Genomic DNA, 95957 nt, shown 5'->3' with positions numbered 1-95957 from the left:
TTGACGCCGACATTGGACGTTTCTGATGCCAGTGGTTCGGAAGATTCTGCGATTGCACTCGATATTGACGCAGGCCTGACGGACAGCTCCGAAGTTCTAACCGTTACGATCAGTGGTGTGCCAGAAGGTGCGGCCTTATCTGCCGGTACCGATAACGGTGATGGCAGTTGGACTCTAAGTCCCGATCAGCTTGCAGGCCTGACGATTAACCCGTCGGATGATTTCTCCGGCAGCTTCGAGCTTGGTGTGACGGCAACGTCTGCCGATGGCGAAGATATCGCGACCACAACGGGCAGTATCACGGTTGACGTCACAGGTGTTGCCGATAAACCGACGCTTGATGCCGCAGATGCCTCTGGCTCGGAAGACAGCGCGATTGCACTGGATATCGATGCCGGTCTGACGGACAGCTCCGAAGTTCTGACCGTTACGATCAGCAGCGTGCCAGAGGGCGCGACCCTGTCAGCCGGTACCGATAACGGTGATGGCAGCTGGACTCTAAGTCCCGATCAGCTCGCAGGTCTGACGATCACACCAGCGGATGACTTCAGCGGATCGTTTGACCTGATGGTCACCGCGCAATCTGCGGATGGTGAAGATGTTGCGACGAGCAACGGCACGATCACTGTTGATGTTACGGGTGTGGCGGATACGCCGACATTGGACGTTTCTGATGCCAGTGGTTCGGAAGATTCGGCCATTACGCTCGATATTGACGCAGGCCTGACGGATAGCTCCGAAGTTCTGAGTGTTACGATCAGCGGCGTGCCAGAAGGTGCGACCTTGTCTGCCGGTACCGATAACGGTGACGGCAGTTGGACACTGTCGGCGGCTGACCTGAACGGTCTGACGATCACACCAGCGGATGACTTCAGCGGATCGTTTGACCTGACGGTCACGGCGCAGTCGGCTGATGGTGACGATGTTGCGACGAGCAGCGGCACGATCACTGTTGATGTCACGGGTGTCGCCGATGCGCCGACTTTGGGAGTCTCTGACGCCAGTGGTTCGGAAGATTCGGCGATTGCACTCGACATTGATGCAGGCCTGACTGACAGCTCCGAAGTTCTAACCGTTACGATCAACGGCGTGCCAGAAGGTGCGACCTTGTCTGCGGGTACCGATAACGGTGATGGCAGTTGGACTCTAAGTCCCGATCAGCTCGCAGGCCTGACGATCAAGCCAGCGGATGATTTCTCCGGCAGCTTCGAGCTTGGTGTGACCGCAACGTCGGCAGATGGTTCTGATGTAGCAACCACGACCGGCTCAATCACGGTTGATGTCGCAGGTGTCGCCGATGCGCCGACGTTGGATGTCTCTGACACCAGTGGTTCAGAAGATTCGGCCATTACGCTCGACATTGACGCAGGCCTGACGGACAGCAGCGAAGTTCTAACCGTTACGATCAGTGGCGTGCCAGAAGGTGCCGCCTTGTCGGCTGGCACGGACAACGGTGACGGGACCTGGACCTTGTCGACGGCTGACCTGAACGGTCTGACGATCACACCAGCGGTTGATTTCAGCGGATCGTTTGATCTGGCGGTCACCGCGCAGTCTGCGGATGGCAGCGACATTGCGACCACAACAGGCAGCATTACGGTTGATGTTGCCGGTGTCGCCGATGCGCCGACACTTGATCTGTCTGATGCCAGTGGGGACGAGGGCAATGCTGTCGCGCTTGATATCGACGCAGGCCTGACGGACAGCAGTGAGACCCTGACGATTATCATCAGTGGTGTACCGGGCGGTGCGACCCTGTCTGCCGGGACCGATAACGGGAACGGTACCTGGACGCTGAGTGCAGCCCAGTTGAGTGGCCTGAGCCTGACCCCGGCAAGTGATTATTTCGGAACGTTCGAGCTGACGGTCTCGGCTCAGTCACGGGATGGCAGCGATACCGCCACGACGACCGCGATCCTTCTGGTCACGATTGAGGAAGAGGCCGCCGATCCGAATGAAACCCGTTGGGGGTCGGAATCAGACGAGATATTCCAGACCGGTTCCGGCAACGATACCATCGGCGCGGGTGGCGGTCATGACACCATCTGGACCAATGCGGGCAACGATACGATCTGGGCCGGGAACGGCAATGACGTGATTTATGCCGGTGACGGTGATGACAGCATCACCGGCGATGGCGGGAATGACTATATCAATGCCGGTGCGGGCAATGACATCGTCCATGGTGGCGAGGGCACGAATACGATCTATGCCGGAGAAGGTAATGACTATGTCACCGGCGGCAGCGGCGATGACAAAATCCACGCCAGCGGTGGTGACAATATTGTCTATGCCGGAGAAGGTACGAACACCGTTCAGACCGGTGAGGGCAACGACACCATTTATACCGGCAGCGGTCGGGACACCATTGTTGGGGGTGATGGCAACAACATCGTCAATGCAGGTGAAGGCGATAACCGCATCTGGACCGGGACCGGCAATGACACGATCAGTGTCGGAAGCGATGACGATTATATCGATGCCGGGGATGGCGACAACACGATCACGGGCGGCGAAGGCCGCAATACCATCCTTGGCGGCAGTGGCGATGACAGCATCACGACCGGCAGCGGTAAGGATACGGTCGCGTCTGGTGACGGCAATGATCGCATTGATGTTGGCGGCGGGGATAATACCGTATGGGGCGAGGGCGGCAACGACTCGATCCATGGCGGATACGGTGATGACACCTTCCTTGGCGGTGACGGTAACGACATCCTGAACGCGGACGGCGGATCGAACTATTTTGACGGCGGATCGGGCAACGATACGCTAACCACCGGCTGGGGGCGCGATACGCTGTATGGCGGATCGGGTGACGACACGATTGATGGCGGTGGCGACAAAGACCGTCTTTATGGTGACGATGGCAATGACACCCTGATTGGCGGTGCGGGGAAAGATACCCTGTCTGGTGGTACCGGGAATGACATGCTGCTGGGCGGGGATGATGACGACACGCTGATTGGCGGCACCGGCGATGACCAGCTTTACGGTGGTGGCGGGTCGGATCTGTTTATTTTCAACATGGGTGACGGGGCGGACCATGTGGACGGTGGGGCCAATGGATGGACCACCGATACCATCGAATTGCATAGTGCCAATGGTGGCAATATCGATTCGAGTGACTGGACCCTGGTTCTGGATGAAGGCAGCATTACGAAATCGAAGCACAACTATATGGAACTCTCCACCGATTCGTCGGGAACCATTGTGTTTTCTGATGGAACCGAGTTGACATTTTCCAATGTCGAACGTATCGAGTGGTGACGAAAAGACGATTTGGATGCCGTCGGGACGCAATCTCGGCGGCATTGTCGGTTTTCTGGGGGAACTCACCCTGTCGCGATTGACAGCCATGGTGTGAAGTCCTATACAGCGGACCTCGAATTTTATCGGATTACCTTTATTAGAACGGAGTAAGTGCAGTGAAGCGCACCTACCAGCCAAGCAAACTCGTACGGAAACGCCGCCACGGCTTCCGTTCCCGCAGCGCGACCGTCGGTGGCCGCCGTGTGCTTACCGCACGCCGCGCCAAGGGCCGCAAGCGTCTGTCGGCCTAATGTTGTGACCGTTTCGGTGGAACGCTTGAAAAAGCGCGCAGAGTTTCTTCGCGTCGCAGGCACCCGCCGGAAATGGGTTACACAAGGATTGATCCTTCAGGGCGCTCCGCGTCCCGGGATCAAACCGGACACAGAATACGCCGGTGAAGATCGACTTGCACGAGTCGGGTTTACCGTCACCAAAAAGGTGGGCAAGGCCGTCGTTCGCAATCGCGTTCGGCGGCGTTTGCGTGCCGTGGCGGACCAATTGATGACGGATATGGCATTGCCCGGTTGGGATTATGTCGTGATCGGTCGTCAGCAGACCATTGACCGGGATTTTGAAAAACTGGTTGATGATATGCGGTTTGCCCTGCGGCGTATTCCGGATGCCAAACCTTCCGCCCCCGATAGCCAGCGCCCCCGCAAGGGACGTGGATCAAGGCCCGGTGGTGCGACGAAGGCAGGAGACTCTGCTAAATGAGTAACCTTCCCGGATCGAATGTGGGCCCCTTGGCGCGTCTTCTTCAAATCGCGGTTCGCGGCTACCAGCTCTTTTTATCGCCCTATATCGGGTGGTCCTGCAGATATCAGCCGACCTGTTCGGCTTATATGATGGAGGCACTTGCCCGCCATGGGGCAATAAAAGGCGGCTGGATGGGTTTTAAACGGATAATGCGTTGCCATCCATGGGGTGGTCATGGTTATGATCCCGTGCCCGGATGTGGCTGTGAACAAAACAAAGCGCCGTCGGAGGATGAGCTCCGGTTAACGGCGCTTTAGTCATGTAAATAGAATACCGGTCAGGCGTCTTGCGCCGCCGGACGAAAGCGGAAAGAGGCGATGAACGAACAACGTAACCTGTGGATTGCGATTGCAGCTTCGGTCGCAATCCTTGTCGGGTTCCAATTCTTTTTCGCTCCCGAACCTGCGCCGCAGGATCGAGAAGCGCAAGTTCGCGAACAACTTGACGTCAATGGCAATACTGCACCGCAGTCTGCCTCGAACGTGCCCAGCGTACCAGGTGGTGCAGCACCGGCGGCTCCGGTCGTCAACCGCGACGCAGCACTTGCAAAAGCTCCGCGTATCAAGATTGAAACCCCGCGCGTCGAGGGTTCGATCCGTCTGGTTGGTGGCGTGATTGACGACATCCAGTTGCAGGATTACCGCGAGACCGAAGAACCGGACAGCCCGCTGATCCACGTTCTGAACCCGACCGGTAGCGACAATGCGTACTTTGCCGAATTCGGCTGGGTTGCCGCAGACAGGTCGGTCAGTGTTCCCAATAGCGACACCCAGTGGACGGCAAGCTCCAACGAGCTTACCCCGTCAAAACCGGTAACGCTGAGCTGGAACAACGGCAGCGGCCTGACCTTCAACCGCGAGATTTCGATCGACGAGAATTATATGTTCTCGATCAAGCAGTCGGTGAAAAACGACAGCGGTTCGGATGTTACGCTGTATCCGTATGGCCTGATTTCGCGCAAGGGCAAGCCGACCACGGCAGGGTTCTATATCCTGCATGAAGGTCCGCTTGGCGTTATTGACGGCACCCTGACGGAAATCGATTATGACGATCTTGCCGAAGACGGTGCCGTGGAAAAGAAAACCACTGGCGGCTGGCTTGGCATTACCGACAAATACTGGCTGGTTGCGCTGGCACCGTCCTCGGACGAGGCCCTGACCACGCGTTTCAGCCACCATGTTGCCGAGAATTCCGACAAGTACCAGACTGATTATCTTGGTGCGGCCCGCACGGTTGCGACCGGTGCCGAAGCTGCTTCGGAAACCCGTCTGTTTGCCGGTGCCAAGGAAGTGTCGCTTCTTGATCAGTATGCCAATGACTATGGTATCAAGAATTTCGACCTCGCGATTGATTTCGGCTGGTTCTACTTCCTGACCAAACCGTTCTTCCTGTTCCTGCAGTGGCTGAACCATCTGGTGGGCAACTTCGGCGTTTCCATCCTGATCTTCACGGTTCTGGTGAAGGCGGTGATGTTCCCGCTGGCCAACAAGTCTTACAAATCCATGAGTGCGATGAAGAAACTGCAGCCGCAAATCACCAAGATGCGCGAGCAGTTCAAGGATGACCGTCAGCGTCAGCAGCAGGAAATGATGGCGCTTTACAAGCGCGAGAAGATCAACCCGGCATCGGGTTGCCTGCCGATCGTGGTCCAGATTCCGGTGTTCTTCGCACTTTACAAGGTGCTGTTCGTGAACATCGAGATGCGCCACGCACCGTTCTTTGGCTGGATTCAGGACCTTTCGGCACCGGATCCAACCTCGCTGTTCAACCTGTTTGGTCTGATCCCGTGGGATCCGCCGCAGATGCTGATGATCGGTGTCTGGCCGCTGATCATGGGGATCACCATGTTCCTGCAACAGAAACTGAACCCGGCACCGGCTGATCCGACGCAGGCCAAGATCATGATGTTCCTGCCGCTGATCTTTACCTTCATGCTGGCAAGCTTCCCGGCGGGTCTTGTGATCTACTGGGCATGGAACAACACGCTGTCGATCGCACAGCAGCGCTACATCATGTACAAGATGGGGGTTTGATCCCCCCATCCTTCCCGCAGGGGCGTGTTACGCCCCGCGGGGCTCAAGGAACGACAATGACCGAAGAAAAATTGCCATCGGCAACTGCAATCCCGACATTTGAATCGGCTCAGATCGAAGCCGGGCGGAAACTGTTTTCCCGCCCGGTTACTTTCATGTTGGGGGTGGCGCAACTTGAACAGTTGCCGCCCGAAGACAAGATCGAAATCTGCCTTGCCGGGCGGTCCAATGTGGGAAAATCCAGCCTGTTTAATGCCATAACCGGTCGCAAGGATATGGCCCGGACGTCGAACACGCCCGGCCGTACCCAGCAGCTGAACTATTTCGATCTGGATGGGGCGCTTAATATCGTCGATCTGCCGGGCTATGGATTTGCCAAGGCCCCCAAGGATATCGTCGATACATGGCAGAATGTGATCAAGCAATATCTGCGCGGACGGGTCACGTTGCGGCGCGTGTTTGTTTTGATCGATTCCCGGCACGGCTTCATGAAAGCCGATCTTGAAATGATGAAGATGCTGGATGAAGCCGCCGTGTCTTATCAGATCGTTCTGACCAAGGCCGACAAGCTTAAAAAAGGCCAGATGGAAAAACGCATTCGCGAAGTGGTCGAAGCGGTGAAAAAACACCCCGCCGCCCTGTCGCAGCTTTTTGCGACATCAAGCGAAAAAGGCACCGGCCTTGAAGCGCTTCGCGCAGAAATCGCAACGCTGCTATAATCACCCGATAGCGCTCGTATAACATTGGGGAGAAGACATGAACGAAGAAGTCCGTTCTGAAGAAGAAAGCTCGGAATCCAACGCTTACCGGACATTGGCACGCGCCAAGGTCCTGTCCGAGGCTCTTCCCTATATGCGACGCTATAACGGTCAGACGATCGTGGTTAAATATGGCGGGCATGCCATGGGGGACCCGGAACTGGCGCGACTGTTTGCCCAGGATATGGTGTTGTTAAAGCAGGTCGGCATGAACCCGATTGTGGTTCATGGCGGCGGTCCGCAGATCGGCCAGATGCTCAAGGAACTTAACATTCAGTCCGAATTCGTTGATGGCCTTCGCGTCACCGATCAGCAGACCATTGACGTTGTCGAAATGGTTCTGGCCGGCAAGATCAACAAGGAAATCGTTTCGAACATCAACCGTGCCGGGGGTGTCAGCGTTGGTCTGTGTGGCAAGGATGCCCATCTGATCAAGGCGCGCAAACTTCAACGCACCAAGCGCGATCCCGAAAGCAATATCGAGAAGGTCCTTGATCTGGGCTTTGTCGGCGAACCGGTCGAGGTCAATCCGCATGTGCTTGATTGCTTCATCAATACCGACATTATTCCGGTAATTGCACCGATAGGGGTTGGTGAAGACGGTCAGACATACAATATCAATGCTGATACGGCTGCCGGTGCCATTGCACAGGCTGTCGGTGCCCGTCGCCTTTATATGCTGACTGATGTCAAAGGTATCCTTGATGCCGACAAGCAACTGGTGCGTGACGCGGATATCGACAGTATCAATGCAATGATTGCTGATGGCACGATCCAGGGCGGTATGATCCCGAAAACGGAAACCTGCATGGATGCAGTCCGCAATGGGGTCGAGGCCGCGGTAATCGTCGATGGTCGTGCACCGCATGCGGTCCTGCTTGAACTCTTCACCGAACGCGGGGCCGGTACAATGATCCGGAGCAGCTGATTTAAGTCCTTTCGGCTGTAGATCACCGAGTGATTACCATTATGGATGCGTGGCTGAGGCCCGCGGATTAGGCTAAGTTCCTTGCGAACAGGATGCCTCCGCGGGCTCAGGCTCTCTGAAATATGATGGGCAATCAACAGGTGGAGTACCGTTGTGACAGCGACGGATCATTATGTCTCAAAACACTGGGATTATGCCAAGGCAACGCTGGATGCTTTGCGCGATCACGGGCTGCGTCCGACACCCGAACTTTACCATGTCTGGTTCGTTTATTACGCCGAAGAAAACCCCGAAATCCTCCGCGTGATTGATGCTGTCAAAGCAACCGGCGAGACGATTGGCGAAGAAACGCTGCTGCAACTTTACTACCGCTATATCTTTGACCGGCAGGCGGCTGATTTTCTTCAGCGCGGCATGGAAGATTTTTCCGATGTTGTCGAAAATAGCGATGCCAGCCTTTCCAGCACCCGCGACGAGCTGCGTGTTTACAGCGACGTGCTGGGGAGGGCGGAAACATCCCTTAAAACCGGCAAAAAGATCGACGAAGTCATTCACAATGTGGTTCTGCATACCGGACGGATGCAAACGACTGTCGAAAGCCTGCATGAGCAGCTTGGCGACTATCTGAAGACAATCGCCCATCTGCAACGTGAACTGCATGAAACCCGGGAACGATCCTACACCGATGGTCTGACCCGTGTTTCCAATCGCATGCATTTCGAGGAAGTCCTGGCCAGTTGCTGCGTCGAGTTTGATAGCGGGAACATTGACGAACCATTTTGCGTGATGATGGTCGATCTTGATCAGTTCAAGGCGGTGAACGACAAATACGGCCATCGGATCGGCGATGAAATCCTTGTTCTGATCGCCTCCATGATCAAAGCCAATACCAAGGGTCGGGATCTGGTGGCACGTTATGGCGGGGACGAGTTTGCAATCCTGCTGCCACAAACACCGCTCAAGGACGCGATGATGCTGGCCGATGATATGAGCAAGCGGATTGCCGCCCGCGAGGTGCGCGCCAAATCAAGCGGAACGTCATTCGGTCACATGACCGTTTCGGTCGGTGTGGCCGAATATGTTAAGGGCGAAGGGGCCGCCAAGGTCGTTGATCGCGCGGATAGTGCGCTCTATCGGGCCAAGAGGGATGGCCGCAATCGCAATTTTGCCGCCGAATAGAATTCCGTCCGTGCTTGATGCATGTGTGCCATGAACCGGCCAGACTTGCATTAAAACTGCTAAAAGCGTATGTAACCAGCGCCCGGCAAGGCGATTGAGCTTGCCGGACTTTCCGTTCTGGCAGCAGGCAAATCATTGGCTGGCGCCGACGGAAGTGTTTTCCAAACCGGAATGGATCATTAAAAGGGCGAGCATGACAGAGCCGCGCGTCGTTACATTTGGTTGTCGCCTGAACACCTATGAATCCGAGGTGATGCGCGATCATGCCAAAAATGCCGGTCTTGATGATGCGATCATCATCAATACATGCGCGGTTACGACCGAGGCAGAACGCCAGGCCCGCCAAAGCATCCGTCGCCTGCGTCGTGAAAACCCCAATGCCAAGATTTTCGTGACCGGCTGCGCTGTTCAGGTCAATCCCGACAAATTCGCCAAAATGACCGAGATCGACCGTATCTTTGGCAACGATGCCAAGATGAAGGCCGAAACCTTCCTGATGCCCGAACATGAACGTGTTGTCGTCAATGACATCATGTCGGTCGAGGAAACCGCAAGCCATCTGGTTTCAGGGTTCGAAGGCCGCGCACGCGCCTTTGTGCAGGTCCAGAACGGCTGTGATCATCGCTGCACATTCTGCATCATCCCGTTTGGTCGCGGCAATTCGCGCAGCGTCCCCATGGGCGAGATTGTAACTCAGGTCCGTGAACTGGTCGCCAACGGTTACGGCGAAGTGGTTCTGACCGGGGTGGATATCACCTCCTATGGTCATGATCTGCCGGGCAAGCCGACATTGGGGCAGATGGCGCGCCGTCTTCTGGCCCAGGTGCCCGAACTGCCGCGCCTGCGGATTTCATCGATTGACCCGGTCGAGGTCGACGAGGATATCTTCCGCCTGATCGAAACCGAACCACGCCTGATGCCCCATATGCATATCAGCCTTCAGGCAGGTGACGACATGGTGCTCAAACGCATGAAACGTCGCCATCTGCGTCAGGATGTCATCGATTTCTGTGACAAGGTCCGCGCACTTCGCGCCGATGTGACTTTCGGGGCCGATATCATTGCCGGTTTCCCGACCGAAACCGACGAAATGGCGGAAAATACCCTGCGTCTTGTCGATGAATGCGGGTTGATTTACCTGCATGTGTTCCCCTATTCCGCCCGTCCGGGAACACCGGCGGCCCGTATGCCCCAGGTGCCCAAGGATATCCGCAAGGAACGCGCCGGCGCGCTTCGTGATGCCGGTGAAATTCAGTTGAACAATTTCCTGAAATCACGCATCGGCCTGACCGAAAATGTGTTGGTGGAAAAGGAAAATACCGGACATACGGAGCATTTTGCTCCCGTTACGCTCGATCGCGTGATAGAACCGGGCACAATTGCAAAGGCCAAAGTCATTGGCGTTGAAGACGGAAAATTGAAAGCGGAGCTTGCGGGATGAGTGAAGAGGGGAAAAAAAGCTGGTTTGCCCGACTGAAAGACGGGTTGAAACGCTCCTCCTCGAAACTGACCACCGGGATTGCAGATATCTTCACCAAGCGCCGTCTGGATGACGATGCGCTTGAAGAATTCGAAGATCTGCTGATCACATCCGATCTGGGTGTCACTACGGCGGCAAAACTGGGCGCAGAATTGTCGCGTACCCGTTTCGACAAGGAAGTCGATCCCGCCGAGATTCAGGAATTCATCGCCACCGAAGTCGCCAAAATTCTCGAACCCGTGGCAAAGCCGCTGGTGATTGATGCGACCAAAAAGCCCCATGTGATCCTTGTGGTTGGCGTTAATGGATCGGGCAAAACCACCACAATCGGAAAACTTGCCAAAACCTATCGCGATCAGGGGCTCAAGGTCATGATGGCGGCGGGCGATACATTCCGTGCCGCTGCCGTTGAACAGCTCAAAGTCTGGGGCGAACGGACCGGTTGCCCGGTGATTGCGCGTGATACAGGTGCCGATGCCGCCGGGCTTGCCTTTGATGCGATTGATCAGGCCAAGCGCGAAGGTTATGACCTTTTGCTGATCGATACGGCCGGGCGTTTACAGAACAAGGCGCATCTGATGGACGAACTTAAAAAGATCGTCCGTGTCATTCACAAACGCGATGAAACCGCCCCGCATGATACGTTGCTGGTGCTTGATGCCACCACCGGACAGAATGCCCATTCCCAGGTCGAAGTCTTTTCCGAGGCAACCAATGTCACCGGCCTGATCGTGACCAAGCTGGATGGCACGGCAAAGGGCGGCGTTGTTGTCGCACTGGCCGAAAAATTTGCCAAACCGGTTCACGCGATCGGTGTTGGCGAAAGTGCCGAGGATCTTCGCCCGTTCGAGGCCAAATCATTTGCCCGCAGTCTGGCCGGGCTCGAAGACTGAGCCGCCAGACATCAAATCAGAAAAAGGCGGGGAAAATCCCGCCTTTTCTATGCCTGGAATTCATCCAGACTTTGCTGCAAATCACCGATAAGCTCCTTCATATCCTTAAGGGGCGCGGATATGTCGCCCGGAATATCGTCAAGAGCACATAGATCAAGTGTCTTTCCGAGTTCTACGGACTGGTTTTTCAGACCGCGTGCAAGACGCATATCGGCATCGGGCAGCATCCATGACATCGCCCGGTCACGTAACTGTTCCAGACTGTGCAAATCCGGATCGGGGGACGATGTCGGCAGGCCATAGGGCCGAAGGGCCAGTTCAAGACGGCGATTGATGTCACGCAGGCGATTGGCGGTATCGTGGCAGATCGCCTTCATCTGGTTGTCTGTGGCCATGGGGTAGATGGCCGATAGCCGCAGCGAAAGGTCAAGCGCGTCAAGCGCAACGTCATTGACGATTTCCTGATCCTGAAACGATGCCGTGCGGTCCGTCTCGCCGTGAAAGGCGTTGGGGGCGAAAACCGGCAGAACCTTGGCCTCCAGGGTGAAGTGCGCAGGCAACTGGCTTATGATTTCACCGTCGGCCAGAATAGGCTCACCTTCGCCACCTTCAAGGCGGATGTCGTCGCATTCCTGACTGATCGCATATGAGCTGTCATCAACCGAGCCAAACAGCAATTCAGCCGCAATATCCATGCCCGACAATGTGTCGACATTGGCCTGAATGGCAAACATGTGAAGTTTGCCGTCATCAAGGCGTTTGTTTTCGCGCGGACGCAAACCGCCGCCAAAATACTGGCCATTGGTAACCGTCAACTGGCGCAGTTTCAGATTTCTTGCCGGATTGTCGCCACAGGTCACACTCAGTTCCAGTGGCTTCATGTCGTTCCAGCTTTGCCAGTTGGCCACCGCATAGCTGATGGCCCCGGTCCAGCGTTTCAGATCCGGGTCAATGCGTTTTCTGGCATCGGCAGGGACGCCGATACTGGCCGCATTGACAAAACTTTTGCCATTGACCCGCCCGATATCAAGCATGGCAATCTGGCCATTGATTGCCGCGCGCGCGGCCTGAAGGATGTCATCGGGGATATACAGGCTGCGGGCAAAATCGTTTGCCGTGCCAAGCGGCAGGGGAACCATCACCACGCCCGCCTTGATCACGGTATCGATAACCGCATTGATCGTTCCATCACCGCCGCCGATCACGACAATATCGCCCCGTTCGCAGGACGCGCTGATGAAGTCATTCATGGCGACGGGATCGTCACACAGTTCCAGTTCGGCCCGATAACCGGCATCCTCGAAAATGGCCCGCAATGGTTCTGCACCATTGTCCCGCCATGCGTCGGGCACCTTGTGGCGTGTCAGAAGGATGCAAACCTTGCCTGTCAACTCGGTCGATTTCACCTTGATGCCTCCAAAACGGGTGCGGGACTTGCTGCCTGTTTACCATGCTCAGACAGAACGGCAAGATTGAGACACAAAACCGGCGCCAATCTGGCGCCGGTTTTGCAACATGTGATTTAGGAAATGGTTGCGCGAAGCATCCATGCCGCTTCTTCATGAACGCCAATGCGTTCCGTCAGAAGGTCGGCCGTCTTGACGTCGTCGGCCGCTTCGGCCTCTGCAACACCTTCGCGCAACAGGCGCGATACGCTATCGTGGTCTTCGACCAGTTCCTTGACCATGTCATTGGCCGGAAGAAGTTTGGTCTGATCCTTGACCACGGAATGTTCCATCATTTCCGCAAGGCCTGTGGGGGCCTGGAAGCCGATTGCACGAATGCGTTCTGCCATATCGTCAATCGCTTCGTTCAGGTCCTCATATTGCTCTTCGGTCATTTTATGCAGCGAATAGAAAGCCGGACCAACCACGTTCCAGTGAACCCCGCGAATTTTGGCATACAGTACGTGCGACGAGCCAATGATCTTGGTCAGCATCTTGGCCAGTTCGCGACGGTCTTTGCGGTCGACGCCGGTTTTGACCGGAAATTCTTTCGCAACGCTCTGCATACTGCTGTGTGCCATTTTTAACTCCTGTATTTCTTTATAACGTTCTGTCGCTCTGACCCCGACCCCGTTATTGGCGGCCGGGCATATCCCGAACGCATGCCCCAAAAACGTCACCCGGAAGCAAAGGTTCCAGAAAATAAAATCGGAATAATTGGAACATTCTTTTGGATCACCCGTTTGAATGGGCAAGCAGTGCGAAAGAAAAAGCGCTGTTGTTTAATAACCAGGAGGTTGTGATGCTTAATAAAACTGTTCTTATGGCTGGTACTATTATGATGTCTGTTGCCGTGACTGCACCGGCTTATGCAGATGCATCGAAAAGCTCGGATCAGACAGGCACGATGGCAACCGATGACGCGATGAAATTGGACGCCAACAAAATGGCTGATAAGGCCGAGGCCGGCTATGAAGATGCCAAAGATTTCACCTATGAAGAAAAGAACGAATTTCTTGCCTGGGTTGAAGAAAAATCCAATCAGCTTGGCGAGAAATACGATGAAGTATCCGCAAATGTCAGCGAGGAAAGCGAAGACGCTGTGGATGAACTTGCAGAAGCTTGGGACGGCGCCAGTGAAAATCTGAACGAGGCGTATGAAGAAACCAAGGATGCATCGGCTGATACCTGGGAAACCATGAAGGCCAAAACCCTTGAGGCTCTCAACAATGCTGAGCAGGCGCTCTCGGATGATCATGCCACCGAATAAGACATCACAACCTTGACTCGGTGATGTGGTGTTCCGGGTGTCCGCGGCCCGCCCTTTAACGTGAAGGGCGGGCCGCTTTACGTTTGACGATGTTCAGTCAGAGGCATCTATGGAAAAAGAAGACAAAAGCCAAAACCAAAACCAAAACAATAAAGGTCTTGTCGGATGGTGGCGTGTCTGGCAGCAGCGTCTGGAAAAACTGGCAGCCGGTCGTAAAGGACTTGGCGGCATTGCGGTGGCTTCATTTCTTGAAACCACGATTATTCCCATTCCGATTGAAATCCTGATTGCGCCAATCATGGCAGCATCGCGCAGGCGCGGTGTGATTGTTGCGACCGTTACATTGCTTGGCAGCGTTGCCGGTGCGGTTTTCCTGTATTTGATTGCCTACGGCCTGTCGGGCGAGCTTATCCAGCCGATCATTGAAACAGCCGGGGGGCAGCAGGAATTCCAGAAGGTCGAACAGCAATTCGAAGAAGGCGGATTCTGGGTTGTCTTTGCAATCAGTATCGCGCCGATACCCATGCAGCTTGCCGCTCTGGCGGCCGGGGCGACGACATATCCTTTCTGGCTGTTTCTTGTCGCCATCGGGATATCGCGTGCCTTGCGCTACTATGGTTTGTGGTTGCTGGTTCTTGGTTTCGGTGTCGGGATCGCCCGTCTTTTCGAGGGCAAGAAACCTGACAGGCTTGAAAAGCCCGAGAAAGGTGATTCGGTTTAATCCGAAAACACGCAAAATCGAGATAGAAATAACAAAGCCCGGCTATTTGCCGGGCTTTTTTCAGAGATATTGAAAAAAAATCTCTTCGGACTATTCCGCTTCAATCCGGAAATCGGTGGTGGTTTTCCCTTCGGTTTCCGGATCTTCGACATCCTCGGAGACCAAGCCGCGGCGAATCAGTTCACGAATGGCTGCTGCCCGGGTTGGCATACGATGCTCAAATCGCCAATCGTCGATGAACTTCAGCTCATCGTCGTCGAGCATAATCTGAAGCTTTTCAGTTCGTTTCGAGGTTGACACTCGTGGGCCCTCATTAAGTTCAGACGTTCTAGGGTGCGTCTGAAACCATTGATACGCAACGTGTTCAGAAATTTTGGAGTAACTTACGTTACCTCCGTTTTCTACATATTACAACCAGGTTCCTGAACTGAACCAGTCAACGCAACCTGATCAAGTAATGTAAAGTAATGATTAAATGTTATCTGCGTATAATGATCATGTTGATGTGGTTATGTTTGTTGAGCTTGTTGTTGTTGTTAATGATTTGAAGCAGGTTCATTGTATTGCCTAAGTGAACCATACGATTTTACTTTAAATAATATTTTCTTTTGTTACGGTGGGGACATCCAAAAACGGAGGTTGTGATGTCTGATCAAGTTATGAACGAAATTGAAGATCACGTTCCCGCTCTGCGTCGCCATGCTTATCGGCTGACCAGCAGCATGGACCGTGCACAGGATCTCGTGCAGGACACCTTGCTGAAAGCCATCAGCAAAAAAGATCAGTTTGAAGAAGGCACCAGCCTTAAAGCCTGGTTGCACCGGATCCTTTTCAACACATTCATTTCTGGCAAGCGTCGAGAGAAAACCCGTGGACATCATGTCGACTGGGATGACCTTGGCGATGTGTATGGACATGGCAGCAACCAGATGGCCCGTTTGCAGCTGCGTGATGCCGATCGTATCCTTGGTGAACTTCCTGAACAGGAACGTCAGGCGATCCTTTTGACGGCTGTTGATGAAGTTTCCTATCAGGACGCCGCCGACCAGATGAATGTCGAGATTGGCACGGTCAAATCCCGTGTAGGTCGCGCACGCCGGAAGCTGCGGTCTTCCGTCGGCCGTATCGAAGCCCGGGAACACGCATCGCGGTTCGTGGGGGAGGCAGCCTGATGACCCATGTGCTTGCTGTTTACGGCAAGGACGACATCGTAAGTTACGTGCACGGATCCATTGACGATGAAGACAAGGGCGATATCGAAGATCTTGTCCAATCGGATCCGCGCGCCGCAGGAATTGTCCGTGATTTCGAAAAAGATCATTTAAGTGACGGAAAGACAGTTGATCTCCTGCGTTACCGTCGTCTTAGAAAATTGAAGTCTCTGGCTTCAGGTGCCGGTCTCCTGCATGAGTGATGCGTTAAATGCAATAGCGCATTGAAGCGAAAATTTATTGACTTTGTTGACCAACGGTCAGATAAAGCATGTATCGGAGTTGATCGTCTTTTCCCTCAACGTCTAAGGCCCTTCTCCGAAATCGGCCGGAACCTCTTGGTTTCGGCCCTTTTTTTTGTTTTGATGCTGCCTTGCCTGCGATGAGGCCGCGAATCGATGATTTCCATCCCCGTGCGGGGATGAATTTCGCGTCATGGTTATGAGCCATGCATCAAAACTGTCATTTGGATTTTTTGAAAATAATCCCGACATATATGTCTGGCATGTTTCCGTGTGGCCCGGCTTTATGCGCCTCCGACACAATCGGTATCCCAACTTTGCGTAACGGATCCGCCGTTTTGATGTTCGGCCATGCATGAATTGGGGGTTGCCAGAGGCAAGGCTAGCGGTGATAAATCTCTCGCTCAATACAACAATAAGAAAAAGGAGCAACTTATTATGGTATCCGACGTCCACGGATCGGTCCGCGATCTGTTTGAATTTACTGACGCCGAAAAGGCAATTGCCCGTATCAAGGAAATTTATACGACGGGTGCAGAGTCCGTTCGCGACGCATTTATCCGGTTTGGAAACGGCGAGCAATCCACGCCTGTGCGCGCCTATTACCCGTATCTCGGGATCGAGGTGCCGCCCGAGAAATTGCATGTCGAAAGCACGCTGTCCTATGGTGCGCCGCGTGACCCCGGCATTTATGGCACGACGCTGACGCGCCCGGACCTGTTTGAACAATATTACCGTGAACAGATCGAACTTCTGCTGAAAAACCACGACGTGCCGGTCGTCGTTGGTGTGTCGGATCGCCCGATTCCATTGCCGTTTCTTGTTGAAACCGCAACCGACAATATCGGCCCGACCGACATCCGACAGCTTCAGATGATCTTCGATATGCCCGATCTGGCGCGCACCGATGACGATATCGCCAATGGTGTGCATTACGGCATTACCGAGGGACCAAAGCCGCTTTCGCTGTTTTCCGGCGAACGTGTTGACTACTCGCTGGCGCGTTTGCGGCATTACACCGCGACACTGCCGGAACATTTCCAGAAATTCGTGCTGTTCACCAACTATCAGCGCTATGTCGACGAATTCATCGAATTCGCCAAGCTCCAGCTTGAAGACTCCCAAAGCCCCTATGTCGCCTTTGTCGAACCGGGACCGAAAGTCCATGTTCGCAAAAACGCGCCAAAGGGCTGGGTCGAAAGCGGCGAACCGGTCGCACAACTGCCGCAGATGCCGTCCTATCACCTGATCCGTGAAGACGGGCTTGGGGTGACGTTGGTCAATATCGGCGTTGGTCCGTCAAATGCGAAAACCGCAACTGACCATATTGCCGTTCTGCGCCCGCATTGCTGGTTGATGCTGGGCCACTGTGCCGGTCTTCGGCGCAGCCAGCTTCTTGGCGATTATGTTCTGGCGCATGGTTATGTGCGCGACGATCATGTGCTCGACTCCGATTTGCCGCTCTGGATTCCGGTGCCCCCGATTGCAGAGGTGCAGGTCGCCCTTGCCAATTCGGTGGCCAAGATCACCGGTCTTAAAGGGCGCGAAATGAAGGCCCGCATGCGGACCGGGACCGTGGCGACCACGGATAACCGGAACTGGGAACTGCGTTACAGCGAATTGTTTGTCCGCCTGAACCAGTCGCGGGCGATTGCGGTGGATATGGAAAGCGCCACGATTGCCGCCAACGGTTTCCGTTTCCGTGTGCCTTACGGCACGTTGCTGTGTGTTTCCGATAAACCGGTACACGGCGAACTGAAACTGCCGGGCATGGCCAACAACTTCTATCGCCAGCGTATCGGGCAACACCTCCAGGTCGGTCTTGATACCATCGATACCCTGCGAAACGAGGTCAACCAGCTGCATTCGCGCAAACTGCGTTCCCTTGACGAGCCGGCCTTCCGCTAGGTCCTCCTGACATTCACGAGAACGCCCGTTGCCTCACGGCGGCGGGCGTTTCAGACCGCTGACACCACACTCCCAACCAGATCGTCATTCCGTTTCGATGGGATATGGATTCCGGCTCTGCGCCCCGAATGACGATTTGACCAACCGCCCGGCTAATCCAGCCAGCCAACCAACCCCGGACCGCTGACAAAGCATTATCAACCTGATCGTTATTCCCGCGACGGCGGGAATCCAGTCTCTTTCAACGGGGCATGGATTCCGGGTCTGCGCTTCGCTGCGCCCGGAATGACAGTTTTGATCAATCGCCAAACGCCACCAACCAGAGGGGCCGCGACCCGAACCCTGCTGCCTCGAACAAACGCTGCTCGCTCCCGGTTGCCCCAAAACACACCTCACCCCAAAGGGCGACGGCGTTGCCGCATGGCAGGCACGCAAATCCCGCCATCGATCACCGGCCTTTCGGCATCCCCAAACGCACCATCGGCCCGCTGGTAACCACTCCCGCCCGCCGCTCCGGGCAAACCGATCCAATCCCGCCAAGCCAAGCCCGTTGCCCCCGGCATTGCCAAACGCCACCAACCGCACCCCGGACGGACCCCGCTGCCCTGAGCAAGCACCCGCCGCCCTCGGTTGACGCCGCAAACGCACCTCACCCCAAGGGCCACACGTTGCCGCATGGCAGGCACACAACTCCCGCCATCGATGACCGCCCTTTCGGTACCTCCGAACGCACCACCAGCCCGCTGACAACCGATCCTGCCTGCCGATCCCGTGCCGATCCAATCCGGGCGCAATTCGGGCCCGCTGATTCTCGGCATTGTCACGCTTCACCGACCGGACTGAACCAACTTGGCCCCGGCTCTTGCTGCCCCGAACAAATGCCCTTGCCCCAAGGACACATTTCTCCCGTCATGATAAACACCCGTTTTTCGCAAATGTCCAAGGGCCTTACGGCCCGGACGCACCACCGCCGTAATGACTTTTCCATGCGCCATTCACGGCCCGTTGGCGATACCGCCAGCGTCCTTTCAGACAATCAGATCGCTGCCCCATCATCATCCCATTCCTGTTTTTGCCGCCCGAAACGCAAAAACCCGCAAAAGCGAATCACGCTTTGCGGGTTTTGTCTCCGGACCCATTTGTCCTGTTGACTTTATCTTTATGCCACAACGAAAAGAACAAATCAAGAACTTTCTTCCGAAAAACCGGAAAAAGTTCCCAGTCAAAGATCTGCGCGGAAAGAATGGTATGTTTTTCAATGTCTTGGTCGGGCGTTTTGTGATGGTTTGATGACGTCGGCAAAATCGGCTGCTTTGGGCTTTGGCCCTGCGGTTGCGTCCATTATCCTTCGCGCTTGGTTCCATCGGGACCGCATTGATCTGAGCACGGGGAAAGCATGACCGACCAAAACCTGGCCAAGCCCGATTTACGCCTTTGGCAGATTTTCCTGATTTTTCTGCGTCTGGGGTTAACCAGCTTTGGCGGGCCGGTCGCCCATATCGGCTATTTCCGCGAAGAATTCGTTCTGCGCCGCAGGTGGCTTTCAGATGCAACCTACGGCGATCTGGTGGCGCTTTGCCAATTCGCGCCCGGTCCGGCCAGTTCGCAGGTCGGCATGGGGATCGGCATGTCGCTGGGGGGGCTTGCCGGTGCCTTTGCCGCATGGCTCGGTTTTACCATGCCATCGGCAATCGTTCTGGCCGCACTCGGGCTTGGCCTTTCGGCGGCTGATCTGGCGGCGACCGGGCCGGTGATCTGGGGGCTTAAGCTGGTTGCGGTTGGTGTGGTGGCGCATGCGCTTGTCGGGATGGCACGCAGCTTATGCCCCGATGTCCCGCGCGCCATACTGGCGCTGATTGCGGCGGCATTAATGATTGCGATCAACAGTGTTGGCATGCAGGCAATCGTGATCATTGGCGGCGCAATCGCTGGTTTTTTGCTTTTGCGCGGTGATCATGGAAAGGTTGAGGGAAGCCTTGGTGCAGGCCTATCGCCGAAGGGGGCCATATGTGCCTTGGGCCTGTTTGGTCTGTTGCTGATCGGGTTGCCTTTATTGGCCAATATTGTCCCATCGCCCTGGCTTGCGGTGTTTGACGGGTTTTATCGCAGCGGCGCATTGGTTTTCGGCGGCGGGCATGTGGTGCTGCCGCTGTTGCAGGAAGCCGTGGTTGCCCCCGGATGGGTCGATCTGGATGTGTTTCTTGCCGGTTACGGCGCAACCCAAGCCGTGCCGGGGCCGATCTTTACGTTTGCGGCCTATCTGGGGGCTGTGTTGCAAAATGGTGCCGGGGGAATTTGGGGCGCTTCTGTGGCCCTGATCGCGATTTTTCTGCCGGCGTTTCTTCTGGTGATCGGATTGTTGCCGTTCTGGGATCGCGTGCGGCATATGCCCAAAATGCGCGCCGGACTGGCCGGGATCAATGCAGCGGTTGTCGGTTTGCTGGCATCGGTTTTATATGACCCGATCTGGACCGGAACCATCGATGACGTAAAGGACGTGGTTATTGTGGCCCTTGCGTTCGTCGTTTTGCAATGGCGCGTAATACCGGTCTGGGCGCTTGTTCTGGCCGGGGGTGCCGGCGGGGCAGTGATGGGTGTTTTGGGTTTGGCGGAGGCAATCGCCTGATCCGAAACTTGGATGCATTATTCCGCGACCTGACGGGCACTTTCGACTTCTACGGTCGTATCCCCGTTGCGGGCGACAATATCGGGAAACAGGGCCGCAATCGATCCGACAAAGCGACGCAGATCAAAGGCATTTCTGTCGCGCGTCAGTCCCAAACGCACGATCACCAGTTCCTTTGATGGAATGATGCTGATCGATTGTCCGTCATGACCAAGGGCAAAGAACGCGTCATCCGGAACAGGCGGCCCATCGTCAAGCAGATTTCCATCGCTGTCGCGTGCCCCCGGAAGTTCAAGCCACCAATGTGCGCCATAGATGCCGTTTGGTGCGGCGGGGGCCGGGGTGATGGAATAATCGACCCAACCCGCGGGCAGCAGGCGTTCATCGTTCCAGATGCCATCCTGCAGGAACAATTGGCCAATCTTGGCCCAATCCCGCGCGGTGGCATGCATGAAGCTCGATCCGATGAAATAACCGTCCTGATCTGTTTCAATGACGGCATTGCCAATGCCAAGCGGCCGGAACAGCAAATCAAACGGAATACGCTGATAGCTTTGGGACGAGCCACTGATATTGCGCATTGCAGCCGACAGAATGTTTGTCGCCCCGGAATTATAGGCAAAGACGGTGCCCGGACGATGTTCAAGCGGGCGAGCAACAGCAAATCCGGCGGCCGCCGGTTCGACAAACAGCATCTGAACCACGTCCGATAACGGGTTCCAATAGCTTTCATCAAATGCCAGTCCGCTGCTCATATGCAGCAATTGGTCATAGGTGATAACCGAACGCGGATCGTTAAGCTGTGATTGCCATTCATTGATCAGGACCGGGCCGTCAACGCCGGAGATCATATGTTCCTGCTGCATGCGGCCAAGCAGGGCATTGAAGACGCTTTTGGTCATTGACCAGCCGGGCAGGGGGGTGCTGGCGGTGATGCCAGGTGCATAACGTTCGGCAATGACCTTGCCCCGGTGCAAAACAACAATAGCCCGGCTGCGCCGCGAGGCGTTGGTGCCCGGTTCGTCCATGGCGTCTGCAAGAATGGTGCTAAAGGCGCGCCGGTCGATATTGCTAGGCACGGATGCCGTTCGAAGCGGTTGGGCCGGGATAGGGCGAATTAACGGGCTTGTCGTACGAAGCTGTTCTATGCGTGCCGGATCATCGGAAAGTGTGCAGCCCAGATTGGGCCGATAAACAGCAATCCGTTTGCGAAAACCGAATGCATGCGCGCTGACCGTCTGATGACGCAAATCGACATTGGCGGTAATCAGCGACAAAGCAGGATTGTTATCGGCCAGAACATCTTCTTCATGTGCCCGGTTCGACGGCAGGCCATTCACAAAAATGGCCGAACACATGATTTTGGCCGTATAGCCCGCGCCGACCGGTGCCAGCCAGATGAAGAACGCGGAAATCACCAGAATGCCAAGCAATATCATGCCGATAAAGGTGGCTTTAATCCAGGTCATTCCGTTTCCCTTGTGCCGGGCGTTATTTGCCCTCTGCTTTTGTCTGGCAAAGAGGGTCGCCTGCTTTGCGGGATAGGTCAAGACAGCGCATTGTATAGTCGGACTAATCCGCGGTTACGATGCGGACCGGGCGGTATCGAAGCGAAATGACAAATCCCGCAAGGTAAAATCCGGCCAGCAGAAATGCCGCCCCCTTCCAGCTTGCCCAGTCGATCATCGCACCGGCGACCGGTGGAACAATCACAACGAAAATCTCGGCAAACTGGGCCAGCATCCCCTGAAGGGCGGGCATCGAAAGATCGCGACCGGCAATACGCGGCAAAAGGGCAAAACATGTCCCGGCGACCGATCCCTGCCCGATATTGAACAGGATTAATGCCAAGACGCTGATCACGATGTTCTGACTGACAAACAGGGCGAAGATGGCGGCTGCCATCACCGGAAGGCCGATGGCAAGGATCCGGCGGCCCGGGACATCGCGGCCCAGAATCATCCCGGCACCGACGCTTCCGATAATGTTTCCGGCAATCGCGGTGGTGCCGATGATGGCGGCAGCCACAGGAATGCTGATTGAAAGATTATCGGCCATCATGGCGGGCATGAACGCAAGGGCGGCGGACGTTGCCCCGGCAAAGGCCGCGAATGTCAGCGCAACCTGCATCGCCGGACGGGATTTCAGGACGCCGGAAATACCCGATGTCAGGGACCGGTTGAAATGCTGGTCACGCGGTTTGGTCAGCAACATCAGGGCAGGCAGAAGAACGGCAACCGGGATGGTGCAGGCAACAACCGCCATGCGCCAGTCAAGCCATGCGACAATCGCGGCACTGGTCCAGTTCCCCATGGCAATGCCGACCGGGATAAAGGTGCCCCAGATGCTCATGGCCATGGCGACGGTTTTCGGATTGCCCAGATTGGCCATCCAGCTTGGCGCGCCCACCACAATCAGAAGATATCCGATACTGGTGACAAGGCGCCCGACATAAAGCATTCCGGTGTTTGATGCTGTTGCAAAGATTGCGGCCCCGATGATCATCATGATGCCGCCCAGAAACAGCGAACGGCGTAACCCGGCCTGCGCGGCCCAGACGCCTGCGGGAATCGCAAACAGGGCCCCTGCCGCCGTGATCAGCGATGCGACAAGACCGAACTGCGCCTGGCTAAGATCAAAACCGGCACGAAGATCGGGGGCAATCGGCCCCACCAGACCAACCTGCATCGAGGCAGTCAATCCAAGGCCATACAGAACAAAAATTGCAAAAATCGGTGGCATGAGGGGCAATCCGTTACGTCAGCAAACTGTCTGATCGGGGCAAACCAGAAGAACGGATTTCTTTTAGCTGAAACCCGTTGCAACGATCCACGTATGAAATATGCGCGAAACGGTTATGCAGGTGGGTGATCAAAGCCGGTCGTCAGACGAACGGCGGTACCATCGGACAGGAAAAAACGTTCCCACAGGATGAATTTATCGACAATCGGCATCGGCGGGCCGTTGCGCCCGGATGTTGCGAAACTCAGGTGATCGGCCTGATCTTCGTGCCAGCCCATATGATGCAGGCGTTTTTCCGCCTGTGCGATTTCCGGCGTGGCAAAGCGCCACAGGGACGTGCCGACAAGATCGCCTGAACTGCGTTGCCATTCCTGTTCGCGCGGGGCGGAGGCACACAATAGGCGGTGGCTGCGATCCTCGATCAGATGAACACGTTGTCGCGAATGGATGACCAGCCGCTTGATCGCGTGATCGAGGCGGAAATTGCGGTTGCGCGTCATCATCTGATGCAAAAGGTCGATCTGAAGCGGGGCCGGGTTTTGCAAACCCTTTTCCCATCGCGATACGGTTGCCTGTGTCACGCCGACAATATCGGCAAGGCGTGCCTGTTTGATCTCGCTTTCGCGGCGCCATTGGCGCAGTCGGCGACCAAATTCAGGATCGGGTGCTGTCGGGGGCAGTAACTTCATTGCTTAACATCGCCTGACATTTCGAAAGGCAGCCCACCATAACACAGCCGGGAAATCAATAAAGGTTCAGGACGCAGCGCCAAGGCGATAGATATCGATCTGGCAGCGGCCATATTTGCGGCTATCAAGGGTTTCAAGGCCGTCGACTTCCGGTGCCGGTTCGCGCGGATCGCGTTCGGCAATGATCAGCGTTTCATCATTGATCCAACCGGCACTTGCCAGTCCCGTAATACTGGGGCCAAGCAAATCCTTCTGATAGGGCGGATCAAGAAACACCATGCTGGCCGGTTCGCGGGCACGTGGCGGTTTGGTCGCATCGGCACGTTGAACGCGGGTTTTATCACCCAGTTTCAGATCGGCGATATTTTGTTCGATGGCGGCCAGTGCACCGTGATCAAGGTCAAAGAAAACCGCCTTTTGCGCACCGCGTGAAATGGCTTCAAGGCCGAGCGCCCCGGAACCGGCATAGGCATCCAGAATAAGCCCGTCATAAAGCGGGTTCTGGTTGTCCTCGTACCAGCGCGATGCATGTGTCAGGATGTTAAACAGGGCTTCGCGAACGCGATCCAGTGTCGGGCGTGTATCGCGCCCGGTGGGCGCGGTCAAAAGCCGCCCGCGAAGACTTCCGCCAACAATCCGCATTCTGCCTTAACCCTTTTTGCCGCGCGGACGATTGCCCGCCGGTTTCGATCCGCTGCGTCCCGCCGGGCGGTTGCCGGGTTTGCCATCGGCAATGCTGCCGCGGTTGTTGCCACCGGTATTGCCAGACGGCTTGCCGCGACCCCCACCAAACGATTTGCCGCCATCGTTGTTACGTTCACCACCGGCTTTGCCACCGGGCGCATAACGCCCGCGGCCTTTGTTGGCCGGGCGGTTTGTATTGTCGCGATCATCAAAACGATTATCCCGGTCGTTTCGAGCGCCGCGATCATTACGATCATTGCGGTCATTGCGATCTTCGCGGTTTTCCCGCGCCGGGCCGCTACGCGATACCTCTCCGCGTGCGACGGCCGGTTTGGCGCGATTACCCGGACGTGTCCGGTTTTCAAAGCTGTTCTCGGTCCGGGTGTCATCGGTGACGGTGTTCGGGTTATTGCCCTGCTGGCGGCGGCGGGGGGCGGCGGGTTTGCCAAATACGGTACGCGGTGCCTTGGGGCGGCCGGTGCCGCCCCGCGCGACCGATTTCTTTTCGGAAACCTTGCTGTAATCACCCTTGAAGAACGCGGCCAGCTGTTCTTTCATCACCTTGCCGGTGATTTCCTCGCAATCGCCAGGTGCAAGATTGCCCAACTGGAACGGCCCATAGGATACACGCATCAGGCGCGTCACCGGCCAGCCAAGATGTTCCATCACACGGCGGATTTCACGGTTTTTACCTTCGCGAAGGGTGACGGTCATCCATGCATTGCTGTCTTTCTGAACGTCAACCTCGGCCTGGATCGACCCGTAATTGATACCGTCAACCGTAACACCGTCTTCAAGCTGTTTAAGCTTTGCCTCGTCAATCCGGCCATGGACGCGCACACGATACCGGCGTGCCCAGCCGGTGGCAGGCAGTTCAAGATAACGGGCAAGCTCGCCATCATTGGTCAGCAGCAAAAGACCTTCGGAATTCAGATCAAGCCGCCCGACGGAAATCACGCGCGGCATATAGCTTGGCAGATGTTCGAAAACCGTATCGCGGCCCTGCTCGTCACGGTGGCTGGTGACCAGCCCGCGTTTTTTAAACAGACGCCACAGGCGCGGCTTTTCCTTTTGCGGCAACGGTTTGCCATTGACGTAAATTTCGTCTTCGTCGGTGACGGTCACGGCCGGGCTGTCAAGCACCTTGCCGTTCAGCTTCACCAAACCTTCCTCGATCATGCGTTCGGCGTCGCGCCGCGAACAAACGCCGGAACGCGCAATGCGCTTGGCAATGCGTTCGGGTTTGCTTTCTTCGGTATCTTCTGTCGGGTTCGGGGTCTGGTCGCTCATTTGCGGGCCTCGGAAATCAGGGCGTCGAAGATTTTCGCATCGCCCGAACTGATATGAAATTCAGGATGCCATTGCACCCCAAGACAATAACGATATCCCGGATGCTCAATCCCTTCGATCACGCCATCCGGGGCGACGGAATTGATGATCACATCCGGGCCGACCTTATCAACGGCCTGATGATGGGCGGAATTGACCGACAGGCTTTTGACATCGCCGACAATGCACGAAAGCAGGGTATCGGCTTCGACGGTCACATCATGCCCCGGCTCGTTGCGCGGATTGGGTTGTTCATGCGCCAGACAGTTTTCAACACTGTCTGGGATATGCTGGATCAATGACCCGCCAAGGATCACGTTCAACAATTGCTGCCCCCCGCAAATGCCCAGAACCGGCATATTGCGTTTCAGCGCACCTTCGGCCATCGCCCATTCAAACTTGGTGCGGCGGTCTTTGGTGATCACCGTGTCATGGCGTTCTTCGGCACCAAACAGACTGGGATCGACATCAAACGCACCGCCGGTGACCACAAGCCCGTCAATCAGATCGAGCAGATCGGGAACCAGTTCCACCTCGTGGGGCAGGGGCATGGGAATGCCTCCCGCCGCCGTGACCGCACCGGCATAGTTTTCACGCAGCGCATACCAAGGAAATTTGGAATAGCCACCGGGTTCCTCGGAATCAAGGGTAATGCCGATGATCGGTTTTCTGGCACTCATGTTCTGTCAAATCCCGTTGGTGGTGGCAGTTGGTCGCTATGTTTGCTGGCGATGCCATGAATTTGGCCGGAAACTAACCCCGGTGCGTTAGAAGGGCAACGGCAATTCACGCATATGTGCAATCGGTCGCGATCTTATCACCGCTTGACCGATCCTTGCACAGATTGCAATCTCATATGCTTAACGCCCGATAAAAAACAAAACAAATCAAACCCGCAATGTGCCTGTTGGGGGCAATTGCTTTTCCGGGATGGAAAACAGATCATGAGCGCAGACAGCTTTATGGATATGGCGCTAGATGAGGCGCGCGCCGCCGCACGGCGCGGCGAGGTGCCGGTTGGCGCTGTTCTGGTCGATGCCGACAGTGGCGAGGTGCTGGCACGTGCCGGCAACCTGACCGAGGAACTCAATGATCCGACAGCCCATGCCGAAATCCTTGTGATCCGTGCCGCTGCCGGGGCCAAGGGCGAACCGCGCCTGCCCAATTGTGATCTGTATGTCACGCTGGAACCCTGCCCGATGTGTGCCGCCGCCATTTCATTTGCCCGCCTGCGGCGGGTTTATTTCGGGGCCTATGATCCCAAAAGCGGCGGCATCGATCACGGTCCGCGCGTGTTCGAAAGCACAAGCTGCCATCACCGCCCGGAAGTTTACGGCGGGATTGGCGAGGTCGAGGCGGGCAAGCTTTTGAAGGATTTCTTTGGGTCGCTACGCTAAGCCCCAAGACCAAAAGCAAAGGTCCGCCAATTTGGCGGGCCTTTGATCTATTCTCTGGTCTGCCCCCGAAGTCCTGGCAAATGCTGGAACATCCAGGTTTCGCTAAGCGGCGCATCACCACGTTTCAGATACATCCGCAAATCAACCGGCTCATTGCCCTCGACTTTAAGGTCAAACGCCGCACGCCAGATGCGGGTATCCATGATCGGTTCGATCTTGGTGCGGACAATTTCCCCGCGCGAGGTTGAAACAATGACTTCCGGGAACTCGCCATAGGCCAGGGTTCCAAGGATTTCCCCCTCGAACTCGACCGAGAATTTCAATTCGTCCTTCGGGCGGGCCGTGCCGGGATTGCCACCGCGGCCCATACGGGTGGCGGTCGCATGGGCAAGCTTGTCCATCGGGAACGGATTCTGTGCCTGCCAATACAGGCGATAACGGAACTGATAGCTGTTGCCTGCCTTGGCCGGGGCATTTGGCACCCAGAAGGCTCCGATATTGTCATGAATTTCATCGTCGGTCGGGATTTCGACAAGCTGCACGGCCCCGTCTTCCCATGCGCCAAGCGGTTCGACCCACAGGCTGGGGCGGCGGTGATAACGCACACCGTCAAGATAATGGCTGACTTCGCGGTCACGCTGCATCAGGCCAAAACCACGCGGGTTTTTATCGCCGAATGCCGACGTGCGGATGATTTCCGGATTGTTCAACTGACGCCAGATGCGTTCGCCATTTCCGGTCCATAGCTCCAGCCCGTCGCTGTCATGGACTTCGGGACGCCAGTCAAAGCGGAACGATTTGTTCTGTTCGGAATACCAGAACATGCTGGTCAGCGGTGCGATGCCAAGGCGTTCGATATCCTTGCGCAGGAACAGGTGTTTTTCGACATCCATGGTCACACCTTCGCCGCGCGTCAGATAGAACCGGTAGGCACCCGTGATGCTGGGGCCATCCAGCAGGGCATAGACCGTGACCGGGGCATTGGCCGATTTCGCCGGTTCGATATAAAATTCGCGGAAATCGGGGAATTCTTCGGGCTGGGACGTTGCCGTGTTGACCACAATACCGCGCGCAGACAGACCATATTGGCCTTCATCGCCAATCGCACGGAAATAGGACGCGCCAAGAAACGCTGCCCAGTCCTGTGTTTTCCAGTCATCACGTTCGACATTTTCATGCAGACGGAACCCGGCAAAGCCGCTGTTTTCCGAAAGCTTGCGCGCGATGCTGTCTTCGGGCATGTCGAAATAGTCCGGCGTATAAACCACTTCGCGCGATTTGCCACCGTCAACCAGATGCATGTGAACCGGCTTGGCGAAATACATGCCGAGATGAAAGAAGGTCAGCGGGTAGGTGCCCGAACCATCGGCGTATGGTGAAAATTCGCGCTTGTAATGCAGCTTGCCATGAATGTCGTAATCGATCTTGCCGACAATTTCGGGATCGGGGGCGACAGGCGGCTCGTAAGGCGATTTTGCCATGGCTTCGGCGCGTTTGATCAGGGCGTCAAAGCTGAAGCTTTGCGGTTCGCCAAGATCAAGTTTTTCGTTCGCGGCCGAGGCACCATTGACCATCGACATGCCCGGCAGGATCAGCCCGGCAGCGGCCATGGATTTCAGAAATCGTCTGCGTTCCACAGAAGTCGTCATCAATCAGGTCCCGTTAATTTAAGATGTCCGGAACTATACCGGACAGTGTGGACGTAATCGGGATAAAACATGGCGAATTCAAGATCGTAATATCTGCGTTTTTCGCATGGCGGTATGCCAGATGTCTGCCTAAATAAACTTGCAATCATTGAAATGGCGAGGTCGCCATCGCAGAAAGGCATGTTCATGCAGCAAACCGTTATGGGAAAGCCCGGGCAGAAAGCCATTTTCCACGAGGCGGAACAGAACGGTCTGCGGCTGGCGATCAAGGGGCGTCTGGTCGCGCTGATCCTGATGGGGGTCTGGCTTGTGGCGTCGCGGTCGGGTGACCCGTTACGTGCCATTGAATATCTGATTGCGCTTGGTGTCTTTGCCGGGTTTGGCATCATCCATTACCGGATTATCGGATCATCCTATGACCGGAACTGGATCAAGTATCTGTTCATCGCGCTTGATATCGGGTTCCTGTCGCTTCTGATTGCGACGCAGCCGGTTTTTGACAATGTCGATCTGCCCCAGGCGGTCATTTTCCGCACGCCGATCTTCCCATTCTATTTTATCGTTGTTGGTGTTGCGGCGTTCAGTTTTTCGCCCGGCCTTGTTTTATGGGCCGGTATGTGTGGGGCGGCCGGGTGGCTTGGTGCGTTTCTTTATGCCATCCGCGATATGGATCAGACCTATGACTGGCAGGATATCGGCACATCTCCCGATACCCAGACTTTTGTGACCTATTTCTTCAGCCCCGATTTTATCGGTGCCTGGAGCCGCGCACAGGAAGCCCTCTCGCTGGTTGTTGTTGCCATTCTGATTGGTCTGGTCATGTGGCGTGCGCGCCATACGGTGCGCCGCCAGATCGAGGCGGAACAGGAACGTAGCGCCATTTCCGACATTTTCGGACAATATGTGCCGCCCGCCGTGGCCGAGGCGCTGATATCTAAGCGCGGGTCACTGGCCCCGGTCGAGCGTGAGGCAACCATCCTGTTTGCCGATCTGGCCGATTTCACCAAGCTGACCGAAACCATCGGCCCGAAAGGAATTGTCGAGGTTCTCAACACATATTTCGATGCAGTGTCACAGATCATTAACCGTCATCATGGTGTGATTACCCAGTTTCAGGGCGATGCGGTACTGGCGACCTTCAATGTCCCGGCCGAGGACCCCGATCATGCCAGATGTGCGGTGCGCGCCGCACGCGAGATTTCCGATCTTGTGCAAAGTCGGGATTTCGCTGGGATCCATGTTCGTACGCGTATCGGGATATGCACCGGGACGGTGATTGCCGGCAGTGTCGGCGGGGGTGGGCGTCAGAACTATACCGTGCATGGCGATACGGTAAATATGGCGGCCCGATTGGAAGTGATGAACAAGGAACTGGGAACCGACGTTCTGATTTCTGCAACGACGGCACAGTATCTGACCGCAGAAGATTTTCGCAAGATCGGGCAGATGGATGTTCGCGGACTTTCCGAACCGATTGATCTGTTTACCTTTGCCACGGCTGATGAACGGAATGTCGTGACTGGCAATGTGCCCGTTACAGCGACCTGATTATTGGCAAAGTTTTCGCGCATGAAAATGAAAAAAGGAACGGCATCCATTCGATACCGTTCCTTGCGGGTTCTGCGCCGGGTTAGCCGGTGCAGCGGGGCTTTTAAAGCCTGAATGCTATTGTATGGGCTGGCGATACATCACCATTCCGGCGTGATACAGAACACCGTCTTCGAAATATCCGTCGGCGGTAAAGCCGGTATCATCCCAGTAATCGATATGATTACCGGAAATTTCATAACGTCCCTGATAGGCAGACGGGCGATTGCCGCGCGCCTCGTCATAACGTCCGTTGGCCAGCAATTCCTGACGGATATTGCCATCAGCCGTGACCCACATGCCAACATAGGGATGCGGGTCGTTCGATGTGGTTGTGGACATGACGGTATCCTCCTGTGCGGTGGCGGTGCTGGAAAACAGCATCAGAAGACTGGTGATAGAAGACGCAAACATATGACGTGCCATGCGGGCCTCCTTGGGCGGTACGGATCAATATGCCGATGCGGTCGGGCGCACGATGATCTCGTTGACATCGACGCTTTCGGGCTGGGCGATTGCGTAAAGCACCGACCATGCAATGGAAATCGGGCTGAGTGCGGTTTTGCGCAGTTCACCGAGAAACCCTTTGGCATTGTCATCGGTAATGTCGTTGCCAAGTTCTGTTTCGGTAACGCCCGGCGAAATGGTGGTGACGCGGATATCTCGGCTTTCCTGACGCAGGCCATCGGAAATCGCCCAGACGGCATATTTCGTGGCGCAGTAAACGGCGGCAGTCGGGGATACCAGATGTGCGCCAATGGACGCGGTATTGATGATGTGGCCGCTACCCTGTTCCTTGAACAATGGCAGACCAGCAGCAATGCCATTCAGGACGCCGCGAATATTGACGTCGATCATCTTGTTCCACTCGTCAATTTTCAGTTCGGCAAGCGGCGACAGGGGCATGACACCGGCATTGTTGAAGATCACATCAACGCGGCCATAGGTGTTTTTGGCGAAATAGATCAGTGCTTCGACGTCGTCGGCATCGGTGACATCAACCGCGCGACATGTGGCGGTGCCGCCTTCGGCCTCGATTTCGGCGACGATGGAATGAAGCTTTGCCGTGCGTCGGGCCGCAAGAACGACCTTTGCACCGTTTTCGGCCAGAAGTTTTGCCGTGGCCTCGCCAATCCCGCTGCTGGCACCGGTGATAACGACGACCTTGTTTTCAACATTGTTGGACATAAGCGACATGACATCCTCCTTGTCTGGATCATGGCGCTTACTGTGATTGCAAAGGGCGGCCTGATGAATACACAGAACTCTTGATCAATTGCCTGATTCTCCAGGCAGGGTGAAAACCGCTTTTCAGGATGGTTCTGGTTGCTATAGTTCATATTAGAGAAATAAAGGAGTTTGGTGATGCCTGTGTTTGAAGAGATGTCTGAACTGATTGACAGATACTGCGAAGGCGAAGGTGTTGCCGAGACGCCGGTAAAGGCGGTGCATCTGTATCGTGCGACCGGGCCGTCGATGAAAGTTCCGACAATCTACAAGCCATGCCTTTGCATTATCGCGTCAGGTGCCAAAGAGGTCACTCTGGGCGAGGCGGTTTTCAGTTACGTGCCCGGAAAGTATCTGGTGGCGTCGGTCGACCTGCCGATTGTCGGCTGTGTGACAAATGCCAGTGCAGCACTTCCGTATCGCAGCTTGTCGATTGAACTGGATGGTCAGATGTTGGGTGATCTTGTCACCCAGATTGATCTTCAGGTCGGCTCGGCATCCGAAAGCGATTGCGGGCTTCATGTCGATAACGCCAGCGATACCTTACTGGGTGCCGTGATGCGCCTGTTGCGCCTGTGTGATGAGAAAGACGATATTTCCGTGATGGCGCCGATGCTTCTGCGCGAAGTGCATTATCGCCTGTTGCGCGGCCTTCAGGGGGCCAGGATTGCACAAATCGGAATGGGCGGCAGCAACATGCAGCGCATTTCCAAGATCATCCGTCTGATGAAGGACGATTTTGCAGCACCACTGCGGGTCGATGATCTTGCGGCACAGGCAAATATGAGCCCGTCCTCCTTCCATCATCATTTCAAGCAGGTAACCTCCATGAGCCCGCTTCAGTATCAGAAACGCCTTCGCCTGACGATGGCGCGCCAGATGATGCTGACGGAAATGAAGGATGCGGCGACCGCGGCCTATGAAGTCGGATATGAAAGCGCCTCACAGTTCAGCCGTGAATATGCCCGCATGTTTGGCGCGCCACCGATGCGCGATGTCTCGGCGATCCTTGGGCGACTGGGCGGCGATGGCACGGCGGCTGCGAACGCCTATTGAAAATTGCAATCATTGCGATTTATTCGCAATTGGCTTGACCGGCCTTTGTGACTATGTGACACCGATAGATGTCAGTATCCGATAAGGATAAAGGGAATTCGAAGCCGTCCGTGAAGACGGTTAACCGAAGCTGCCCCCGCAACTGTAGGCGGTGAGTGTTTCCTTCTGAAAGCCACTGGGATATTTCCCGGGAAGGCAGGAAAACACAACGACCCGCGAGCCAGGAGACCTGCTGACATGAATACGACGGACCGGGCGGGGTGCCCCGGAGGATGTCGGTATATGTCACCGTTCCGGGCGGGCTGAAAGCCATTGGACCGCCCTTGGATCCCGGCATTTCCCGCCATTTTTCAGCACTTCAGCCAGTCCCTTGACCATAGTAACTTTGATGTTATGTTATAACATAACATTTATTGGTTTGGTATGTCCGGTCAGGAAATGAAATTCCGGATCGACATATCCATGAAAGGACGCAAAGTGATTGAATTGAACAAAAAGGTTTTTGCAGTCGGGGTGTTTGCTGCAGGACTGGCTTCTTTCGCACAATACGCATCTGCCACGGAATATCCGCTTACACTGGAAAATTGTGGTCGAACCCTGACCTTTGATCAGGCTCCGAACCGTGTCGTATCGCTTGGCCAAAGCAGCACTGAACTGCTTTATCTTCTGGGACTGGCGGACAGGGTGGTCGGAACGGCCGTATGGCTTGGTCCGGTGCAGGAACAGTTTCTCGACGTCAACGCCACCATTCCGCGTCTGGCAGACAACGATCCCAGCTTTGAAAGTGTGGTCGGCCAGAAACCCGATATGGTCGCAACCCAGTTCCAATGGCATATCGGCCCGAATGGCAAGGTCGGAACGATTGACCAGTTTGCTGAACTTTCAATCCCGGTCTATACCGCACCAGCCGATTGCGTCGGTAAGGACAACACCACGGGCGGTGACGGAACGCGGATTGATGCCTTTTCGATGGATCAGATCTATCAGGGGATAGCCGACCTTTCGAAAATCTTCGACGTCGAGGAACGTGGCGCAGATCTGATTGCCGATTTCAAAGCCCGCGAAAAAGCCGCACGTGAAAAAGTCGCCGCCGTCAACGGCAAGGGCATTTCGGCCCTGTTCTGGTTCTCCAGCGCTGAAATCGATGTTGATCCGTTTGTTGCCGGGCAGAAAGGCGCACCGGCCTATGTCATGTCGATCCTTGGTGTGGAAAATGTCATCGACAGTGACGATGAATGGCCCACAGTTGGCTGGGAAACCATCGCACGAACCAATCCCGATATCATTGTGATTGGCAAAATGGATCGTCGTCGTTTTCCGGCCGATGACTGGGAACTTAAAATGCAGTTCCTGAAATCCGATCCGGTAACCCGTCAGATGAATGCGGTCAAAAGCGGAAATATCGTCGTCATGGATGCCCAGTCGATGAACCCGACCATGCGGACAATCGAGGGCATTGAAACGCTGGCCAAGGCAATCGAGGCGTTCGAGGCAACCCAGTGATCGGGCCAGTGATCAAACCAGTGATCGGTAACGTCATTTCCAGCCCCGTTTTCATGAAACGCATCAGCGTGGCATTTGCCGCGCTGATGTTGCTGGCTGCGGTCCTGGCGGTTGCCGCATCGGTGGGTGAAACAGCAATCCCGGTGGGTACGGTGATCGATACGATTGCCAATCATTTATGGGATGCCGGTCATCCGGTGGATGCGATTGATGCCGGTATTGTCTGGAACTATCGGCTGAGCCGCGCGATTGTTGCTGCAAGTTGCGGGGCGGCTTTGGCCGTTTCCGGCGCGGTCCTGCAGGCGCTTTTGCGCAACAGTCTTGCCGATCCCTATCTGCTGGGCATTTCAGCCGGGGCATCGACCGGTGCGGTCAGTGTCGTGATCCTTGGTCTTGGGGCCGGGATGCTTTCCCTGTCACTTGGCGCATTTATCGGCGCGGTGGCGGCATTCGCCTTTGTGACCCTTCTGGCATTACAGGCCGGGCGCGGCACGGGGGCGATCATTCTGGCAGGGATTGCCGGATCGCAGATGTTTAACGCACTTACATCCTTCATTGTCACCAAATCGGCCAGTGCCGAGCAGGCGCGCGGCATCATGTTCTGGCTTCTGGGCAATCTTAGCGGCGTGCGCTGGCCCGATGTGTGGCTGGCTTTACCCGTGGCTCTTGTCGGGCTTGTCGTGTGTCTTTGGCATGCACGCGCACTTGATGCCTTTACGTTTGGTCGTGAATCCGCCGCATCGCTTGGTGTGCCGGTCAGGCGGGTTTATGCGATCCTGATTGTCGCAGCCGCGATGATGACCGCGGTAATGGTCAGTATTGTTGGTTCCATCGGTTTTGTCGGGCTCGTGATCCCGCATGCCGCGCGCTTTTTTGTCGGAACGCGTCATGGGCTGCTATTACCGCTATCGGCATTGATTGGCGCACTGTTTCTGGTCTGTGCCGATGTCATCTCACGCGTGATCGTTCCGGGGCAGGTTTTGCCAATCGGGGTGATTACCGCCCTTGTCGGGGCCCCGGTCTTTGCCCTGATCCTGTGTCACGGAAGGATTTTGCGATGAGTTTGGAACTGCGCGATATCGTCTGGTCTGCCGGTTTTCGCAAGATCATCAAAAATGTCTCCCTCCGGGTGGAACCGGGCGAGTTTCTGGGCCTGATCGGGCCGAATGGATCGGGCAAAACCAGTTTGATGTCGGTTTTGGCCGGTATTCGTCCACCTGATCAGGGGCGTGCGATGCTGGCAGGGCAGGACATGAAAAAGCATGGTCGTCGCAAACTGGCCCGACAGATCGGTTTTGTCGAACAGCAGGCCGATACCACCGACCGCCTGACCGCGCGCGAGGCGGTGGCACTGGGACGCACACCTTATCTCAGCATGCTGTCGCCTTGGTCGGAACGCGATGATGCGATTGTGGAACGTGCGCTCGGCGATGTTGACATGACCCATCTGGCCGACCGGTTCTGGCATACGCTTTCGGGCGGTGAAAAGCAGCGGGTTCATATCGCGCGCGCACTGGCGCAGGAACCAAAATTCCTTCTGCTGGATGAACCGACAAACCATCTGGATATCCGTCATCAGCTTGGATTGCTGGAACTGGTGCATGAATTACCGGTGACCGTGGTGGCGGCCTTGCACGATCTGAACCATGCCGCGATGTATTGCGACCGGATTGCCATGATGCGTGACGGGGAACTGGTGGGGATCGGCAGTCCTGCCGATATTCTGACGACCCAAAATCTGCGTGATGTGTTCGGTGTGGATGCCACCATCGAACATGGCCCGAACGGGCAATGTGCAGTGCGCTATCACGCAGGCATGAAAAAAGACCGGGCTGCATGACCCGGTCTTTTTCAAGTTGAATGTTTATTTCTGTTCGCGGGCAATCGCGCGCCAGCCGATATCACGACGGCAAAAACCACCCGGCCAGTTAATGGCGTCAACCGCTTCATAGGCGCGTTTCTGTGCCTCGGTCACCGACGTGCCGCGTGCGGTAACGCCAAGAACACGCCCCCCCGTCGCGGTCAGTTTGTCACCATCCATTTTCGTGCCCGCATGCAGGACCTTGACCTTGTCCATCGCATCCGCATCGGCAACATTTCTGATCTCGGTGCCTTTGTCGTAGCTGCCCGGATACCCCTTGGCGGCCATGACAACGACCATGGCGGTTTCGTCATGCCATTCGGGTTTGACCTTATCGAGTTCGCCGCTTGCCGCCCCATCAAGAATATCAATCACATCCGATTTCAGGCGCGTCATCAGAACCTGGCATTCCGGATCGCCAAAACGGATGTTGTATTCGATCAGTTTCGGGTTGCCCGCATCATCGATCATCAGACCGGCAAACAGGACCCCTTTGAAAGGATGGCCTTCGGCGGCCATGCCCTTGACGGTCGGAACAATGATCTGTTCCATGACCTTGTCTTCAACCGATTTGGTGAAAACCGGGGCGGGGGAATAGGCCCCCATACCGCCAGTATTCGGGCCGGTATCGCCTTCGCCCACAGCCTTGTGATCTTGCGCGGCAATTAGCGGAATGACGTTTTCACCATCGCAGACGGCAAAGAAGGATGCTTCTTCGCCGGTCATGAATTCCTCGATCACCAGTTCCGCACCGGCATCGCCGAATTTGCCACCGACCATGCATTCGTCAATTGCGGCAAGGGCTTCGTCAACTGTCTGGCAAATCGTCACACCCTTGCCCGCGGCAAGGCCGTCGGTCTTAACGACAATCGGCGCACCGTGCTTTTCAACAAAGGCCCGCGCATCGTCGGGCGTGGTGAAACGGCCATAGGCCGCAGACGGGACGCCAAACTTTGCCACCATGTCCTTCATGAAACCCTTGGAGCCTTCAAGCTGTGCCGCCGCTTTTGAACAGCCAAACGATTTGATGCCAACCGCATCCAGCGCGTCTACAAGGCCCGCGACCAGCGGGGCCTCGGGGCCGACAACAACCAGATCGACCGCATTGTCGTTGGCAAATTTCACAAGGCCGTCAATGTCGCTATCTGAAATGGCGACACATTCTGCTGAATCGGCAATCCCGGCATTGCCCGGCGCACACCAAAGTTTGGTCAGCCGCGGGCTTTTGGCAATTGCCCAGCACAATGCATGTTCACGTCCGCCACCGCCAACGACCAGAACCTTCATGATTTTAACCTCGATTACGTGTCCGACTGCTTGATGGTCCAGACGGGATGAACTAGGCTTGCACCCCATCCCGCTTGAAAATTTATGCGGGCTTTTAGCATAAAGTGCCCTTGATGACGCAAGATTTGTTCGACCCGTTCGCCCCCATGCCCGAAGAACCCGCGAAACCGGGAAATCTACCGGAATTTTCGGTCTCTGATCTTTCCAGCGCGCTTAAACGCACGGTCGAGGATGCGTTTTCGTTTGTGCGTGTGCGCGGCGAGATTTCCGGCTTCAAGCGCGCAAGCAGCGGTCACATGTATCTGGCACTCAAAGACGATCAGGCGGTGCTGGACGGTGTTTGCTGGCGCGGGCAGGCATCCAAACTTGGCATCGCACCCGAAGACGGCATGGAAGTCATTGTAACCGGCCGATTGACGACATTTCCCGGCCGGTCGAAATACCAGATTGTCATCGAAACGATGGAGGTTGCCGGCGAAGGCGCACTCCTGAAACTTCTGGAAGAACGCAAAAAGAAACTTGCTGCCGAAGGACTGTTTGATGCGGATCGCAAAAAGCCGATCCCGTTCCTGCCCGATGTCATCGGGATTGTAACATCCCCGACCGGGGCGGTGATCCGCGATATCATGCATCGGCTGCGCGAACGTTTCCCGCGCCGGGTTCTGTTATGGCCCGTATTGGTACAGGGAACCGGTGCCGCCGAACAGGTCGCGCAGGCCGTGCGCGGTTTCAATGATCTTTTGCCCTATGGCAATATTCCGCGTCCCGACGTCCTGATTGTTGCGCGCGGTGGCGGGTCGTTGGAAGACCTTTGGGCATTTAACGAGGAAATCATTGCCCGCGCGGTGGCGGAATCCGACATTCCGGTGATTTCCGCAGTCGGTCATGAAACCGATACCACCCTGATTGATTTTGTGTCTGACCTGCGTGCGCCTACTCCGACGGGGGCCGCGGAAAAGGCCGTTCCGGTGCGGCTTGATCTGATCGGTCAGGTCGAGGAAGACGGCCTTCGTCTGACGCAGGCGGTCCGTCGGCTTGGTGTGGAAAAACGCACAGCCCTTGAAAGCCTTGCGCGTGGTCTTGGCGATCCGCGCCGGATGCTTGAAGAACGCAGCCAGACCCTTGATAACTGGGCCGATCGGCTACCACGTGCCGCAGGCAGTGTCTTGCAGCAGGCGCGTGCGCGTCTGAACGAAGCCGGGGCACGGCTGGTCAGTCCGCGCGAACAGCTTTCGGAAAAACGCGGACGGTTGGAAAATGCTGGTCTGCGGCTGGATGGTGCGATCAAATCCGCCATCCAGATGCAAAAGGCACGTCTTGATCAGGCTGCCGCCGGACTTCGCCCGGCAAATGCCAGACGCGATATCGCACGCGACCGCAAACAGATCGGCGATCTGGCTGGTCGGATGCAGGCGGCGGTTAAAAATATCCTGAACCGCGAAACCGAAGGACTGGCGCGCTATGACCGTCTTCTGGAAAGCTATTCCTATCGCAATGTTCTGAAACGCGGCTTTGCCGTTGTGCGCGGTGTCGATGAAGGATTGATCGGCAGGGCGTCGGACCTGATTGCCGGGCAAGGTTACATTCTGGAAATGCAGGATGGACGTGCGGATGTGACAGCGGGGGCGTCTTCGTCTTCGTCTGGCACACCGGGCCCAGTATCGGCACAATCAGTATCGGCACAATCGGGATCGGATGATCCTGCGTCGGCACCGGCTGCCACGGTTGCGCCGAAATCGGCTGCCAAACCGAAACCTGCCCGGAAAAAAGATCCGGTCCCAAAGGATGACGACAGGCAAGGGAGCCTTCTGTAATGCGTTTCGCAATGAAGATGTTTTTGGCGGCAACCGGTTTGATGGCGTCATGCGTTGGTGCAATCGCGGCCGAGCCAACCTATGAGGGCCAGTTTGTTCAGGGCGGCATCGTGTTCGGTCAGACCGAACCCGGAAGCAGCATCCTTCTGGATGGCAAGGCGATTGATACGATTGGCCCGGACGGGGCGTTTATCCTTGGCTTCCCCCGCGATTACGAGGGCCCGGCCAAGCTGACTTTGCGCAAGGCAGACGGGGCTGTCGAAGAATATGCCTATGACATCGGGGATCGCGAATTTGATATCCAGCGCATTGATGGCCTGCCGCCCAAGATGGTGACGCCGGACCCGGAGGTCATGGAACGGATCAGGGATGATTCGCGTCAGGCCCGCGAAGCACGTGTCGAACGATTTACCCAGGAATTTTACAAGAACGGCTTTATCTGGCCGGTTCTCGGCCCGATCAGCGGTATATACGGATCGCAACGCATCTTGAATGGTGAACCGCGTGCCCCGCATTGGGGGATAGACATTGCCGTTCCCACCGGCACACAGGTCGTGGCCCCGGCCGACGGGATTGTGACGCTGGCGCATCCCGATATGTATTTTTCCGGGGCGACCCTGTTTATTGATCACGGGCTTGGCATGGTTTCGGCGTTTTTGCATCTGTCGGAAATCGATGTGAAAGTCGGCGATGTCGTTCGGCAGGGTGATCCGATTGCCAAGGTCGGGGCAAGTGGCCGGGCAACCGGGCCGCATCTGGATTGGCGGATCAATGTCGGGGATGCCCGTGTTGACGCCGCCCTTCTTGTGCCGCCGATGGAAGACGCACAAAAGGCCGCGAAGGTGAAGGCCAGCAATTGATGACGGATAAACAATAAGGAATATCTGCCATGAAAAAGCACGGAGCCGTCGCCGCAGGACATGATGTCACCGCACGCGCGGCTGCCGATGTGCTTGAGGCGGGCGGCAATGCCTTTGATGCGGTAACTGCGGCCATGTGGGCGGCCTGTGTGGCCGAACCGGTTCTGGCGTCATTGGGCGGTGGTGGTTTTGTCATGGCCCGTCCGGCGGGAAAACCACCCCGGCTTTATGATTTCTTTGTCGAAACCCCGCTTGCCAAACGCCCGCGCGAAGAACTTGAGTTTGAAAGCCGGTTTGCGACATTTGCCGGGGGTGTCACTCAGGAATTTCACGGCGGATATGGTTCGGTTGCAACACCGGGCGTGGTTGCCGGTATTTTCAAGCTGCATGACGATATTGGATCCCTGCCGATGGCGATGCTGGCCGAACCGGCAATTACGGCTGCGCGCGACGGGATCAAGCTGGATGCGTTTCAACGGTATGTCATGGGGATCGTAACCCCGCTTATGGCATTTTCCAAAGATAGCCGGGCCGTTTTCGGTGCGCCGGGGCATCAGGCCGAAGACGGATTTGAATTGCCAGACGAGGGTTCCATTCTTCGTCAGGCTGATATGGCCGATAGCATCGAATATCTGCTGCGGACCGGGGCCGATGGCTTTTATCACGGCGATCTTGGTCATGCGCTGGTGACCGAATGCCGGGAATATGGCGGCTATCTGACAGGGGCGGATTTGGCGGCATGCCGCGTTCTGGTCCGTGATCCGCTATTGATTGCCGGGCGCAACGGGCGGTTTGTTTTAAACCCGCCACCGGCGTCGGGCGGGGTTCTGGTTGGTTTCGGCCTTAAGCTTGCGCGCGAAATAGAACTCGGGGCATTTGGATCGGCCCGTCATCTTGAAGCCATTTCGCGCATTCTTCATGCCACCGGGCTGGCACGTAGCGAACATGGCGCAAGCCCGACAATCCTTGCCGACGAATTTTGCGAATCCTACCGGTCTATGATTGGCGACCGCCCGCTTAGCCAGAATGGCACGACCCATATTTCCGTGGTTGATGGCGATGGCAATCTTGCCGCGGCGACGATTTCAAACGGGTCCTGTTCCGGGCGCATGGTGCCGGGGACTGGTATCATGCTCAATAACATGCTGGGCGAAGCCGATCTGTCACCCGACGGGTTCCATCACTGGCCGTGCGGTGTGCGGATGACGTCGATGATGACCCCGGCCCTGTATCTGGCGGGCAATGGTGATGCGATTGCACTGGGCTCTGGCGGGTCAAACCGCATTCGTTCGACCATGTTGCAGGTAATGCTGAATATCGATGCCTATGACATGACCCTGCATGGGGCGGTGGCGGCACCGCGGCTTCATGTCGAAGACAGTCTTCTGTCTGTCGAGCCAGGGTTTGACGGTGCGCTTCTGGACGGTCTTAGCCTTGAAGACCAGCAACGCTGGGATACCGAGGATATGTTCTTTGGCGGTGTTCACGCCGCCAAGGTCAGTCGCGATGGGAAGAAATTCAATGCGGTGGGTGATGCCCGACGCAATGGCCATCAAGTGGTGATTGCCGATCTGTAATCGGGTTTGAACCGGCCCTAACGCGGAATTTCGTCGGCAGGGCGGACGTCTAGCAACGGGGCCGCATCAATCTTTTCCGCATTCATCATTGTCGCGACCCGCTGCATGGATGACAGAAGCTGCGTTTTTTCCCAATCGGGCAGGGCTTCGAATTGGGATATGAATTCTTCGTGAAGCATTGTGGGGGCTGCTTTCAGAACATTCTGACCTGCCTCTGTCAGAACCGTATTGACCACGCGCTTGTCCGTGGTGCTGCGACGACGTTCTGCCAGCCCGCGCTGTTCAAGGCGGTTCAGGATTGTTGTGACCGTTGCCTGGCTAAGGGACACATGATTGGAAATGCGGCGCACCGTAACGTTCTGCAATTCGTCAATCGCGCGCAGGACCATCACCTGCGGGATGGTCAGGCCACAGGCTTTCATCATGCGTTTGGAATGCAGATCGGTTGCGCGAATGATCTGGCGCAATGCAACCAGAATGTCCTGCCAATAGGCCTGTGTCATTGTTTCTTAGTTTCCTCGGACGATCGCTCTTGAGCCAGTCGGTAACGGGGTTTGATCACATTATCAACGCAATTTGTCCTGCAACAGAGGATGCTGATCCTAATTTCCCCGAATGCGGCGTGTGGCAAAAAAGATCATCGCGAAAATAGCGATCAGGACAAGCGTTACACCCGCGATCAACATCGCCTGATTCAGGCGCAGATCATATTCCTGTTTGCGTTCGACATAGACAATAACCTGTCGGCGCAACTGATCCATTTCCGGCGTGATGTCGAAGCTGGTCCGATACATTGTTGCCCCGGCACGGGACAGAAGGTCGTTGGTTTTGTTAAGACGTTCGATGAACATGGCAAAACGTTCTTCGGTTGCCGCCAGTTCATCAAGCGGGCTTTCTTCCGCGTCACGATCTTTGGCACGTGCAATCGATAGTTTGGCTTGCGTCAGGTTATCGTCGTCTTCGGCAATGCAATCTGACAGTGATTTCTTCTCGCCGCTGGCACCGCATTCGATCTGGCGATCGCCGAATTTTTCGACCGCTTCTTGCAGATGTGTGCGCAACTGCTGATCAAGCTCGGCAATCCGTATGCGCACATTTTTTGAACTGCTTTCGATCTTGCCGATGTCGCCCTCAAGCGCAAAGGACGGCCAGACCGCAAACATCGATGCAATAAGGATCAGGAAAAGCGGGACGACGAAACGCAGCAAAAAGAAACTTCCCCGGAGATGGTGGTGAGGTGCCCACCAGTCTGGTGCAAGGTCGTTCCAATTAGGTTAATGCCAGCGTGATAATTGCCGCTTAGTTCGGCCAGCGTTTGTGAAGCCAAAGCCATTGTGCCGGTCGTTCACGGATCCAGCCTTCCATGATGGCGTTCACTTCGGTCATGATGCGAAGGACATCTGCCTCGCGGTCTTCGGTGGGGATAATTGTCAGCGCCGGATAAAACGTCATCCGGAAATTGGCACCGCTCAACCTTTCGACCCTCACCGGAATGACCGGACAATCGTATTTCAGGGCAAATTGTGCCAGTGCCGGGGCCGTCATCGCATCGCGGCCAAAGAAAGGTACGGCGATCCCGTTATTGAGCTTCTGATCGACCAATAGGGCTGCGTGGCCACCTTTTTTCAGGAAGGCGGCAAATTTCCGTGCACCTTTGGCGCCCTTTGGCACCAGTTCGCCGCGAAATCCCTTGCGAACGCTTTTGAAAAGTTTATCGACCCAGGGGTTATCCGGTGCGCGATAAATGGTCATCATTTCCATATCAAGCGCATCGCCAATCTTGGTCGAAACTTCCCAGTTCCCCATATGGCCGGTAAAGAACAGGCCGGGTTTGTTATCTTCCCTTGTCGCCATACCGTTTTCCAGACCGACGATTTCAAGGCGGGGGCTTCCGCAATCTAGCGTTGGAAGATGGGGAATTTCTGCCGCACTACGACCGAGATTCTCCCACATATCTGTAATGATGGCTTCGATTTCTTCGGCTGACTTTTCTGGAAAAGCCTTGACGAGATTATTTCGGGCTTTCTTGCTTTGCCCAAGTTTCGGGCCAATCGCGCGCAGAAGCCGACCGCCGATGGCAGACGCAAGATCAATCGGCATGACCTTGAAAAAGCCAAACAGCAAATAGGCGCCAAGCCCCTGTAAAGGGTGGGAAACATATTTCTGGCGTGCTTTGTAAAAGGCGCTGCGTTCAGCCATCAGACAATACCGCTTTAATGATTTTCTCAAGCTGGTCCGGGGCTTCGAATTCCAGTTTGATGCCAAGTGTGCTTATGCCGTTGCGCGCCGCGACAGGCAAGCGCATCAGATCTTTTTCCGTTGTTACCAGATCCGCGTTCAGGGCTGCGGCCCTTTGGCGCAGGTCAGCCAGTTCATTCGGGCGAAACGGATGATGGTCCGCGAAATCGACGCTGGCAACAATATTGGCACCAACGGTACGCAGGCTGTCATGGAATTTCGCCGGGCGGGCAATGCCCGCAAATGCAAGGACCCTGCGACCGTCAAACTCGACACCGTTGCAAGGCACAACTCGGGCTCTCAGAACCGGGACAGAGGCAGGAAGATTTGCCAGAAATGGCGGATTACCATCGCCAATCAGGATAATGGCGTGGACTTTTGCCAAGCCCTGTTCAAGTGTTTCGCGCATCGGCCCAGCCGGAATCACGCGACCATTCCCAATGCCGAAACCACTATCGACAACGGCAAAGCTGCAATCCTTGATCACGGACGGGTTTTGCAGTCCGTCATCCATGATAATCGCATCGGCCCCGGCATTACGGGCGGTTTCGGCCCCCATGCCCCGGTCACGCGAAACCCACGTTGTGGCGGTATGTGCCAAAAGCAGCGGCTCATCACCGACATCGGAGGCCGTATCGGTCGCCGGATCAACGCGATGCGGGCCGATTTCACGCCCGCCATAGCCACGGCTCAGAAAATTGGCGTTGATGCCCATATGGTGCAACGTGTGATAAAGCGCGATTGCCGTCGGGGTTTTTCCAGCACCGCCGATGGTAAAATTGCCAACGCAGAAAACCTTGCATCCGGGATGACGCATGGTTGTTTTCATGGCGCGAATGCCCGCACCCGCCCGCCACAGCAGTGACAGGGGCGATAATGCCTTGGCCCAGAAACCATCCGCTTGCCAGAAATCAGGGGCGCGCATTGGCGGCCTCGCTGATTAAAAGCGGCGCGATTGCATCCATCGTCCGATCAAGCACCTCGGCCTTGGAATTGGCATATTCCAGCGCAGCATTTGCCAGTTCCCGGGCCTTTTCCGGATATGTCAGAAGGGTATCAACCTGCCGGGCCAGATCATCGATATCGGCAACCGGACGGCATGCTCTGGCGGCAAGAAGTTCGCGGCTGATTTCGTTAAAGTTGCTCATATCCGGGCCATGCAGGATCGCACAGCCAAGCCTTGCTGGTTCCAGCGGGTTTTGCCCACCCGATGCGCAAAGGGTCTTGCCGATCAGGCATACCGGTGCAAGCCGGTAATAAAGCCCCATCTCGCCCATGGTGTCGCCAAGATAAACATCAACCTGATCGGTAATCACATGGCCAAGGCTTCGGCGCGCCACGCGCAGGCCCTTTGCGATCAGGTCGGTTTCGATATCGTTGGCCCGATCAGAATGGCGGGGAACGATCACCGTCAGAAGGTTTTCATGTTTGCTGGCAAGGCTTTTATGAACCTGCGCGCATGCGGCTTCTTCGCCGTCAAACGTACTTGCGGCAAGCCATACGGCACGATTGCCAATCTGTGTCTTGAGTTCGGACAACGTGTCGCTATCAACCGGCAGGGCGGGGGCTGCGAATTTCAGGTTCCCGACCGCACGAACATCGGTTCCCCCCAATGCGATGAAACGCCCGGTTTCCTCTGCCCCCTGACTGAGGATCAGGTCAAAGGCCGAGATCACCGGGGTAATGAAGGAAGGGAACCGGGAATAGCTTTTAAAACTTCGGGCCGAGATACGACCGTTCAGAAGTGCCAGTCTGGTCCCCGCCTTTTTGGCCTTTGTCAGAATGTTGGGCCAGAAATCGCTTTCAAGCCAAAGTGCAACATCAGGTTTCCAGTGATGCAGGAAACGCGCAACGCAGACCTGTCGGTCAATCGGAATAAACTGATGGATCACACCTTCCGGAAGGCGTTGATACATCATTGCCGCGGATGTGACGGTGCCGGTGGTGACAAGTATCGACACATCGGGAAAACGCGCGCGAAGGGCATCAATCACCGGCAGGGCGGAAAGGGATTCGCCAACGCTGGCCCCGTGTATCCAGACCAGCTTTCCCTTCGGGCGCAATGCGCTGGCATGACCGAACCGTTCGCCGATCCTTCCTGCATCTTCCTTGCCGCGTTTTTTGCGCCGTTGCAGATAAAGACCAAGTACCGGACCCAAAAGCCGTGTCGCAACGCGATAGGCGTAAAACAGGCTCATTTGGCCGTTTCCTGTTCTGCCGCCGCCACCACGGCCGACCGCTTCTGTTTGGGAAGTTCATCCGGTCCGGCAGGTTCAATCACGTCAAGGCCAAGCTTGGCATCGCTTTCCTGTGTCAGCTTGGTCAAAGCTGCTTCAAGTTCCAGCCGCTTTTCTTCCAATCCGTCGTCATCCAGATCGCGCGGGATATGGATGGGATCGCCCCAGCTAAAGACACCTTTTGAAAATGGAAGCGGCAAAACAAACCGGTCCCAACTGCCAAAAACGCGGCGTCTTGAGGCAGAATAGGTCAGTGGGAAAATCGGGACTTCGGCCAGTCGTGCGGCCTGAACGATGCCATCGGAAATCCGCATGCGTGGTCCGCGCGGTCCATCCGGGGTCATGCCGACGACTTCGCCTGCCTTGAGGGCCTTGAGAATACGCCGCAACGCTGCCGCGCCGCCCTTGCCTTGTCCGGTTGACCCGGCAATTGTCGCAATTCCGAAATGACCGATGGTGCGGGAAATGATTTCACCGTCGCGATGCGATGAAATCAGCATGTTAAACGGTCGGTTCCCCGCAACCGAACGCCATGTATAGGGCATCATCAGCAACCGCTGATGCCAGAAAGCCACGATAAAGGGTTTTCCTTCGGTCAGGAAATGCGCAGGATGATCGCCACCTTCCGTGTGCCAGCGACCGGTAAGACGAATGAACCGGATATAGGTTGCCGCAAGCCAGCACAAAGTGCTGCGCGCCTGATCGCTTTTTATGATCCGCTTATGAAACTGCACGCCAGTTTATCCCGATTTCTGTCGGCCTAGTTATCGCTCTCTTCCGAGAATTGCAGATTATAGAGATTGGCGTAAGCCCCTCCAAGCGCAAGCAATTCTTCATGGCGTCCCTGTTCGGTAACATGCCCGTTCTGAATGACGCAAATTTTGTCGGCATCGACAATCGTCGAAAGGCGGTGCGCGATGACAAGCGTCGTCCGTCCTTTCATCAATTCGGTCAGGGCCCCCTGAATGTGGCGTTCGGATTCCGTATCAAGGGCCGATGTTGCCTCGTCCAGAAGCAGGATCGGGGCATTTTTCAACATCGCACGTGCAATCGCGATCCGCTGGCGCTGGCCGCCTGAAAGCTTCACACCATGTTCGCCGACAATGGTGTCATAACCGTTTTCAAGTTGCAGGATGAAATCATGGGCTGCTGCATGACGTGCGGCTTCTTCGATTTCGGCATCGCTTGCGCCAAATCGGCCATAGGCGATGTTGGATCGAACCGTATCGTCAAACAGCGTGATTTCCTGACTGACCAGTGCGGTCGCTGATCGCAGGCTTTCCAGCGTTACATCGCGGATATCCTGACCATCAATCGTGATCGCACCGGCATTGATATCATAGAACCGCGGGATCAGGTTCAGGATGGTCGATTTACCGGCACCCGACGGCCCGACAAGGGCAATCGTCTGACCGGCCTCTATATCAAGGCTGATGTTACGCAGTGCCGTCGTTTCATTGTTATAGGAAAAGGAAACATCCTTGAACTGGATGGCGCCACCCTTGACCTGAAGCGTTTTGGCATCGTCGGCATCGCGAATTTCCGGTTCGATATCAAGGACGGTAAACACGCGCTGCGATGCTGCAAGACCGGCCTGCAAATTGATATTGATATTGGCAAGGCGCTTGACCGGCTCATATGCCAGCAACAGGGCCGTGATGAACGAAAAGAAACTGCCCGGATCGCTTGCCCCGTCAATGACGCGGCTACCGCCGTAAATAATAATGGTCGTGATCGCAGCGCCGCCGAGTGTTTCCATGATAGGGGAAGAACGTGCGCTGACTTTCTGCGCCTTGAAGCTCAGATCAAAGACGGTTTCAACAAGCTTTTCCATCCGCGAACATTCATAGGGTTCCATGCCATAAGCTTTGACATGGCGGACACCTTGGAAGGTTTGTTCAAGGAGGGTTGCAAATTCACCAATCTGTTGCTGGGTGTTGGCAGAAACCTTGCGCATGCGCTTGCCCAGGCGGGCAATCGGCAGGATGGCGGCGGGAAATACCGTGAACGCAATGATGGCAAGCTGCCAATCCTGATAGAACATGACGCCAATCAGCACGATGGCGGTCAAAAAGTCCTTGCCAAAACCGGTCAGTGATACGGAAACGGCGGCCCGCATCGCGGTGATATCGCTGGTGAAACGCGTGATCAGTTTGCCGGTATTGGTATTGTGGAAGAACCCGATATCAAGCCGGATGACATGTTCGTAAAGCTTGTTCTGAATATCGGCAAGGATGCGACCACCGACATAGCTCATCAAAACCGACTGCCCATAGTTGGCAAAGCCTTTCAGCGCAAAAGCCGCAAGGACGGCAACCCCGACAGGGACCAGCATCGCCGGGTTCTTTTTGACAAAGACCTCGTTAATCACCGGATCCATCAGATAGGCATAACCGCCAGTCGCGGCAGCCATAAGCGCCATGCAAATCAGAGCCAGGACAATCTTGCCGAAATAAGGGGCAACCGCATCCTGAACGATGCGTCTGATCATTGGCCACGTATTCCAATGTTCCGTCGTGTGATCTAGCGAATGCTTTGGCAATGAATTCTTCCCGGTCGTGCGACGCCATTTCCGATTGTGTCAGTCCGACACTATCTATATGGATGAGGCATCATGGATATCTTGATCTTTCCGGGCTGTTGCTAGCATGCCCGGGCAGGTGCGGCAAGCCGCAGCAACGTAACTTAACTGATACTGACAGGGCCTGCAGGAATGCAGGCCACGAAAAACGACATATAAGATAAAAAAATGACAGAGCAACTCCACGATATCGTGGAACAGACGATTGCCCAAGGTGTTGGCGCACGGGTTTTTCCATTGCGGTGGAAAGGACGGCGTATCTGGATCAAACAGGCTGTCCGGCCAAAGCAAAAGGGCTGGCACCGCCTGCAGCGTTTTGTCGCAACCCTGACGCGGATACCGATGTTGCGCCCGACAGTGTCGCCAGGCGGCAAGGCCGGTCTGGCAAGCGAGGCTGAAATCCTTCATGCCCTGAACCGTGCAGGCGTTCTGGTGCCTGATCTTCTCGAAGTCGCCGATAACTGGATCGCTATTGGCGATAACGGGGCGATCTTGCAAACCGTAATCAGCGATGCGGTCAAGGGTGGGGATGAAGCACGTGTTGCTGAACTGATTGCCATGGCCGGAACTGCATTGGCGGATTTGCATGCCAATGGTTTTGCGCATGGCGCCCCTCTTTTGCGCAACATGACCATTCGGGATGATGGCAGGATCGGTTTTATTGATTTCGAAGAAGACCCCAATAAACGTATGCCATTGCCCGACGCACAGGCGCGCGACATTCTGCTGTTTGTGTTTTCCATACAGCGCGGTTTTAAACGTCGTCCCGATCTTTTGCGTTCCGGATGGCAGGCTTATCTGAGCCGCAGCGGCATGACCGCACCACAGATGAAACCACTGTCCCGTATCGTGGCGGTTATCCGGCCGGTTTATATCGCGCTTAAACCGTTCCGTCGGTGGCTTGGGACGGATGCGATCAATGCGATGCGGGCATATGGCACTCTGCGCCGAAGCCTGCGAGGGAAAGAAACCCCGCAGGACGGCTCCCAGCTTGCCAGATAGTAAACGGCTGCCAGTTATTGCGCCGGCATGACAATCGCCGGTTCTTTTGCTTCGGTTATGTCTTCAACGGCAAGACGTTTGGCTGCCGCCCCGTCAAACCCGCCCGAAAACGGTGCCAGATTGTGCAGGAACTGACTGGCGGAATTGCGCCAGCTATATTGTTCTGCGAGTGCGCGCGCATCCTTGCCGTCAAGTTCAAGGGCCGCCATCGCCGCCTTGCGAAGGTCGGCATCAATGGCACCCGCCTTGGTCCCGCGCACGATGTCGGCGGGCCCCTGAACCGGGAATACCGCAACCGGGGTTCCCGATGCCAGGGCCTCAAGAATAACAAGGCCGAAAGTGTCGGTTTTGCTTGGGAAGACAAAAACGTCTGCCGATGCGAAACAGACAGCCAGTTCTTCGCCAACCTTTTTCCCAAGAAACTGTGCATTCGGGTATTTTGATTTGAGTTCCGCCAGTTGCGGCCCGTCGCCGACAACAAATTTTGTCCCCGGCAGGTCAAGGTCAAGGAAATGGCCGATATTCTTTTCAACCGCCACCCGACCGACAAACAGCCAGTGCGGTTTTGGGAAATCCCCGAAACTTGCATCGGGTCGTGGTTTGAACAGGTTAAGGTCAACACCCCGCGACCAGATATTCAGCCTGTTAAAGCCGCGATCAGCCAGCTCTTCGCGAAGCGATTCCGTGGCCACCATGACCGATTGTGATTTGTTATGGAACCGCCGCATCCCGCGATAGGAAATCGAAAGCGGCAGACGTGTCCGCGCATGCAGATATTCCGGGAACCGGGTGTGATAAGCTGACGAAAACGGCAGTTCGCGTTTCAGGCAATAAGCACGTGCCGCCTGACCCAATGGGCCCTCGGTCGCGATATGGATCGCAACCGGTTGCAGGGCATCAATCATCCGGGCCAGTTTGCGTTTGGCAAACAGGGCCAACCGGATTTCAGGATAGGTCGGGCAGGGGATCGTCCGGAATTGATCAGGCGAGATGATATGCACATCATGTCCCATCTCGCCCAGTTCGCTGCGCACGGTTTCAAGGGTGCGCACCACACCATTTACCTGAGGATACCAGGCATCGGATACGATCAAAATTCTCATGCGGTCTTTCCAATTGGCGTGCCGCTGTTCTTTTTGGAACTGGCATTGGCAGCACGGTTATTGTCCCCGACAACCCGAAACAGCGACATCAGTTTGCCCAATCCAAGGGATGGGGCACTGGCAGCATCGCGGCCGGGTTGGGAATGTGTCATCGCCATCTGGCGCATTTCAGCCCAGTACAGCAGTTCAAGCTTGCCGTTCTGGTCTTCGGTAAGGGCCGTGCAGCTTTCAACCCAGTCGCCGTCATTGCAGTAAAGGACATCGCCAATCATGCGTTTTTCGGCATGATGGATATGGCCGCATACAACACCGTCCACCTTGCGCTTGGCGGCTTCGTGGGCGACGGCATTTTCAAAATTGCAGACGAACTGAACGGCGTTCTTGACCCGGTTCTTAAGATAGGCCGACAGTGACCAGTATCCGTAACCCAGTTTGCGACGGATGCCGTTATAATAACGGTTCAGGACAATCGCGAGGTTGTAGGCCGTATCACCCAGATAGGCGAGCCACTTGGCATATTTGACCACACCGTCAAACTCGTCGCCGTGAATGATCAGAAGCTTTCTGCCATCCGCCGTCTCGTGAATGTCATTCATCTTGACTTCGACATGTCCAAAGGTCATATCGACAAACTCGCGGGCGAATTCATCATGGTTGCCGGGGACAAAAATGACCTTTGCCCCGTTCTTGGCCTTTTCCATGATTGTCGTGATAACGGCGTGGTGGCTTTCGGGCCAGTACCAGCTTTTCTTGAGCCGCCAGCCGTCAATGATATCGCCGACCAGATAATAGGTATCTGCCGTCACTTCATTGAGGAAATCCAAAAGAAGATCTGCCTGACATCCACGCGTTCCGAGATGGACGTCCGAAATCCAGACCGTGCGGTAATGCGGTTGCAGCGTCATCGCTGTCATTGCCGCTCCTCCGTATCCTGCCAAAAGGATGGCTGGAATTCGACGGTTTTACATGCCGAATAGTGTCCCCAACCAGTAATGGTTTAAAACAAATCGCGCGAATATATAACCCGTTCATATAAATTTATCGGTTCTGTCAATATACTGTTACATGTTTCATTTTCTATAAAGAGAACGCGAAAGTAATGTTTCATTTTTATTACGGAAGTTTTTCGCAATGACCCATTCCGGGGTGACTGTTATCTTCAATCCGCGCGCTGGCGGGAATAAACAACGTTTCCTTTCAAGCATTTTGCAAAAAGCCGGTGTAAAGGTTGAATTGTTACAGACAACCCATCCCGGTCATGCCCGCGAACTGGCGCGCAAGGTTCGTGCCCATCAACGGCTGTTTGTTGCCGGTGGCGATGGATCGCTGAACGAGGCCCTCAACGGCCTGCTTGATGCCCAGATCGAAGGTCACGAAGTCCCGCCGCTTGGCATCATTCCGCTGGGAACGGCCAATGTTCTGGCGGTCGAGGTCGGGCTTGAAATCCGCGCACAGGCGATTGCCGATTATATAAACAATCCGGCCCAGGTTTGGGTGCGGCCCGGTCTGGTCAACGGCCGGGCATTCTTTTTGATGGTCGGCATGGGGGCGGATGCCGATACGGTCGCAAATGTGTCGCTAAAACTTAAAAGACTGATCGGCAAGGGTGCCTATGTGATCGAAGGTTTGCGCAATATTATCTTTCCGCATCACCGCGATTTCGAAGTTAATATCGGGCGCGAACAATATCGCGTTGCCGGTGTGGTTGCGACCCATGCCAAGCATTATGGCGGGGCGTTTGTGATTTCCCCCGATGCCAAACTGACCGATAACAGCCTTGATGTCGTGCTGATGCCCGGCAGCGGCTTTATGGCGCTGGCACGCTACGGGATTGCTTTGACCCTGAACCGGTTGCATGCGCAAACCGACGTGTCGGTCGTGCAGACCGAACGTCTGACCATCACCAGCCATTGCGGCCCGGCACCCTTGCAGATTGACGGCGAAAGTGCCGGTAAACTGCCGTGTGAAATCAGCCTGTCGCCTTATCCGGTGCGGGTTATGGTGCCTCAGGCCTATGCCGACCAATGCAATGGCAGCCAAAATGAAAACAGGGATGCGCAAAACGCACCCCTGTTACAAATCACATCCAGATAAAATGTCGGCTTATTGCCCGGCCAGCGTCATGCCATCAATCCGGATTGTCGGGGCATTCGTGCCGTATTTGAAGGTCAGGTCATTGGCCGGAACGGCCGTTTTGAACATGTCCTTCAGGTTTCCGGCAACCGTGATTTCGGAAACTGGATAGGCCAGTTCGCCATTTTCGATCCAGAAGCCCGATGCCCCGCGCGAATAATCACCTGTCACGCCGTTGACACTGCTGCCGATCATTTCGGTGATGTAAAGGCCCTGCTTGATATCCTTGATCATGTCGGCGGGCGAAATGGTGCCCGGTTCCATGTAAAGGTTGGTGGTGGATGGTCCCGGCAGGCTTCCTGCCCCGCGCGATGCGTTGCCGGTCGATTTCAGGCCAAGCTGGCGGGCGGACCGCAAATCCATGATCCAGGTCTTCAGAACACCATTTTCAATCAGATGGCGTTTCTCGTTGGCGACGCCTTCGGCGTCAAACGGTTTGGACCGCAGGCCACGTTTGCGGTGCGGGTTATCAATGATGTTGATCCCCGGCGCAAAGATTTCCTTGCCCATGGCATCCAGAAGGAAGCTGGTGCCGCGTGCAATGCCCGATCCGTTGATCGCACCGGCCAGATGGCCGACGAGGGATGCCGAAACACGCGGGTCATAAATCACCGGCACCTGCGTGCTTTTGACCTTGCGCGGGTTCAACCGTTTCAGGGTCTTTTCCGCCGCCTTCAGGCCGATATCGACCGGATCGCGCAGATCGGTCGAAAACACCGCACTGTCATAATCATAATCGCGTTCCATCCCGGTGCCGGTTCCTGCAAGGACCGATACGGAAATGTGGCTGCCGCTGCCAGCATAGGAATTGGCAAAGCCGTTGGTCGCGGCAAGCGTGATCTGGTGGGTGCCCCAACCGGCATCCGCGCCCTCGGAATTGGTGATACCTTCAACCGACCGTGCAGCCTCTTCACAGGCGGTCGCCCACGCCATCAGTTTTTCTTGGCTGACTTCGCCCGACTCGCAAAGCTCAAGCGCCTCGACATCAAATGTTTCGGCCAGTTCGGATGGATCGGCAATGCCGCAGAACGGGTCTTCGGGGGCGTTTTTCGCCATCGCAACGGCGCGCTCGACCAGTTCGTTCAACGCGCTTTCGCTGGTATCCGATGACGACACAACCGCCTGCTGCTTGCCGATCAGAACACGCAGGCCAAGATCGGCCCCCTCGGATCGTTCAAGCTTTTCCATCTTGCCCAGTCGCTGCGATACCGAAAGTGACGTGCCTTCGACATAAACGGCATCCGCATCGTCAGCACCCGCCTTTTTTGCGCGCGCCAGCAGGTCGGTGATGCGATCGAGTGTCATATCGGTTTTGGGCATGGAAGCTCCCTTTGGTCGGAATGTGGTTTCCTATGGTTATAGGCAGGCTGATCGCTTTTCGCAAAGGGCAAGAAAAGGCAGTCGCCTGAAAGACCCAACCAGATACCGTCTGACGCACATTTGAATGAACCATTTAGCGAAAACCGATCTTTGGTCATTTTTTCTTCGCAAGTTGCTATTATGACCTGAAATCCGAACCGGGACGAACCGGAAACCTGCAAGAGAATGACGGGAAACACACGTGCGAAACCTGTTTGTGGCAACACTGCTTCTGGGCACTTCCCTGACGATGTTGCAAGCTGATGCGCAAGAAGCCAAAACTGCGTCACCAAACGATACGGTGGCAGCACCAGTCACCGCCAATGATCTTTACCGCGAAATGCGCATTCAGGCCGGACAATATGCCGCGCAAAACCGTCATCAGGTTCTGGTCGGGGATTTTACCTGTGACGATATCAATGACCAGATCGTCGGCTGGGTGGATCGTGACAATCCCGAGGGACCGTTTTTCGATGTCCTGATGGTCACCAGGCTCAATGGTCAATTACATTCCGAATTCAAACAGATCCCGTTTGCGCAATCGGAACAATACGCCCTTTGCATCGACGATAAAACCGCCCCGCCGGTCATGAGCTGGCAGGTCAACGACCCTGAATATATGCGCGATGTCATTGGCAATGGCGACCTTTGCAATATCGCCGTGCGGGTCGATGATTTCATGTGCGACGCGCCGCAATTCTTCTGGTCGGAAAAGCCGGGCGAAAGCGGCGAACACTGGATGTTCTTCCGGAATTGACTTTGTCCTTAGTACGTATTACATACAATTATGATCAGGAGCTTTCGCAGTAAAGACACTGCCAACCTGTTTAATGGTGTGCGTGTTGCCAAATGGTTGCGTCCAATAGAAAAAGCGGCGCTTAGAAAGCTTGATATGATTGATTACGCCGATGCGGTAGAGGATTTGCGTTCTCCACCGGGAAACCGGTTGGAAGCATTACGTGGCCAAAGGCAAGGCCAGCACAGCATCCGGATTAATGATCAATGGCGTATCTGTTTTGTCTGGCGTGATGGCAGTGCAGAAGATGTTGAAATTGTTGATTATCATTGAAGGAGGCAGTCATGCGGATAAAAACCGCGCCCGGTGAAATCCTGCGAGAGGAGTTCATGGTTCCTTTGGGATTAAGCGGGAACGAGTTGGCACGCCATATCAAGGTCCCTGCCAACCGAATCAACGATATCTTACGTGGACGACGCAACATTACCGCTGACACTGCATTGCGGTTGTCGCGTTATTTTGGCACGACGGCACAATTCTGGCTGAATGCGCAAATAGCCTACGATTTGTCTGTTGCTTCCGTGATGACGGGGGAAAAGATCGCGGCCGAAGTCGAACCGCACGCCGCATAGAGCACAGAGAAGAGCTATATGGACGATAAGTCTAAACATATGTCGGAAGAAGAGACGCGATGGCGATCAGCCAATGCGGATGCCATCGCTTGCAATAATGCCTATGTCGAGCAGAATGGTGTCCCACTCTTCAATTGTTGCACGTTCATTTCCAGATTTTCTTGCCCGATCCCGGCAATCCGTATCGATCCCATTTGGCATCAACCCGGTCGATAATCTCGTCTTCCATGAAAATCTTTTCGCCCCATTCCCGATGGGTTTCGGGGGGCAGCTTGTTGGTGGCGTCAAGGCCAAGCTTGCCGCCAAGGCCGCTTTCGGGCGATGCGAAATCAAGATAGTCGATCGGTGTTTCGGTCACGGTGGTGATGTCGCGCACCGGGTCCATGCGGGTCGAAATCGCCCACATCACGTCTTTCCAGTCGCGCACATCAATATCGTCATCCACCACAATGACGAATTTCGTATACATGAATTGCCGCAGGAACGACCACACCCCCATCATCACGCGCTTGGCATGCCCCGGATAGGCTTTTTTCATCGACACGACCGCGATGCGATACGAACAGCCTTCGGGCGGTAGCCAGAAATCAACGATTTCCGGGAATTGCTGCTGCAATAGCGGCACGAAAACATCGTTCAATGCTTCGCCAAGCACCGACGGCTCATCTGGCGGGCGACCGGTAAAGGTCGACAGATAGATCGGCTTTTTGCGCATGGTGATGGCGGTGATGTTAAAGACCGGGAATTCCTCGACCGAATTATAATAACCGGTATGGTCGCCATACGGCCCTTCGGGCGCGTATTCATCCAGCGACACATAACCTTCCAGAATGATCTCGGCGGTCGCCGGGACTTTCAGCGGAACGGTTTTGCACTCCACCAGCTCGACCTTCTCCCCGCGCAGCAATCCGGCAAACTGATATTCCGAAAGCGTATCGGGAACCGGGGTAACGGCGGCAAGGATCGTACCCGGATCGGCACCAAGGACGATTGCGGCGGGCAACGGATCGCGCTTTTCCTTTTTCCAGCGCGCATGATGCTGTGCCCCGCCACGATGTTTCAGCCAGCGCATGATCGCCTTGTTCTTGCCCAGAACCTGCATGCGATAGATGCCAAGATTGAACACATCGCGCTTGTCGCCGCCTTTTTCATTGGCGGTGGGGCCCTGCGTCACCACCAGCGGCCACGTGATCAGCGGGGCCGGCTCCCCCGGCCAGCAGGACTGGATCGGCAATTTTGAAAGGTCAATGTCATCGCCTTCCAGGACGATTTCCTGACAGGGGGCCTTGGAAACCGTTTTGGGCTTCATCGCCATCACGGTTCTGGCCAAGGGCAGCATTGAAAATGCTTCCTTAAGGCTTCCGGGCGGTTCGGGCTGTTTGAGAAACGCCAGCGTTTCGCCGACTTCGCGCAATTCTTCGGGCTTGCGGCTCATGCCGGCCGCCACGCGGTCCACGGTGCCAAAAAGGTTCACAAGAACCGGGATGTCATATTTCTGGCCATCTTCACCAATGACATTTTCAAACAGAACCGCCGGGCCACCTTCGGCCAGAAGGCGCGTCTGGATTTCCGTCATCTCAAGATAGGGAGAAACCGGTTCGCTCACCCGGACCAGACGGTCTGTCTTTTCAAGCGCGTCGATGAAATCGCGAAGGGATTGATAGGGCATGGGCACCGCAATCTGTGAAGTCGGTCGGTCTGAGCTGGCAATAGCGGGGCCAGCGGCAAACCGGGCCAACAATAAATCTGTTGTTTCACGAATTAATACGGTGCAGGCGCGATGTCCAGCATCCACTCCCTTATCGGTGGGGAAGGGAGCAGATGCCAGACAGGAAAATTACGACGAGCGATTGGTGTAATAGGCGACGTTTCCATCATTATCGACGGTCGCCAACTGGCCCGCCTTGGTCAGGACCGACATGCAATCGTCTTCTTCATCCCGTCCCCAAAGACACAGATATTGCCCCTGTTCAATGGTCCAGAGTTTTTCGCGCATGCCGCTATCACCATCCTCGTCAATCCAGGTAATCGATGCCTTGCCATTCTGGAAATAGGTGACATTCACATTGGTTTCCTTGCCCTCGTCACGATAGGAAAAGGTCTGATCATTGATCGTATTGACCAATGCGGTACCGGTTAACGGGCTGTATCCCGACGCAACAACCGTTGCACTGGCTTCTTCCATGTTGTCACTTTGAACATCAATATCCGGGGGCGCCGATGGTGTGCCGCAGGCAGACAGGGCCGCGGTGATCGAAATAACGCCAGCAAGACCGGCACGCTTGATATGTGTTATGTTCATTTTGTTTTCCTTTTGCTCTTTGTGCCCACCAAATCATTTGGGATATCTGCCGCCCATGGCGGCGATCCGGCAGAGCGAACCGTCAGAATAAAAAGGAAAATTGTCGCCTTCTGGTCGTCCATGCGTCGACTGAATGGCAATATTGACCAAATTGGTGGTGTCGGTCGCAGACGGATTTGGTTATACAAGGGCAGGAAACCGGGTTGCGCAGCACCACCCTGCACGGCCTGTCGACATTCACCAAAGCATGAAGGACGCACAGATGGCCAAGTACTGGGTTATCGGGGGCACCTATCAGGATACCGGTTTTGACAAGCCGATCGGCGAAGAAACCAAAGTCGGTCCGTTTGGCAGCTTCGAAGACGCGGAAAAAGAATGGTCCAAAATGGCCTGGCAGTCGGTTGACGACGCCAATTCGCGTTACCGCATCGAACGCCTTGAAGAATACTGGGTTGTCGGTGGCGAATACGAAACCACCGATTTCGAAAAGCCGGTCGGCGGCGAAGAAGAACGCCACGGCCCGTTTGCGACCTTCAAGGATGCCGAAAAGGCATGGTCGAAACTGGCATGGCAGCACGTTGATAACTGCAACTGCCGTTATCGCGTCGTTGAAGGCTGAACCGGGCTTCGAACCGGAGCCGATCGAGAAATAGAAAACGCGCGCAAGACATCCTTGCGCGCGTTTTCATATTGGCACTCCGTGCCTTACGAGGACGGGCTATTTATCGCGATCTGGCAAAAGCTGCCAGATACGGGTGAATTTGGTGTCGACATCCTCGACCGCGACATCAACCGGCACGTCATAGGTTTCAAGTTCGTCGATATTATGCGTCGGGGCATATGTCCGGCCCGGATCGGCAAGAATGACCCGGGTGCCAAGCCGTGCCTCGCCCATCAGCCATTGCAATACCGCATTGGCCATATCCTGCTGATAGCAGACATCACCGGCAAAAATCACATCCCAGCGACGGGTTGCCGATTGCGTGCCGACAAAGTTTTCGGTGGTTGTTTCAAACCTAACACCATTGCGTTCGGCGTTCAGGCGGGTTGCCGTAATCGCCACCGGATCAATGTCGTTTGCCAGAATGCTGTCCGCACCGGCCATGACACACGCAATCGCCTGCATGCCGCCGCCGCACGCAAAATCCAGAACCTTTTTGCCGCGCACCAATTCCGGATGATCAAGGATATATCGCGTAATCGCCTGTCCGCCCGGCCACGCAAACGCCCAATAGGGTGGCGGGATATCCAGCACGCCAAGGATATCCTCGGTCGCCTGCCAAAGTGGCGTGATATGGGTGGCCAGATACATTTCGATTTCGGGCGCTAATGGCACCCGTGCCGGTACGGTAAAGGTGTCGATCAGATCGGCAAACTGCGGATCGTCGACTTCGGGGACCAAGGCATCGGCGAAAACATTATCGGTCATGATCGGCCCATATCGGGGTGAAACGGATTGCCGGGGCTTACTTGCTTTGTGCCTCGGGCGCAAGCGAAGTCGCCTTCGGGTTTTCGTCAGGCTTCTGGCTGTTCTGGGCATTGCGGCCAAGATACAGCAAAATATCACGCGGCTTTGCCTTTGGCATATCGGGCCCCATATGAAGCTGCGCCCCGCGGACAAGGGCGATGACCGGTGGTTCGCATCCCTGAACATCAATGAAATCGTCCCAGCCGAATTCGTCGGTCAGACGGGTTTGCCGGATTTCGGCACCATGCCGGAAATCCTCCCGAATGTCGTCGGTTGTCATCGGTTCGGAAAACAGTGGCAACCCGCCCAATGTCTGGCTATGGCGTTTCGGGTCTTCGGGCGATCCGTGCATGCCGGTCTGAAAAACGGCGCGACGGCCAAATTCCGGCGCGAAATCAGTACAAACCAACGTGTTATAGGCATCGTTATCCGTGGTCGCGATCAGCGTGCCAAGCGATGAAGTATCAAGGTGATGTTCGAAAACTTCCGAAAGCACTTCCCCGTAATAGGTTGGCAATCCGGCCTCGCGCGCCAGACGCATGCTGTGCCAGCGGCTGTCGGCAAGAACAACCGGAATGTCGAGCTCGACCAGACGCTTGGCGAAATCAATCGTCCATCGATGCGCGCCAACAATCAGAACACCCGGCGGTCCTTTGACCGCCAGATCAAGCTGGCGCGCCATGGGGCGGATGGAAAAGCCATGCAACACAACGGTCGAAAATACCATGGCAAAGGCCAGCGGAATCAAAAGCGCCCCATCGGCATAACCAAGTTCGACAAGTTCGGTCCCGAACAGGCCGGAAACCGCGACCGCCACAATCCCGCGCGGCGCGATCCAGCCAACCAGAATCCGTTCTTTCCAGCTTACCCTTGAAAAGGCCAGCGACCCGATCACCGAAACCGGCCGCACGACAAACAGCATGGCCAGAACAAAAAGCCCATGCCCCCATGTCAGTTCGGCAATCATCGACCATTCAAGCGTCGCGGTCAGGATGATGAACACGCTGGAAACCAGAATAACCGTGAGGGTTTCCTTGAACCGGCGGATTTCATCAATCGCCAGCAAATGGGCATTGCCAATCGTCAGGCCCAGCACGGTTACGGCCAGCAACCCGCTTTCTTCCTGAATTTCATTGGCCCCGGCAAAGCAGGTCAGAAGCACGCCAAGAACAAGCGGGGCTTTCAGGAATTCGGGAATCCAGCCGCGTTTGAAAATCTGAACCGTCCCCAGACCAAACGCCAGCCCGATCAGAACCGCCAGCAGAATGTTGATCGCCAGATGACCAACGGCTGCGCCAAACCCGTTGCCATGCTGGCTGGCGACAATGACTTCGTAGGCCAGCACCGCAAACAGCGCCCCGATAGGGTCATTCACGATGCCTTCCCATTTCAGAAGCGTCGCCGGGCGCTTGGACAATCGGGCATGACGCAACAGCGGTGCGATCACTGTCGGGCCGGTCACGATCATGATCCCGCCAAACAGGGCTGCCACCGGCCATGAAAGATCAGCCAGATAATGCGCCGCCCCCGCACCCAGAAGCCACGCCACAAGCGGGGCAATGGTGGTCAGGCGGATCACACCGCTGACACTGTGCGTCAGTTCCCGGAAATCAAGCGCAAGCCCGCCTTCAAACAGGATCACCGCGACCGCCACCGCAACAAGCGGCTGCAACAATGTACCGAAATCATTGACCGGATCAATCAGATCGGTTCCCGGCCCCAGCAGCAGCCCGACAATGGACAGCAACACGATTGCCGGAATACCGGCCCGCCATGCAAACCATTGCGCCCCGACACCCGCAAGGATCAGTCCGGCAATCATCAGGGCAAGCGGTGCGATCATGGGCGGTCTTTCGATAATGGTGCAGATGAAGGATGGATCAGCCCGTATGCGGGCCTAAACTAAAGCCCGGTTCCCACCAGATTGGCAATGATGATGGCAGCCAGCACCATCAAACCGAAATCACGGTTTGATTTAAACCGTTTCAGGCAGTTCGCGGAATCATCAAGTTTGACCGTGGCAACCTGCCACGCCAGATGCAAACACGCCAGCGCCAGAAGTGGGAAGTAAATCCAGTGCAACCCGGCCAGCACACCCGAAACACCCAGCAAAAGGGTGGTTACGGTATAAAACCCCATCGCCCATCGCGGTGTTGCATCGCCAAGCCGAAGCGCCAGTGACTTTACCCCGATCTTGATATCGTCATCCTTGTCCTGATGGGCATAAATGGTGTCGTAACCAAGCGTCCAGAAGAAGCCCGCAACATACATCGCAACCGCCGCCGGTGCGACAGTTCCGGTGACCGCGGCCCAGCCGACAAGCGCCCCCCAGTTGAATGTCAGCCCCAAAACCGCCTGCGGCCAATAGGTAATGCGCTTCATGAACGGATAGGTAATGACAAGCGGCAGGGAACAGATACCGACAATGATCGCCTCGATCCGGAATTGCACCAGCACAGCAAGCCCGATCAGAAGCAAAAGACCCAGAAACGCGATTGCCTGCCATACCTTGACCTGACCGCTGGGGATCGGCCGGGTTGCCGTGCGTTCGACCTTGCCGTCAAAATTCCGATCCGCCAGATCGTTGACCACGCAACCGGCCCCGCGCATGATCAATGCACCAATGGCAAAATAAACCATCATCAACAGGCTGGGCGCGCCGTCACTTGCCATGGCGGTTGACCACCAGCAAGGCAGAAGCAGAAGCCATGTGCCAATCGGACGGTCAAGTCGTGCCAGCTTAAGATACGGGCGGCTGGCCAACGGCGCGAACCGGTCGATCCAGCCATCAGACGGCATATCGTTCTTCGTGTTCTGTATCGGTTGGTTGACCTGTGACATAATTGGCCTATGTAACTCTTTAACAAACTGAACTTCGCCGCATAACCGGCTTGGGGACATATATGACAGATGACGCCACCCGCGCCCGGCAACGCCTTTTCGTTTCCGATCCTATCACGCCGGGATGCGAGATCGAACTCGCACCTGAACAGTCTCATTACCTTGAACATGTGATGCGCCTCAAGCCCGGAACGCCAATCAAGATATTTAATGGTCTTGATGGCGAATGGCTGGCGACCATCGACCACCTTCGCAAAAAGAAGGGCACCTTGACTGCCGAACGGCAATTACGTGACCAGATTGTCGAACGCGGCCCGATCCTGGCTTTTGCCCCGATCAAAAAGCAGCGCCTTGATTTTCTGATCGAAAAGTCGGTCGAAATGGGTGTTGGCACCCTGCAACCGATTGTCACCGCACATGGCATTACCGACAAGGTCCGCCTTGATCGTTTGCAGGCCCAGATGATCGAGGCCGCCGAGCAATGCGAACGCCTCAGCGTGCCGGAAATTGCCCCACCGGTAAAATTGCTTGATTGGCTCGCGGACTGGCCGGAAAACCGGCATTTGCTGTTCTGTGACGAGACGGGATCGGGCTCACCAATTGGTGAAGTGTTAAGTCAGCTATTGGCAAAGGGCGCTGGCTCGGCTATCGACAACGACAATGTTGTTAACCATGCAATCGTGATTGGACCCGAAGGCGGCTTTAGCGCCGACGAAATTGAACGCATCCGCAAACAGCCTTTTGCAACGCCTGTAAGCCTTGGTCCGCGTATCTTGCGGGCCGAAACTGCGGCAATTGCTGCTTTGTCCGTGTTTCAGGATCGCATCGGCGACTGGTCGATACCTCCGGTCACGAGAGATTAGGGGAAGCCCTTATGACTGTCAGCGCCTCCACCGGCGACAGCCCGGTCATCGAAAGCCGTCGTCAGCTTGTCGAATGGTTCGAGTCCGGATGTACACCGAAAAAAGACTGGGCCATCGGCACAGAACACGAAAAATTCGCCTTTACCCGTAACGATCTTCGCCCGATCCCTTACGAAGGGGAACGGGGGGTAAAGACCCTTCTGACACAGCTTGCCGAACGCTTTGATTGGGAGCCGATCATTGAAAACGGCAATGTGATTGCGCTAACCAAGGATAATTGTTCCGTCTCCCTTGAACCGGGCGGGCAGATCGAATTGTCCGGTGCGCCGCTTAAAAATATTCACCAGACCTGTGGCGAAGTGCATCAGCATCTTCATGAAATCCGCGAAATCTGCGGTGATCTTGATATCGAAATGCTCGGTGTTGGCCATCAGCCGAAATGGGAACGCAAGGATATCCCGTGGATGCCCAAGGGCCGCTACGCGATCATGCGCGACTATATGCCCAAGGTCGGCAATCTTGGTCTGGACATGATGCTTCGGACCTCGACCATTCAGGTCAATCTGGATTTCGCCTCCGAAGCCGACATGATCAAGAAATTCAGAACGTCGCTGGCGCTTCAGCCGGTTGCGACCGCGCTGTTTGCCGCATCCCCGTTCGTGGATGGCAAACCAAGCGGCTATCTGTCTTCGCGATCCCACGTCTGGACCGATACCGACCCGGACCGTTGCGGCATGCTGCCCTTCGTGTTCGAAGACGGTTTCGGGTTCGAGCGCTATGTCGATTACATGCTCGATGTGCCGATGTATTTCGTTTATCGCGATGGCAAATACATCAATGCCGCAGGCAAATCGTTCCGCGATTTCATGGCCGGAAAGCTTGACGTTCTGCCCGGTGAACGCCCGACGATGAATGACTGGTCCGATCACATGACGACCGCCTTCCCCGAAGTACGCCTCAAGAAATTCCTTGAAATGCGCGGTGCGGATGGTGGCCCGTGGAAACGCATCTGCGCCCTTCCGGCCCTGTGGGTTGGTCTGTTGTATGATGACGCGGCGCTGGATGCCGCATGGGATTTGGTCAAGGATCTCAGCCATGCCGAACGCGAAGCCCTTCGCGATGATGTGCCGCGTACCGCCCTTGCCACGAAGTTCAGGAACGGCACCGTTCAGGACCTCGCCAAGGATGTGCTGGCCGTCTCCAAACAGGGGCTTAAGGCACGTGGTCGCATGGATGCCTATGGCGACGATGAAAGCCATTTCCTCGACAGCCTCGAAGACGTTGCCGAAAGCGGCCGTACCCTGGCCGAGGAATTCCTCGATAAATATGAAACCGAATGGAACGGATCGGTTGATCCGCTGTTCCGGGAATATGCCTATTAGACATTGTGAAATGGCGGTGAATAATTACCGCCATTTTTCACTTTTCGTGAATAATGAAAGTTCTGCCGTGATGACGACCAAAGCCAACCCTTGCGAAACCATGTCCGATGTACGTGCGAATGTGGACCGGGTGGACAGGCTTCTGGTGGCGCTGATGGCGGAACGGTTGAACTATATCGAACAGGCCGCGCGGATCAAACCGACCCGCGATGCCGTGCGTGACGAAGACCGGATCGAGGATGTGATCACCAAGGTCCGTGCCCAGTGCCGCATCGATGGCTTTGACGAAGACATGGCCGAACGGATGTGGCGGGCGATGATGGAAGATTTCATCGCCCACGAGTTCGTCAAATGGGATGATCTGCGCAAGTAACCGGGTGCCGGTTTTTCTTACTGTGCGGCAAGTTGATCCGCGCTGTTTGCAAACCAGTCCCGAACCGCGTTGATATCGCTTTCTTCCATGCCAAGGCCAAGCTTTGTCCGCCGCCAAAGAACATCCTCGGCGGACCTCGCCCATTCCTGTGTCATCAGGAACCGTAGCTCTGCCTCAAACAGGTTGGGCGCAATTTCCATACCCAGATCACCAATCGCCTTTGCATCTGGCGCAATGTCAAACAGCCGCGTGCCATAACAGCGCGCCCAGCGACGGGTGATCTGTTCAGGCAGCCAGTCGAACTTTGTCCTGACACTGGTCAGGAACCGTTCGAAATTGCCATCGGCCATATCCCCGCCCGGCAGAACCGATGTCGCGGTCCAGTCCGATGCATCATTGCCCAGAACCGGACAAAGCTTTTGCAGGGCATGTTCGGCCAAGCGGCGATAGGTGGTAATTTTCCCGCCATAGATCGACAGGATCGCCGGTGCATTGCCGTCCCCGGTATCCAGATCAAACACATAATCACGGGTCACCGCCGATGCATTGCTGTTCTTGTCATCATAAAGCGGCCGGACACCGGCGTAATCCCAAACGATATCGGCCCGCGTTAATGGCATGGCCAGATAACCATTGACCAACTCAAGCAGGTAATCGATTTCACCGTCGCTGATCTTCACATCGGCCGGATCGCCGTCATAGGGCACATCGGTTGTCCCGATCAGGGTGTAGTCCTGCTGATAGGGGATGGCAAAGGCAATGCGGCCGTCCCCGTTCTGGAAGATATAGCAATGATCATGCGGGTGAATGCGCGGCACGACAAAATGGCTGCCTTTTACAAGGCGTAACCCCGCGGCCTTGTCGCCAAGCCCGGCACGGTTGACCATTTCGGTCACCCATGGACCTGCGGCATTGACCACGGCCCGTGCCGAAACGCTGGTTTCTTTGCCGTCTTCGGATTGCAGTGTCGCGGTCCAGCCATCCGTTCCGCGCACAAGGGCGGCACAGCGCGTCCGGGTTTTGATCACCGCCCCGCGTGCCTGCGCATCAAGGGCGTTTAAAACCACAAGCCTGGCATCATCGACCCAGCAATCGGAATAGGAAAAGCCGCTGGTGAACTGGTCCAGAAGCGGTTTGCCTTCGGCCGTGCCGTTCAAGGATAGCGCACGGGACCCCGGCAGGCGTTTGCGCTTTGCCAGATGGTCATAAAGAAACAACCCGGCCCGCAGCATCCATTTGGGCCGAAGGCCTTTGTGGTGCGGCAGGACGAAGGTCAGTGGCCAGATGATATGCGGGGCGGCCGCAAGCAGAACTTCGCGTTCCTGCAAGGCTTCGCGCACCAGCCGGAATTCGTAATGTTCAAGATACCGCAAACCGCCATGGATCAGTTTGGTCGAGGATGAAGACGTGGCCGAGGCAAGATCGCGCTGTTCGACCAGAAGGACGGACAGGCCACGACCGGCGGCATCACGGGCAATACCCGCACCATTGATGCCGCCGCCTACGACCAGAAGGTCGTAATGTTCAGACACGTCAGATCACCTTTTTGCGAAGCCAGGCCGCCAGAGCCTCGCCCACGATCACAAGACCGATGATCGCCAGAAGAATGGTGGCAACCGTCTGCCAGGCAAAGGTGTCAATTGCGCCTTGCAGGACAATACCGATCCCGCCGGCACCAACCAGACCCAGAACCGTACTTTCACGCAGATTGATGTCCCAGCGCAGGATCGAAACCGCAAAGAAAGTCGGCATGACCTGTGGCACAACCCCGTAAATCAGGATTTTGAACCGCGATGCACCGACGGATTCAAGCGCCTCGATCGGGGCCCGGTCGATTTCCTCGATCGCCTCGCCCAGCAATTTGCCGATAAAGCCGATTGACCGGAAAATAATCGCCAGAATACCGGCCATCACGCCGGGGCCGAAAATCGCCACAAACAGCAGCGCCCAGATGATGGTATTGACCGACCGCGACGACACCAGAATGAACCGGCCAATCCAAAGCGTCAGCTTGTTGGGCGTGGTGTTCTGCGCCGCAATAAGGGCAATCGGCAATGAAAGGAATACCGCAAAAAACGTTGCAATCGTCGCAATATTGACGGTTTCCAGCAACGTGATGGCGATCATTTCCCAATCATTAAGGGATGGCGGATACATGCGCGAAAAAAGATCGCCCATCTGTTTCGGGGCATCCCAAAGCCACGGCCAGATGATGTTGATCGTCGAAAGCGACCAGACCGTTGCCAGAACCACGCCGCCATACATGGCAAAGCGCAGCCAGCGTTGTTTGGGGGTATAGCGTGACCATTCGCGTTCGGCGATGGCGTCCGGCCCGGTGTTTTGTGTTGTCGTTACCATATGTTCCTCCGGATCCGGCCGCTTATGGCTTCGCTGATCAGGATGACGCCGATAATGCAAAGCGTGATCGCAAGCGCGAAGTCATAGTCATAGCGCCGAAACGCATTCATCAGGGTCGATCCGATCCCGCCCGCACCCACAATGCCGACCACGGCAGATGCACGCAGATTGCTGTCAAGCTGATAGATCGAAAGACCGATCTGGCGGGGCATGATTTGCGGGATCACGGCGTAAAGCATGGTGATGAATGTCCCGCCCCCGGCCGCCCGGATAGCTTCAACCTGGCCCCAGTCGATTTCCTCGATCCGTTCGGCCAGCATTTTGGCAACGAAACCGATGGAATAGATCGTCAGGGTCAGAATCCCCGCCAGCGGACCAAAACCGACCGCCTTGACGAACAGGATGGCAACGATCACCGGATGGAAACTGCGCGCGATAATGATCGTGGCACGCCCGATGTTATAAAGCCATTTGGGTGCAATATTGGATGCGGCGGCAAAGGCAATCGGCACGCTCAGCATCACACCGGCAAGGGTTGCAACGATGGCGATCTTGATGCTTTCAAGAAAACCCTGCAACACCAGTTCACCCCGGATCATGTCCGGCGGGAAAGCGCCCTTGAAAATGCGGATGGCGCGCGGAATGCCTTCCTGAATACGTTCCCAGTTAAACGGCAGGCTGGTGACCGCCCACACGACATAGGCCAATACGCCAAGAATGATCGCCCAGCGTATCGCCGGATTGGCGATAAAGGGCGGCTTTTTCCAAGTGCGATGGCCCGTTGTTTTTTCAACGGAGCTGGTCATTGCGATACCACCTCGCGCAGGGTTTCCGCATCACCGGTTTCGCCGCGTTCTTCTGCGGGAACCCCGGCATAGATTTCATCCATGGCATCCTGGGTAAGGTCGGTCGGAACGCTGTCAAAGATGATGCGACCAAACCGCATGCCGACGATGCGCTGGGTATATTCCTTGGCCTCGGTGACATTGTGGATATTGATCAGAACCGGCAGGTGCAGCTCGGATGCAAGCGCACGCAGCAATTCCATGATCTGTCGGGATGTTTTGGGGTCAAGCGACGCCGTCGGTTCATCGGCCAGCAGAATTTCAGGTTCCTGCATCAGGGCACGAACGACGCCGACGCGCTGGCGTTCGCCACCCGATAATTCATCGGCGCGTTTGTTGGCATAATGGGCAATGCCGACACGTTCCATCAATTGAAACGCACGATCAATGTCGCTTTGGGGGAAATTGCGCGTCATGGCACGCCAGGTCGGGACATATCCCAACCGTCCCGACAGAACATTTTCCATCACCGTCAAACGGTTGATCAGGTTAAAACCCTGAAAAATCATGCCGATACGACGACGTGCCAGACGCAACTCGCCACCCGACAAAGTCGTCAGTTCGGTGCCGTTAAGGTCAATCGAGCCCGATGTCGGTTCGACCAGGCGGTTAATGCAGCGCAAAAGCGTGCTTTTACCAGCGCCCGATGCCCCAATGATGGCAACGACGCTTTCGCCGGGAACCTCAAGGTTCAGGTCCTTGAGAACGGCCTCATCCTTGCCATAGCGTTTGACCAGATCTTTGATACGCAGCATCACGATACCTTGAAAAAAGACTACCGGGACCGAAAATCGATCCCGGCAGAAGCAGTTTGAAAGAAGGGATTACTTCAGGTTGTCCGGGGTGTATTTCACACCGTTGGCAGCCTGGATTTCACGAATAACGTCCCAGTCTTTCTGATAGGTGACAGGTACGAATTTCGACACGCCTTTGAACTCTTCGCCAAGGGCGGTGCCCTTCATGTCGAAGGTAAAGAAGGCTTCCTTGATCTTTTCGATCAGTTCCGGCTTCAGGTTATAGGCATAGTTGAACGAAGTGGTCGGGAAAGGCTTGCTTTCGTAGATGATTTTGACGTCAGCCGGATCGTACAGATCGCGCTGGGCCATACGTTCAACCACTTCGGATGCGACCGGGGCTGCGTCATAGTCACCGGCAACAACGCCCAGCATCGACTGGTCGTGCGAACCGGAATAGACGACTTCGTAATCCTGTTCCGGGACGATGCCCTGACCGGGCAGAAGGGCGCGCGGTGCAAGGTTGCCCGAGTTCGAGGTCGGAGACGTATGGGCGACGCGTTTGCCCTTAAGATCGGCAAGCGAATTGATGCCGCTGTCAACGCGGGTATAAAGCTGCAAGGTATAGCCAAAACGACCGTCATCGCCACCCATCAGGGCAAACGGAACCGCACCGGCAAGGTTAACCGCAAACGGGGTCGGCCCGGTCGAGAAACCGGCAACATGCAGACGGCCGCTGCGCATGGCTTCTACTTCGGCGGAATTCGACTGAACCGCAAAGAAGTGAACATCCTTGCCGGTTACTTTTTTAAGATGTTCAAGGAACGGCTCCCAGATATCGGCGTAAACCGCCGGGTCTTCGACCGGGGTATAGGCAAATACGAGGGTGTCGGGATCAACCTGCTGATCGGCAGCCGGTGCATCGGCGACCAGATCGCCATCCATGTCGCAATACATCTGGTCAAGATCGCCGCGTGCGATGCAATCATCGGCCGCATATGCCTGGGTGCTGCCAAAGCTCATCATGCCGATGGCGGCAAGCACCGTAGAAACTTTCAAAAAGTCTGTTTTTTTCGCATGTGAAAACATGTGACCGAACCTTTCTTCCCTGTAAACGCTGGTAAAGCGCCATTTTTAATGTGGTTTTGTTGGTTTTATTGTTGCTTTTATCAACATTATAGAAGGTCAAAAAGTTGGAAAAGCAACACAAAACTGTAACAAATGGTTACAAAGATTGCTGATAACCTTGCCGGAATGGGGTGCGATCAAAGGTATTCAGCGGGGAGAGCGTCTTTGCGTATCGGAAAAAAAGAACGTCAGCAGCGCATTCTTCAGGAGCTGCAAATCCATCCGCATGTGAGAGTTGCCACATTGGCGGAGCGATTCGATGTGGCAACTGAAACAATTCGTCGTGATCTTGATGCGCTAAGCGAAAATGGCCTGATCAAGCGCGAATTTGGCGGCGCATCGGCACAGCCAATGGGCCATCAACCCGATCTGGCCCAGCGACAGATGACCGCGGTTGCCGGGTTCGAACGGATCGGCATCATGGCCGGAACCATGATCCGGCCGGGTGACGTGATTATGATCGATGCCGGGTCCACCGTCAGTCAGCTTGCCCCCTATATGGCCCAGAATCCCGGCGCATTGCGGCGCACGGTTCTGACCAATTGCTACGCGGTTGTGCATGGCATGGGCGAACAGGCGGTGATTGATGATGTCATCATGTGTCCGGGGCAGTTCGATCCACGTGAAAATGCGGTTTACGGCAATGATACCGTCGAATTCCTGCGCCGTTTCCACGCCAACAAGGCCTTTATCGGGGCATCGGGTGTTGCATGGCAGGGGTTCAGTGACGTTAACCGTCGCGCGGTTGCGGTCAAGCGCGCCATGATGGAACGGTCCGATGAAACCTGGCTGATGGTCGATCACACCAAGTTCGATCAGCGTTACCTTGAAAACATCGCACCGCTCGAAGCCCTGACCGGGGTGATCACCGATCGTTTGCCGCCTGAAAAACTGCTATCCCATCTTGATCGCATCGGCCTTCAGATTGTCGCATGGCAGGACAATGTTTCCGCAGATCAGGGGGCAATCGTCGGCTGATATTTTATCGCTGGCGATAAAACTGCATTTTTTCAACATAGTGACTTTGCGCGAAAGATCATTTGCGCCCATATTCGGGAACGGCAAAAGATAATTGCCAGCCGGGTTCCCGCCCCGGTCAGTATGTTTTCTGACACGGAGGATTTCTATCGTGACCAATCCAGTGACCACCCGCACCGAACAGGACACCATGGGCAGCATCGATGTGCCCGCGGACCGGTATTGGGGGGCGCAGACCCAGCGATCAAAACAGAATTTCCGCATTGGCGGCGAACGGATGCCCGATGCGCTGATCCGGGCGTTCGGGATCCAGAAACTGGCCGCCGCACGCGCCAATGCCGCCCTTGGCAATCTGGATGCCAACCTTGCCGAGGCAATCGAGGCCGCCGCGCGCGAAGTCGCCGATGGCAAGCTTCTTGATCACTTCCCCCTTGTCGTCTGGCAGACCGGCAGTGGCACGCAGACTAACATGAATGCCAACGAGGTCATCGCCAACCGTGCGTGCGAAATCCTTGGCAAGCCGATGGGCAAACGCGACCCGGTTCATCCCAACGATCATGTCAATCGCGGCCAGTCTTCCAATGACAGTTTCCCCGCCGCCATGCATATCGCCGCCGTGGTCGAGATCGAGGAAAACCTGAAACCGGCGCTTGCCCATTTGCGAAGTGCCCTGGATGCCAAGGTCAAGGCCTTCGCCGATATCGTCAAAATCGGCCGCACCCATATGCAGGATGCGGTACCCCTGACGCTGGGGCAGGAATTTTCGGGCTATGCCGCCCAGATCGCCCTTGGCCTTGATCGGATTGATGATGCACTGGTCCGGCTTCGCAAACTGGCACAGGGTGGGACCGCCCTTGGCACAGGCCTTAATGCGCCAAAGGGTTTTGATGTCGAATTTGCCAAACAGGTTTCGACGATCACCGGGCTTAAATTCGAAACGGCGGCGAACAAGTTCGAAGCCCTTGCCGCCCATGATGCCTGTGTCGAGATGTCGGGTGTTCTGAACGTGCTGGCGACGTCGCTGATGAAGATCGGCAATGATATCCGTCTGCTGGGTTCCGGTCCGCGTTGCGGGCTTGGTGAACTGGTGCTGCCCGCGAACGAGCCGGGATCATCAATCATGCCGGGCAAGGTCAACCCGACCCAGGCCGAAGCCCTGACCATGGTTTGTGCTCAGGTTATCGGCAACCATGTTGCGGTCACGGTCGGCGGTTCGAACGGTCATCTGGATCTGAACGTGTTCAAACCGGTGATCATTTATAACCTGCTGCAATCGATCCGCCTGATTGCCGATGCCTCGGTCAGCTTTGCCGATAACTGCATCGTCGGCCTTGAAGCCGATCAGGAAAAAATCGATCACTATGTCGAACAAAGCCTGATGCTGGTGACCGCCCTGGCACCCCATATCGGTTACGACAATGCCGCCGCCGTCGCCAAAAAGGCGCACAAGGATCGCAGCAGCCTTAAGGAAGCAACCATTGCGCTCGGCTTCCTTGACGGGGCGAAGTTCGATGAACTGGTTCGCGCACGCGATATGATCTGATGTGATGGGATGATGCGGGCCGGTTTTGACCGGCCCGTTCTTTATCCGCCTATCGGGATGCGAACGCCCCGTTCAGCATCGCGGGCACAATCGCCTTATGAAACGGCATGATGGTGCCAAGATACATCCGACCCAGCATGTTGTGCCGCCGGATCAGGGTGGTTGACCGGATCACCGTTTGCCCGCACTGGAATTTTTCGACCTCTACCGTCAAACGAAAATCCAGATGCCGGTCATCCATGCCCAGCACGATGAAATCGTCCCCGCGCTCGATCACCGGGAAAAGGCCGATGACATCGGCATCCGGTTCAGCCCCGGTTTTAAGGCCCAGTGGCCGGACCATCGCATTGCGCAGTGCCAGCAGATACCCCATCCAGACCGGCCTGCCATCCATGATCTTTTGCGCGGCCTGTTCGGGCGTGATGTCGGGATCGTCAATCGTAATGGCAAAACTGTCCGCCCAATCGGCGTCGATCATCGCAGGATGGGGCAGGGATATCGGAACAGCCATTGCGTAAGGCAAAAACGTATCCTTTCGATCAGCCTGGGTCAGCTTTTTCGGCGATGATCGTGCTCCAACTGTCATTCTGCGGCAATGATTTATGTCATTGTCGCGGGGGGTAAATTCGGGCATACCCAATCCATGCTTATTCGCACCAGACCGATGCTGTCACATACGAAAATCCGGGCCGCTGGCAACATCCTGCGCGTCTGGATGTTGGCATGCGTCATCCTGATGACCGGGGTGACGCAATCGGGTTTCGTAAGCGCGATGTTTGGCGGTGCCAATGGCAATGGGGTAACCGCCATTACCGGGGCAAATGCCGCCCCGGGTGGGGATGTGATTTTCATCTGCACGGCGGATGGTGTGCGCGCGGTATCGTTTGGCGATGCCGGACCCAATGCCACATCGCAAAATTCCGGCGGGCATTCTGCCGGTCATGGTTTCTGTTCGCTCTGTGCGTCCCATCATGGGGCGATGGCAAATCTGGATGTGCCGTTTGGCGCACCGGTTTCGATCATCCATGATGCCGAATATGTGCAAGCCCGCCTGCTTGCCGCCACGATCACATTGCCGCGCACGCGCTATTCCCGCGCGCCACCGCTTTCCATCTGATTTCCCGATACACCCGAAATCAAATCACCGGTGTGATGCAACCAATCCACACCGGATCAGGATGGAAACAAAGATCATGAAAAAACTGTTTGCTGTTGTCGCGACCCTTGCCGGTCTGTTTGCTGCCACTCAATCGTTCGCGGCTGATATCGAAATCAAGGATGCCTGGGCCAAGGCGTCGCTTGGCAAGGTGCCAAATGGTGCAGCCTTCCTGACGGTGGAAAATACCGGCATGGCGGATCGCATTGTCGGGGTGAAATCCGATCTGGCCGACAAAACCGAACTGCACACGCATATCATGGAAAACAACGTCATGAAGATGCGCCCGGTCGAAGGCGGGATCGATGTGCCGATGCATGGCGAAGTCCTGTTCAAACCGGGCAGCTATCACGTCATGCTGATCGGCCTGCACAAGCCGCTGGTCGAAGGTGAAAAAATCGACGTGACCCTGACCTTTGAAAAGGCGGGCGACGTGCCGGTGACCATTGATGTGATGGATACCATGTCCAAAGGCCCGCATGGTGATGCCGGGATGGATCACGGCAACATGAAAATGGGCGATCAGGAACACAAGGGCCACTAGGCCGCGATTTCACTGATCGATCAATCCACCGATACAGAAAATACCAGGGGGGACGGTTTGCACCGTTCCCCTTTTTTGTCATGATGGTCGGCCATTATCCACCCCATGCAGGGAAGTGCGCCATGTCCCGCGATATCACCATCGACCAATTGATCGAAAAACTCGGCCTGCAACCTCATCCCGAAGGCGGCTTTTACGCAGAAACATTCCGGGCGCTGGAAACCTGCAATCCGGGCAACCGGTATCTTGGCGTGCGATCAACGGGGACCGCGATCTATTACCTGCTGACGCCTGATACCTTTTCGGGCATGCATATCCTGACCAGTGACGAGATTTTCCATCATTACCTTGGCGATCCGGTCGAACAGCTGCAACTTTATGCCGATGGCAGCCACCGGCTGGTTGAAATCGGCAATGACCTGCTGGCGGGGCAGAAACCGCAAATGATCGTGCCGAAAAATGTCTGGCAGGGCGCGCGCCTGAAACAAGGTGGCAAATTTGCCCTTCTGGGCTGTACGGTGGCACCCGGTTTTGACTTCGCCGATTTCGCCATGGGCAAGCGGGCCGACCTGTCGTCGAAATGGCCAGCGGCGGCAACGATGATTGCCGCCTTGACGCGCGACTGATCGGTATTTCCCGCAGGATCAAAAAGGCTGCATTTTTCAATACAGCCTTTTGGGTCGATGTTGATTTATTCGCTTCCGGCAAAGCATGCGCTGGTGGCGAAGGTGTTGTTGGTCGGGTCAATTGTGCGTGCGATGGCATTGATTGCACAATAAGCTGATGAAACCGATCCTTCCTGCCAGCCGGGCAGGTAGCTCCAGGTATCGCCAGCGCAATAGAACCGGCTGTTTTTGTCAAAGGTCGTGATCTGTTTGTAGACAGCCGGTGTTTCTGTTGCCGTATCGGATGCCCAGCCGCCGACCTGATGGGGCATATATTGCCAGGCAATTGACATGCCGTGATCAACTTTATCCGCGTTGCCCGGATGCAGAAGCGCCATTCCCTTGCGTGCGGTGTCTAGACGTTGCTGATTGTTTTGCCGGGCATAATCTGCGGCTCTTTCACCGCGGTTATAGGCACCGGTCAGGATGCCGGTATGGGCGGTGAAATCTTCGGACGGATACCAGATTTGCCCGATATCATCTGTGGTCCAGGAAATGCCGCCGTAAATCTCGTCTTCGGTTTCCCAGAAACGCTCGGCACCCTGCCAGCCAACCTTGATGGCCGGGGTCCACAAATCCGGTGTTGCATCTCCCCATTTTCCGGTTGCGGAGAATGCGTCAAGCCCGGCAATAAATTCCCTTGGCGCGGATGAATAATTAAGAACTTTCTTCAAAAGGGACGGGGCGACTGTCGAAATACAGTAATCGAACTTGCGGCTTTCGATGCGTGCCAGATCCGCCTGAAAGATTTTGAATGTCACCGTGACGGACTGGTTTTCAACATGGATATTTAGTGCAGGTGTGTGCAGAGACACCAGATCACCGACCCGCGTGTCACTCCGGGCATTTTTGCGATAGCTGTAGATCAGGTTATTGAGTGCGCTGCTCGGGACTTTTTGCAATAGCAATTGCTGCCATATTCGATCCATGCCGCCGACCGGTTGCATCAATGTGGGTTGCCAGTCGATGTTAAACCCGTTGAACAGGAAGGAACCGGGCGACAGTTCGGGGTTGGCGTTGGAATCCCCGATGAACTGGGATTTCAGAATATCTTCAAGTCCGATTTTGTCGCGAAATTTTCCGCCGTCGCGCCAGCCACCTGGTATTTTATCGTAACCACCCCGTGCGGTTCCATCAAAACCGCCGACGGAACTCAGATCACCAAACAGGCGATACAGGTTTTCAAGCTGTTCTTTTTCGACAGAGGACAATGCTCTGCCCTGCAATTTGCATCCTTCCTGAATGGCGGTGTACATCATTTCCGCCATTTCACCATAAAGGTTGTAGGTTACCTGCCCCATCGGAACGGGCTTGCCGTTGTTATAGGTTGCGCTTTGCATTAGGTTGGACATCGACTGGAAAATATAGGTTTCCAGGTCAACGCCGATTTCCTGGCACAAGGCGATCAGATTGATGTGGTTTGATGGTATTCGACCGGGGCCCGCATTCAGGAATAGCTCAACCGGATTTCCCCGATAATCGTTCTGCGCCCATTTATCATCCATGAAGGCACATGTTTGCAGGGCATTTGCCGGGCTGTCATGGCGTTCCTGATACTGCGAAACATACATGTTGGAAAACAGACTGGTTTCCGGATACTGGCTGAACCACCAACGCCGGTATTTATCGTCGTGCGGACGGGCTGTCAGGCTGCGACCGCCATAACGACCATCGGCTTCAAGTACGGCAACCTCGAAACCTGCATTGGCCAGCCGGTAGGCGGCTGTCAAACCCGCAACACCGGCACCGATGATTGCAACCGATTTTCCCTTGCCAAAGTCCGGTGCCAGATCGGGCATTGTCGTTTGATAGGCCGCCTGGGCGGCACGAAACCCCGTCAGCAACGATGGCATGGCATAGGCACCAGCCAAGGCTGTCATACCACGTAAAATTGCACGGCGTGAGAAGGTCTGTTTTGATCCCGACATCGTTTTTCCCCTTGTTTCAACGCTGGGATCATTTGACTTCAGAAAGGTATTAATTGGAACTTATTACTAAGAGTAGTTCACTCTCTGATTGAATAGGTTTGTGCCTCCGGGCCACCGGAATTTCCTGCGGTTGGCAGCTTTATTATTTTAAGGCCGTGATCTGGCCATATGGTTTCTTGACGCGCGACTGAATTTCGGGCGCAATCAGCCGGTCACCCATTTTTCACAGGACTTCCCGAAATGCAGCTTGATACATGGTTGCTGTTTTCCGGCGCGGCCTTGGCGCTTTCGATGGCCCCCGGACCGAATAATCTGCTCGCGATGTTCAATGGCGCGCGTCACGGCGTTGCGTCGGCCGCCATTGGCGGGGCTGGACGTCTGCTGGCTTTTGCCCTGATGATCGTTGTGACGGCCATGGGGCTTGGCGTGGTGCTTGCCGCCAGCGAAACCGCCTTCATGATCATCAAGTGGGGTGGGGCGGTTTATCTGGTTTATCTTGGCCTCAAAAGCTGGCGAACCAAAGTTGCCGAGCCGGAGGTTCCCGGTGATAGCGTCGGTTTTGTCGCCCATCCCGGTGCGACGTCACTGGCCCGGACGGAATTCCTGACGGCAATCGGCAATCCCAAGGCGATCCTGATCTTTACCGCCTTCTTTCCGCAATTCCTTGATCAGGCCGGTTCATATGGCCCGCAATTTGCGATCATGGGGGTGACCTTCATCGCGATGGAGGCCTGTGTCCTTCTCGGATACGGGCTTGTCGGCGGGCAGGTAAAGGGGCTGATCCGTTCCGCCCGCCACATGCGCTGGCTCAACCGCATCAGCGGCAGCCTCCTGATCGCCGCAGGGGTGCTGCTGGCGCTGACGGATCGGACGCGTAGTAGCGCCTGATCCGCGACGGTTTGCGGATGTGATGGTCCCGGCCATCACTTTTTCAGGATGGCGCTGGTGATGACATTGAACAGATGATCCGCACGTGGTGCCGATGATGGCTGATCGCCAAGCCAGGCAAGTGCACCTACCATCGCGAACAGGTCACCGCCATCGATGTCGGTGCGTGCAACGCCCTTTTCCTGCGCCCGGACAAGGAGCCTTGTCCCCGCGGCTTTCATGGTAACGCACGACGCATGAAGAGCCGACTCTTCATCCTCAATGGCGGCCACCATCGCGGCAATGACGCCGCGATAGTCGTTCGCGCACGCAACAAGATCACGTAACCACGATACCAGCGCATCATCCGGCGAACTTGCGGTTTCGCGTTCGCGCGCTGATTCTTTCAGCCCGTCAAAGCTCTCGCGCAGCAGGGTTTCAAGCAGTGCCTCGCGCGTTGGAAAATGTCGGTACAGCGTACCAAGTCCCACCCCGGCTTTGCGGGCAATGTCGCGCAAAGATGCTTCCGCACCCTGGTCTTTGACAACCTCCCGCGCGATGGCAAGCAGATGTTCGTAGTTCTTCTTTGCGTCGGCTCGCATATGTCCCTCTTGACAAGCGGAGCACTGCTCCATAAATGCGGATCAGTGCTCCGATTGTGGATAGCATATATGCGATGAAAGAAGAAGCAGTGATGCCAAAGATGATGAAGGCGGTCCGTCAGAACGCGTTCGGCGGGCCCGAGGTCATGCGCTACGAGGACGCGCCGATACCTGATCCGGGACCGGGTGAAATAAGGGTCCGGGTGCACGCGGTCGGGATTAATCCCCCCGACTGGTATCTGCGTGATGGCTACAGGATGCTTCCGCCGGAATGGCAGCCGCAAATATCCTTCCCGGTCATACTTGGAACCGACATATCAGGTGTCGTTGACACCGTTTCTGATGATGTTACCGGCTTTGCGCCAGGAGACGACGTTTACGCCATGGTTCGTTTCCCGTCGGGTCTTGCCGGGGGAAGCAGGGCCTATGCGCAATATGTGACTGTGCCTGCATCGGAAGCCGCGCCCAAGCCGGTCGGGATTGATCATGTGCATGCGGCGGGGGTACCCATGTCGCTTCTGACCGCTTGGCAGTTCCTGATTGATCTGGGACATAACGAACCAAACCCGCTTCAGTCCTCTCAGCATAAGCCGGTTGAACTTTCGGGGAAAACCGTTCTTGTGAATGGGGCTGCCGGTGGTGTTGGACATTTTGCCGTGCAGGTCGCAAAACTCAAGGGTGCCAGGGTCATCGCGGTTGCGTCTGGCAAGCACGAGGCGCTTCTGCGCGACCTAGGGGCTGACGAATTTATCGACTATACGAAAACCCCACCCGAAGACGTCGTGCGGGATATTGATCTTGTGATTGATGCCCTTGGCGGACCGACCGCCGGGCGTTTCCTGCGCACGATCAAACGGGGTGGTGCCCTTTTCCCGGTGTTCCCTCTGGGCTTTTCCAGTCACGAAGAAGCTGAAAAGCTTGGCATTACGGTATCGGCAACGCAGGTTCGCTCGAACGGCGATCAACTGGCGGAGCTTGCCGGTCTGCTGAGTGACGGCACACTTCGCGTCGTGCTCGACAGCACATACCCGCTTGCCGATGCCCGCAAGGCTCATGAACGTGCGGCCAAAGGGCACATTCAGGGCAAGATCGTGCTTGTGGTGGAATGACATGATCATCCTGATGGGGCACATTCATGTTGATCCACCTGAAATTGATCAGTTCATCGACGACGTTCGGTTGATCGCGCGCAATGCAACACCCGAAAAAGGCTGTCTTTTTTATGCGGTTAATCCTGATGCGGCATGCCCGGGGCGTCTCGTTATTGCCGAACGTTGGCGCGATCAATCGTCATTGAAAGCCCATCTTGAAACACCAGAGGTTTTAACCTTCGTGCACAACTGGCAAGGCAGGATGAGAAGCGAGATACAGCAATATCAGGCCACGCACGAAGAAACATTCTTGGGCTGAGTTTTGTTCTCAGAGTTCCATACAGCCAGCAAAGCCTTTGCAGGCTTTCTTGTGACCCTGAAAGGCTCAGGGGCGCAGCTTGTTAAAGCGCGCCCCCTTGCTCCCTTGTCTACCCGGATATCCGGGCGATCGCCTGTTTTCAGGCGATTTCTTCGACCCGGTGGCAAGCCACCTCGCGGCCTTCATACATGCGCAATTCAGGGCGAACCTGTGCGCAATGGTCGGTCGCGAACGGGCAGCGTTTATGAAACGCACAGCCCGACGGCGGATTGATCGGTGAAGGCAGTTCACCGGTAAGCGGCTCTGCCTTGACGCGATGCGCCGGATCGATCTTTGGTGCCGATGCCAGAAGTGCTCTTGTATAGGGATGCAGCGGCTTGGCAAAGATTTCTTCGGTCGGTCCCTTTTCAGCGACGCGCCCCAAATACATCACCATGACGTCATCTGCAATATGGCGAACGACGGAAAGATCGTGCGAGATGAACACATAGGCGACATTCATCTCTTCCTGCAGGTCCATCATCAGGTTCAGAACCTGTGCCTGCACCGACACGTCAAGGGCGGAAACCGGTTCATCGGCAACGATGACTTTCGGTTCAAGGATCAGCGCACGCGCAATCGCGATACGCTGACGCTGCCCGCCGGAAAACATATGCGGATAGCGCCCGTAAAATTCGGGGCGCAGGCCAACCTTGGCCATGGTTTCGCGCACACGTTCCTCGCGCTCCTTGCGGCCCAGATCCATGTTAAGCAACACCGGCTCGCCAAGGATCTGACCGACTTTCTTGCGCGGGTTCAGCGACCCGTAAGGGTTCTGGAAGATCATCTGAACCGTGCGACGGAACAGTTTGGCTTCCTTGTCACTCAGATCTCCAACCGCTTCGCCGTTGATCTTGAGCTGTCCGGCACTGGGCTTTTCAATCAGGGTCAACTGACGGCCAAGTGTGGACTTGCCACAACCGGACTCGCCAACAACCGCCAGCGTCTTTTTGGCTTCCAGCGTAAAGGAAACACCATCAAGCGCCTTGACCATCGCACTGGGTTTGCCAAGGCCGCGGCTGACTTCATAGTGACGGACAAGATCATCGGATTCCAGCAACGGAACACCGGGTTTTGCATCAAGAAAACTCATTACACGGTCTCCCCGGTGGTCTGGCCGGTGGTCTGGCCGGTGGTTTGGCCGGTTGGCTGGCCGCGGTCGTCAAGCGGATAGAAACAACGCACATCGCGCCCGTTATAGGCACCAACATCGGGACGTTCGACAACGCAACGATCATTGGCATAACGGCAACGCGGCGCCAGAAGACAGCCCGCCGGGCGGTCATACTGGCCCGGAACCACACCGGGGATGGTGCGCAGGCGGTCATGCCCTTCGGAGCGTTCCGGCAATGCCTCAAGCAACGCCTGGGTATAGGGATGGCGCGGGGCGGCAAAGATGCTGTCCGCCGGGCCACTTTCAAACAGCTGACCGGCATACATCACCTGAATGCGATCAGCCGCTTCGGAAACCAGTGCCAGATCATGCGTGATCAGGATCAGGGCCATGTCACTATCGTCCTGCAATTTCAGCAGCAGGTCGATGATCTGGGCCTGAATGGTCACGTCAAGGGCGGTGGTCGGTTCATCGGCAATCAGCAGGCGCGGATTGCACGCAATCGCCATCGCAATCACGATACGCTGGCTCATCCCGCCCGAAAGCTGATGGGGATAGGCGGTCATGCGTGATTTCGGATCGGGAATGCCAACCTGGTTCAAAAGGTCAAGCGTACGTTCACGCCGCTCTTTTTTCGAACCGCCCTCATGGACTTTCAGGGCTTCCATGATCTGGGCCTCGACCGTAAAGCACGGGTTAAGGGCCGACATCGGATCCTGAAAGATCATGCCGATATCCTTGCCCGTAATCGCACGGCGTTTGCCAGGCGACATCGTCAGCAGGTCCTGACCGTCAAAGGTCAGGCTGTCGGCGGTGACACGACCGGGGTAGTCGATCAGGCCCATGACGGCAAGCGAGGATACGGATTTACCCGACCCCGACTCCCCGACGATGCCAAGGACTTCGCCGCGATCAACGGAATAGCTTACATTATCAACAGCACGGAACGGCCGGTCTTCGGAGCCGAACTCGACTGTCAGGTTTTTAACTTCGAGAAGAGCCATGACTTACCGCTTCATCTTGGGATCAAGGGCATCGCGCAGACCATCACCCATCAGGTTGAAGGCAAGCACGGTGACGAGGATGCAAAGGCCGGGGAAGGTGATCACCCACCATGCCGATCCCACGAATTCGCGGGCTTCGGCCAGCATGGTACCCCATTCCGGCAGCGGCGGCTGTGCGCCAAGGCCAAGGAAGCCAAGGGCGGCAGCATCAAGGATGGCACTGGAAATACCCAATGTGCCCTGAACGATCAGGGGCGCCATGCAGTTCGGCAGGATATTGACGAACATCTGGCGCATATGACCGGCACCGGCAATCTGCGATGCGATGACATATTCCTTGTTCAGTTCGGATACCACCGAGGCACGCGACAGGCGCACATAATGCGGCAACTGGACAATCGCAATCGCCAGCATGGCGTTTTCAAGTCCCGGGCCGAGGATCGCGACAATCGCCATCGCCATGATCAGGCTGGGCAGGGCCAGCATGGTATCCATCAAGCGCATGATGCCGACTTCGATCCAGCCGCGGAAATATCCGGCAACCAGTCCAAGAACGATACCGGCAACCATCGAAATGATCACGACGAATACGCCGATGGTCACCGAAAGCTGCGCGCCATGGATCAGGCGCGACAGGATATCGCGGCCAACCGCGTCGGTGCCAAGGATATAGCGCGGATCAGCACCTTCCATCCAGATCGGCGGCTTCAGGAACGCGGTGCGGTCCTGCGCAATCGGATCAAACGGCGCAACCCATTGGGCGAATGCCGCCATGAACAGGATGAAGCAGATGATGATCAGGCCAACATAAGCACCACGGTTCTTGCGGAAATAATTCCACGTTTCCATGAACGGGCTTGGCGGATTGATCTTCTGGTCTTCCACTGCCGCCGCTTCGGCTGCTGCCGTTTCGGGGGTGGTTGATTGGGTATTCTGGTTTGTCATTTCCCGTGCCCCCTTAACGCTTGTGCCGGATGCGGGGATTGATCACCCCATACATCAGATCGACGAACAGATTGACCGCCATAACCACGAAGGCAATCATCAGGATACCGCCCTGGATGGTCGGATAATCGCGGCGGTTCAACGCCTCGACAATCCATTTGCCAATACCGGGCCACGAGAAAATGGTTTCGGTCAGGATCGCACCGGCAAACAGCACACCGACCTGAAGGCCGATGACCGTAATCACCGGGATCAGGGCATTGCGCAGCGCATGGACCATGATCACCCGCATCGGGGCAAGGCCCTTGGCGCGTGCCACCCGGATATATTCCTCGCCCAGAACTTCAAGCATCGAGGATCGCGTCATACGCGCAATCACGGCCATCGGAATGGTGCCAAGCGCAATCGTCGGCAGGATCAGATGACGGAGCGCACTGAGAAACGCGCCTTTTTCATCGCTAAGCAACGTATCGATCAGCATGAAACCGGTGGTCGGCTCGATGTAATACATGATCGACAGGCGACCGGAAACCGGGGTCCAGCCAAGCGTTGTCGAAAAGAACATGATCAACAGCAGCGCCCACCAGAAAATCGGCATCGAATATCCGGTCAGCGATAAACTCATGGTCAGGTGGTCAAGCCACTTTCCCCTGTTGATCGCGGCAATGACCCCCAATGGCAAACCGATAATGATCGCAAACAGAATCCCCGCGACGGACAGTTCGATCGTTGCCGGGAACAGGGTCGCGAATTCTTCGATCACCGGACGTTTGGTGACAAAGGATTCACCAAGATCGCCCTGCAACACACCGCCCAGATAATCGAAATACTGAACAACAAGCGGTCTGTCGAAACCATATTCCTTTTGCAGTTCGGCGTATCGTTCGGGACTGATACTGCGCTCGCCTGCGCGCATCTGGATCGGGTCGCTCGGGATCAGGTGAATCATCAGAAACACCAGAATGGTAACGCCAAAGAAAGTCGGTATGACGTCACCCAAACGGCGTAAAAGGAAACCTAACATGCCATTGGGCCTTTTTTGGCATCCGCGCGCAAGGCCTGCGGGCGGACGTCTCTCTCTATTGCGGAATTGCAAAGAGGCCCGGAAAACCGGGCCTCTTCGGCAAGGTGTAGGGGCGTGTTATTCTGTGATATCGACGCCGTAGAAGATGTGACCGCCAAACGGATCGATCTTGTAGTCGGCAACTTCTTTACGGATCGGTTCGAAAACGATCGAGTGCGCGATGGTTGCCCACGGTGCTTCACGTTTGAAGACGGTCTGGGCTTCTTCGTACAGACGGGTACGCTCAAGAACATCAGCAGTGGTTTTCGCCTGCTGGATCAAGCTGTCGAATTCCTCGTTGCACCACTGTGCACGGTTCGCACTGCCAACGGCATCGCAACCCAGCAGAACAGCAAGGAAGTTGTCGGGGTCGCCGTTATCGCCGGTCCAACCGAGCATGAAGCTGCCCTGTTCACCGTTTTTGGTGCGCTCAAGATATTCGCCCCACTCGTAGGAAACGATTTCGGCTTTCACGCCAATCGCAGCCCAGTCAGCCTGAACGAGTTCAGCCATACGGCGTGCGTTCGGGTTGTAAGGACGCTGTACCGGCATGGCCCAGATATCGGTGGTGAAACCATCCGGATAACCGGCTTCTGCCAGCAACTTCTTGGCGGCTTCCGGATCATACGGATCGTCAACGGTATCGTTGTTGTACGACCAGATGGTCGGCGGGATCGGGTTTTTGGCGGCAACGCCTGCACCCTGATAAACACCTTCGATGATCGCAGCCTTGTTGATCGCCATGTTCAGGGCCTTACGAACCTTGACATTGGTGAACGGCTCTTTCTGGGTGTTATAGCCAAGATAACCGACGTTCAGACCTTCCTGGCTCATCAGGTTGATGTCGCCATCGGCTTCCATCGCGGTCAGGTCAGCCGGGTTCGGGTACGGCATGACATGGCATTCACCGGCTTTCAGCTTCTGGTAACGAACCGTGCTGTCCGGGGTGATGGCAAAGATCAGGTTATCAATCGGTGCCTTGCCTTCCCAGTATTCCGGGAACGCCTTGTAACGGATGACCGCATCTTTCTGATACTGGACAACCTGGAACGGGCCGGTACCGACCGGGTTCAGGTCGACATTTTCCGGGGTGCCGGCTTCCATCATTTTGTCGGCATATTCAGCCGACAGGACGGATGCGAAATCCATTGCCATGTTGGCAATGAACGGTGCTTCCGGACGGTTCAGAACGAATTTGACGGTGTAATCGTCAACTTTGACGATGTCCTTGATCAGTTCGCCCATGGACATCGAGTTGAAATACTCGTAACCGCCACCCGAAACCGGATGGTACGGATGTTCTTTGTCCCACTGGCGACGGAACGAGAACATCACGTCGTCTGCGTTGAAATCGCGGGTCGGGGTGAAGGCATCGGTGGTCTGGAATTTAACGCCTTTACGCAGGTTAAAGGTGTATTCCGTGCCATCGGCCGATACGTCCCAACTGGTTGCAAGGCCCGGAACGATGGTGGTCGTGCCGCGCTTGAACTGGACCAGACGGTTAAAGACGTTTTTCGATGTTGCATCAAAAGTCGTCCCGGTCGTGTAAAGCTGCGGGTTGAAGCCTTCCGGGCTTCCTTCCGAGCAATAAACCAGGGTTTTTGCCGAAGCGGCAGTCGGAGCAGCAAGCGCAGTCGCTGCAAGCAGACCTGCACCGATCGCCGCTTTGACGAAATTCGCTTTCATATAAGATGCCTCCCTCAAGGCTGGCCCGAACAATTTGCGCTGGTGGCTGCTGGCCTTGAACGGCTCATGCATTGCAATTTGCGCAAATAGACGGGCGGGTTTACCCGATCCAACATTTATGTTGGCAATCGACGAGGGAAAATAATCAGGGTTTCTGGGTATCGTCAACGTTTCCTGCGGGGTTTTACGTAGGACGATCTGATCGAATGAATGATGAATTTATGTCAAGTGTTTGTTATTTTTATGAAATTGTCCCCCACAATCGGGTATGGGAGCCGTGCATTTTTTTCGGGTCTGTACATGACCCAACGGAAAAACACATAAAGCTAACGTGCTTTTCCATCCGATCTATCTTCTTGAAATTTCTAGATTCGTTTGATCACGGAACCCCTTGCACCGATCAATTGCGCGCAATGCGATCATTAAGCTCACTGATTTGCGCGATATCCGTGTTCCACGCTGTCACAAATCGATAAATATCCGCCCCCAATGACGGCCACGAATAAAACAGCGCCCCGGCATCGCGCATTTTCTGCGCCAGTTCGGCGGGGATATTCGCAAAAATCTCGTTGCCGTCGGCGGGATGGGCCAATGTCGCCCCATGCGAAACCAGCATGTCACAAAGGGTTCTGGCCGCGTCGTTGGCATTTCGCGCATTGCGCAGCCAAAGATCATCCTTCACATAGGCCAAAAGCTGCGAGGCCAGATAACGATGTTTGGAATAAAGATGTCCGCTGCGCTTCCGGGCCTGCTCGACCTTGCCGCGAAGCGACGTATCAAACAGGACAATCGCATCAACCGCCTGCGCACCGTTTTTGGTTGCCCCAAAGCTGATCGCATCAACACCGGCCTTCCACGTGATATCCGCCGGATGACAGCCCAGATGTGCAACCGCATTGGCAAACCGTGCCCCATCCATGAAAAACCGAAGGTCGCGCTTTTTGCAAATCGCGCCAATGGCTGCGACTTCATCGGCGGAATAAACCGTACCCAATTCGGTCGCCTGCGTGATCGCCACGCATTCCGGGGCCACCGAATGCACCCCGCGATCAACCCGGCTTGCCAGAAACGCATCCAGATTGTCGGCCTCAAGCTTTGCCGCCGGGCCATCAACCGGCATCAGCTTCGCCCCACCGGTAAAGAACGCAACGCCCGTGCTTTCATCTTCGTTGATATGGGCCTCGTGATGGCAAACGATGCCGCCAAACGGCGATACCAGTGCCGACAGGCTGATGCAGTTTGCCGCGGTCCCGGTGGCAACCGGAACAACCGCGACCTCACGGTCAAACAGCTCGGCAAAGGCCGCGTCAAGCTGACGGCTGGTGTCATCATTGCCATAGGCGGGGGCATTGCCGCTGGCTTCATGTTCCAGCGCGCTCAGGATTTCCGGGCACAGGGGCGATACATTGTCAGAGGCAAAATTCATCGAACGGGTCCGTGTCTTGTGGTGGCGTTAATGCGGGGCCGGGCGTCATTCCGCCAACCGGCCACCCTTTATCACATGCGATCCGTTTGAATGGCAATGATGCCTATAGTGTTTCCGGCAAGGTACGGATTGCCTCAATCGGGCTGTTCCAGCCGCTAACAAAACGAAACGCATCCGGCCCGACCGCCGGCCATGGCCGAAAGACCAGCCCCGCCTTGCGCAACCGTTCTGCCAGATCGTCATCCATATGCACAAACAGCTCGTTGCCCTGCGGGGTGAATGCCGCACGCGCGCCAAGGGTTTCAAGCGACTGGCAAAGGGCGCTTGCGGCCTGATTGGCATGGCGGGCATTGCGCAGCCAAAGATCATCCTTCACATAGGCCAAAAGCTGTGCAGCCAGATAACGGTGCTTGGAAAACAGATGCCCACCGCGTTTGCGCGCCTTTTCGACCCGACCGCGCAATGACGGATCAAACAGGATGATCGCATCCACCGCCATCGCCCCGTTCTTGGTTGCCCCAAAGCTTAAAACATCAAGCCCCGCCTTCCAGGTAATGTCCGCCGGATGGCAGCCAAGGGCTGCTATCGCATTGGCAAATCGCGCCCCATCCATGAAAAACTTCATGCCATGCGCCTTGGCAACCCTGCCAATCGCCTGAACTTCATCAACGTCATAGATCGTACCGAATTCGGTCGCCTGCGTGATCGCCACACATTCCGGATCAACCGAATGCATGCCATGGGTGTTTTCGCGGGTTAAAAACGCATCAAGCGTCTCGGGCAAAAGCTTTGCCGATGGCCCGTCCATGGTCATCAATTTTGCCCCATTGCCATAAAATGCCACCCCGGTCGATTCCGTGCGGTTTATATGCGCCTGATGATGGCAGGCCACCCCGCCAAACGGCGACACCAGTGCCGACAACCCGACAAGATTGGCCGCCGTCCCGGTGGCCACCGGCACCACCGCGACCTCCTTGCCAAACAGGTCCGAAAACGCGTGATCAAGCTGCTGGCTTGCCGCGTCCGCACCATAAGGCAGGGCGGGATCGCTGGCCTCGCCAATCGCGGCAAGGATTTCCGGGCAGATCGGTGACACATTATCAGACGAAAAATTCATCGGGGCCTCGGTTCTTTAAGGTGGGGCAAGGGCGTAGGTGACGGGATATTCAGCTTCGGTTGATCGCATTTGAAATGCAAGAAACGGATTACTTGCTGGTCGCGACAAAAACACCGTCCCAATCCGAAGGTGGCGGGCTTGCACGGAATGTCGCAATGCGATCACGATAAAGCCCGTAAAGCCCGGCAAGATCAAATTGCCCGATCATGTCGGTCGCAAGATTGATGCATTCATCAATCAGCCGTTCCGTACCATCCCAATCCTGCAATCGATAGCTCTGGATCATCTGCATATGGCGGTCACGCAGGTCGGCAAATTCCGCGCTATGGGCAATCGTACTGTCGCCCAGCAGGGTAAAGATGCGCACCGCCTCGCTTTTGCCCTTCACGGCAATCAGATCAAGCTCAAGGATGGCGAAACCATCCGCCGCCTGTCTTGCCGTTTCCTCGCCAATGACAATGCCGACACCGTAATTTTTTGACTGTCCCTCAAGCCGTGAAGCCAGATTGACCGCATCGCCCAGCACCGAATAATCAAACCGCTGATCAGACCCCATATTGCCGACAAGGCAATTGCCGCTATTGATCCCGATTCCGATATTCAGTGGCAGATAGTCTTGGCCTTCCTCGGTCGCTTCTTCTGCACGGCGCGCATTCAGATGTTCAAGCGCATCAAACATCGCAAGGGCACTTTCGCAGGCCCGGCGCGCATGTGCGGGCACGTCAAGCGGCGCGTTCCAGAACGCCATGATGCAGTCGCCCATATATTTGTCGATGGTGCCTTCGCGGTCCAGAATCGCCTTGCTAAGCGGGGTGAGCAACCGGTTGATCAGGCGGGTCAATCCTTGCGGGTTTGATTTGAACCCCTCCGAGATCGACGTAAACCCGCGCACATCGCAAAACAGCAATGTCATGTCGCGGGTTTCCCCGCCCAGTTTCAAACGTTCCGGGTGGCGGGCAAGCTGTTCAACCAGTGCCGGTGACAGATAGTTGGCAAAGGCCGCGCGCACCTGTTTGCGTTCGCCTTCGGTGCGCATGAAGCCGATTGAACTGGCAATCAGATAAACCGCCACCAGCGACACCGCGCCGTAAACCGGATCAATCAGGATTTGCTGGCTGCTATAGGCCCACCATGAAAACCCGCCTGCTGCCACCGTCATGGCGCCACCAATGATTGCCGGCCAGACCGCGCCAAGCTTCGGGATCGCCAGCACGAAAAACAGGCCCACCAGCAACAATACAAGCGTCTCGATCTCGGCCGCCCAGTAGGGCCGCGTCAGGAACTGCCCCAGAAGCATCTGTTCTAACATCTCGGCATGGATTTCAACACCGGGCAAAACCGGATCAAGCGGGGTGGATCGCAAATCAAGCAACCCCGCCGCACTGGTGCCAATCAGAACAACCGTGTTTTCAAGGGCCCGTTCGGGAAGGTTGCCTTTGATCACGTCGGCGGCGGAAATATATCGTTCGGCGCGGTGCCCGGCGAAATGGACCCACATATGGCCCGATTGATCGGTCGGGATGGTGACCTCGCCAACCCGGATGGCTTCAACGCCTTCGGCGGTGGTCCATCGGGTTGCACCACTTGCCCCCGAAAGCCGCACATTCATGGTGCGCGGGGCATCCTGAAGAATACGGAAAACTTCCATCGAAAGCGTCGGGTAAACCGGCTTGCCGATCAGCGTTTCCTTGTGATCAAGGGCTAGCATCAGCGGAACCCGGCGCACAACCCCGTCCTGCTCGGGCGATACATTAATGATCGCATTGCCTGCCGCGGCTTCCTCAATCACCGAAAGGTTCGCGGTCGCCCCCGAAAGAACCGGAATGAAATCCGCCAGATGCCGACCGGCTTCGCCGCCAACGCTGAAATTGCCGACCTGACGCGGCAGGGTGCTGAACGGCTGTGATGTCAGTTGGGCGGCGGTAACCACCTGTCCGACACCATTGATAAACTCGGCAAACAGCAAATCATGATCGGGCAGGGTTTCGGCAAGTTTTGCCAGGGCGTCGCTGTTATCATTTTTGGGCCAGTCATGCACGACCCGCGCGGGCGATGTGCGGTCCGGCTCGGCAAATACGATATCGAAACCGACAACCTGTGCCCCTGCCAGCCGCAAACGGTAAATCAGTTCCGCAAGCCTCGTGCGCGGCCACGGCCATTGCCCCATTTCGTCAAGGCTGCGCTCGTCAATATCGATGATCCTGACACCCGCATCCTCGAACGCACGCGGCGCGATCCGCTGATAGGTATCAAACACCGACATCCGCAACTGCCCGACCAGCGGCACATCCTGCCAGCGCAGAACCACACAAACCAGAAGCACGGCCAGCGGCACCAGATAATGCAGCCACAGGGTCACGCGTGCGCGTGAAAGGCGTCCGGGTGTGTTTGGTTGATCACTCACTTAATATGTCTGATAAAAGGGGTTACGGGGTAAGAGTTGCTGATCCGCCTGCGCCGGAGGAATTTGCCGTTGTCGTCAAATTAAAATCAACATTGGTAGCATCGCTAAAGTCGGTGGACGCACTACAGCCACCTGTAGTGCACTCGCCGTCATAAATGAAATTTGAGCTACTAAAACTCGCTGCACCATTGCTGGACGTGAAATCGTACGTCCCGGTTGTGGCCGCACCTTTGAAAGTCGCGAATGCTGCACTTCCGTCGTCGACATTATCAAAATCAATTTTGATCGTGCGAGATCCGAAGTCTACTTGAGCGGTGTAGGTGTAGCTCAAAGAGCCAGAGCTTACGTTCTGGGTTGCGCTATAACTACCGGACGAGATCTGGCGCATGCCATCAAATGTGAATTCGCTGCTGCCGCCATCTCCACCGCTACCCCCACCATTATTCTGCGTGGTTTTTTCAATCTGGTTCAAGGCCGTGGCGGCATCCGTGACACTACCCCCGGCATTCGTGCTCGATACCTGCGCCATGGCAACGTCAAGTGTCGAGGCCATGGTTGATCCGGTTTGCGTCGTTGCCTGACGGGTCTGCTGTGTCGTCAGGCTGCTGCCGCCTGATGCAGACGCGGAGGATGCTGTGCTGCCGCCCTCGTTCTGGCTGTTCGATGCCGTGCGCACCAATGCGCGCGAAAAGTCGAATGTTGCAAGGCTCTCCGGGAAGCGGATCGGTTCGGTGACCTTGTTGTTGGCAACAAACACACCGAAATTCTCGCCGGTCACGTTTTCACTGTTGCCGTTCTGGTCAAACACGGCAAAGGCACCGGGGCGCGATGTGGTGTCATTGCGCGAAAGGCCCGGCCCCTGATTGACCGCCATGAAAATCTGCGGGCCTGTGCCGCTATTGTTTCCATCGCTTGAAAAATCAAAACTGCCCGGCACGATCTGGTTGGCTTCATCCGCTGAAACCGACCGGATCAGGCCGATGGTGCCGCGAATGCCAATCGATCCGACCGGCAGATTGACATCCATGCTCGATGGATTTTTAAGCGGGATTTTACCGGTGACAAACCGCACGACGCCGCGCGCCATATCGGCAACGATCCTGCCATCGCCGGTCACCGGGTCATAAACGAATTCATCAATCGCAAGGTCGCTGTTCGGGCCGATGGTAAACACCGTTTCATCCAGCAACAGGATCTGCATGCCCGAATGGGCCGATGTCGTGATGCGGTCGCCAAGGTAAACCGGCATGCCGCTTTCAACCAGAACACCAACCTCGCCAACCGACTGCGCCAGAAGCACCTCACCCCTGACCGCAGCAGAAACCCCCGCCATTTCACCGCTGCGTTCGGCCTGCGCCATCGTGACACTGGCCAGAACTGCCGCCCCTGAAAGGACTGCAAGCTGCAAATGTTTTGCCCGCTTTGCGAAACGGGGGGCCAAAGCTTTGAATACCGACATCCCTAAAACTCCCATTCCCTAAAACTCCCAACGGCGCGTCAGGAAAAACTGCGCGCGCGCGTTATGATATTCGTAATTGGGAATGTTTGATTCTGTGTCCAGATATTCACCGGTGACCGACCAGTTGATCGGTGCCAGAAAGGCATATATCTGTCCTGCCGTTTTGCTATCCCCAAACAAGTCATCTGGCAGCATTTGCGAAAGCGGCGCGCCATAGGTCAGTCGCAATCTTGTCGTCCGGTCCTGTCGGTGTTGCGGCGAATTGCCGGTCACCAGAAAGTCCGGATCGCGATATTGATCAAGACCATAGCGAACACTTCCGCTGATATAACTTCCCCCGCCAAACAGATAAGCATGGATCAGTTCCGCACTCAAGCTGTCATAACTGTTGAAATTGCGCGCGGCTTCCTTTTTACCCGCATTAAGATCAATCGTCGTGCGGTTTGACGGGCTCCATGCGTAATTCACCCCGGTTCGTGCGCCATATCGCTGCCCGGAATGCAGCCGAAGCGCGCTTGATTCCGTCGTATTCTGGTACCGTTCATCGGCATAGCTGACTTCGGTGTAAAGATTGGTATCGGGCCGGATGTTCCAGTCCGCACGCAATCGGCCGCTTCGCGATGTCAGGTATTTTTCCCGCGAAAGCGATTGCACCGTCTGGTTTATCACCGGTGTCAGGCTGAAATATCCGCCGCGGACACGCGCGCCAAGGTCAACCGAAAACGACCCCAGATCAAGGCTGTCGATCTGCACCTGATCGCTGCCATACCCGGTCAGGGCGGCAAAAACCTCGTGCCCTTCCTGATAGCCAAGGTCATAGCTGACGTCATAACGCATCGCCCCGATATGGGCGATATCATTGCGCGGTTTGTCCTCGGATGCCGTGATGTTGGTCAGGGTTCCGGTGACAAGCTGCTGCTTGTCTGACGGTGCCGCATTGCGGTTGCTGTCAATCTGGCTGCCAAAGGTCACGGTCAGGTACTGATGAAGCCGCTTGCGCCGTGTCTCAATCGCCGAAAGATAACGGTCAATATCGGCCGCAACATCGGGCGATACATTCATCGCACGAAGGCGTTCAAACTGCGCACGCGCTTCGTCAAGGCTATCAAGCCGGTAAAGCACAATCGCGTAATAAAGCCTGATCGCGGCAAGATCGGGATCAAGCACAAGGATGCGTTCCAGTGTCGCCGACGCCCCGCGAACATCCCCGCGCGCAATCTGCGCCTTGGCCCAGCGGAAATTCAGGACAACATCATCGGGACTGGCCAGAACATCGGCAAAGCTGATATCGCTGCCATCATCGGTCTGAAGCAGCAGGCGTGATCGTTCCGCCGCATCAATGATCTGCGTAAAATCGCCAATGAAATTCCGGGCTTCATCTGTACGGACATCGACACTTTGCTGTGCGCTTGTTGTTGTCGCGCCTGTTATCAGCATGCCGCACAGGACAATCAAACCCGTGCCGCACCGCCATCTGAGCGATTTCAATATTTTTCCCCAAGGTCGCAACCCGGTTTTGCTTTTTTCAGTCTACCCACCCCAATGCGATACCTGAACAAAACCGGTCTGATTTTATCGTTATAGATTATTGATTATGCGGTCTGCGGGAAAGTCATGCGTTTGAATGATGCCAAGTCTATGCAATGGACTTTATACTTATTCGTAAGTACAAAGGCCCGGCAATTTTCCGGGCCTTTTGCTTCAAAACAAGTTCTAAATTCAACCTAAACGGCCGTGCCACCCACGGTCAAACCATCAATGCGAAGTGTTGGCTGACCAACACCGACCGGAACACCCTGGCCATCCTTGCCACACGTGCCGATCCCGTCATCAAGCTTCATGTCATTGCCGATCATGGAAACCTTGGTCAGGCTATCGGGACCATTACCAATCAGGGTCGCGCCCTTGACCGGTGCGCCAAGCTTGCCGTTTTCGATCAGATAGGCCTCGGATGCGGAAAACACGAACTTGCCCGATGTGATATCGACCTGCCCGCCACCGAAATTGACCGCATAAATGCCTTTCTTGACCGACGCCAGGATTTCGCCCGGGTCCTTGTCGCCGCCCAGCATATAGGTATTGGTCATGCGCGGCATCGGCGCATGGGCATAGGATTGACGCCGCCCGTTGCCGGTGGATTTCACACCCGTAAGGCGCGCATTCAGCCGGTCCTGCATGAAACCTTTCAGGATGCCATCCTCGATCAGGACCGTACGCTGGGTCGGGGTGCCTTCATCATCAATCGAAAGCGACCCGCGGCGATCATGGATCGTGCCATCATCAACAACCGTGACCCCCGGCGATGCAATCCGCTGACCCAGCAAACCGGCAAAGGCCGATGTGCCCTTGCGGTTGAAATCACCCTCAAGCCCGTGACCGATGGCTTCATGCAACAGAATGCCGGGCCAGCCCGGACCAAGCACCACGGTCATCTCGCCCGCAGGGGCGGCAACCGATTCAAGGTTCAGCGTCGCCTGACGCAGCGCTTCGTCAACCGCCGATTTCCAGCTTTTTTCTTCAAAGAACCCGTCATAGCCAATGCGCCCGCCCTGACCATGCGATCCGGTTTCCATGCGGTCGCCCTGCTTGACGACGACGGAAACGTTAAACCGCACCAGCGGGCGAATATCACCAATCCGCTGCCCGCCACTGCGCCAGATCTGCACTGCCTGCCAGTTGCCCGAAATCGATGCGGAAACCTGCACCACACGCGGGTCCTTAGCGCGCGCATAGGCATCGATCTTGCCCAGCAGATCAACCTTCGCCTCAAACGTTGCCTCGCCCAGCGGATTGACATCGGAATAAAGCGACACATTGGTGCCGATCGATCCCAGATCGACCTTGCCCGACCGGCCATTGCCAACCGCCTTGACGGTCTCGGCCGCACGGCCAACCGCATCGTTGGAAAGCTCGTTGGAATGCGAAAAAGCGGTGGCTTCATCGGCAACAGCCCGCAGGCCAAAGCCCTGTGCGGTGTCGAAATTGGCACTGCGCAGGCGGCCATCATCCCATGTCAGGCTTTCTGACTGCCGGTATTCAAGGAAAAGTTCCCCGTCTTCCGCCGCGCCCAGCGCATCATTGACCTGCTTTTCAAGCCGGTCGCGATCAAGGTCGCCATTGGCGAAAAACAGGCTGTCGGTTTTGCTCAGATCGGTCATGAAACCTCCTTGCGGGCGTGCCGGATGGCAACAGATGGGCGACTTTGGCCAGTTTTGGCCATGCGGGCGATTTTCGCCTGTGGGTTAAATCACTTATGACAGTATTTTCCCTTACGTTTTCAGGGCTATCTGCCACCTTGGACTTTCGTCTATACAGAACGTGTCAGGGCGTTAGGGTTCTGACCCCTATATAGACCGCAATGGCCAATTATGAAAGCCCGTGGCAATGTTTGTTGAACATCCCCAGCGTGTCGCCCTTCATAACGAAATCCATGCCCGCCCGTTTGGCGGGGTGCAAAGCCCGGCCCGCTGCACCTGCATCGCCTTCCACGCGGGCGAGGAACTCGATACCGATGTCCGCGACCATTTTCAGGGCTTCTGCCAGCGATACAGCCTGACACCCCCGGCACCCGATCAGAAATATTACGAAGCCCAGTGCGACGGCTTTTCCGTCATCTGGGAACGCCACGCCGAATTCACCGTCTATGTCTTCAAACGCCAGGCCGCCTT

The 95957-nt window shown here is 55.8% G+C and carries 92 protein-coding genes and 1 riboswitch (1 of these 93 only partly in view); of the genes, 44 read left to right on the top strand and 48 right to left on the bottom strand.

The annotated features are described in order from the left end of the window. The 10 genes from BC440_RS01445 to ftsY form a co-directional block, all read left to right on the top strand. Positions 1–3270, top strand: a 3270-nt coding sequence (locus BC440_RS01445; RefSeq protein ID WP_247643519.1) for a calcium-binding protein, incomplete at its 5' end; no start/stop codon positions are given. 158 nt (positions 3271–3428) lie between these two features. After that, positions 3429–3563: a 50S ribosomal protein L34 gene (rpmH, locus tag BC440_RS01440; RefSeq protein ID WP_007091264.1), complete on the top strand. Its 135-nt coding sequence runs from the start codon at positions 3429–3431 to the stop codon at positions 3561–3563. A 16-nt stretch (positions 3564–3579) separates the two neighbouring features. Beyond that, the gene (gene rnpA, locus BC440_RS01435) at positions 3580–4026 is read left to right on the top strand and encodes a ribonuclease P protein component (protein WP_247643518.1); all 447 of its coding nucleotides are present in this window, start codon (positions 3580–3582) and stop codon (positions 4024–4026) included. Beyond that, positions 4023–4325: a membrane protein insertion efficiency factor YidD gene (gene yidD, locus BC440_RS01430; RefSeq protein WP_062950731.1), complete on the top strand. Its 303-nt coding sequence runs from the start codon at positions 4023–4025 to the stop codon at positions 4323–4325. The genes rnpA and yidD overlap by 4 nt, the downstream gene beginning before the upstream one ends. 60 nt (positions 4326–4385) lie before the next feature. Further along, positions 4386–6101 (top strand): membrane protein insertase YidC, encoded by a 1716-nt coding sequence (yidC, locus tag BC440_RS01425; protein WP_071239476.1) that lies wholly within the window; start codon positions 4386–4388, stop codon positions 6099–6101. A gap of 56 nt (positions 6102–6157) precedes the next feature. Continuing rightward, positions 6158–6820: a ribosome biogenesis GTP-binding protein YihA/YsxC gene (yihA, locus tag BC440_RS01420; protein ID WP_007091260.1), complete on the top strand. Its 663-nt coding sequence runs from the start codon at positions 6158–6160 to the stop codon at positions 6818–6820. A 37-nt stretch (positions 6821–6857) separates the two neighbouring features. Further along, the gene (gene argB, locus BC440_RS01415; RefSeq protein WP_007091259.1) at positions 6858–7787 is read left to right on the top strand and encodes an acetylglutamate kinase; all 930 of its coding nucleotides are present in this window, start codon (positions 6858–6860) and stop codon (positions 7785–7787) included. Positions 7788–7940: 153 nt separating this feature from the next. Beyond that, entirely contained in the window at positions 7941–8966 is a 1026-nt protein-coding gene (locus tag BC440_RS01410) for a GGDEF domain-containing protein (protein ID WP_071239475.1), read from the top strand. 193 nt (positions 8967–9159) lie between these two features. After that, on the top strand, positions 9160–10407 hold the full coding sequence (gene mtaB, locus BC440_RS01405; RefSeq protein WP_037991680.1) for a tRNA (N(6)-L-threonylcarbamoyladenosine(37)-C(2))-methylthiotransferase MtaB: 1248 nt from the start codon (positions 9160–9162) through the stop codon (positions 10405–10407). Then, entirely contained in the window at positions 10404–11339 is a 936-nt protein-coding gene (gene ftsY / locus BC440_RS01400; RefSeq protein WP_007091256.1) for a signal recognition particle-docking protein FtsY, read from the top strand. The genes mtaB and ftsY overlap by 4 nt, the downstream gene beginning before the upstream one ends. A gap of 47 nt (positions 11340–11386) precedes the next feature. Here the strand turns inward: ftsY and BC440_RS01395 are convergent, their stop codons facing one another. Both BC440_RS01395 and BC440_RS01390 read right to left on the bottom strand, forming a co-directional pair. Next, positions 11387–12745: a YegS/Rv2252/BmrU family lipid kinase gene (locus BC440_RS01395; protein WP_071239474.1), complete on the bottom strand. Its 1359-nt coding sequence runs from the start codon at positions 12743–12745 to the stop codon at positions 11387–11389. 116 nt (positions 12746–12861) lie between these two features. Further along, complete coding sequence (locus BC440_RS01390) at positions 12862–13365, bottom strand: DNA starvation/stationary phase protection protein (protein WP_071239473.1); 504 nt, start codon at positions 13363–13365, stop codon at positions 12862–12864. 149 nt (positions 13366–13514) lie between these two features. On the opposite strand from BC440_RS01390, the gene BC440_RS01385 reads away from it, so the two are divergent. Then, positions 13515–14054, top strand: a complete 540-nt coding sequence (locus BC440_RS01385; protein ID WP_071239472.1) for a hypothetical protein — start codon at positions 13515–13517, stop codon at positions 14052–14054. Positions 14055–14163: 109 nt separating this feature from the next. Next, positions 14164–14775 (top strand): VTT domain-containing protein, encoded by a 612-nt coding sequence (locus BC440_RS01380; protein ID WP_071239471.1) that lies wholly within the window; start codon positions 14164–14166, stop codon positions 14773–14775. A 90-nt stretch (positions 14776–14865) separates the two neighbouring features. Here BC440_RS01380 and BC440_RS23035 read toward each other — a convergent pair whose 3' ends face one another. Then, positions 14866–15039 (bottom strand): hypothetical protein, encoded by a 174-nt coding sequence (locus BC440_RS23035; protein WP_007091251.1) that lies wholly within the window; start codon positions 15037–15039, stop codon positions 14866–14868. A 380-nt stretch (positions 15040–15419) separates the two neighbouring features. Here BC440_RS23035 and BC440_RS01375 point away from each other — a divergent pair, with 380 nt between their 5' ends. The 3 genes from BC440_RS01375 (at position 15420) to BC440_RS01365 (ending at position 18136) form a co-directional block, all read left to right on the top strand. Further along, positions 15420–15947 carry a sigma-70 family RNA polymerase sigma factor gene (locus BC440_RS01375; protein WP_007091250.1) on the top strand — a complete coding sequence of 176 codons (528 nt, stop codon included), beginning with the start codon at positions 15420–15422 and terminating at the stop codon, positions 15945–15947. Continuing rightward, positions 15947–16189, top strand: a complete 243-nt coding sequence (locus BC440_RS01370) for a hypothetical protein (RefSeq protein ID WP_071239470.1) — start codon at positions 15947–15949, stop codon at positions 16187–16189. Before BC440_RS01375 ends, BC440_RS01370 begins: the two co-directional genes overlap by 1 nt. A gap of 477 nt (positions 16190–16666) precedes the next feature. Continuing rightward, a complete protein-coding gene (locus BC440_RS01365; RefSeq protein ID WP_071239469.1) occupies positions 16667–18136 on the top strand; it encodes an AMP nucleosidase in 1470 nt (489 codons plus the stop codon). A 392-nt stretch (positions 18137–18528) separates the two neighbouring features. On the opposite strand, the gene BC440_RS23030 is transcribed toward BC440_RS01365, so the two are convergent. Further along, positions 18529–18681 carry a hypothetical protein gene (locus BC440_RS23030; protein ID WP_175484454.1) on the bottom strand — a complete coding sequence of 51 codons (153 nt, stop codon included), beginning with the start codon at positions 18679–18681 and terminating at the stop codon, positions 18529–18531. 430 nt (positions 18682–19111) lie between these two features. Between BC440_RS23030 and BC440_RS01360 the strand changes: the two genes are divergently transcribed. Both BC440_RS01360 and chrA read left to right on the top strand, forming a co-directional pair. Beyond that, on the top strand, positions 19112–19426 hold the full coding sequence (locus BC440_RS01360; protein ID WP_071239468.1) for a hypothetical protein: 315 nt from the start codon (positions 19112–19114) through the stop codon (positions 19424–19426). A gap of 106 nt (positions 19427–19532) precedes the next feature. Further along, complete coding sequence (gene chrA / locus BC440_RS01355) at positions 19533–20762, top strand: chromate efflux transporter (RefSeq protein WP_071239467.1); 1230 nt, start codon at positions 19533–19535, stop codon at positions 20760–20762. A gap of 17 nt (positions 20763–20779) precedes the next feature. Here the strand turns inward: chrA and BC440_RS01350 are convergent, their stop codons facing one another. The 6 genes from BC440_RS01350 to BC440_RS01325 form a co-directional block, all read right to left on the bottom strand. Further along, positions 20780–22231 carry a serine hydrolase gene (locus tag BC440_RS01350; RefSeq protein WP_071239466.1) on the bottom strand — a complete coding sequence of 484 codons (1452 nt, stop codon included), beginning with the start codon at positions 22229–22231 and terminating at the stop codon, positions 20780–20782. Positions 22232–22334: 103 nt separating this feature from the next. After that, entirely contained in the window at positions 22335–23504 is a 1170-nt protein-coding gene (locus BC440_RS01345; protein WP_071239465.1) for an MFS transporter, read from the bottom strand. A gap of 113 nt (positions 23505–23617) precedes the next feature. Further along, the gene (locus BC440_RS01340; RefSeq protein ID WP_071239464.1) at positions 23618–24193 is read right to left on the bottom strand and encodes a helix-turn-helix transcriptional regulator; all 576 of its coding nucleotides are present in this window, start codon (positions 24191–24193) and stop codon (positions 23618–23620) included. Positions 24194–24259: 66 nt separating this feature from the next. Beyond that, the gene (gene rsmD, locus BC440_RS01335) at positions 24260–24835 is read right to left on the bottom strand and encodes a 16S rRNA (guanine(966)-N(2))-methyltransferase RsmD (protein ID WP_071239463.1); all 576 of its coding nucleotides are present in this window, start codon (positions 24833–24835) and stop codon (positions 24260–24262) included. Between the two features lie 6 nt (positions 24836–24841). Continuing rightward, positions 24842–26167, bottom strand: a complete 1326-nt coding sequence (locus BC440_RS01330) for a pseudouridine synthase (RefSeq protein WP_071239462.1) — start codon at positions 26165–26167, stop codon at positions 24842–24844. After that, complete coding sequence (locus BC440_RS01325) at positions 26164–26886, bottom strand: gamma-glutamyl-gamma-aminobutyrate hydrolase family protein (protein WP_071239461.1); 723 nt, start codon at positions 26884–26886, stop codon at positions 26164–26166. Before BC440_RS01325 ends, BC440_RS01330 begins: the two co-directional genes overlap by 4 nt. A gap of 264 nt (positions 26887–27150) precedes the next feature. Here BC440_RS01325 and BC440_RS01320 point away from each other — a divergent pair, with 264 nt between their 5' ends. Beyond that, positions 27151–27603, top strand: coding sequence for a nucleoside deaminase (locus BC440_RS01320; RefSeq protein ID WP_007091239.1), 453 nt, complete (start codon positions 27151–27153; stop codon positions 27601–27603). Between the two features lie 47 nt (positions 27604–27650). Here the strand turns inward: BC440_RS01320 and BC440_RS01315 are convergent, their stop codons facing one another. Next, positions 27651–29252: a glucan biosynthesis protein D gene (locus tag BC440_RS01315; RefSeq protein ID WP_071239460.1), complete on the bottom strand. Its 1602-nt coding sequence runs from the start codon at positions 29250–29252 to the stop codon at positions 27651–27653. A gap of 180 nt (positions 29253–29432) precedes the next feature. Here BC440_RS01315 and BC440_RS01310 point away from each other — a divergent pair, with 180 nt between their 5' ends. Further along, positions 29433–30800, top strand: coding sequence for an adenylate/guanylate cyclase domain-containing protein (locus tag BC440_RS01310; protein WP_175484453.1), 1368 nt, complete (start codon positions 29433–29435; stop codon positions 30798–30800). A 117-nt stretch (positions 30801–30917) separates the two neighbouring features. Here BC440_RS01310 and BC440_RS01305 read toward each other — a convergent pair whose 3' ends face one another. After that, positions 30918–31265 carry an Atu4866 domain-containing protein gene (locus BC440_RS01305; protein WP_071239458.1) on the bottom strand — a complete coding sequence of 116 codons (348 nt, stop codon included), beginning with the start codon at positions 31263–31265 and terminating at the stop codon, positions 30918–30920. Positions 31266–31289: 24 nt separating this feature from the next. Next, positions 31290–32027, bottom strand: a complete 738-nt coding sequence (locus tag BC440_RS01300; RefSeq protein WP_037991077.1) for an SDR family oxidoreductase — start codon at positions 32025–32027, stop codon at positions 31290–31292. Between the two features lie 177 nt (positions 32028–32204). On the opposite strand from BC440_RS01300, the gene BC440_RS01295 reads away from it, so the two are divergent. The 4 genes from BC440_RS01295 (at position 32205) to BC440_RS01280 (ending at position 36465) form a co-directional block, all read left to right on the top strand. Then, positions 32205–33122 (top strand): AraC family transcriptional regulator, encoded by a 918-nt coding sequence (locus tag BC440_RS01295; protein ID WP_071239457.1) that lies wholly within the window; start codon positions 32205–32207, stop codon positions 33120–33122. 55 nt (positions 33123–33177) lie between these two features. Further along, positions 33178–33374, top strand: a riboswitch (cobalamin riboswitch). A 210-nt stretch (positions 33375–33584) separates the two neighbouring features. Continuing rightward, entirely contained in the window at positions 33585–34625 is a 1041-nt protein-coding gene (locus tag BC440_RS01290; protein ID WP_071239488.1) for an ABC transporter substrate-binding protein, read from the top strand. Positions 34626–34633: 8 nt separating this feature from the next. After that, a complete protein-coding gene (locus BC440_RS01285; protein WP_247643517.1) occupies positions 34634–35686 on the top strand; it encodes an iron ABC transporter permease in 1053 nt (350 codons plus the stop codon). After that, positions 35683–36465, top strand: coding sequence for an ABC transporter ATP-binding protein (locus BC440_RS01280; protein WP_071239456.1), 783 nt, complete (start codon positions 35683–35685; stop codon positions 36463–36465). The genes BC440_RS01285 and BC440_RS01280 overlap by 4 nt, the downstream gene beginning before the upstream one ends. A gap of 24 nt (positions 36466–36489) precedes the next feature. Here BC440_RS01280 and purD read toward each other — a convergent pair whose 3' ends face one another. After that, entirely contained in the window at positions 36490–37773 is a 1284-nt protein-coding gene (purD, locus tag BC440_RS01275; RefSeq protein ID WP_071239455.1) for a phosphoribosylamine--glycine ligase, read from the bottom strand. 113 nt (positions 37774–37886) lie between these two features. Here purD and xseA point away from each other — a divergent pair, with 113 nt between their 5' ends. The 3 genes from xseA to BC440_RS01260 are packed head-to-tail and all read left to right on the top strand — an operon-like array spanning position 37887 to position 42024. Further along, the gene (xseA, locus tag BC440_RS01270) at positions 37887–39587 is read left to right on the top strand and encodes an exodeoxyribonuclease VII large subunit (protein WP_071239454.1); all 1701 of its coding nucleotides are present in this window, start codon (positions 37887–37889) and stop codon (positions 39585–39587) included. Further along, positions 39587–40447, top strand: a complete 861-nt coding sequence (locus tag BC440_RS01265; protein WP_071239453.1) for a M23 family metallopeptidase — start codon at positions 39587–39589, stop codon at positions 40445–40447. The genes xseA and BC440_RS01265 overlap by 1 nt, the downstream gene beginning before the upstream one ends. A gap of 29 nt (positions 40448–40476) precedes the next feature. Continuing rightward, complete coding sequence (locus BC440_RS01260; RefSeq protein WP_071239452.1) at positions 40477–42024, top strand: gamma-glutamyltransferase; 1548 nt, start codon at positions 40477–40479, stop codon at positions 42022–42024. Positions 42025–42041: 17 nt separating this feature from the next. On the opposite strand, the gene BC440_RS01255 is transcribed toward BC440_RS01260, so the two are convergent. The 7 genes from BC440_RS01255 to BC440_RS01225 all read right to left on the bottom strand — a co-directional run bounded on the left by BC440_RS01255 (position 42042) and on the right by BC440_RS01225 (position 48990). Next, the gene (locus tag BC440_RS01255) at positions 42042–42527 is read right to left on the bottom strand and encodes a MarR family transcriptional regulator (RefSeq protein ID WP_063093276.1); all 486 of its coding nucleotides are present in this window, start codon (positions 42525–42527) and stop codon (positions 42042–42044) included. Between the two features lie 99 nt (positions 42528–42626). Beyond that, entirely contained in the window at positions 42627–43232 is a 606-nt protein-coding gene (locus BC440_RS01250) for a hypothetical protein (protein ID WP_037991048.1), read from the bottom strand. Positions 43233–43323: 91 nt separating this feature from the next. Continuing rightward, complete coding sequence (locus BC440_RS01245; RefSeq protein WP_063093278.1) at positions 43324–44223, bottom strand: lauroyl acyltransferase; 900 nt, start codon at positions 44221–44223, stop codon at positions 43324–43326. Beyond that, complete coding sequence (lpxK, locus tag BC440_RS01240; RefSeq protein ID WP_071239451.1) at positions 44216–45187, bottom strand: tetraacyldisaccharide 4'-kinase; 972 nt, start codon at positions 45185–45187, stop codon at positions 44216–44218. The genes BC440_RS01245 and lpxK overlap by 8 nt, the downstream gene beginning before the upstream one ends. Continuing rightward, positions 45174–46460 (bottom strand): 3-deoxy-D-manno-octulosonic acid transferase, encoded by a 1287-nt coding sequence (locus BC440_RS01235; RefSeq protein ID WP_071239450.1) that lies wholly within the window; start codon positions 46458–46460, stop codon positions 45174–45176. Before BC440_RS01235 ends, lpxK begins: the two co-directional genes overlap by 14 nt. After that, entirely contained in the window at positions 46457–47233 is a 777-nt protein-coding gene (locus BC440_RS01230; protein ID WP_071239449.1) for a lysophospholipid acyltransferase family protein, read from the bottom strand. The genes BC440_RS01235 and BC440_RS01230 overlap by 4 nt, the downstream gene beginning before the upstream one ends. Positions 47234–47259: 26 nt before the next feature. After that, entirely contained in the window at positions 47260–48990 is a 1731-nt protein-coding gene (locus BC440_RS01225) for an ABC transporter transmembrane domain-containing protein (protein ID WP_063093282.1), read from the bottom strand. Positions 48991–49248: 258 nt separating this feature from the next. Here BC440_RS01225 and BC440_RS01220 point away from each other — a divergent pair, with 258 nt between their 5' ends. Further along, positions 49249–50082: a hypothetical protein gene (locus BC440_RS01220; RefSeq protein ID WP_071239448.1), complete on the top strand. Its 834-nt coding sequence runs from the start codon at positions 49249–49251 to the stop codon at positions 50080–50082. Between the two features lie 14 nt (positions 50083–50096). Here the strand turns inward: BC440_RS01220 and BC440_RS01215 are convergent, their stop codons facing one another. Continuing rightward, positions 50097–51185: a glycosyltransferase family 1 protein gene (locus BC440_RS01215; protein WP_071239447.1), complete on the bottom strand. Its 1089-nt coding sequence runs from the start codon at positions 51183–51185 to the stop codon at positions 50097–50099. Then, positions 51182–52099: a UDP-2,3-diacylglucosamine diphosphatase gene (locus BC440_RS01210; protein ID WP_063093284.1), complete on the bottom strand. Its 918-nt coding sequence runs from the start codon at positions 52097–52099 to the stop codon at positions 51182–51184. Before BC440_RS01210 ends, BC440_RS01215 begins: the two co-directional genes overlap by 4 nt. A gap of 217 nt (positions 52100–52316) precedes the next feature. Here BC440_RS01210 and BC440_RS01205 point away from each other — a divergent pair, with 217 nt between their 5' ends. Further along, positions 52317–53279 (top strand): diacylglycerol kinase family protein, encoded by a 963-nt coding sequence (locus BC440_RS01205; protein ID WP_071239446.1) that lies wholly within the window; start codon positions 52317–52319, stop codon positions 53277–53279. A gap of 9 nt (positions 53280–53288) precedes the next feature. On the opposite strand, the gene BC440_RS01200 is transcribed toward BC440_RS01205, so the two are convergent. Next, a complete protein-coding gene (locus tag BC440_RS01200) occupies positions 53289–54638 on the bottom strand; it encodes a TldD/PmbA family protein (RefSeq protein WP_071239445.1) in 1350 nt (449 codons plus the stop codon). A gap of 241 nt (positions 54639–54879) precedes the next feature. Here BC440_RS01200 and BC440_RS01195 point away from each other — a divergent pair, with 241 nt between their 5' ends. From BC440_RS01195 to BC440_RS01185, 3 genes are read left to right on the top strand one after another with little or no spacing between them, the layout of a single operon-like run. Beyond that, positions 54880–55434: a hypothetical protein gene (locus BC440_RS01195; RefSeq protein WP_071239444.1), complete on the top strand. Its 555-nt coding sequence runs from the start codon at positions 54880–54882 to the stop codon at positions 55432–55434. 30 nt (positions 55435–55464) lie between these two features. After that, on the top strand, positions 55465–55746 hold the full coding sequence (locus BC440_RS01190; RefSeq protein ID WP_071239443.1) for a type II toxin-antitoxin system RelE/ParE family toxin: 282 nt from the start codon (positions 55465–55467) through the stop codon (positions 55744–55746). 11 nt (positions 55747–55757) lie between these two features. Continuing rightward, positions 55758–56045: a HigA family addiction module antitoxin gene (locus tag BC440_RS01185; protein ID WP_071239442.1), complete on the top strand. Its 288-nt coding sequence runs from the start codon at positions 55758–55760 to the stop codon at positions 56043–56045. A gap of 145 nt (positions 56046–56190) precedes the next feature. Here the strand turns inward: BC440_RS01185 and BC440_RS01180 are convergent, their stop codons facing one another. Both BC440_RS01180 and BC440_RS01175 read right to left on the bottom strand, forming a co-directional pair. Next, positions 56191–57714 (bottom strand): UbiD family decarboxylase, encoded by a 1524-nt coding sequence (locus tag BC440_RS01180; protein ID WP_071239441.1) that lies wholly within the window; start codon positions 57712–57714, stop codon positions 56191–56193. A 168-nt stretch (positions 57715–57882) separates the two neighbouring features. After that, positions 57883–58347, bottom strand: a complete 465-nt coding sequence (locus BC440_RS01175; RefSeq protein WP_071239440.1) for a hypothetical protein — start codon at positions 58345–58347, stop codon at positions 57883–57885. A gap of 262 nt (positions 58348–58609) precedes the next feature. On the opposite strand from BC440_RS01175, the gene BC440_RS01170 reads away from it, so the two are divergent. Next, positions 58610–58966 (top strand): hypothetical protein, encoded by a 357-nt coding sequence (locus BC440_RS01170; RefSeq protein WP_007091209.1) that lies wholly within the window; start codon positions 58610–58612, stop codon positions 58964–58966. A 99-nt stretch (positions 58967–59065) separates the two neighbouring features. Here BC440_RS01170 and BC440_RS01165 read toward each other — a convergent pair whose 3' ends face one another. From BC440_RS01165 to ubiA, 3 genes are read right to left on the bottom strand one after another with little or no spacing between them, the layout of a single operon-like run. Then, positions 59066–59776: a 50S ribosomal protein L11 methyltransferase gene (locus BC440_RS01165; RefSeq protein ID WP_037991156.1), complete on the bottom strand. Its 711-nt coding sequence runs from the start codon at positions 59774–59776 to the stop codon at positions 59066–59068. A gap of 37 nt (positions 59777–59813) precedes the next feature. Beyond that, the gene (locus BC440_RS01160) at positions 59814–61658 is read right to left on the bottom strand and encodes a sodium:proton antiporter (RefSeq protein WP_071239439.1); all 1845 of its coding nucleotides are present in this window, start codon (positions 61656–61658) and stop codon (positions 59814–59816) included. Positions 61659–61717: 59 nt separating this feature from the next. Beyond that, positions 61718–62656: a 4-hydroxybenzoate octaprenyltransferase gene (ubiA, locus tag BC440_RS01155; protein ID WP_007091206.1), complete on the bottom strand. Its 939-nt coding sequence runs from the start codon at positions 62654–62656 to the stop codon at positions 61718–61720. A 62-nt stretch (positions 62657–62718) separates the two neighbouring features. Between ubiA and BC440_RS01150 the strand changes: the two genes are divergently transcribed. From BC440_RS01150 to BC440_RS01140, 3 genes are all read left to right on the top strand, one after another. Beyond that, the gene (locus BC440_RS01150; RefSeq protein ID WP_071239438.1) at positions 62719–63519 is read left to right on the top strand and encodes a 16S rRNA (uracil(1498)-N(3))-methyltransferase; all 801 of its coding nucleotides are present in this window, start codon (positions 62719–62721) and stop codon (positions 63517–63519) included. Positions 63520–63530: 11 nt separating this feature from the next. Beyond that, positions 63531–64901: a glutamate--cysteine ligase gene (locus BC440_RS01145; RefSeq protein WP_071239437.1), complete on the top strand. Its 1371-nt coding sequence runs from the start codon at positions 63531–63533 to the stop codon at positions 64899–64901. A gap of 70 nt (positions 64902–64971) precedes the next feature. Next, positions 64972–65274 carry a chorismate mutase gene (locus BC440_RS01140; protein WP_037991166.1) on the top strand — a complete coding sequence of 101 codons (303 nt, stop codon included), beginning with the start codon at positions 64972–64974 and terminating at the stop codon, positions 65272–65274. Positions 65275–65291: 17 nt separating this feature from the next. Here the strand turns inward: BC440_RS01140 and glpD are convergent, their stop codons facing one another. The 5 genes from glpD to phnD form a co-directional block, all read right to left on the bottom strand. Then, a complete protein-coding gene (gene glpD, locus BC440_RS01135) occupies positions 65292–66806 on the bottom strand; it encodes a glycerol-3-phosphate dehydrogenase (RefSeq protein WP_071239436.1) in 1515 nt (504 codons plus the stop codon). 1 nt (position 66807) lies between these two features. Then, positions 66808–67632 carry a phosphonate ABC transporter, permease protein PhnE gene (phnE, locus tag BC440_RS01130; protein ID WP_062958579.1) on the bottom strand — a complete coding sequence of 275 codons (825 nt, stop codon included), beginning with the start codon at positions 67630–67632 and terminating at the stop codon, positions 66808–66810. Continuing rightward, positions 67626–68438 (bottom strand): phosphonate ABC transporter, permease protein PhnE, encoded by an 813-nt coding sequence (phnE, locus tag BC440_RS01125; RefSeq protein ID WP_063093293.1) that lies wholly within the window; start codon positions 68436–68438, stop codon positions 67626–67628. The genes phnE (BC440_RS01130) and phnE (BC440_RS01125) overlap by 7 nt, the downstream gene beginning before the upstream one ends. Next, complete coding sequence (phnC, locus tag BC440_RS01120; RefSeq protein WP_071239435.1) at positions 68435–69232, bottom strand: phosphonate ABC transporter ATP-binding protein; 798 nt, start codon at positions 69230–69232, stop codon at positions 68435–68437. The genes phnE (BC440_RS01125) and phnC overlap by 4 nt, the downstream gene beginning before the upstream one ends. 69 nt (positions 69233–69301) lie before the next feature. Beyond that, positions 69302–70270, bottom strand: coding sequence for a phosphate/phosphite/phosphonate ABC transporter substrate-binding protein (phnD, locus tag BC440_RS01115; RefSeq protein WP_247643516.1), 969 nt, complete (start codon positions 70268–70270; stop codon positions 69302–69304). 234 nt (positions 70271–70504) lie between these two features. On the opposite strand from phnD, the gene BC440_RS01110 reads away from it, so the two are divergent. Together BC440_RS01110 and fumC are read left to right on the top strand one after the other, a co-directional pair. Next, positions 70505–71317: a DeoR/GlpR family DNA-binding transcription regulator gene (locus BC440_RS01110; RefSeq protein ID WP_083379288.1), complete on the top strand. Its 813-nt coding sequence runs from the start codon at positions 70505–70507 to the stop codon at positions 71315–71317. Positions 71318–71468: 151 nt separating this feature from the next. Continuing rightward, positions 71469–72860, top strand: coding sequence for a class II fumarate hydratase (fumC, locus tag BC440_RS01105; RefSeq protein ID WP_083379287.1), 1392 nt, complete (start codon positions 71469–71471; stop codon positions 72858–72860). 49 nt (positions 72861–72909) lie between these two features. Here the strand turns inward: fumC and BC440_RS01100 are convergent, their stop codons facing one another. After that, entirely contained in the window at positions 72910–73383 is a 474-nt protein-coding gene (locus BC440_RS01100; protein ID WP_175484452.1) for a DUF2867 domain-containing protein, read from the bottom strand. A gap of 120 nt (positions 73384–73503) precedes the next feature. Between BC440_RS01100 and BC440_RS01095 the strand changes: the two genes are divergently transcribed. The 3 genes from BC440_RS01095 to BC440_RS01085 all read left to right on the top strand — a co-directional run bounded on the left by BC440_RS01095 (position 73504) and on the right by BC440_RS01085 (position 75186). Further along, positions 73504–73977, top strand: coding sequence for a DUF2946 family protein (locus tag BC440_RS01095; protein WP_083379285.1), 474 nt, complete (start codon positions 73504–73506; stop codon positions 73975–73977). Positions 73978–74053: 76 nt separating this feature from the next. Next, a complete protein-coding gene (locus BC440_RS01090; protein ID WP_247643515.1) occupies positions 74054–74560 on the top strand; it encodes a copper chaperone PCu(A)C in 507 nt (168 codons plus the stop codon). A gap of 122 nt (positions 74561–74682) precedes the next feature. Continuing rightward, positions 74683–75186, top strand: coding sequence for a cupin domain-containing protein (locus BC440_RS01085; protein WP_037991160.1), 504 nt, complete (start codon positions 74683–74685; stop codon positions 75184–75186). Positions 75187–75251: 65 nt separating this feature from the next. Here BC440_RS01085 and BC440_RS01080 read toward each other — a convergent pair whose 3' ends face one another. Then, positions 75252–77153 (bottom strand): FAD-dependent oxidoreductase, encoded by a 1902-nt coding sequence (locus BC440_RS01080; protein ID WP_071239430.1) that lies wholly within the window; start codon positions 77151–77153, stop codon positions 75252–75254. Between the two features lie 240 nt (positions 77154–77393). Between BC440_RS01080 and BC440_RS01075 the strand changes: the two genes are divergently transcribed. Next, positions 77394–78041: a LysE family translocator gene (locus tag BC440_RS01075; RefSeq protein WP_071239429.1), complete on the top strand. Its 648-nt coding sequence runs from the start codon at positions 77394–77396 to the stop codon at positions 78039–78041. A 35-nt stretch (positions 78042–78076) separates the two neighbouring features. Here BC440_RS01075 and BC440_RS01070 read toward each other — a convergent pair whose 3' ends face one another. Continuing rightward, positions 78077–78622: a TetR/AcrR family transcriptional regulator gene (locus BC440_RS01070; protein WP_007091190.1), complete on the bottom strand. Its 546-nt coding sequence runs from the start codon at positions 78620–78622 to the stop codon at positions 78077–78079. Positions 78623–78696: 74 nt separating this feature from the next. On the opposite strand from BC440_RS01070, the gene BC440_RS01065 reads away from it, so the two are divergent. Both BC440_RS01065 and BC440_RS01060 read left to right on the top strand, forming a co-directional pair. Continuing rightward, a complete protein-coding gene (locus BC440_RS01065) occupies positions 78697–79731 on the top strand; it encodes an NADP-dependent oxidoreductase (RefSeq protein WP_247643514.1) in 1035 nt (344 codons plus the stop codon). Position 79732: 1 nt separating this feature from the next. Continuing rightward, positions 79733–80032, top strand: a complete 300-nt coding sequence (locus tag BC440_RS01060) for an antibiotic biosynthesis monooxygenase (RefSeq protein ID WP_071239428.1) — start codon at positions 79733–79735, stop codon at positions 80030–80032. A gap of 139 nt (positions 80033–80171) precedes the next feature. Here BC440_RS01060 and BC440_RS01055 read toward each other — a convergent pair whose 3' ends face one another. From BC440_RS01055 to tldD, 11 genes are all read right to left on the bottom strand, one after another. After that, on the bottom strand, positions 80172–81164 hold the full coding sequence (locus tag BC440_RS01055; protein ID WP_063093300.1) for a peptide ABC transporter ATP-binding protein: 993 nt from the start codon (positions 81162–81164) through the stop codon (positions 80172–80174). Further along, positions 81164–82189: a dipeptide ABC transporter ATP-binding protein gene (gene dppD, locus BC440_RS01050; protein ID WP_071239427.1), complete on the bottom strand. Its 1026-nt coding sequence runs from the start codon at positions 82187–82189 to the stop codon at positions 81164–81166. Before dppD ends, BC440_RS01055 begins: the two co-directional genes overlap by 1 nt. Before the next feature lie 3 nt (positions 82190–82192). Then, positions 82193–83134: an ABC transporter permease subunit gene (locus tag BC440_RS01045; protein ID WP_007091185.1), complete on the bottom strand. Its 942-nt coding sequence runs from the start codon at positions 83132–83134 to the stop codon at positions 82193–82195. 13 nt (positions 83135–83147) lie between these two features. Further along, on the bottom strand, positions 83148–84158 hold the full coding sequence (locus BC440_RS01040) for an ABC transporter permease subunit (RefSeq protein ID WP_071239426.1): 1011 nt from the start codon (positions 84156–84158) through the stop codon (positions 83148–83150). A gap of 117 nt (positions 84159–84275) precedes the next feature. Beyond that, positions 84276–85883, bottom strand: coding sequence for an ABC transporter substrate-binding protein (locus BC440_RS01035; protein ID WP_007091183.1), 1608 nt, complete (start codon positions 85881–85883; stop codon positions 84276–84278). 400 nt (positions 85884–86283) lie between these two features. Beyond that, the gene (locus BC440_RS01030) at positions 86284–87309 is read right to left on the bottom strand and encodes a beta-eliminating lyase-related protein (RefSeq protein ID WP_071239425.1); all 1026 of its coding nucleotides are present in this window, start codon (positions 87307–87309) and stop codon (positions 86284–86286) included. 103 nt (positions 87310–87412) lie between these two features. Next, positions 87413–88426 (bottom strand): beta-eliminating lyase-related protein, encoded by a 1014-nt coding sequence (locus BC440_RS01025; protein WP_071239424.1) that lies wholly within the window; start codon positions 88424–88426, stop codon positions 87413–87415. An 88-nt stretch (positions 88427–88514) separates the two neighbouring features. After that, positions 88515–90830, bottom strand: coding sequence for an adenylate/guanylate cyclase domain-containing protein (locus tag BC440_RS01020; protein WP_083379283.1), 2316 nt, complete (start codon positions 90828–90830; stop codon positions 88515–88517). A 22-nt stretch (positions 90831–90852) separates the two neighbouring features. Beyond that, entirely contained in the window at positions 90853–92289 is a 1437-nt protein-coding gene (locus BC440_RS01015) for a FecR domain-containing protein (RefSeq protein WP_071239422.1), read from the bottom strand. Positions 92290–92307: 18 nt separating this feature from the next. After that, positions 92308–93777 (bottom strand): tetratricopeptide repeat protein, encoded by a 1470-nt coding sequence (locus BC440_RS01010; RefSeq protein WP_247643513.1) that lies wholly within the window; start codon positions 93775–93777, stop codon positions 92308–92310. A 236-nt stretch (positions 93778–94013) separates the two neighbouring features. Next, positions 94014–95447: a metalloprotease TldD gene (gene tldD, locus BC440_RS01005; protein ID WP_007091177.1), complete on the bottom strand. Its 1434-nt coding sequence runs from the start codon at positions 95445–95447 to the stop codon at positions 94014–94016. Between the two features lie 226 nt (positions 95448–95673). Here tldD and BC440_RS01000 point away from each other — a divergent pair, with 226 nt between their 5' ends. Continuing rightward, positions 95674–95957, top strand: the start of a protein-coding gene (locus BC440_RS01000) for a DUF3422 domain-containing protein (RefSeq protein WP_071239420.1). Its footprint extends 985 nt past the window's final position; only the first 284 of its 1269 coding nucleotides appear in the window; it begins with the start codon at positions 95674–95676; the stop codon falls past the right edge of the window.

Source organism: Thalassospira sp. MIT1004 (genome assembly GCF_001858545.1).
GTDB classification, from domain to species: domain Bacteria; phylum Pseudomonadota; class Alphaproteobacteria; order Rhodospirillales; family Thalassospiraceae; genus Thalassospira; species Thalassospira xiamenensis.
Note: the sequence above shows the minus strand (reverse complement) of the source record. Positions and strands in the feature narration are given on the sequence as shown.

What these genes read in the sequence shown, in the direction of transcription:
- yidC (WP_071239476.1), top strand. Translation starts at nt 4,386, where the DNA reads ATGAACGAACAACGTAACCTGTGGATTGCGATTGCAGCTTCGGTCGCA.
- ubiA (WP_007091206.1), bottom strand. Translation starts at nt 62,656, where the DNA reads ATGTCACAGGTCAACCAACCGATACAGAACACGAAGAACGATATGCCG.
- BC440_RS01215 (WP_071239447.1), bottom strand. Translation starts at nt 51,185, where the DNA reads ATGAGAATTTTGATCGTATCCGATGCCTGGTATCCTCAGGTAAATGGT.
- BC440_RS01095 (WP_083379285.1), top strand. Translation starts at nt 73,504, where the DNA reads ATGCTTATTCGCACCAGACCGATGCTGTCACATACGAAAATCCGGGCC.
- phnE (WP_062958579.1), bottom strand. Translation starts at nt 67,632, where the DNA reads ATGGTAACGACAACACAAAACACCGGGCCGGACGCCATCGCCGAACGC.
- BC440_RS01085 (WP_037991160.1), top strand. Translation starts at nt 74,683, where the DNA reads ATGTCCCGCGATATCACCATCGACCAATTGATCGAAAAACTCGGCCTG.
- BC440_RS01175 (WP_071239440.1), bottom strand. Translation starts at nt 58,347, where the DNA reads ATGAACATAACACATATCAAGCGTGCCGGTCTTGCTGGCGTTATTTCG.
- BC440_RS01265 (WP_071239453.1), top strand. Translation starts at nt 39,587, where the DNA reads ATGCGTTTCGCAATGAAGATGTTTTTGGCGGCAACCGGTTTGATGGCG.
- BC440_RS01345 (WP_071239465.1), bottom strand. Translation starts at nt 23,504, where the DNA reads ATGCCACCGATTTTTGCAATTTTTGTTCTGTATGGCCTTGGATTGACT.
- BC440_RS01260 (WP_071239452.1), top strand. Translation starts at nt 40,477, where the DNA reads ATGAAAAAGCACGGAGCCGTCGCCGCAGGACATGATGTCACCGCACGC.
- yidD (WP_062950731.1), top strand. Translation starts at nt 4,023, where the DNA reads ATGAGTAACCTTCCCGGATCGAATGTGGGCCCCTTGGCGCGTCTTCTT.
- BC440_RS01170 (WP_007091209.1), top strand. Translation starts at nt 58,610, where the DNA reads ATGGCCAAGTACTGGGTTATCGGGGGCACCTATCAGGATACCGGTTTT.
- dppD (WP_071239427.1), bottom strand. Translation starts at nt 82,189, where the DNA reads ATGGCTCTTCTCGAAGTTAAAAACCTGACAGTCGAGTTCGGCTCCGAA.
- BC440_RS01075 (WP_071239429.1), top strand. Translation starts at nt 77,394, where the DNA reads ATGCAGCTTGATACATGGTTGCTGTTTTCCGGCGCGGCCTTGGCGCTT.
- BC440_RS01315 (WP_071239460.1), bottom strand. Translation starts at nt 29,252, where the DNA reads ATGACGACTTCTGTGGAACGCAGACGATTTCTGAAATCCATGGCCGCT.
- BC440_RS01380 (WP_071239471.1), top strand. Translation starts at nt 14,164, where the DNA reads ATGGAAAAAGAAGACAAAAGCCAAAACCAAAACCAAAACAATAAAGGT.
- BC440_RS01035 (WP_007091183.1), bottom strand. Translation starts at nt 85,883, where the DNA reads ATGAAAGCGAATTTCGTCAAAGCGGCGATCGGTGCAGGTCTGCTTGCA.
- BC440_RS01210 (WP_063093284.1), bottom strand. Translation starts at nt 52,099, where the DNA reads ATGACAGCGATGACGCTGCAACCGCATTACCGCACGGTCTGGATTTCG.
- xseA (WP_071239454.1), top strand. Translation starts at nt 37,887, where the DNA reads ATGACGCAAGATTTGTTCGACCCGTTCGCCCCCATGCCCGAAGAACCC.
- BC440_RS01235 (WP_071239450.1), bottom strand. Translation starts at nt 46,460, where the DNA reads ATGAGCCTGTTTTACGCCTATCGCGTTGCGACACGGCTTTTGGGTCCG.
- BC440_RS01080 (WP_071239430.1), bottom strand. Translation starts at nt 77,153, where the DNA reads ATGTCGGGATCAAAACAGACCTTCTCACGCCGTGCAATTTTACGTGGT.
- BC440_RS01205 (WP_071239446.1), top strand. Translation starts at nt 52,317, where the DNA reads ATGACCCATTCCGGGGTGACTGTTATCTTCAATCCGCGCGCTGGCGGG.
- BC440_RS01340 (WP_071239464.1), bottom strand. Translation starts at nt 24,193, where the DNA reads ATGAAGTTACTGCCCCCGACAGCACCCGATCCTGAATTTGGTCGCCGA.
- yihA (WP_007091260.1), top strand. Translation starts at nt 6,158, where the DNA reads ATGACCGAAGAAAAATTGCCATCGGCAACTGCAATCCCGACATTTGAA.
- BC440_RS01030 (WP_071239425.1), bottom strand. Translation starts at nt 87,309, where the DNA reads ATGAATTTTGCCTCTGACAATGTATCGCCCCTGTGCCCGGAAATCCTG.
- BC440_RS01145 (WP_071239437.1), top strand. Translation starts at nt 63,531, where the DNA reads ATGACTGTCAGCGCCTCCACCGGCGACAGCCCGGTCATCGAAAGCCGT.
- lpxK (WP_071239451.1), bottom strand. Translation starts at nt 45,187, where the DNA reads ATGCGCGCCCCTGATTTCTGGCAAGCGGATGGTTTCTGGGCCAAGGCA.
- BC440_RS01185 (WP_071239442.1), top strand. Translation starts at nt 55,758, where the DNA reads ATGCGGATAAAAACCGCGCCCGGTGAAATCCTGCGAGAGGAGTTCATG.
- rsmD (WP_071239463.1), bottom strand. Translation starts at nt 24,835, where the DNA reads ATGCGGATTGTTGGCGGAAGTCTTCGCGGGCGGCTTTTGACCGCGCCC.
- BC440_RS01295 (WP_071239457.1), top strand. Translation starts at nt 32,205, where the DNA reads ATGCCTGTGTTTGAAGAGATGTCTGAACTGATTGACAGATACTGCGAA.
- BC440_RS01310 (WP_175484453.1), top strand. Translation starts at nt 29,433, where the DNA reads ATGTTCATGCAGCAAACCGTTATGGGAAAGCCCGGGCAGAAAGCCATT.
- BC440_RS01045 (WP_007091185.1), bottom strand. Translation starts at nt 83,134, where the DNA reads ATGACAAACCAGAATACCCAATCAACCACCCCCGAAACGGCAGCAGCC.
- BC440_RS01200 (WP_071239445.1), bottom strand. Translation starts at nt 54,638, where the DNA reads ATGCCCAAAACCGATATGACACTCGATCGCATCACCGACCTGCTGGCG.
- BC440_RS01350 (WP_071239466.1), bottom strand. Translation starts at nt 22,231, where the DNA reads ATGACCTGGATTAAAGCCACCTTTATCGGCATGATATTGCTTGGCATT.
- BC440_RS01070 (WP_007091190.1), bottom strand. Translation starts at nt 78,622, where the DNA reads ATGCGAGCCGACGCAAAGAAGAACTACGAACATCTGCTTGCCATCGCG.
- BC440_RS01040 (WP_071239426.1), bottom strand. Translation starts at nt 84,158, where the DNA reads ATGTTAGGTTTCCTTTTACGCCGTTTGGGTGACGTCATACCGACTTTC.
- phnE (WP_063093293.1), bottom strand. Translation starts at nt 68,438, where the DNA reads ATGACCAGCTCCGTTGAAAAAACAACGGGCCATCGCACTTGGAAAAAG.
- BC440_RS01280 (WP_071239456.1), top strand. Translation starts at nt 35,683, where the DNA reads ATGAGTTTGGAACTGCGCGATATCGTCTGGTCTGCCGGTTTTCGCAAG.
- BC440_RS01320 (WP_007091239.1), top strand. Translation starts at nt 27,151, where the DNA reads ATGAGCGCAGACAGCTTTATGGATATGGCGCTAGATGAGGCGCGCGCC.
- argB (WP_007091259.1), top strand. Translation starts at nt 6,858, where the DNA reads ATGAACGAAGAAGTCCGTTCTGAAGAAGAAAGCTCGGAATCCAACGCT.
- BC440_RS01390 (WP_071239473.1), bottom strand. Translation starts at nt 13,365, where the DNA reads ATGGCACACAGCAGTATGCAGAGCGTTGCGAAAGAATTTCCGGTCAAA.
- BC440_RS01365 (WP_071239469.1), top strand. Translation starts at nt 16,667, where the DNA reads ATGGTATCCGACGTCCACGGATCGGTCCGCGATCTGTTTGAATTTACT.
- BC440_RS01305 (WP_071239458.1), bottom strand. Translation starts at nt 31,265, where the DNA reads ATGGCACGTCATATGTTTGCGTCTTCTATCACCAGTCTTCTGATGCTG.
- BC440_RS01190 (WP_071239443.1), top strand. Translation starts at nt 55,465, where the DNA reads ATGATCAGGAGCTTTCGCAGTAAAGACACTGCCAACCTGTTTAATGGT.
- phnC (WP_071239435.1), bottom strand. Translation starts at nt 69,232, where the DNA reads ATGCTGCGTATCAAAGATCTGGTCAAACGCTATGGCAAGGATGAGGCC.
- BC440_RS01140 (WP_037991166.1), top strand. Translation starts at nt 64,972, where the DNA reads ATGACGACCAAAGCCAACCCTTGCGAAACCATGTCCGATGTACGTGCG.
- BC440_RS01015 (WP_071239422.1), bottom strand. Translation starts at nt 92,289, where the DNA reads ATGTCGGTATTCAAAGCTTTGGCCCCCCGTTTCGCAAAGCGGGCAAAA.
- BC440_RS01370 (WP_071239470.1), top strand. Translation starts at nt 15,947, where the DNA reads ATGACCCATGTGCTTGCTGTTTACGGCAAGGACGACATCGTAAGTTAC.
- BC440_RS01055 (WP_063093300.1), bottom strand. Translation starts at nt 81,164, where the DNA reads ATGAGTTTTCTTGATGCAAAACCCGGTGTTCCGTTGCTGGAATCCGAT.
- BC440_RS01150 (WP_071239438.1), top strand. Translation starts at nt 62,719, where the DNA reads ATGACAGATGACGCCACCCGCGCCCGGCAACGCCTTTTCGTTTCCGAT.
- BC440_RS01160 (WP_071239439.1), bottom strand. Translation starts at nt 61,658, where the DNA reads ATGATCGCACCGCTTGCCCTGATGATTGCCGGACTGATCCTTGCGGGT.
- mtaB (WP_037991680.1), top strand. Translation starts at nt 9,160, where the DNA reads ATGACAGAGCCGCGCGTCGTTACATTTGGTTGTCGCCTGAACACCTAT.
- BC440_RS01330 (WP_071239462.1), bottom strand. Translation starts at nt 26,167, where the DNA reads ATGAGCGACCAGACCCCGAACCCGACAGAAGATACCGAAGAAAGCAAA.
- BC440_RS01245 (WP_063093278.1), bottom strand. Translation starts at nt 44,223, where the DNA reads ATGGCTGAACGCAGCGCCTTTTACAAAGCACGCCAGAAATATGTTTCC.
- BC440_RS01165 (WP_037991156.1), bottom strand. Translation starts at nt 59,776, where the DNA reads ATGACCGATAATGTTTTCGCCGATGCCTTGGTCCCCGAAGTCGACGAT.
- BC440_RS01375 (WP_007091250.1), top strand. Translation starts at nt 15,420, where the DNA reads ATGTCTGATCAAGTTATGAACGAAATTGAAGATCACGTTCCCGCTCTG.
- purD (WP_071239455.1), bottom strand. Translation starts at nt 37,773, where the DNA reads ATGAAGGTTCTGGTCGTTGGCGGTGGCGGACGTGAACATGCATTGTGC.
- BC440_RS01300 (WP_037991077.1), bottom strand. Translation starts at nt 32,027, where the DNA reads ATGTCCAACAATGTTGAAAACAAGGTCGTCGTTATCACCGGTGCCAGC.
- BC440_RS01360 (WP_071239468.1), top strand. Translation starts at nt 19,112, where the DNA reads ATGACTTTTCCATGCGCCATTCACGGCCCGTTGGCGATACCGCCAGCG.
- BC440_RS01255 (WP_063093276.1), bottom strand. Translation starts at nt 42,527, where the DNA reads ATGACACAGGCCTATTGGCAGGACATTCTGGTTGCATTGCGCCAGATC.
- BC440_RS01065 (WP_247643514.1), top strand. Translation starts at nt 78,697, where the DNA reads ATGAAAGAAGAAGCAGTGATGCCAAAGATGATGAAGGCGGTCCGTCAG.
- BC440_RS01220 (WP_071239448.1), top strand. Translation starts at nt 49,249, where the DNA reads ATGACAGAGCAACTCCACGATATCGTGGAACAGACGATTGCCCAAGGT.
- BC440_RS23035 (WP_007091251.1), bottom strand. Translation starts at nt 15,039, where the DNA reads ATGCTCGACGACGATGAGCTGAAGTTCATCGACGATTGGCGATTTGAG.
- BC440_RS01060 (WP_071239428.1), top strand. Translation starts at nt 79,733, where the DNA reads ATGATCATCCTGATGGGGCACATTCATGTTGATCCACCTGAAATTGAT.
- BC440_RS01090 (WP_247643515.1), top strand. Translation starts at nt 74,054, where the DNA reads ATGAAAAAACTGTTTGCTGTTGTCGCGACCCTTGCCGGTCTGTTTGCT.
- BC440_RS01180 (WP_071239441.1), bottom strand. Translation starts at nt 57,714, where the DNA reads ATGCCCTATCAATCCCTTCGCGATTTCATCGACGCGCTTGAAAAGACA.
- tldD (WP_007091177.1), bottom strand. Translation starts at nt 95,447, where the DNA reads ATGACCGATCTGAGCAAAACCGACAGCCTGTTTTTCGCCAATGGCGAC.
- BC440_RS01325 (WP_071239461.1), bottom strand. Translation starts at nt 26,886, where the DNA reads ATGAGTGCCAGAAAACCGATCATCGGCATTACCCTTGATTCCGAGGAA.
- BC440_RS01025 (WP_071239424.1), bottom strand. Translation starts at nt 88,426, where the DNA reads ATGAATTTTTCGTCTGATAATGTGTCACCGATCTGCCCGGAAATCCTT.
- BC440_RS01290 (WP_071239488.1), top strand. Translation starts at nt 33,585, where the DNA reads ATGAAAGGACGCAAAGTGATTGAATTGAACAAAAAGGTTTTTGCAGTC.
- chrA (WP_071239467.1), top strand. Translation starts at nt 19,533, where the DNA reads ATGACCGACCAAAACCTGGCCAAGCCCGATTTACGCCTTTGGCAGATT.
- BC440_RS01225 (WP_063093282.1), bottom strand. Translation starts at nt 48,990, where the DNA reads ATGATCAGACGCATCGTTCAGGATGCGGTTGCCCCTTATTTCGGCAAG.
- ftsY (WP_007091256.1), top strand. Translation starts at nt 10,404, where the DNA reads ATGAGTGAAGAGGGGAAAAAAAGCTGGTTTGCCCGACTGAAAGACGGG.